Annotated in this window: 104 protein-coding genes and 4 pseudogenes (2 of these 108 cut by a window edge); 48 read left to right on the forward strand and 60 right to left on the reverse strand. The window is 45.1% G+C overall.

Annotation, left to right across the window (positions count from 1 at the left end):
• From zwf to OCU60_RS21560, 4 genes are all read left to right on the forward strand, one after another.
• Positions 1-1253, forward strand: partial view of a glucose-6-phosphate dehydrogenase gene (gene zwf / locus OCU60_RS21545; protein ID WP_074371188.1) — the 3' portion only. Its footprint begins 250 nt before the window's first position; the window shows 1253 of its 1503 coding nt (coding positions 251-1503); the start codon falls outside the window, past its left edge; the stop codon is at positions 1251-1253.
• On the forward strand, positions 1250-1966 hold the full coding sequence (pgl, locus tag OCU60_RS21550; protein WP_074371189.1) for a 6-phosphogluconolactonase: 717 nt from the start codon (positions 1250-1252) through the stop codon (positions 1964-1966). Before zwf ends, pgl begins: the two co-directional genes overlap by 4 nt.
• Before the next feature lie 13 nt (positions 1967-1979).
• Positions 1980-3428 carry a decarboxylating NADP(+)-dependent phosphogluconate dehydrogenase gene (gnd, locus tag OCU60_RS21555; protein ID WP_074371190.1) on the forward strand — a complete coding sequence of 483 codons (1449 nt, stop codon included), beginning with the start codon at positions 1980-1982 and terminating at the stop codon, positions 3426-3428.
• 143 nt (positions 3429-3571) lie between these two features.
• Positions 3572-3760, forward strand: a complete 189-nt coding sequence (locus tag OCU60_RS21560; protein WP_074371191.1) for a hypothetical protein — start codon at positions 3572-3574, stop codon at positions 3758-3760.
• Positions 3761-3875: 115 nt separating this feature from the next.
• Here OCU60_RS21560 and OCU60_RS21565 read toward each other — a convergent pair whose 3' ends face one another.
• Positions 3876-4973 carry a GNAT family N-acetyltransferase/peptidase C39 family protein gene (locus tag OCU60_RS21565; protein WP_074371192.1) on the reverse strand — a complete coding sequence of 366 codons (1098 nt, stop codon included), beginning with the start codon at positions 4971-4973 and terminating at the stop codon, positions 3876-3878.
• Between the two features lie 114 nt (positions 4974-5087).
• On the opposite strand from OCU60_RS21565, the gene OCU60_RS21570 reads away from it, so the two are divergent.
• From OCU60_RS21570 to OCU60_RS21595, 6 genes are all read left to right on the forward strand, one after another.
• Positions 5088-6539: a RimK family protein gene (locus OCU60_RS21570; protein ID WP_074371193.1), complete on the forward strand. Its 1452-nt coding sequence runs from the start codon at positions 5088-5090 to the stop codon at positions 6537-6539.
• Positions 6540-6855: 316 nt separating this feature from the next.
• The gene (locus tag OCU60_RS21575) at positions 6856-9447 is read left to right on the forward strand and encodes an ExeM/NucH family extracellular endonuclease (RefSeq protein WP_074371194.1); all 2592 of its coding nucleotides are present in this window, start codon (positions 6856-6858) and stop codon (positions 9445-9447) included.
• 840 nt (positions 9448-10287) lie between these two features.
• Positions 10288-10575 carry a hypothetical protein gene (locus OCU60_RS21580; protein WP_139302079.1) on the forward strand — a complete coding sequence of 96 codons (288 nt, stop codon included), beginning with the start codon at positions 10288-10290 and terminating at the stop codon, positions 10573-10575.
• Positions 10576-11021: 446 nt separating this feature from the next.
• Positions 11022-12584 (forward strand): S-type pyocin domain-containing protein, encoded by a 1563-nt coding sequence (locus OCU60_RS21585; RefSeq protein WP_261854749.1) that lies wholly within the window; start codon positions 11022-11024, stop codon positions 12582-12584.
• The gene (locus tag OCU60_RS21590) at positions 12585-12842 is read left to right on the forward strand and encodes a bacteriocin immunity protein (RefSeq protein ID WP_074375121.1); all 258 of its coding nucleotides are present in this window, start codon (positions 12585-12587) and stop codon (positions 12840-12842) included. It begins immediately after the preceding gene.
• Positions 12843-13127: 285 nt separating this feature from the next.
• Positions 13128-14009, forward strand: coding sequence for a HEPN domain-containing protein (locus OCU60_RS21595; protein ID WP_074375122.1), 882 nt, complete (start codon positions 13128-13130; stop codon positions 14007-14009).
• 11 nt (positions 14010-14020) lie between these two features.
• Here OCU60_RS21595 and OCU60_RS21600 read toward each other — a convergent pair.
• A pseudogene (locus OCU60_RS21600) lies at positions 14021-14175 on the reverse strand (type II toxin-antitoxin system RelE/ParE family toxin); the annotation flags it as partial.
• An 8-nt stretch (positions 14176-14183) separates the two neighbouring features.
• A complete protein-coding gene (locus tag OCU60_RS21605; protein WP_074375123.1) occupies positions 14184-14426 on the reverse strand; it encodes a type II toxin-antitoxin system Phd/YefM family antitoxin in 243 nt (80 codons plus the stop codon).
• Positions 14427-14664: 238 nt separating this feature from the next.
• On the opposite strand from OCU60_RS21605, the gene OCU60_RS21610 reads away from it, so the two are divergent.
• The gene (locus tag OCU60_RS21610; protein WP_261854726.1) at positions 14665-15873 is read left to right on the forward strand and encodes an IS256 family transposase; all 1209 of its coding nucleotides are present in this window, start codon (positions 14665-14667) and stop codon (positions 15871-15873) included.
• On the opposite strand, the gene OCU60_RS21615 is transcribed toward OCU60_RS21610, so the two are convergent.
• Complete coding sequence (locus tag OCU60_RS21615; protein WP_074375158.1) at positions 15851-16372, reverse strand: Lrp/AsnC family transcriptional regulator; 522 nt, start codon at positions 16370-16372, stop codon at positions 15851-15853. The genes OCU60_RS21610 and OCU60_RS21615 overlap by 23 nt on opposite strands.
• A gap of 263 nt (positions 16373-16635) precedes the next feature.
• Between OCU60_RS21615 and OCU60_RS21620 the strand changes: the two genes are divergently transcribed.
• Positions 16636-17784 carry an MFS transporter gene (locus OCU60_RS21620; protein ID WP_074375157.1) on the forward strand — a complete coding sequence of 383 codons (1149 nt, stop codon included), beginning with the start codon at positions 16636-16638 and terminating at the stop codon, positions 17782-17784.
• A 561-nt stretch (positions 17785-18345) separates the two neighbouring features.
• Positions 18346-19566: an aldose 1-epimerase family protein gene (locus OCU60_RS21625; protein ID WP_074375156.1), complete on the forward strand. Its 1221-nt coding sequence runs from the start codon at positions 18346-18348 to the stop codon at positions 19564-19566.
• 213 nt (positions 19567-19779) lie between these two features.
• On the opposite strand, the gene OCU60_RS21630 is transcribed toward OCU60_RS21625, so the two are convergent.
• Together OCU60_RS21630 and OCU60_RS21635 are read right to left on the reverse strand one after the other, a co-directional pair.
• Entirely contained in the window at positions 19780-21264 is a 1485-nt protein-coding gene (locus tag OCU60_RS21630) for a methyl-accepting chemotaxis protein (protein ID WP_083602786.1), read from the reverse strand.
• A 9-nt stretch (positions 21265-21273) separates the two neighbouring features.
• Positions 21274-21801, reverse strand: coding sequence for a PAS domain-containing protein (locus tag OCU60_RS21635; RefSeq protein ID WP_074375155.1), 528 nt, complete (start codon positions 21799-21801; stop codon positions 21274-21276).
• A gap of 240 nt (positions 21802-22041) precedes the next feature.
• Here OCU60_RS21635 and OCU60_RS21640 point away from each other — a divergent pair, with 240 nt between their 5' ends.
• Together OCU60_RS21640 and OCU60_RS21645 are read left to right on the forward strand one after the other, a co-directional pair.
• Entirely contained in the window at positions 22042-22956 is a 915-nt protein-coding gene (locus OCU60_RS21640) for a homocysteine S-methyltransferase family protein (protein ID WP_182289041.1), read from the forward strand.
• Positions 22957-23311: 355 nt separating this feature from the next.
• A complete protein-coding gene (locus tag OCU60_RS21645) occupies positions 23312-25345 on the forward strand; it encodes a methyl-accepting chemotaxis protein (RefSeq protein ID WP_074375154.1) in 2034 nt (677 codons plus the stop codon).
• A gap of 154 nt (positions 25346-25499) precedes the next feature.
• On the opposite strand, the gene OCU60_RS21650 is transcribed toward OCU60_RS21645, so the two are convergent.
• Positions 25500-25988 carry a TetR/AcrR family transcriptional regulator gene (locus tag OCU60_RS21650; protein ID WP_074375153.1) on the reverse strand — a complete coding sequence of 163 codons (489 nt, stop codon included), beginning with the start codon at positions 25986-25988 and terminating at the stop codon, positions 25500-25502.
• 628 nt (positions 25989-26616) lie between these two features.
• Between OCU60_RS21650 and OCU60_RS21655 the strand changes: the two genes are divergently transcribed.
• Entirely contained in the window at positions 26617-26922 is a 306-nt protein-coding gene (locus tag OCU60_RS21655) for a YfcZ/YiiS family protein (protein ID WP_074375152.1), read from the forward strand.
• Between the two features lie 261 nt (positions 26923-27183).
• Positions 27184-27822 (forward strand): leucine-rich repeat domain-containing protein, encoded by a 639-nt coding sequence (locus OCU60_RS21660; protein ID WP_074375151.1) that lies wholly within the window; start codon positions 27184-27186, stop codon positions 27820-27822.
• Between the two features lie 236 nt (positions 27823-28058).
• Here the strand turns inward: OCU60_RS21660 and OCU60_RS21665 are convergent, their stop codons facing one another.
• Entirely contained in the window at positions 28059-29171 is a 1113-nt protein-coding gene (locus tag OCU60_RS21665; RefSeq protein ID WP_074375150.1) for a 1-acyl-sn-glycerol-3-phosphate acyltransferase, read from the reverse strand.
• Positions 29172-29426: 255 nt separating this feature from the next.
• Here OCU60_RS21665 and OCU60_RS21670 point away from each other — a divergent pair, with 255 nt between their 5' ends.
• Positions 29427-30050, forward strand: a complete 624-nt coding sequence (locus OCU60_RS21670; RefSeq protein ID WP_074375149.1) for a cupin domain-containing protein — start codon at positions 29427-29429, stop codon at positions 30048-30050.
• Positions 30051-30117: 67 nt separating this feature from the next.
• Here the strand turns inward: OCU60_RS21670 and OCU60_RS21675 are convergent, their stop codons facing one another.
• Positions 30118-31935 carry a hybrid-cluster NAD(P)-dependent oxidoreductase gene (locus OCU60_RS21675; RefSeq protein ID WP_074375148.1) on the reverse strand — a complete coding sequence of 606 codons (1818 nt, stop codon included), beginning with the start codon at positions 31933-31935 and terminating at the stop codon, positions 30118-30120.
• A gap of 212 nt (positions 31936-32147) precedes the next feature.
• Between OCU60_RS21675 and pyrC the strand changes: the two genes are divergently transcribed.
• On the forward strand, positions 32148-33185 hold the full coding sequence (gene pyrC / locus OCU60_RS21680; protein WP_074375147.1) for a dihydroorotase: 1038 nt from the start codon (positions 32148-32150) through the stop codon (positions 33183-33185).
• 189 nt (positions 33186-33374) lie between these two features.
• Here pyrC and OCU60_RS21685 read toward each other — a convergent pair whose 3' ends face one another.
• Positions 33375-34376 carry an alpha/beta hydrolase family protein gene (locus OCU60_RS21685; protein WP_159439505.1) on the reverse strand — a complete coding sequence of 334 codons (1002 nt, stop codon included), beginning with the start codon at positions 34374-34376 and terminating at the stop codon, positions 33375-33377.
• A gap of 123 nt (positions 34377-34499) precedes the next feature.
• On the opposite strand from OCU60_RS21685, the gene OCU60_RS21690 reads away from it, so the two are divergent.
• Both OCU60_RS21690 and OCU60_RS21695 read left to right on the forward strand, forming a co-directional pair.
• Positions 34500-34742: a hypothetical protein gene (locus OCU60_RS21690; RefSeq protein WP_074375162.1), complete on the forward strand. Its 243-nt coding sequence runs from the start codon at positions 34500-34502 to the stop codon at positions 34740-34742.
• 90 nt (positions 34743-34832) lie between these two features.
• Positions 34833-35405, forward strand: coding sequence for an O-methyltransferase (locus OCU60_RS21695; RefSeq protein WP_074375145.1), 573 nt, complete (start codon positions 34833-34835; stop codon positions 35403-35405).
• 136 nt (positions 35406-35541) lie between these two features.
• Here OCU60_RS21695 and OCU60_RS21700 read toward each other — a convergent pair whose 3' ends face one another.
• From OCU60_RS21700 to OCU60_RS21715, 4 genes are all read right to left on the reverse strand, one after another.
• Positions 35542-36075: a hypothetical protein gene (locus tag OCU60_RS21700; RefSeq protein ID WP_074375144.1), complete on the reverse strand. Its 534-nt coding sequence runs from the start codon at positions 36073-36075 to the stop codon at positions 35542-35544.
• A gap of 328 nt (positions 36076-36403) precedes the next feature.
• Positions 36404-37324, reverse strand: coding sequence for a DUF808 domain-containing protein (locus OCU60_RS21705; RefSeq protein WP_074375143.1), 921 nt, complete (start codon positions 37322-37324; stop codon positions 36404-36406).
• Positions 37325-37489: 165 nt separating this feature from the next.
• Positions 37490-38296 (reverse strand): AraC family transcriptional regulator, encoded by an 807-nt coding sequence (locus OCU60_RS21710; RefSeq protein WP_074375142.1) that lies wholly within the window; start codon positions 38294-38296, stop codon positions 37490-37492.
• An 82-nt stretch (positions 38297-38378) separates the two neighbouring features.
• Complete coding sequence (locus tag OCU60_RS21715; protein WP_074375141.1) at positions 38379-38798, reverse strand: OsmC family protein; 420 nt, start codon at positions 38796-38798, stop codon at positions 38379-38381.
• A 582-nt stretch (positions 38799-39380) separates the two neighbouring features.
• Here OCU60_RS21715 and OCU60_RS21720 point away from each other — a divergent pair.
• A complete protein-coding gene (locus OCU60_RS21720) occupies positions 39381-39848 on the forward strand; it encodes a dCMP deaminase family protein (RefSeq protein ID WP_074375139.1) in 468 nt (155 codons plus the stop codon).
• Positions 39849-39951: 103 nt separating this feature from the next.
• Here the strand turns inward: OCU60_RS21720 and OCU60_RS21725 are convergent, their stop codons facing one another.
• The gene (locus tag OCU60_RS21725; RefSeq protein WP_074375138.1) at positions 39952-42609 is read right to left on the reverse strand and encodes a hybrid sensor histidine kinase/response regulator; all 2658 of its coding nucleotides are present in this window, start codon (positions 42607-42609) and stop codon (positions 39952-39954) included.
• 101 nt (positions 42610-42710) lie between these two features.
• On the opposite strand from OCU60_RS21725, the gene OCU60_RS21730 reads away from it, so the two are divergent.
• The gene (locus tag OCU60_RS21730; RefSeq protein ID WP_235862254.1) at positions 42711-43151 is read left to right on the forward strand and encodes a hypothetical protein; all 441 of its coding nucleotides are present in this window, start codon (positions 42711-42713) and stop codon (positions 43149-43151) included.
• Positions 43148-44188, forward strand: a complete 1041-nt coding sequence (locus OCU60_RS21735; protein ID WP_074375136.1) for a sulfate ABC transporter permease — start codon at positions 43148-43150, stop codon at positions 44186-44188. The genes OCU60_RS21730 and OCU60_RS21735 overlap by 4 nt, the downstream gene beginning before the upstream one ends.
• Positions 44189-44341: 153 nt before the next feature.
• On the opposite strand, the gene OCU60_RS21740 is transcribed toward OCU60_RS21735, so the two are convergent.
• The 6 genes from OCU60_RS21740 to OCU60_RS21765 all read right to left on the reverse strand — a co-directional run bounded on the left by OCU60_RS21740 (position 44342) and on the right by OCU60_RS21765 (position 50753).
• A complete protein-coding gene (locus OCU60_RS21740; RefSeq protein ID WP_074375135.1) occupies positions 44342-45373 on the reverse strand; it encodes a hybrid-cluster NAD(P)-dependent oxidoreductase in 1032 nt (343 codons plus the stop codon).
• Positions 45374-45471: 98 nt separating this feature from the next.
• Positions 45472-47133 (reverse strand): hydroxylamine reductase, encoded by a 1662-nt coding sequence (gene hcp, locus OCU60_RS21745; protein WP_074375134.1) that lies wholly within the window; start codon positions 47131-47133, stop codon positions 45472-45474.
• Between the two features lie 198 nt (positions 47134-47331).
• Positions 47332-47946: a LysE family translocator gene (locus OCU60_RS21750; RefSeq protein WP_074375133.1), complete on the reverse strand. Its 615-nt coding sequence runs from the start codon at positions 47944-47946 to the stop codon at positions 47332-47334.
• A gap of 115 nt (positions 47947-48061) precedes the next feature.
• Positions 48062-49378, reverse strand: a complete 1317-nt coding sequence (locus OCU60_RS21755) for an MATE family efflux transporter (protein ID WP_074375161.1) — start codon at positions 49376-49378, stop codon at positions 48062-48064.
• Between the two features lie 246 nt (positions 49379-49624).
• The gene (locus tag OCU60_RS21760; protein WP_074375160.1) at positions 49625-50074 is read right to left on the reverse strand and encodes a hypothetical protein; all 450 of its coding nucleotides are present in this window, start codon (positions 50072-50074) and stop codon (positions 49625-49627) included.
• 163 nt (positions 50075-50237) lie between these two features.
• Positions 50238-50753, reverse strand: coding sequence for a P-loop NTPase family protein (locus OCU60_RS21765; RefSeq protein WP_074375132.1), 516 nt, complete (start codon positions 50751-50753; stop codon positions 50238-50240).
• A gap of 175 nt (positions 50754-50928) precedes the next feature.
• Between OCU60_RS21765 and OCU60_RS21770 the strand changes: the two are divergent.
• Positions 50929-51651, forward strand: a pseudogene (locus tag OCU60_RS21770) (IS110 family transposase); the annotation flags it as partial.
• Positions 51652-51685: 34 nt separating this feature from the next.
• Here the strand turns inward: OCU60_RS21770 and OCU60_RS21775 are convergent.
• Complete coding sequence (locus tag OCU60_RS21775) at positions 51686-53038, reverse strand: radical SAM protein (RefSeq protein ID WP_074375131.1); 1353 nt, start codon at positions 53036-53038, stop codon at positions 51686-51688.
• Positions 53039-53401: 363 nt separating this feature from the next.
• On the opposite strand from OCU60_RS21775, the gene OCU60_RS21780 reads away from it, so the two are divergent.
• Together OCU60_RS21780 and OCU60_RS21785 are read left to right on the forward strand one after the other, a co-directional pair.
• Entirely contained in the window at positions 53402-53731 is a 330-nt protein-coding gene (locus tag OCU60_RS21780) for a hypothetical protein (RefSeq protein ID WP_074375130.1), read from the forward strand.
• Positions 53732-53981: 250 nt separating this feature from the next.
• Positions 53982-54206, forward strand: a complete 225-nt coding sequence (locus OCU60_RS21785; RefSeq protein WP_139302185.1) for a hypothetical protein — start codon at positions 53982-53984, stop codon at positions 54204-54206.
• Between the two features lie 467 nt (positions 54207-54673).
• On the opposite strand, the gene OCU60_RS21790 is transcribed toward OCU60_RS21785, so the two are convergent.
• From OCU60_RS21790 to OCU60_RS21800, 3 genes are all read right to left on the reverse strand, one after another.
• Positions 54674-55552 carry a HEPN domain-containing protein gene (locus OCU60_RS21790; RefSeq protein ID WP_074375159.1) on the reverse strand — a complete coding sequence of 293 codons (879 nt, stop codon included), beginning with the start codon at positions 55550-55552 and terminating at the stop codon, positions 54674-54676.
• A 304-nt stretch (positions 55553-55856) separates the two neighbouring features.
• The gene (locus tag OCU60_RS21795) at positions 55857-56420 is read right to left on the reverse strand and encodes a 2'-5' RNA ligase family protein (RefSeq protein ID WP_182289016.1); all 564 of its coding nucleotides are present in this window, start codon (positions 56418-56420) and stop codon (positions 55857-55859) included.
• Positions 56421-56508: 88 nt separating this feature from the next.
• Complete coding sequence (locus tag OCU60_RS21800; RefSeq protein WP_074375126.1) at positions 56509-56967, reverse strand: HPP family protein; 459 nt, start codon at positions 56965-56967, stop codon at positions 56509-56511.
• 102 nt (positions 56968-57069) lie between these two features.
• On the opposite strand from OCU60_RS21800, the gene OCU60_RS21805 reads away from it, so the two are divergent.
• The 3 genes from OCU60_RS21805 (at position 57070) to OCU60_RS21815 (ending at position 60661) form a co-directional block, all read left to right on the forward strand.
• On the forward strand, positions 57070-57621 hold the full coding sequence (locus OCU60_RS21805) for a TetR/AcrR family transcriptional regulator (protein ID WP_261854750.1): 552 nt from the start codon (positions 57070-57072) through the stop codon (positions 57619-57621).
• Positions 57622-58589: 968 nt separating this feature from the next.
• Positions 58590-60170, forward strand: coding sequence for an S-type pyocin domain-containing protein (locus tag OCU60_RS21810; protein ID WP_074374307.1), 1581 nt, complete (start codon positions 58590-58592; stop codon positions 60168-60170).
• Complete coding sequence (locus OCU60_RS21815; RefSeq protein WP_074374308.1) at positions 60167-60661, forward strand: ankyrin repeat domain-containing protein; 495 nt, start codon at positions 60167-60169, stop codon at positions 60659-60661. The genes OCU60_RS21810 and OCU60_RS21815 overlap by 4 nt, the downstream gene beginning before the upstream one ends.
• Positions 60662-61210: 549 nt before the next feature.
• Here the strand turns inward: OCU60_RS21815 and OCU60_RS21820 are convergent.
• The 5 genes from OCU60_RS21820 to OCU60_RS21840 form a co-directional block, all read right to left on the reverse strand.
• Entirely contained in the window at positions 61211-61411 is a 201-nt protein-coding gene (locus OCU60_RS21820; RefSeq protein WP_074374309.1) for a HEPN domain-containing protein, read from the reverse strand.
• Positions 61398-62054 (reverse strand): Qnr family pentapeptide repeat protein, encoded by a 657-nt coding sequence (locus tag OCU60_RS21825; protein WP_074374310.1) that lies wholly within the window; start codon positions 62052-62054, stop codon positions 61398-61400. The genes OCU60_RS21820 and OCU60_RS21825 overlap by 14 nt, the downstream gene beginning before the upstream one ends.
• A 351-nt stretch (positions 62055-62405) precedes the next feature.
• A complete protein-coding gene (locus OCU60_RS21830) occupies positions 62406-63563 on the reverse strand; it encodes an iron-containing alcohol dehydrogenase (protein WP_074374312.1) in 1158 nt (385 codons plus the stop codon).
• Between the two features lie 210 nt (positions 63564-63773).
• Positions 63774-64532, reverse strand: a complete 759-nt coding sequence (locus tag OCU60_RS21835; protein WP_074374313.1) for an alpha/beta fold hydrolase — start codon at positions 64530-64532, stop codon at positions 63774-63776.
• Between the two features lie 269 nt (positions 64533-64801).
• Entirely contained in the window at positions 64802-66388 is a 1587-nt protein-coding gene (locus tag OCU60_RS21840) for a BCCT family transporter (protein ID WP_074374314.1), read from the reverse strand.
• 525 nt (positions 66389-66913) lie between these two features.
• On the opposite strand from OCU60_RS21840, the gene OCU60_RS21845 reads away from it, so the two are divergent.
• The gene (locus OCU60_RS21845) at positions 66914-67285 is read left to right on the forward strand and encodes a glutathione S-transferase N-terminal domain-containing protein (RefSeq protein WP_072955119.1); all 372 of its coding nucleotides are present in this window, start codon (positions 66914-66916) and stop codon (positions 67283-67285) included.
• Positions 67286-67411: 126 nt separating this feature from the next.
• Here the strand turns inward: OCU60_RS21845 and OCU60_RS21855 are convergent, their stop codons facing one another.
• On the reverse strand, positions 67412-67891 hold the full coding sequence (locus OCU60_RS21855; protein ID WP_074374315.1) for a YehS family protein: 480 nt from the start codon (positions 67889-67891) through the stop codon (positions 67412-67414).
• A gap of 277 nt (positions 67892-68168) precedes the next feature.
• Here OCU60_RS21855 and OCU60_RS21860 point away from each other — a divergent pair, with 277 nt between their 5' ends.
• Positions 68169-68444, forward strand: coding sequence for a hypothetical protein (locus tag OCU60_RS21860; protein ID WP_074374316.1), 276 nt, complete (start codon positions 68169-68171; stop codon positions 68442-68444).
• A 245-nt stretch (positions 68445-68689) separates the two neighbouring features.
• Here OCU60_RS21860 and OCU60_RS21865 read toward each other — a convergent pair whose 3' ends face one another.
• On the reverse strand, positions 68690-69253 hold the full coding sequence (locus tag OCU60_RS21865) for a TetR/AcrR family transcriptional regulator (protein ID WP_074374317.1): 564 nt from the start codon (positions 69251-69253) through the stop codon (positions 68690-68692).
• A gap of 96 nt (positions 69254-69349) precedes the next feature.
• Between OCU60_RS21865 and OCU60_RS21870 the strand changes: the two genes are divergently transcribed.
• Positions 69350-70369, forward strand: coding sequence for an NADP-dependent oxidoreductase (locus OCU60_RS21870; protein WP_074374318.1), 1020 nt, complete (start codon positions 69350-69352; stop codon positions 70367-70369).
• A 360-nt stretch (positions 70370-70729) separates the two neighbouring features.
• Here the strand turns inward: OCU60_RS21870 and OCU60_RS21875 are convergent.
• The 5 genes and pseudogenes from OCU60_RS21875 to OCU60_RS21895 all read right to left on the reverse strand — a co-directional run.
• Positions 70730-70900: pseudogene (locus OCU60_RS21875) on the reverse strand (polysaccharide deacetylase family protein); the annotation flags it as partial.
• Positions 70901-71012: 112 nt separating this feature from the next.
• Complete coding sequence (locus OCU60_RS21880; protein ID WP_205410520.1) at positions 71013-71495, reverse strand: cupin domain-containing protein; 483 nt, start codon at positions 71493-71495, stop codon at positions 71013-71015.
• A 253-nt stretch (positions 71496-71748) separates the two neighbouring features.
• A pseudogene (locus tag OCU60_RS21885) lies at positions 71749-72191 on the reverse strand (PhzF family phenazine biosynthesis protein); the annotation flags it as partial.
• A 133-nt stretch (positions 72192-72324) separates the two neighbouring features.
• Positions 72325-72789 carry an ASCH domain-containing protein gene (locus OCU60_RS21890; RefSeq protein ID WP_074374321.1) on the reverse strand — a complete coding sequence of 155 codons (465 nt, stop codon included), beginning with the start codon at positions 72787-72789 and terminating at the stop codon, positions 72325-72327.
• A gap of 524 nt (positions 72790-73313) precedes the next feature.
• Positions 73314-74225 carry an endo alpha-1,4 polygalactosaminidase gene (locus OCU60_RS21895; protein WP_083602725.1) on the reverse strand — a complete coding sequence of 304 codons (912 nt, stop codon included), beginning with the start codon at positions 74223-74225 and terminating at the stop codon, positions 73314-73316.
• A gap of 409 nt (positions 74226-74634) precedes the next feature.
• Between OCU60_RS21895 and OCU60_RS21900 the strand changes: the two genes are divergently transcribed.
• From OCU60_RS21900 to OCU60_RS21910, 3 genes are all read left to right on the forward strand, one after another.
• On the forward strand, positions 74635-75243 hold the full coding sequence (locus OCU60_RS21900) for a MarC family protein (protein ID WP_074374324.1): 609 nt from the start codon (positions 74635-74637) through the stop codon (positions 75241-75243).
• 40 nt (positions 75244-75283) lie between these two features.
• Positions 75284-75787 carry a GNAT family N-acetyltransferase gene (locus OCU60_RS21905; protein ID WP_074374325.1) on the forward strand — a complete coding sequence of 168 codons (504 nt, stop codon included), beginning with the start codon at positions 75284-75286 and terminating at the stop codon, positions 75785-75787.
• 117 nt (positions 75788-75904) lie between these two features.
• Positions 75905-76288 carry a hypothetical protein gene (locus tag OCU60_RS21910; RefSeq protein WP_074374326.1) on the forward strand — a complete coding sequence of 128 codons (384 nt, stop codon included), beginning with the start codon at positions 75905-75907 and terminating at the stop codon, positions 76286-76288.
• Positions 76289-76491: 203 nt separating this feature from the next.
• On the opposite strand, the gene OCU60_RS21915 is transcribed toward OCU60_RS21910, so the two are convergent.
• The 5 genes from OCU60_RS21915 to OCU60_RS21935 all read right to left on the reverse strand — a co-directional run bounded on the left by OCU60_RS21915 (position 76492) and on the right by OCU60_RS21935 (position 82561).
• Positions 76492-77949 (reverse strand): glycoside hydrolase family 1 protein, encoded by a 1458-nt coding sequence (locus OCU60_RS21915; protein ID WP_074374327.1) that lies wholly within the window; start codon positions 77947-77949, stop codon positions 76492-76494.
• Between the two features lie 9 nt (positions 77950-77958).
• Complete coding sequence (licT, locus tag OCU60_RS21920; RefSeq protein ID WP_074374328.1) at positions 77959-78798, reverse strand: BglG family transcription antiterminator LicT; 840 nt, start codon at positions 78796-78798, stop codon at positions 77959-77961.
• An 18-nt stretch (positions 78799-78816) separates the two neighbouring features.
• Complete coding sequence (locus OCU60_RS21925; protein ID WP_074374329.1) at positions 78817-80739, reverse strand: PTS transporter subunit EIIC; 1923 nt, start codon at positions 80737-80739, stop codon at positions 78817-78819.
• Between the two features lie 31 nt (positions 80740-80770).
• On the reverse strand, positions 80771-82153 hold the full coding sequence (locus tag OCU60_RS21930; RefSeq protein WP_074374330.1) for a PTS transporter subunit EIIC: 1383 nt from the start codon (positions 82151-82153) through the stop codon (positions 80771-80773).
• A 222-nt stretch (positions 82154-82375) separates the two neighbouring features.
• Positions 82376-82561, reverse strand: coding sequence for a hypothetical protein (locus OCU60_RS21935; RefSeq protein WP_074374331.1), 186 nt, complete (start codon positions 82559-82561; stop codon positions 82376-82378).
• Between OCU60_RS21935 and OCU60_RS21940 the strand changes: the two genes are divergently transcribed.
• The 3 genes from OCU60_RS21940 (at position 82560) to OCU60_RS21950 (ending at position 85517) form a co-directional block, all read left to right on the forward strand.
• Entirely contained in the window at positions 82560-83147 is a 588-nt protein-coding gene (locus OCU60_RS21940; protein ID WP_074374332.1) for a LysE family translocator, read from the forward strand. The two genes, OCU60_RS21935 and OCU60_RS21940, sit on opposite strands and share 2 nt — an antisense overlap.
• Positions 83148-83310: 163 nt before the next feature.
• Positions 83311-84759 carry a sodium:proton antiporter NhaD gene (gene nhaD, locus OCU60_RS21945; RefSeq protein WP_074374333.1) on the forward strand — a complete coding sequence of 483 codons (1449 nt, stop codon included), beginning with the start codon at positions 83311-83313 and terminating at the stop codon, positions 84757-84759.
• A 143-nt stretch (positions 84760-84902) separates the two neighbouring features.
• Positions 84903-85517, forward strand: coding sequence for a fumarylacetoacetate hydrolase family protein (locus OCU60_RS21950; RefSeq protein ID WP_074374334.1), 615 nt, complete (start codon positions 84903-84905; stop codon positions 85515-85517).
• A gap of 23 nt (positions 85518-85540) precedes the next feature.
• Here OCU60_RS21950 and OCU60_RS21955 read toward each other — a convergent pair whose 3' ends face one another.
• The 3 genes from OCU60_RS21955 to OCU60_RS21965 all read right to left on the reverse strand — a co-directional run bounded on the left by OCU60_RS21955 (position 85541) and on the right by OCU60_RS21965 (position 87843).
• Entirely contained in the window at positions 85541-85861 is a 321-nt protein-coding gene (locus OCU60_RS21955; protein WP_074374335.1) for an AzlD domain-containing protein, read from the reverse strand.
• A gap of 1 nt (position 85862) precedes the next feature.
• Entirely contained in the window at positions 85863-86573 is a 711-nt protein-coding gene (locus OCU60_RS21960) for an AzlC family ABC transporter permease (RefSeq protein ID WP_083602734.1), read from the reverse strand.
• 217 nt (positions 86574-86790) lie between these two features.
• The gene (locus OCU60_RS21965; protein WP_074374337.1) at positions 86791-87843 is read right to left on the reverse strand and encodes a DUF3103 family protein; all 1053 of its coding nucleotides are present in this window, start codon (positions 87841-87843) and stop codon (positions 86791-86793) included.
• Positions 87844-88191: 348 nt separating this feature from the next.
• On the opposite strand from OCU60_RS21965, the gene OCU60_RS21970 reads away from it, so the two are divergent.
• On the forward strand, positions 88192-88746 hold the full coding sequence (locus OCU60_RS21970) for a GNAT family N-acetyltransferase (RefSeq protein ID WP_074374338.1): 555 nt from the start codon (positions 88192-88194) through the stop codon (positions 88744-88746).
• 3 nt (positions 88747-88749) lie between these two features.
• Here the strand turns inward: OCU60_RS21970 and OCU60_RS21975 are convergent, their stop codons facing one another.
• Positions 88750-89682, reverse strand: coding sequence for a LysR family transcriptional regulator (locus OCU60_RS21975; protein WP_074374339.1), 933 nt, complete (start codon positions 89680-89682; stop codon positions 88750-88752).
• A 213-nt stretch (positions 89683-89895) separates the two neighbouring features.
• Between OCU60_RS21975 and OCU60_RS21980 the strand changes: the two genes are divergently transcribed.
• Positions 89896-90891: an aldo/keto reductase gene (locus tag OCU60_RS21980; RefSeq protein WP_074374340.1), complete on the forward strand. Its 996-nt coding sequence runs from the start codon at positions 89896-89898 to the stop codon at positions 90889-90891.
• Positions 90892-90956: 65 nt separating this feature from the next.
• Here the strand turns inward: OCU60_RS21980 and OCU60_RS21985 are convergent, their stop codons facing one another.
• On the reverse strand, positions 90957-91856 hold the full coding sequence (locus OCU60_RS21985; protein ID WP_074374341.1) for a LysR family transcriptional regulator: 900 nt from the start codon (positions 91854-91856) through the stop codon (positions 90957-90959).
• Positions 91857-91958: 102 nt separating this feature from the next.
• On the opposite strand from OCU60_RS21985, the gene OCU60_RS21990 reads away from it, so the two are divergent.
• Positions 91959-93206: a multidrug effflux MFS transporter gene (locus OCU60_RS21990; protein WP_074374342.1), complete on the forward strand. Its 1248-nt coding sequence runs from the start codon at positions 91959-91961 to the stop codon at positions 93204-93206.
• Between the two features lie 30 nt (positions 93207-93236).
• On the opposite strand, the gene OCU60_RS21995 is transcribed toward OCU60_RS21990, so the two are convergent.
• Positions 93237-93845: an acyl carrier protein phosphodiesterase gene (locus tag OCU60_RS21995; protein ID WP_074374454.1), complete on the reverse strand. Its 609-nt coding sequence runs from the start codon at positions 93843-93845 to the stop codon at positions 93237-93239.
• Positions 93846-94198: 353 nt separating this feature from the next.
• On the opposite strand from OCU60_RS21995, the gene OCU60_RS22000 reads away from it, so the two are divergent.
• Positions 94199-95152: a porin gene (locus OCU60_RS22000; protein ID WP_074374343.1), complete on the forward strand. Its 954-nt coding sequence runs from the start codon at positions 94199-94201 to the stop codon at positions 95150-95152.
• A gap of 409 nt (positions 95153-95561) precedes the next feature.
• Here the strand turns inward: OCU60_RS22000 and OCU60_RS22005 are convergent, their stop codons facing one another.
• A complete protein-coding gene (locus tag OCU60_RS22005) occupies positions 95562-95912 on the reverse strand; it encodes a hypothetical protein (RefSeq protein ID WP_074374344.1) in 351 nt (116 codons plus the stop codon).
• A 225-nt stretch (positions 95913-96137) separates the two neighbouring features.
• On the opposite strand from OCU60_RS22005, the gene OCU60_RS22010 reads away from it, so the two are divergent.
• Positions 96138-97976, forward strand: a complete 1839-nt coding sequence (locus OCU60_RS22010; protein WP_074374345.1) for a putative bifunctional diguanylate cyclase/phosphodiesterase — start codon at positions 96138-96140, stop codon at positions 97974-97976.
• Between the two features lie 71 nt (positions 97977-98047).
• Here OCU60_RS22010 and OCU60_RS22015 read toward each other — a convergent pair whose 3' ends face one another.
• Positions 98048-99337, reverse strand: a complete 1290-nt coding sequence (locus OCU60_RS22015; RefSeq protein ID WP_074374455.1) for a peptidoglycan DD-metalloendopeptidase family protein — start codon at positions 99335-99337, stop codon at positions 98048-98050.
• Positions 99338-99550: 213 nt separating this feature from the next.
• On the reverse strand, positions 99551-99850 hold the full coding sequence (locus OCU60_RS22020) for an isoamylase early set domain-containing protein (protein WP_074374346.1): 300 nt from the start codon (positions 99848-99850) through the stop codon (positions 99551-99553).
• A gap of 560 nt (positions 99851-100410) precedes the next feature.
• Between OCU60_RS22020 and OCU60_RS22025 the strand changes: the two genes are divergently transcribed.
• Positions 100411-101790, forward strand: coding sequence for a YjiH family protein (locus OCU60_RS22025; protein ID WP_074374347.1), 1380 nt, complete (start codon positions 100411-100413; stop codon positions 101788-101790).
• A 439-nt stretch (positions 101791-102229) separates the two neighbouring features.
• Here OCU60_RS22025 and pstB read toward each other — a convergent pair whose 3' ends face one another.
• The 4 genes from pstB to OCU60_RS22045 form a co-directional block, all read right to left on the reverse strand.
• Entirely contained in the window at positions 102230-102979 is a 750-nt protein-coding gene (gene pstB, locus OCU60_RS22030) for a phosphate ABC transporter ATP-binding protein PstB (RefSeq protein ID WP_074374348.1), read from the reverse strand.
• Positions 102980-103029: 50 nt separating this feature from the next.
• Positions 103030-103893 (reverse strand): phosphate ABC transporter permease PstA, encoded by an 864-nt coding sequence (gene pstA, locus OCU60_RS22035; protein ID WP_074374349.1) that lies wholly within the window; start codon positions 103891-103893, stop codon positions 103030-103032.
• Positions 103894-103896: 3 nt separating this feature from the next.
• Positions 103897-104841: a phosphate ABC transporter permease subunit PstC gene (pstC, locus tag OCU60_RS22040; protein WP_074374350.1), complete on the reverse strand. Its 945-nt coding sequence runs from the start codon at positions 104839-104841 to the stop codon at positions 103897-103899.
• Positions 104842-104930: 89 nt separating this feature from the next.
• Entirely contained in the window at positions 104931-105752 is an 822-nt protein-coding gene (locus OCU60_RS22045) for a phosphate ABC transporter substrate-binding protein (RefSeq protein WP_074374351.1), read from the reverse strand.
• A 319-nt stretch (positions 105753-106071) separates the two neighbouring features.
• Here OCU60_RS22045 and OCU60_RS22050 point away from each other — a divergent pair, with 319 nt between their 5' ends.
• Positions 106072-107718 carry a methyl-accepting chemotaxis protein gene (locus OCU60_RS22050; protein WP_074374352.1) on the forward strand — a complete coding sequence of 549 codons (1647 nt, stop codon included), beginning with the start codon at positions 106072-106074 and terminating at the stop codon, positions 107716-107718.
• Positions 107719-107838: 120 nt separating this feature from the next.
• On the opposite strand, the gene OCU60_RS22055 is transcribed toward OCU60_RS22050, so the two are convergent.
• Positions 107839-109182, reverse strand: coding sequence for a DEAD/DEAH box helicase (locus tag OCU60_RS22055; RefSeq protein WP_074374353.1), 1344 nt, complete (start codon positions 109180-109182; stop codon positions 107839-107841).
• 294 nt (positions 109183-109476) lie between these two features.
• On the opposite strand from OCU60_RS22055, the gene OCU60_RS22060 reads away from it, so the two are divergent.
• Positions 109477-109746: an Lpp/OprI family alanine-zipper lipoprotein gene (locus OCU60_RS22060; protein ID WP_021021524.1), complete on the forward strand. Its 270-nt coding sequence runs from the start codon at positions 109477-109479 to the stop codon at positions 109744-109746.
• 101 nt (positions 109747-109847) lie between these two features.
• Here OCU60_RS22060 and OCU60_RS22065 read toward each other — a convergent pair whose 3' ends face one another.
• Genes OCU60_RS22065 through OCU60_RS22080 form a run of 4 tightly spaced genes read right to left on the reverse strand, consistent with a single transcriptional unit; the run spans position 109848 to position 114012 of the window.
• Positions 109848-110750, reverse strand: coding sequence for a L,D-transpeptidase family protein (locus OCU60_RS22065; protein ID WP_074374354.1), 903 nt, complete (start codon positions 110748-110750; stop codon positions 109848-109850).
• Entirely contained in the window at positions 110740-112161 is a 1422-nt protein-coding gene (gene phrB, locus OCU60_RS22070) for a deoxyribodipyrimidine photo-lyase (protein ID WP_074374355.1), read from the reverse strand. The genes OCU60_RS22065 and phrB overlap by 11 nt, the downstream gene beginning before the upstream one ends.
• Positions 112162-112199: 38 nt before the next feature.
• Positions 112200-113063, reverse strand: a complete 864-nt coding sequence (locus tag OCU60_RS22075; protein ID WP_074374356.1) for a MerR family transcriptional regulator — start codon at positions 113061-113063, stop codon at positions 112200-112202.
• Complete coding sequence (locus OCU60_RS22080; protein ID WP_074374456.1) at positions 113053-114012, reverse strand: YbgA family protein; 960 nt, start codon at positions 114010-114012, stop codon at positions 113053-113055. Before OCU60_RS22080 ends, OCU60_RS22075 begins: the two co-directional genes overlap by 11 nt.
• A 479-nt stretch (positions 114013-114491) precedes the next feature.
• Between OCU60_RS22080 and OCU60_RS22085 the strand changes: the two genes are divergently transcribed.
• Positions 114492-115343: the 5' portion of a hypothetical protein gene (locus OCU60_RS22085; RefSeq protein WP_074374357.1), read on the forward strand. Its footprint extends 615 nt past the window's final position; only the first 852 of its 1467 coding nucleotides appear in the window; its start codon is at positions 114492-114494; the stop codon falls past the right edge of the window.

Here is a 115343-nt window from a genome sequence, read left to right on the forward strand (position 1 = left end):
AAGCGATTGATACCGCCAATGTCGATGACTATCAAAAATTGTCTGAACGACTGGAAACGCTGGCCGAGCAATATCACTTTGAGCAACACAACATCTTATTCTATCTGGCAACACCGCCAAGCCTGTACGGTGTGATCCCCGGCTGTCTGGCCGCGCATGGATTAAACGATGAGGACCAAGGCTGGAAGCGTCTGATTATCGAAAAGCCATTTGGCTATGACCTCAAGTCAGCGCAAGAACTGGATATCGAAATCCACCGTCATTTCAAAGAGCATCAAATCTACCGCATTGACCATTATTTGGGTAAAGAAACCGTGCAAAACCTGCTGGTTTTCCGCTTTGCCAATGGTATGTTTGAACCGCTCTGGAACCGCAACTTCATCGATTATGTCGAAATCACCGGTTCTGAATACCTCGGCGTAGAAGAGCGTGGCGGATACTACGACAACTCAGGTGCAGTACGGGACATGTTCCAGAACCATTTGCTGCAAGTGCTGGCAATGGTCACGATGGAGCCACCGGCTGCGATTAATGCTGATTCTATCCGGAATGAAGTCAACAAAGCGCTGCAAAGTCTCCAACCACTCAGCGATGAAGATCTCCACCAGAATTTGGTGCTCGGGCAATACACCGAATCTGAAGTCCGGGGAAAATTCCTGCCGGGCTACCGGAATGAACATGGGGTCGCACAAGATTCACGCACCGAAACCTATGTCGCGCTAAAAATGTTTATCAACAACTGGCGTTGGAATGGGGTGCCATTCTATGTCCGTAGTGGTAAGAGACTCCCGACCCGCGTGACCGAAGTCGTGATTCATTTCAAACGTACGCCACATCCGGTATTTGCGCAGAACGCACCGGAAAATAAACTCGTGATCCGCATCCAGCCCGACGAAGGTATTTTAATGAGCTTTGGTCTGAAAGAGCCGGGGGCCGGTTTCCGAGCAAAAGAAGCGTCAATGGACTTCCATTATACCTCTCTGGAAGAAACCAAAATGCTCACTGCTTATGAGCGTTTATTGCTCGACGCCCTAAACGGTGATGCCACACTATTTGCCCGCACAGATGCGGTTGAGGCTTGTTGGAAATTTGTTCAGCCGATTCTGGACTACAAACAAGACCCGACCTCTTTATATGGATATGCCTGTGGGACATGGGGCCCTAAAGAATCGAATGAACTGCTGCAAAGAGATGGCAGAGAATGGCGATTCCCCTGTAAAAACTTAACCAATACGGATTATTGTGAATTATGATCAACCACAAAATTTTTCAAACTGCCGACGAGGTCGTGCATTCGCTTGCTGACGACTTAAAAACGTATAGTGAACAGGGACGCCCTGTTCATATCTCTCTGTCCGGTGGCAGCACGCCTAAAATGTTGTTCAAGCTGCTGGCATCAGCCCCCTATGCGACATCAATCCAGTGGCACAATCTCCATTTTTGGTGGGGTGATGAACGCTGTGTCGCACCAGACGATGCGGAAAGCAACTACGGTGAAGCAAACGCACTCTTGTTTAGTCAGATTCAAATGCCGGCAGAGAATATCCACCGGATTTTAGGGGAAAATGATCCAACATCTGAAGTTGAACGCTTCGCCCAAGAAATGCTGGCGCAAGTCCCGACTCAAGACGGAACCCCAGTATTTGATTGGATTTTGTTAGGTGTCGGTGCCGATGGACATACCGCTTCACTCTTCCCCAGAGCAACTCATTATCAAGATCCGGCGCTGGCACTCGTGGCTTCTCACCCTGAGTCAGGCCAATTGCGTGTGTCTAAAAGTGCCAGAGTCCTTCAGGCCGCGAAACGAATCAGCTACTTGGTTCTCGGTGCAGGAAAGGCCGACATTGTCCATGAAATTCACACCACCGCTGCAGAAGCATTACCTTATCCTGCGGCTAAAGTTCAGTCCTCTCAAGGAGAGACTGAGTGGTATTTAGATAAAGATGCAGCAGCAAAGATTGCGTGAGGAGATAAATTCAATGAAAGGCGATATAGGTGTTATTGGTCTTGCGGTGATGGGACAAAACCTAATTCTTAACATGAACGACCATGGCTTCACAGTCGTTGCACACAACCGGACCACATCCAAAGTCGATGAATTCTTAGCCGGACCCGCCAAAGACACCAATATTATCGGTGCTTATTCTTTGGAAGATTTGGTTGAAAAACTAGAGAAACCACGCAAAGTCATGCTGATGGTTCGTGCCGGCTCAGTCGTTGATGCATTTATCGATCAGTTAGCACCGCTCCTCGACGCGGGTGATATTATCATCGATGGCGGGAATACCAACTATCCGGATACAAACCGTCGTGTTGCTGCGTTGAAAGAGAAAGGCATTCACTTCATCGGTACCGGCGTATCCGGTGGTGAAGAAGGTGCGCGCTTTGGGCCATCGATTATGCCGGGCGGTTCACCACAGGCATGGCCTGCGGTCAAACCCATTTTTCAGGCCATTTCAGCCAAAACCGATACAGGCGAGCCTTGCTGTGACTGGGTCGGTAACGACGGTGCAGGTCACTTCGTGAAGATGGTACACAACGGCATCGAATATGGTGACATGCAGCTGATTACTGAAGCTTATCAATTCATGAAAGATGGTCTTGGTCTGAGCCATGAAGAGATGCAACAAACCTTCAGCGATTGGAATGAAACCGAACTGAACAGTTACTTAATCGAGATCACTGCCGATATTCTTGGCTATAAAGATGAAGACGGTAGCCCGCTGGTTGAAAAAATTCTGGATACCGCAGGCCAAAAAGGTACGGGTAAATGGACTGGCATCAACGCACTGGATCTCGGTATCCCACTGACGTTGATCAGTGAGTCGGTGTTTGCACGTTGCCTGTCAGCCCTCAAAGAACAACGCGTTGATGCTGAAGCACAATTTGGCAAGTCTATCGACAAAGTGGCGGGTGATAAGCAAGAATGGCTTGATGCATTACGTCAGGCACTGCTGGCTTCAAAAATCATCTCTTACGCACAAGGCTTTATGCTGATGCGTGAAGCGTCTGATGAGAATAGCTGGGAACTGAACTACGGTAATGTTGCTCTGATGTGGCGAGGTGGCTGTATTATCCGTTCAGCGTTCCTCGGCAATATCCGCGATGCGTATGATACCAAGCCGGAACTCGCTTTCTTAGGGTCCGATCCATACTTCAAAGGCATTCTGGATAACTGTCTTGCGGCATGGCGTAAAGTGGCGGCCAAATCTCTGGAAGCCGGTATCCCAATGCCTTGTACCACATCCGCACTGACATTCCTGGATGGCTACACAACGGCACGTCTTCCTGCAAACCTGCTTCAGGCTCAGCGCGATTACTTCGGTGCGCACACCTATGAGCGTGTTGACAGTCCACGTGGTGAGTTCTTTCACACCAACTGGACAGGGACAGGCGGTGATACCGCTTCAACAACTTACGATGTCTGAGGCTCACAAATCAGCCAACAAATCGTACGATTACTAATAGATTTGTGATTATAATTTGACCTTTCTATCGATGCTGCTTAAAATCAAGCAGCATCTTTTTTTCATCCATCGCATATCCATCGTAACAATAGAGAGATAGAAAAATGTTCAATAAACATTATGTCTTGGTTCCTTCAGAACTTGAAATCGAAACGTTTCGCTCACCAGAAACAAACGAAGTCACCGCCACAGAAAGAGAGGAACTGGTGCGTCAGGCTCAGGAAACCGGCATGCAACAATGCGCCACTATGCCTGAGCGTAAAAAAAGTTCTGACTATAAACGATGCGCCTGAGCACACGCATCAAGCATACGACAAAGATACATGGTTACTTTATCTTGTCACTGACCTAACACGTTACGGATGCTCGTGTTAGGCGTTATTCAATTCTATCGCTTCATTCGATAGTTCACGCTTTGCCCTTGCGGATCACCACACAAGATGTCTGCTTCTGTTTGCCATAGCCAATGATTTGAGTGAGAACCGCTTTGCCGACCGGAATGTAAGCGGCTGCAACGACCTCAGACTGATGATCAACATGTGGATCATGAATAAAGAAAAAGTGTTCACTCATGCCACTGAGTAAGATCCAGTGCGGTTCTTTGTTCCCCGTAAACCGATATGTGCTGATCAGCAATAAAACACCCGCGCCCTGTTCCAACCAACACTCAAACTGAGCTTGTGTCGGCGGCATATCCGTCACCGCAACATTCGAATACCCTGCCAACTGTTGACAAAAATCCTGATGAACTAATTCAATCACCGACTTTTTATTCAGGTCCCGCACACCATCAATAAATGGCACCGTTGAAGAACGACTCCACAGCTCAACCTCAAAGCCTCGCCGTGCCGCAGCCAACGCCAGACCGTGTCCGCTACACCCGCCATGTCCGGATGTCATGTAGATCGTGGTTGCTTCTCGCCATAACTGTAGCTCATGGGTACGGGTCAGTTCGGTTTCAGGCTCAAAGCGCGCAAAGCTCATCAACAGACAGGCGGCACCACATGTAAACGGGGTCGTCTGGACATACAGCGGTACGGGCACTTCCAAGCGAGGCTCATGCGGATCGAGCCGTTTTTGCATCCGAATCCCGTCACATTGGTCATCGTAATAATGGACCAGCATTCTGAGTAGTTTATAGCCCATTTTTTCATATAATTTTAATGCGGCCCTATTGTCATCCCGAACTTCTAGTCGTAATGTACAAGCACCTTGATCAAGAGCTGCATGCTCACATTGCTCCATGAGTTGTTGGGCAATGCCCCGGCCTCTGAAGTCAGGGTTTACGGCAATCGAATACAACCTTGATAGCTGTGTACCTTGGTGAAACAGAAGTAAAGCATAGCCAGCCAGTTGAGCGCCGGATTCGGCAACAAAAATGGCAGCATGTACCGATTTCAGAAACCGCCGCATTTGACGTGGTGAGATTTTGTCTCCGGTGAAAAGCTGTTGCTCTAGTGCATTTAGCGCAGAAAGATCAGTGTGGTTCGCATGACGAATGTCCATACGATGCCTCAAAAGGTTAGAAGATTGCGATGCAATATTATGTCGATACCGCCCTCTCGACAAGAGACTTATCTTCATGAGAGACGGCGTATCCTGCAACCGGAATTATAAGCCATGGCAAATCTTTTTATTGTGACCGATCATACCGATGACTGGCACCAATATTTCCCTTCCGATCAGGTGATCAACGTTCAAAACTACCTGAACACCAACTGGAAACCGACGCATAAATCGATTCAGGTCGTTAATTTATGCCGCAGTTACGACTATATGAGCAGTGGCTACTATTGCTCACTGATGGCAGAAGCAAGAGGACACCGTGTGATTCCCCGAGTGATGGCGATCAACGATATTCATCAACCGTTTCTGCACTCTTCGAATCTACTCAAGCTGAATAAACTCTATCCGTCTGAACATGCGTTGCAGTGCAAAATTTACTTTGGCCGCACACCGCAAAAAGGATTGGAGAAGCTGGCACGACATCTATTTGAACAGTTCATGATTCCGGTGATTCATCTTGAGCTATCAAGACATAACCAGCAGTGGCATATCAAATCAATTCAGCCATTCCCGTTTCAGGATCTGACCGACCCGGAACAGGACTTCTTTATTGAATCGCTGGAAAAATTTTCCCGTAAAGTGTGGAAGAATCCCAAACAGAATAAAGCATCTCGCTATGATCTTGCGATGCTGATCGATCCGGAGGAAAAAATGCCCCCTTCGGATAAAGCAGCACTCAAGCGATTCCAGAAAGCAGCCCAACGATTAGGCATGAATCTGGAAACCATTACGACGGAGCATCTCTCTCGTTTGGGCGAGTTTGACGGACTATTTATTCGCGCAACCACCAACATCAGCAACGAGACCTATCGTTTTGCGAAGACGGCTGAGAAAATGGGATTAGTCGTGATGGATGATTCCGAATCCATTATGAAATGCACCAATAAAGTCTTTCTGACCGAGTTGCTGCAACGCAATCGTATTCCCGCACCTAAAAGCGTGATTGTGCAAAGCTTTGATCCTGACTGGCAGGAAAAACTGCTCTCTGAGCTGTCATTTCCGATGGTGTTAAAAATTCCTGATGGTGCTTTCTCACGTGGCGTCATCAAAGTGACGGACATTGACTCGCTCAATCAAGAAGCAGCGTTGTTGTTTGAGAAAAGTGCGTTGATTCTGGCTCAGGCGTTCATGCCGACCGACTTTGACTGGCGTATCGGTATTCTCAATCGACAAGCAATTTTCTCATGTAAATATATGATGAGTCGTGGCCACTGGCAGATATATCACCACCATAACAATGGCAGAACAACGTCCGGTAGTTTTGAAACGCTGGATCTCAAGCAAGTACCCAAAAATGTCATCGACACGGCACTGAAAGCCGCCAATTTAATCGGTAATGGTTTATATGGCGTTGACTTGAAAGAGATCAATGGTCAGGTTTATGTGATTGAAGTCAATGATAATCCGAGTATCGATCATCAGGTCGAAGATGCTTTCTTAGGAGACCTACTCTATGATCGGGTTATGACCGAGTTTCTGCGCCGTATTCAGATGCGAGGATTCTGAACTTCCGTCTTTCATGTCGCTGTTTTGATCGTATCTGACATCACCAGTCGCCATCGCACACCGCGGTGGCTGCTCCCATCCCCCTCAACACAAACTTTATTGCATATATAAGTGTGACTCACCTCTACTTATTGATGCTATTTATGCGATTCACTTCTCAAATTCATTGAAATGTATTTTTAGTTTCATATTAAAAAGTAAAACTAGACCGTGAAATAGTTGATAATTTTAGTAGTGAGTCATCAATTTTGATGCATTGATTATTCACGAACGAAATCTCACATAATCATGGAAAACAACGTCAAGTGGATCAGAAATGAAAGTCAAAACCTCATTATCATGCCTGTCGATTGCCATCGGAGGCATTCTTTCGCTCTCGGCACATGCCGATATTCTCCTTTCACAATATGTGGAAGGGTCCGGATACAATAAAGCCATCGAAATAGCCAATACCGGAGATGAAGCACGCACTCTGGACGGCTATACCCTGGCTAAGTCAACCAACGGGAATGGCGAGTGGCGTAATAAACTCCCCCTCGACGGGCGGAACATTCCGGCTCACGGGGTGCTCGTCATTGCCAATAGTCAGGCCGGCAGTGACATTCTGGCAGTCAGCCAAGAGACCAATACCACCGTCCTGAATTTTAACGGTAATGACCCGGTAGCCTTACTCCGTAACGGCTCAGTCCACGATATGATCGGCACCATGGGGGGCAGCTATTTTGCCAAAGACGTCACACTGGTGCGTCAATCCAATCATTTAACCCCCTCACCGACCTATGTCGAATCACAATGGACCAATGCCGAAAAAGACAATATCGACGGACTCGGTGCCATCGACAGCCCAGTCTCAACCTTTACTTGTGAAGGCGAGTCCTTTATCTCTATTCAACAAATTCAGGGAGAAGGCAGCCGCTCACCACTGCTCAGTGGCTCAAGTAACACGACCGATCAACAATATACCGTTCGGGGTGTCGTCAGCGCCGTTACAACAGGGCTCACCAAAGGCTTCTATCTGCAAGCGCTGGAAAACGACTACAATAGCAATACCTCGGAAGGTCTCTTTATCTACACTGGTCAGTCAGCCGCTGCTCTCAAACCCGGTGATGTGGTCTGCGCGAAAGGGCAAGTCAAAGAGTATTATGATTTGACCGAACTCTCTGCGGATAACCAGCAGTGGGTTAAACAGGGAGAGCAACAACCGCCACAAGCAACCGATATTGTCTTCGCCGCAGGGGATGATAACTTTACTCAAACGCTGGAACGCTATGAAGGGATGCTGGTCAATCTGCCAGCCACGCTGGACATGCGTGTAACTCGCACATTCAGTTTCGACTATGATGCCAGACGCAACAATATGGTGCTCGCTCAAGGGCGTTTAAATGTCCAGCCCAACCAAAACTTTGCGGCAGGTTCACAGCAAGCCAAGCAGCAAAGTCTGGAAAATGCACAGCATCGCCTGTTTATTGAATCAGACCAAGTTGCTGATGATGGCGAAATCCCTTACTACCCCCAGTTTGGCCGGAGCGACATTGATCAAGACGGCTCTACCGAAGATTATATCCGCATCAATGATACCCTCAGCGGTGCTCAAGGTGTGCTCACGTACAGTTATGGTGAATACCGTTTGGTCATGACCAATACGCTGACTCAGGATAACTTCGTTCACAACTCGCCACGCCGCGCTTCACCACAATTGAAAGACGGTGGAGACCTGCGGATTGCCACGTTCAATGTGCTGAATTATTTCAATTCTCCATTTGGCGGTGATGCGAACCCTTATGGCAGTAACCGCGGTGCTAAAAGTGCCGGTGAATTTGAGATCCAGCAAGAGAAAATCGTACGCGCTATCTTACAGCTCGATGCCGATATTGTCGGTCTGATGGAAATTGAAAATAACGGTTTCGGCGATGGCGGTGCCATTCATCAATTGGTTGAGCAACTCAATCAGCAGATAGACAAACCGGAAAATCGCTACCATTATGTGGCAATAGACAGCAATCAGGACGGCACCATCGACTCACAGGATACCGTCGGCACCGATGCGATTACCACTGGCCTGATTTACCGCAATCAACATGTCTCTTTAACCACACCACGTATCATCCATATGCCATCGCAACAAGCTCCGGCTGTGTATGACAAAGACGGCAATATGATTGAAGACGGCAAAAACTACCAGCGAGATACCCTCGCCCCGACGTTTAAAGTCAGTCACAGCAAAGGCCTCGAGCAAGCACTCACCATTGCCGTGAACCACTTTAAATCCAAAGGCTCGACCTGTTGGGAAGATGTTGCTGCAATTGAAAATGGCGGACAAGGTCAGCAAGACCCGGATTTCCAAGGCTCATGTGAAAACTTCCGCGTTGCTGCTGCCGTGGCACTGGGAGACGCATTGAAAACCATCGGGGGTCATCAGATCATTCTCGGAGACCTCAACGCCTACGGCAAAGAAGATCCATTGCTGGTGTTGACCGATTACACCCCTGAGAAATATGGCAAAACCATCCACGCCGCCAGAAATACCTTTATTAATGGCAAACCGCAGTTTGGCGATCAAGGCGCTGACATCACCCATGGCTACGGTTACATCAGTGCGGTGAGTCTGATCCATCCTGATAACTGGAGTTATTCGTACAACGATGAAGTGGGCTCTTTAGACCATATTTTGATTAGTCCAAGTCTCAAAATGCACGTGATTGATGCCACCGACTGGCATATCAATGCGGCTGAGTCTTCTTTGTTTGACTACAACAACAAATATAAAGGCGATCTCCCCAAATACCGTGACCAATACCGGGCATCAGACCATGATCCTGCGGTACTGGAACTGAAAATGGGCGGCTCGATCAACGGTGTGTTACTGGTTTCGCTGTTCGGGCTACTCGTCATCCGACGTCGCGCATAATCAACCCTCACCTTCAATCAGGGGACACTCGTCCCCTGTTATTGTTTTGAGACTGGCATCTGCCTGATCCTGAACGCGTCAAACCGCTGCATGAGCACTTTTCCTATTTCCCCCCGCCTCCGGGCACCGAAATATGACGCACAATTGCGTTTGCCAATTTCAGCGGCATGGGTGTCCTGCCCGGAAAAGCTTAATCATTCTCCCGGAATGATTTTCTTTGTTCGGTGGTTGATTTGAAGTTGGGTGAAATCTAAAGAAAGTCGATTTGGTCGCTGCTCTCAGGGGGAAAAATCCCGGATGGATTTTTCAGGATTGCTTGAGCAGGATGCGAATCAATCCGACCCTGATTACGCGTACTGAACCTAAAAAGATGCTTTTGGTTCCTTTTGCATCATCAAAAGGAACTGGGGCGCTGTCGGGGATGCCATTGAAATCGGCAAAAATAATCGCGCACCAAATCACTGCACCTCACCTTTAAACTTCCCAGCCTTCGGCCCCAAATTTTGACGCACAATCTCGTTTTTTGGTTTCAGAGGCATTGGTGTCTTGTGCGCCAGTTACTCTTGCCGAGATGCAAGAGTAACCAGAAAATCTTTTTTGTTTGGCTGAGTTGCGTGTTGTCCAGAACCAGCTTTTACGGGCGTCCTGCCCGGAAAAGCTTAATCATTCTTCCGTGAATGATTTTCTTGGTTTGGTGGCTGATTTGAATTGAGTGAAACATTTTAAGAGCCGACTTGAACGATGCACTCAGGGTAAAAATTCAAGGATGAATTTTTAGCTTTTCGTGAGCAGGAGCGAATAAAAGCGACCCGGCCAGCGTCCACGAACTAAAACGTTCTTTTGGGTACTTTTGGAACGCCAAAAGTATCTGGGGCGCGTGCATCAGATGCCGCAGAAATTAATAAACTCATTGCGCCTCAAACAACAGAGCACAATGTTCATCTCCCCAGCCTTCGGCCCCCAAATTTTGACGCACAATTGCGTTTGCCAATTTCAGCGGCATCGATGCTCAGTGCGCCAGTTCATCTTTCAGAGATGAAAGACGAACCAGAAAATCTTTTTTTGTTGGGCTTGGGTGTGCGCTTTCCAGAACCGTCTTTTACGGGCATCCTGCCCGGAAAAGCCTAACCATTCTTCCGTGAATGGTTTTCTTGGTTTGGTGGTTGATTTGAAGTTGGGTGAAATCTAAAGAAAGTCGATTTGGTCGCTGCTCTCAGGGGGAAAAATCCCGGATGGATTTTTCAGGATTGCTTGAGCAGGATGCGAATCAATCCGCCCCTGATAACGCGTACTGAACCAGAAAAGATGCTTTTGGTTCCTTTTGCATCCATCAAAAGGAACTGGGGCGCAGTCGGAGATGCTAATGAAACCGAGCGTCCCAAACCACAACCCAATCCTAATATACCCCTTTATTTCATGTTACCCCCATTCCAAAAATAACCTTTTCCCTATCAGAAAACCAAATTCAAATATGACTTATAAACTCTATTGAGTATAATTAATGATTCATATGAAAATAACCTTATCAATAAGCATCCATCGATAAAACAATCACGGCTCAGCCAACAACGTCAATGAACGATCAAATCACTCAAATCTACAACCTGATGAGCCATGAATTTGCTCAGGTTGAAGGAGACTTCACTTCCCTACGCGAGTCAGATGTGAAATCCGTTATCCCTGCCGGAATGCGCTTTGCCGATTTTCTTGGACAGCTTCGTAGCGGCCATCAAGTATTACTGACGGATGTACCGTCGATTCCGTTACTCATTCGGGATAAAGATGAATGGGGCAATTCATACTGGCGGGTCAATCCCGAAGTTGAGCCTCATCTCGACGGGCTGGCCTACAAGGCTTATACCGCCAGAGTTGAATTGGTCAATCATGGCATTGGTTCGACTTCTTCCGGCAGTGTGAATGCTTCTGTGTCTACCGAGCCTTATGTCGAACGCGAACCCGTGAAACTCACTTTAGCAGCGCGTCTGAACAAGCAACGTCAGGAGCGGTTACGGGCGTTGGATACAATCCCACTGCCTTCATCCGCATGGCAAAACGCATTTAATCAGCCACCCGTCAAACCCTCTCGTTTCGCCAAATCCGCTCTGGTACCGAGAGGCTCGTGTGATATCGGTACACAACGAGAGTCACTTTCTGCGCTGGGGGATTATGCGGCTTATACAATTGCCGTCGGGCAGGGGATCAGTGCTGCTTCTGAAGACGCTTTTTTAACGCGCATTGGCGGTGCAGCGCTGGCAGAATTGCCGGGGCTGACGATGAAAATCATCGGGCGAGCCGGAATGTTGGCCGCATTTGTGCCGAACCAATTAGCGGACAGTACGCTCTACAGTGCAGCCGATATTCGCAGTAAAGACAGGGTTGAAACCAATATCCGCTTGGGTTTCAATACGGCAGGCCGGATTTACGGCTATCACGTCAATGGGGCGGTGATTCCCAAGCGTGAAGTCAAACGGGTCGGTGAGCAGTTTGTCGTTGCGTTAGAGCCGGATGTCACCATTGAATGGGTGCCGATTAGCGGTGATTTTGGCGGCAAACCGATTCTGGTTAACCCCATCCCGGAGATGGAAAAGTTCGATATCTGGATCCATCCGCAAGCGGAGCAAGGTCAAGAGTTTGATAACACCTATATCACCCCAATTGCTGATGCGAATTTACAAGACTATATTTTGACCTTTCCGGCAGAGACTGGATTACCGCCGTTGTATGTGGTTTACAAAGAAAGCGCTCGCAACGAGTCGGGCGTCGTGACCGGCAACGGTGAAGATATTACTGGCCTGTGGTTGGAAGCCGCCGGAAAAGAGTTAGGTGTACCGGTGCCGTCACAAATTGCGGATCAACTCAGAGGCCGTGAGTTCAGTAATTTTGATGGGTTTCGGAAAGCGTTTTGGGCTGAGGTTTCCAAAGATTCAGGACTCAAAACACAATTTATAGACAATAACGTCGAGAGAATGGGTAAAGGATATGCACCTCGTGCAAGGAAAAAAGATTCGGTTGGCGGTAGAAAATCTTTCGAATTGCATCATGTGGAGGAAATCCAGAATGGCGGTAAGGTCTATGATGTTGATAATATTCGTGTCACAACCCCCAAGAATCATATAGATATACATAAGGGCAAGTAAGTGAATTTAAAAAATAGTATTAATGAATATTTTGAAGATGAATTTTTACAGCTATTGCAGAAAATCTGCAAAGCTGAAACCTCTTCAGAAAATGAACTGGATGCTTTAGTTGATCACTTTGAAGATATAACAGAGCACCCAGATGGTTCAGACTTAATTTACTATCCAGATGATCCGGCAGATGCAACCCCCGAGCGCATTGTTGAGATTGTCAAACAATGGAGAATCTCGCAAGGCTTGCCATGCTTTAAGGACTGATTCGGTCTTTTATTTTCCACTGAGTCTATCAGTCAATTGAGTGATGTTTCACGTCATTCAAATCAAGCACTGGGGTGCACAAGACGTCGCTGTCTCAGATTCCAGAGAAAGGCATTATGCGTCACACTTCGAAGCCAAAGCCTGAGACAATCATCAGGGAAAGAAATAAAAAAGAACCGCGTCGCATTTTATCCTTCAACAATGCTAAAACTATGATAAACAGTGTTTTTTCTGAACACTTCTTTTATGCTAGAGCCATGTTGTCCACCAAAGCGAAGCACGATTATGAAAACCTCCCTTGACCACCTGCCTGAATATAAACAGCATGAGCTGGCCACGATCTCGACCATTCTGCGTGATACGCTGGACGACTATCTCAAGGGCAAAACGGGGAGTAAAAGCGAGTTTCGTATTCTGAAAATCATTCTGTTCGGTAGCCATGCCAAAGGCAATTGGGTCAGCGATCCGGTCAATGGTTATATCAGCGATTACGATATTCTGGTGATCGTCAACAAAGCCGCCTTGGTAGAGGATTATGTGGTCTGGCTGCCGGCGGAAGAGCAAATTAACCGCAAAGTAAAATCCGCACCGCTTGGTTTGATTGTTCACGATTTACAGGAAGTGAATGAACGATTGCAGCAGGGGCACTACTTTTTTCGGGATATCCGTGAAGAAGGAATCGAACTGTTTGCCGCGACACCGAAGCCGCTGACGGAGCCGGGGGATTTAACCGAACAAGAAAAACTGGAAATTGCACGTAAACATTATGATCAGTGGTCTCACTCTGCATTTCGTTTTTTCCGTAATTATGAATTCTCTATTTCCGAGGATGATTTGATTAACGCAGCATTTATGTTGCACCAAGTAACTGAACGTTGTTTAGCCTGTACTCTACTCACATGCACCAACTACTTACCCAAATCCCACAATATCGAAAAGCTGGGGAAACTCTGTGCCCAAATCGAGCCAGAGTTTAAGACGATTTTCCCACTCGACAATAAATTCCACCGTCGCAGCTTCCGTCGCCTGCAACGGGCCTATATCGAAGCCCGTTATTCAGAGCATTATGAAATCACCGCAGAAGAGCTGGCTTATCTTGAAGGGAGAGTGCAACAATTAAGAACACTGGCAGAACGGGTTTGTTTAGCGCGGATTAACGGGGCTTGAGGACACGAAACCACAACTGGGTTGTCAGCAAGCATTTGAAAAGCAGTGAGTAGGTTGTCTCTGTAGCGATTCCATTGTGATTCGGAAAATTTGTAACGGTGTAGCTTTTAATTTTACGCAAATGGCTTTGCGCCAATTTACTTAGCTTATATTTGTTCGTTTGCATACTTTAGGTTACAGGCTCTTCAAGAATGTTTCGCCATCAATTACATTACCTTGCGAGATATCTTGTTTTGCAGCCTCAAAGCAATGTTTAATGTAATCAGCTTTCATTGCTTCAAGCTCTTCGTAATCTTGAATGGACATAACAACGACAGCATCTTTGCTGTTTTTGCTGATCTTAACTGGCTCTCGCTGAGCACGTAGAAGTAGTTCGCCAAAATTACGTTTAGCGTCGTTTGCTGTTAATGTATGCATGTTAAAGCTCCAAACTTGGTTACTAGTAGGAGTATAATTGTTTGTGCGAAATATTTAATTAAATCGTGCGATTTGTGCAAAAGTTAAACTAACAAGATTTGTTCTTGGAGCTGATGCTGGCGTGAGTTGCTAAGGAAGATCATCTATTTCTGGTTGAGGACCACGCTCAAGTTTAGAGGGTAGTGTTCAAATTTCTGTGTCATTTCTTTAAACTGAACCAAAAAGGAAATGACACCTTATGTCTGACGATAAATTCGAAATTGATATTCAAGCTTTTGCCAAAGCATTGCAATCCGGTCAGGGCCTCAACGGCAAAGACGGTTTGCTCACCCCGTTGATTAAGCAAATCACTGAAGCCGCGCTCGGGGCTGAAATCGAACAGCACCTTGAAGCTGAGCCCGACAATCGCAAAAATGGAAAATCCCGCAAAACCGTTAAAACCTCATCCGGGGAATTTGAACTTGAAACGCCCCGTGACCGAAATGGCTCTTTTGACCCGCAAACTGTCAAGAAGCACCAGACCCGACTGACCGATGAGATGGAACGTAATGTCCTCTCCCTGTTTGCCCTTGGCAACAGCTATCAACATATCCGGGAATATCTGCTGGATATGTATGGTATCAGCGTTTCCAATGGCACGATTAACGCCATCACCGACCGTCTTATCCCTGAGCTCAGAGCATGGCAGGAGCGGGATTTAGACCCCGTCTATCCGGTCGTCTGGCTTGATGCCGTTCACTACAAAATCAAGGAAAACGGTCGCTTTGTTTCCAAAGCCATTTACACCATCCTTGCACTCAATATCGAAGGAAAAAAAGAGCTGCTGGGGATTTATCTCTCTGATGCCGAAGGCGCGCATTACTGGCTCAGTGTCCTGACCGACTTACAAAATCGCGGTGTCAAAGATATTTGTATTGCTTGTGTCGATGGCCTCAAAGGGTTCCCTCAGGCGATTGAAACCATTTACCCGCAGACTGAAGTCCAACTCTGTGTTATCCATCAAATCCGTAACTCGATGAAGTATGTCGCCAGCAAAAATCAGAAAGCGTTTATGGCGGATTTAAAATGTGTTTATAAAGCGGCAACCCTTAAAGCTGCCGAACATGAGCTGGATGAGCTGGAAGCCAAATGGGGACCACAATACCCGCTGGTGATTCAGTCATGGCGCAATAAATGGGAGAACTTATCGGTGTATTTCAAATATCCCGAACAGGTCCGCAGAGCCATTTACACCACCAATGCGGTTGAGGCGGTACATCGTCAGTTCCGCAAACTGACCAAAACCAAGGGCGGTTTTGCTAATGAAACCAGCTTGCTCAAGCTGTTGTATGCAGGTATGTTGAAAGCCAGTGAAAAGTGGACGCATCCGGTGCAGAACTGGAACCTGACACTGTCTCAGCTCAGCATCCACTTTGAAGGCAGACTCACTCCATATCTGGATTTATAAAAATGGGCGTGACACAGAATAATGAACAGTCTCGTTTAGAGCTAAGAACAACAAAGCATTTAACTTTCCTAACACCATCAACGAGTTGCATTTTTTCGATCAGCTTTTCCAAATCTATTGAATCTCTAGTTCGAACTTTAAATATAATATTCGTTTCACCTGCTACCGAATGGATTTCTTCAACATCAGCAAGCGAAGAAAACTCATTTAACATATCCATGCTAACAGAACCGTCTGATTCAATATGCAGAAAGCTTAACAATGAGCAACCTAAGCTAGGCCCATCTAAAACGGCTTGGGTTCCCTTTATGACACCATTTTTCTTCAGTTTCTGTACCCTCTCATGCACAGCAGGTGGAGAGAGAAAAACCAACTCACTAAGTTCGGAATACGTTCTGTCAGAATCTTCAGCAAGCAGCCTTAATAATTTTCGGTCAATTCTATCTAAACTAACCCTTTTTGACCGACTGGACTTAACATTATTCGCTTTTGAGTCCATATGAACTTCCCCCTCTTGCTCATCAATATCAATGGCGCTAATAATATTAACAGGTCTTGATATTAAACGATTAAGCTTATAATTGAAAATTTATTGGAAAAGTTAAATTTTTTGATAAGACTAATCATGGTGAGAAATACTTGAAATTAGGATATTTCTTTAGATTAAAATCGGTAGTTTTACAATTAATTCGCCAGCAAATAATAATGGAAAATTAATACATTAATTAAAAGGATGCCTAGTTAATTGGTATTGGAGTTAATATGTTCAGGCAAGAAAGTCAGTATTTATTTCAAACCGTTATTTTACTCATCGGTGTTAGTGTCATTGGATCAAATGCTTTTTTAATGAGTCCAATTCTTAGTAATATTGCTCAGTCATTGGATACCGATATGACAAAAATTGCCTGGTCCATCTCCGCATATGGTGGTGCAATGGCGTTAGGGAGTTTATTTTTAACCGGTCTTCCTCAGCGTATTGGTTTGAAATCAACGCTTCTCCTCACAGGAACAGTGTTATCTATTAGCATCTTAATGACAGGATTATCAACAAATTGGATCATGCTTGTCGTTGCACAAACCTTAACTGGGATAAGCGCTGGGGTGTTACTTCCGACCTTGTATTCGATGACAGCCATTATTGCCCCTAAGGGAAAAGAGTCCACAACCTTAGGGAAAGTGATTTCTGGATGGTCATTAGCGATGATTGCTGGTGTTCCATTAAGTGCTTTTGTTTCAGAGCTACTATCTTGGCGCTCCGCCTATTTTTTTGTTTTCATATTGTCGCTTCTATCAACATTAGGATATTTTTTACTGCCTTCTAAAGAGAGTCTTTCTACCGCTACCTCCCTTCAGTCTGCCTTTCAAGTGCCTAAGGCAAAATCCATATTCATTATAACTTTTTTCTACATGATCAGCTTTTATGGAACCTATACATTCTTGGGTAGCTATATACAACAGCAGTTACTTTACTCCACAGTATATGCTGGTATGGCGGTTTTATCTTATGGATTGGGCTTTGGTTTTGCTGGCATATTTTTAGGAAAATTCATTGATAAAAGAGATTCATGGGAAATCATATCCCCTTGCTTACTATTCATATGTGGAATCTACTTGTTATTGTTGATTCTATCAAATCACTACTGGAGTTTACTTATCGGCTGCGTATTTTGGGGACTAATTAATCAGGTTATCTTAAATTGTCTTGTATCAATTCTCAATGGATTAGATGATCATCAGCGAGTAAGACTCATTGGTATATACAGTGCCGTATCCTATGGGGGAACAATGGTCGCGGCACTCGTTTACGGTGTTATCTATTTATATAAAGGATTTCATTTCATATTAATTACCTCTGCTTTGTTATGCCTGTTTGCCTTCCTAGTCCTATATGGGTTAAAACGGCACATCTAATTGTCGTGGCAAAACCTTACTGGTTATAGACCGATCACTTGGCTTCGTTGTCTTGTGCCAACTCGCCTCCAGCCAGCGCCACATATGATGTTCTTATTCATCAGCTCGCAATTTTGCTAGCGGCTTCCTCTGGACCAAACCTCGCGGTTAAGCCCTTACCATTCGCTAGTAGTTAGCATCTAATAACGATATGAATCGCTAAGGATGGCGACCTTCCCACAGAAGGCTTTCACCTCATTCATGCCCATACTGGGCGTACACAGGCAATGATGGTGACTTTTGGGGGGTTGCTGCTTCAAGTAATCGCGGGTGAGGCGCTTTAAAAACAGAATTAAATGACGTCGCTAACATCATTGCCATCTACCAAGAAATTGCTCAATTATTCCCCAATTGCTGAACGTGATTCATCAATCAGAAATCAGTTCTCATACTGTCAAACATCAGCATTAGCTCACACCTTCACCGATTTGCATTTGATCCTGAATGAAGAGTTTGTATTTTATTAGCTGAATCGATTCAGTAAAACAATAAATCAAACTTACTATCAAGGAATCAAACGTCATGAAGATCAAACCACTCGTTGCTGCCCTACTTATTGCTGCCCCCTGTTTCGTGAATGCCGCACAATATGTGCTGACTGATGCCACTGCCAACATTGATGTCGGTGCGTGGAAAGTCACCAATAAAGATCTGGGGATTCAGCAGCCCTTCTCCATCGAAAAACGTCAGTTACATGGCGGTAAACAGATGGGGGTCGAGACTTTAGTTATTCATAATGGTGAACTGGAAATCACCTTGATACCCACCCGTGGTATGGGAATATTCAACGTTAAAAAAGATGGCAAACGCATTCTCGGCTGGGATTCTCCGGTCAAAGAGATCGTCAACCCTGCCTTTATCGATCTGGAAAGCCGCAACGGGTTGGGCTGGTTAGACGGTTTCAATGAGATGATGGTGCGCTGTGGTTATGAATGGACCGGTCACCCGGGTGTCGATGATAACGGCCAGTTACTCAGCTTGCATGGACGCCTGCAAAATACCCCAGCTTCGACAGTCAAAGTGACCATTGACGAACAACCGCCTTATACCATTACTGTCGAAGGCGAAGTCTCTGAAAGAACCTTCAAAAAAGTAGAGTTAGTGACACACACTTCATTCTCGGTCACCCCCGGCAGCAATCAGTTCGCTGTCCATGATACCCTGACCAACAAAGCCGATTATGAAGATGAATATCAGATTATTTACCACTCTAATTTTGGGCGTCCGATTCTTGAAAAAGGCGCCAAAATTACTGCGGCCGCCAGTGAGATTTCACCCTTTAACGATTATGCGAAAAAAGGCCTGAAAGACTGGCAAACCTATCTTGGCCCCACTAAAGGCTACGATGAGATGGTTTATAATCTGAAACCAATCGGTGATAAACAGGGTAACACGCTGGCAGTACTGCATAATCAGGCCGGTAATCTTGGTGTCTCGGTCGGGTATAACATCAAACAACTGCCGGTACTGACCATCTGGAAAAATACCGATACACTGCAACAAGGCTATGTCACCGGGATCGAACCGGGCACCAGCTATGCGTATAACACCAAGTATCAACGTCCGCTGGGGTTAGTGCCTAAAATTGAGGCGGGTGCATCCAAACATTTTGATGTAACTTACACGGTCTTACGGAACACCGGAGAAGTAGAACAGGCTTTAGCCACCGTGGCAGATATTCAGGGCAAGCACCGTGTCAAACAGGTGAAAAAACCACTGGTTGATTTAAATAAAGTTCATTGATGACCTCTTCATACCATGTTTGCCGTTTCTGCTCGTGCTCAATAGACAAGGCTGAAACACAAACTGGGACGTATCACAAAAAAGACCCGATGGGTCTTTTTTGTTGGTTTCATCCATGACTGTACAACAATGGCGGTATAACGATTGCTAGACAACGATTGCTAGGCAACAATAGCTAGACAACACTGGTACGGCGCGCTGACTCAACATCCCTTATTGGGGATGATGTTTTTCTCTGACCATTTCAGAAACATATTCGATCACGCGATTACTGGCATGCTCGGCTTTATCAACCACAGCGACCAGATGGTTCAAGACATCATCATCTGCCAACCAATCTTCACGGACTAATGCCAGTGCTTGTTGCATATTTTGATGCACCGCTTGATGGTGTTCTTCTAAACGGCGATAGGCCGTTGTCTGGCTGAATGCTTCACGCCCCTCACCTTCGTAATACCATTTCCCCATCCGGCAATTGAAATGATCAACCTGAACTTCTTTGGCTTCAGCGCCTTCTCCGTTTGATTCCAGCGCGATATAGCCATTTTGTTTATAAATGACATGATCCAGTTTAATCAACGATGCAAAAGAGCAGTCTTTGGCCTGATTCATTAAAAAAATAGTTTGCTGTGATGCATTGGCAACCTTGTCAAAGTTGCTATGAAAATTAGTCACTTCATCCCCGACACTTTTCATCTGTTGTCCGACGGCCAGTGTCTGGGAGACCATCTCTTCAATCGGACCAGTCAGTGAATTAATAATGTCACTAATATCCGCGGTTGAGTTTCTGGTGCGATCAGCCAGCGAACGGACTTCATCGGCAACCACGGCAAAACCGCGTCCGACATCACCGGCCCGAGCCGCTTCTATGGCGGCATTTAAAGCCAGTAAATTAGTCTGTTCAGCAATCCCGCTAATGACCTTGATCATATCTGCAATCCGAGTGCTCTCCTTACCCAACGTTTGTGCGGTTTGTTCCATACTCACCATTCGGACGTTCACGTCATCAAGTGCATGGCGAATATCTCTGACCACTTCACGACTTTGTGCCGCACCATCGCGGCTCTCTGTCGCAATGCTCAGCACATTATCCATCTGATTCGATAAGGTCACCAATTCTTCCTGATTATTTTTTAGATTAATGATCAAGTTGGTGGTATTGAGGTGATGCAATTCACTCTTTAAGCGATTTTTCCTTGAAAAAACATATGCTTGCTGCATCGATTCGATTGCTTCATTGATACTGCGCATTGTCTCGAAAAATTCACCGGGCATCCCGTCCACCAACCCACGACGGTAAAACTCACCGTGACTTGTCCGCTGAAAAGTATTCGACAACTCTTTAAAGTTTGTCTCAACAATGTCCAGAAAATCATTCAATGCCCATGCCACATGGCCGACTTCTCCGAGGCCTTTGGTATCTGTAATCCGAATATGAACATTGCCTTTTTTGGCCTCATTCAAAGCATCACGGATCCGGTGCAGTACCATTAAGGGTTGCAGTTGATCCCAATAGGCATAAGCCGAAAAGACAATGGTAAATAATGGTAAGAGAACATTGAAATAGTTGAAACCGTGATCGAAAACATTGGCAATCGATAACCCAATAATAACGATGGTGAACACTGAACAGATAATCAAAAACTTCTGGCGCTGAAATAAAATATTATGACTGACCTGACTCGTACTACGCATCATTCGCTCCTTCTAATCTGAACGATGTTTCTGGTAAAGGTCGATGATGTATTCTTCATACCCCATCTGATGTTGCTGACGGACGAAATCAACCATCCACTTCCACGAGACTTCAGGCGCCTGTTTTCTTTCGGTCGTCTGCTCCAATTCGCGCATTTTCTGATAAATACCTTCAATCGTTTGCACCGCACCTTTCGGGGCGACCCGGCGCACTGAATAAAAACCAACGACATCATCGCCAATTCGATCAGGCGTAATATTGGCAAACACCCAGTAATAATTTTTATCTGAGGTATAGTTTTTCACAAACCCAAAAAACTCGTCTCCTGATTTTAAAGCGTGCCATAAACCATAAAAGACGCCTCGCGGCATGGAAGGATGACGGATCAGATTATGATCTTGACCAAGCAGAGCCGCTTCTGCATAGTTCGCAACGCGCATGAATGTCCGGTTTGCATAGGTGATTTTCCCCTGCAAATCCGTTTTGGTAATGATCAGTTCACTCCGATCGAATGACACTTCCTGTTCTGTTACAGCCATATCTCTCCTTAGATAGTGAGCGATCCTCTTAAGAAACTATATGCTATGGCTAAAATATGGCAAAGTTTATACCTTGATACATATCAACTTTCTATAATTCATTCTCTTTACTCCGAAATCGGGAATATCACAGAATCTATTGCATCCCCATCCGATTACGATAAACTGCTTACAGACATCTACACTGCTAGACGTGCATTAACATTTTTTCTTGGACAGCAATCAACACAGAGGTATCTCATGTCAGAACATCAAGTCACCCTCCTCGACGGCGGAATGAGCCGAGAACTGGAACGTCTCGGAGCGCCCTTTCGCCAACCTGAATGGTCTGCCCTTGCCTTGATTGAAACCCCGGAGATTGTCCAACAGGCACATGAAGTATTTCTTCGGAGTGGCTCAGAGGTGATTACCACCAACAGCTACGCTTTAGTCCCCTTTCACATCGGTGAAACCCGATTTAACAATGAAGCGCTGACACTGGCACAAAAAGCAGGACAAATGGCTCGTCAGGCTGTTGAAGCCACTCAGACTCACGCCCAAGTGGCCGGCTCTCTTCCACCGTTATTCGGCTCTTATCGCCCTGATTTGTATCAAGCCGATCGGGTGGATGAAATTGCAGCACCGCTGATTCAAGGGCTCGATGCTTTTGTTGATTTTTGGATGATCGAAACCCAAAGCCTGATTGCTGAAGCAACAGCGATCAAAGCATCAATTGACCGCTTCAGCGACCAAGCAAAACCCGTCTGGGTTGCGTTTACATTGGAAGATGCAGAGCCCGTCGAGCAACCAACGATTCGTTCCGGCGAAACCGTAGCACAAGCGGTACAGGCCATGGCCGAGCAGGATGTTCAGGCAATTCTGTTCAACTGCTGTCAGCCGGAAACGATCGAAGATGCGATTGATGTAGCGCGTAACACGCTGGCTGAACTCGGCAAAAGCCACATTCAGCTTGGCGCCTATGCCAATGCATTTGCCCCGCAGAAAAAAGATGCGGCAGCCAATGAAGAAATTGACGAAATCAGAGCGGATATGACGCCACCGGCTTATGTCACATGGGCAGAAAAATGGTGCCGTCAGGGGGCCTCATTGATCGGTGGCTGCTGTGGTATCGGGGCAGAGCATATTAACGAACTCCGTCAACATCTGAAGTCTTAAACACCGAACCGCAGATAAATTCTTCTATACTCTGAAAACGAAAATACCCTGGCAATGAAAAGTCAGGTGAAAAACACATTCCCTTCATCATGGATTCAGCGTTAAACGCTGAATCCACACTCATATTTTGTGATTTCGGTTCAAAAAGTAGCATAAAACAAGAATCATCATGCACGAAAACACACCGATATGACGCGATCGTGTCAATCCTATTTTCATACAAAAATCTTAATTGTTAATCCAAGTCAATGTGCTACTAAATCGAATCACGCAATATTGGCTCTTCTATCAGTTAATTCACTCAAAAATGAAACTCTATAGACGTTAGCTCATTCATTTTTACTATAGGACGCCTATGATTCGTTACTACGAAAACAAGAGTATTAACACTCAATTACGAGTAATCATGCTCTTTTGCTTAATCATCTCTTTTTCAACCATTGCATTACTCGTATACCGCAGTGCTGCGAGTATTCTTTTAAACTCAACATTGACCGATCACCAATCTAAAGTCGAGGGGATCGCTCAATCGATATCACAACAGTTTTTCACTTATCTTGATACCAGTAGAACATTGGAATCAACCTTTCAGAACAGCTATCTGAAAGGATTAACATGGCAGGATGAGGTGGTTGATTTCCGCGGATATCCAGTAACGGATGCCACAATTAACGGGAAAAGCATCATTGGCTCAACAGATATTGTTGATCAATTCACACGAGATACCGGTGCCATTGCCACGTTATTTCTGCCTACGGGTCAAGACTGGCTGCGCGTTTCGACCTCATTGAAAAATAAACAAGGCGCGCGAGCAGTCGGGACGCTGCTGGGACAATCGCACCCGGGGTATGAAAAACTCAGCCGTGGTGAGCCCTATTATGCTCAGGTAGAACTGTTCGGAACTCACTATCTCACTTACTATAATCCGCTCAAAAACCATCATCAGCAAGTTGTCGCCATTTCATTTATCGGGGTTCCCGTTGAAGAAGTGACCACCAAGCTCTTACGTAATCTCAGTCATATCAAGTGGGGTCGAACGGGTAGCACCATGGTCGTAGATGCGCGTGAACATTCCCAAGGAAAATATCTGCTCAGCAGTGACAGTATGCAAGCGGACTCGATTCTTGCCGAAAAAGATGCAAACGGAAACAGCATCTTTCACGATATTTTCAAACATAATGAAGGTTTGATTCGCTACCATCAATCTTCTCGTGGTAACACTCAGGAACGCTATCTTGTCTATACCGATGTCCCCGGCTGGGAATGGAAACTCCTCGGTGGCACCTATATTGATGAAATTACCGAAGGCAGTCAGGAACTCCTGAAGTTAATTGTCCTGATTTCATCGTTGGTCGGCGGTACGACCTTTGTCATCATTGCACTCTTCCTCAGCCACACGATTAAACCACTGATCAATTTAAGCCATATTATGGAACGGTTGGGACAAGGGGAGATCAGCCAGAGCATCAAAACGGGCGCCAAAGAAACCAAAAATGAAATCCTCCGGCTGTACAATAGTGCGGCGGCCATGATGACTCAACTCAATCACTTGGTCGGCAATATTCGCGCCACTAGTGATCAGGTTCAGGATCAGTCAGCGAGTGTGCTCAGTGATGCCAATGTCGGATTAACTCAGTCTGAGCGTCAACATGAACAAGTTGAGCAGGTCGTCACGGCGATTGAAGAAATGGCAACCTCTGCCAAAGACGTCGCCATGCAGGTCGAAGTGATTGCTGATAATGTCCGACAAGCCAATGATAATACACAATCTGGTCTGAATTTGGTGGAAGATGTGTGTATTGATGTGGCTCAATTGAATGACCAGTTGGCACAATCCTCTCAAGCCATCAATCAGCTCAGAACCGACAGTGAAAGTATTCAAACCGTGACGGACATGATCGATGAAGTGGCAGAACAGACCAACCTGCTGGCTCTCAATGCGGCAATCGAAGCAGCACGAGCTGGTGATCAGGGGCGTGGTTTTGCGGTGGTTGCGGATGAAGTCAGAACGTTGGCTCAAAGAACGCAGACATCGGTTCAGAGTGTGGTGACCATTATCGACAAGCTCAAACATTCAACTCAAAATGCCGTTCAGTTGATGCAGCATAGTCAACATCATGCGGATAGCATGATGAGTAAGTCTCAAAATGCCGGGACATCACTCGAAACCATCGCGCAGCAGATTCATTCGATTGCTTCTCAAGCCCAAACCATTGCAACAACGGCAGAGCAACAGGCACAAGTTTCCGCCGATGTTGCCCAAAGCGCTTCAGAAATCAGTCAGTTGAACCAACAAGGCCAACAAACCAATGCGAAAACCGCCGAGAGCGCCTCATCACTGCAATCTCTGGCAGAACACCTGAAAGATCAGGTCGATTTTTTCCATTAACGGCGGGGGAAGAATCAATATCGTTCATGAGCGGCATTGATGTTATTCAGAACGATGACATGATTCACAACCAGCAAACAAATCAAAAGGGCTGTAAATGCAGCCCTTTTGATTCATCCACCGGACATATAACTTCGATTAAACCGCTTCCGGATTAAACCACTTCCGGTTCAAGAATTTCATGATTGCTCATTGCCACGAGAGATTTTCCCAATAGCCATTCCAACTCTTTATCCGCATCGGTTCCCAGCTTCTCTTCAATCAGATGGTACATGCGTTCTAATCCTTGTCGGCACACATCGACAGAACGTTCAGCAGAAATGATATGGTGGAAAAGGAATCTTAAAATCGCGACAAACTCGCTGTGTTCCAATGCCTGCATCCAGCTTCGACGGAATGCAGTAACGCCGTTTTCCAATTCCAGATAGGATGTAAAAAGCAGGAAAATCTGGCTATTCAATGCCGTGGCAAAATCCGTTTTTTTAGGAAAATGGTGACTGATCCCTGTCCGGGAGATCCCCGTCTGTTGGCTGAGTGTCGTATATGACATACGGTCATAGCCAAGGTTCAGCACCTGATAGACGACGGCATCTAAAATTGTCTGAATCGTGATTTCTGTGTCTTCTCTGCTACGCTTAGGCATAATGTGACTCTCTTAAAATGAGGTGAGCCTCACCTTTTGTAAGCACATGATGCCAAGGTAAGAGGCACTTCACCTGATGATCCATGCAAAAAATACGGGAAGTCAAATTGCCTCTCTGCTTTCTCAGCAATATCGGCATTCCCAACGTTCAATCAAAAATGAATGAACACCACTCAAGCTGTCCTCAAGTTACATTCTGGCCCACCCTTCAAATCAAACGATGACTCACATTGATGTGCTGATATCGTCACCTGACTCTCTCCTATCAGGTCACCAAATTGGAATAGCATGGTGTTCAATCAAGCGCCCAGATATGATAGCGCCTGAATATAACGGTTATCATCTCAGATCTATTGAGTAGAACAATGATATCGCCTGAATTCTGTTACCCCCTTGGCATGAATCCTGATGATTATGAGAGTTTAATCACATATAAATCTTTCTTAAGCACTATGTCCCCAATTGTTACACAAAATCAACGTGTTACTGGGCAATCTTCATGCACCGCAGATCAACCATTGTGATAAATCAACTTGTTGGCAGTGATTCAGGTATATACTCGGGCAATAATCTGTCAATCACACGATCAGAACATTCGAGTATCAGTTCCTGACTAAGGGGTAACTTTATGAATACAAATGACAATCTAGAAAACGAAATCTGTGAAGCCTGCGGAACATTCGGTGAAATCGGCTATATCATCAAAGAAGGTGACGATGTTGCAGAAGTGACTGTCATCGCAAATGACGCAACAGCACTTCAGGCTGAACTTGACAAATACATTGCACTCGCGAAACAAGTCTGCGCTGATGTGAAATATGAAACCACACCAATCACTGACGAGGCACAAGAACTCCATGCCCGTTTTCAGTTTGAAGTCAGTGCCGAAAAACTGATTTTTGAACTCAAATCCCGCTCTCTGGTCCGCGGATAAATCATTCATCTCATGCCACACCGATGAATATCAATCACAGAACCATCTAGGGGATTCTGTGAGTTTTGACCACAGCTACGAATACCTTGTGTCTGTGGTCAATTATTTGTATTGCCTTGCCTATATGTATCTCACAGCAAGCCATCTGATGTCGCTCTCGACAGCAACCGGTGCCGTGATTTTTAACCCACCGTTCAGCATTGCAAGCCATTCATCGATCCGCCATACTGCATCTATTCACCGTTTATATTCAGCGTTTTTATGTTCAACATTTTTATATTCAGATATGCAGTGCGTTCGCTTCTGACTCTGTTGCTCGGATTACTGACGTTTAGCTTTGCTCAGATCGCCACCGCTCAAGGGCTGAATCACTATCAGATCCTCAATTATCTGGATAATTACGGCAATTTGGATCTCAGTGGCAAGCCATTCACTAAATTACCATCCGGCCTGGTAATTAAACGCGATCTGAATATTTCCCGAACCCCGATTCGTGCGCTGCCAAGAGGCATCGATATTCAAGGGGGTCTGATTGCAGCCAACTGCCAGTTAGAAACTGTGTATCCCGGCACCAAAATTAAAGGCTATGCCAACTTACTCGGTTCCCAAATTAAGCGTTGGCCGCGCGGTATCCGGGTCGGTGGTTACCTCAATTTTACCGATACGCCATTAGAAAAACTGCCCGTCAGACTCAGAGTTAAAGGTGACTTGAGTGTCATTCGTACCCCACTGACTGAGCTCCCTGATGGCCTGATTGTGGACGGAAACTTATATCTCAGCGGCTCAGGAATCCATGCATTTCCGGAAACAATGACGGTGAAAGGAAACATCTATTTGGGGGGAAACAGCATCAAAAAATGGCCGAAAAATCTAACGCTGGGTGGTGCCGTAGCAAGATAACCTTGCTACGGTGAATCACCCGTTATTGCCTGTTTATATTACTGTTTGTTTATATGACTTTTCTGTTTATATGACCATCTGCTCATATTACTATCCGCTCATATTACTGTCTGCTCATATGACTGCTTGCTCACCAACATGGTCTGAGCTTTTGTCGGATTGCTTCGTTTTTGCCAGACAGCTTCATTTTACTAGACAACTTCATTTTGCCAGACAACTTGAGCTCGATGACACACTTAAGCTTGTGGCTTGTTTTTCACCGGGTTGGCATAGCTGGCGAGCAGATATTCATGCGCCCCTTCCGGCAAACTTGCGAGCTTTTGCTTCAGTATCTCCCGGGTTGCCGGGGTCACTTCATCCCCTTCACATCCGGCAGCCAGTAAATTGATTGGAAACAACTGATAATGTTGATGAATCTGCCGATCAATCTCTTCTGCCAGCGCGTCCGGTGTTGCGAAATCCTGATCAATCACGTCACCAAATGTCACATGAATGCGTCCTTTTTCGCCCACGATCCCCTGAATGATACTCTCAATATCTTCAAATTCTCTTTTTTCATAAGCGCCCAGCGTCGCTTTTTCGTACAGCTCTCTGGCTTTAGCCAAATCACAGGGATCATTTTCGTACGCAATCGCCACTGGTACAATCTTCAGCGACTTGGCATACGTGGCAAAATCAATTTTTTGACTGCGCCCTTCCACATGAAACATTTTCAGAATGGCCGGATCCGTAAAATCATTGCCGTCTTTTGCCCGCCCTTCACGCTGGGCAATCCAGATAGAATGACCCGTATCCAACGAACTTTTAATATAACCGGAGAGCGTTGCCAGTGCTTTCATCATCTCGCGTGGCCCTTTGGCAGAGCGCTTGACGATAAAGCTTTTATTCAGTTTCATCAGCTCCGTAGCGCACGGCTTACGTAACAGATTGTCACCAATCGCGATTCTCACCGTTTGGTGACCGGAAATATGCAAGCCATAGTTCACCAGCGCCGGATCCATCGCAATGTCACGATGGTTAGACACAAACAGATAAGCCTGATTTTTATCCAGTTTGTCCAGACCAGAATATGTCACGCCATCGGTTGTCGTCTCTAATGTTTGATCAAGGTATTTTTTTACTTCAAGCTGAATGGCTTCAACGGAAGTCAGTTTCCGCCATTTGATCTTCAGATACATTTTGACCCAAGGACTCATCAGGGTTTGTTTCCACCCGGCATGGTGCTTGAATCGATGCTTAACAATTGCATGAATAAATTCATCGTCTTCAATGAGACGATTGATAGCTGCAGGAATTTCATCGTCTTCATAAGGACGAATTTCTGCATAAGGATCGGTGATTGATGTCATTATAATACTATATGATTCGAAAAAAACTGGCCCATTCTACGCACACTTCCTCTGATTCGCAGCTATTGTTAGAAAACTGACCTCCTGGTCTGACCAGTATAGTATGATTCTCGGATGTAAAGATGAAATCGATCTCATCCTTTTGTCATCACTGCCATACTCAATAAAGAGCAACCCGTTGAGTATAGCTGAGTTTATTTGGCTTTTGCTGATGGACAAGTTAACCTATGCGCGTTTGAGAAAGAGAGACCAGCCATGCACTACGCCATTCAAGTAGACTCAGCCACGACCGACTACCTCCAGATCACCGCTCGAAAAAAATCGCTGAAACACGTGCTTCTTCTCGTCGAGCAAGGCATGGTGTTATTGAAATTAGGCAAGCATGAATACGCAGCCACTGCAAACCAAGCTCTGTGGATCCCCTGCCAGTGTCTGCATGCATTAACGATTTTTCCGCAAACACGTCTGACTCGCATCGAATTTTCAGCTCGCCTGCGCCACAATTTTCCGCCTCAGGCGGGATTTGTGCCACTCAGCACCTTATGTCGCGCGGTATTGGCACGCCTTGCCGAGACCACACCGCAAATGACGGTTTACCCACATCTGCTCGGTGTACTCACCGATGAAGTGCTGCATTTCCGCCCTGAGCTGCGTGAGAACAAATTCACGCATTTACTCAAGCAGTGGCAAACCCAGTCTCCTCAACCTGTTGAGGGTATTTCACCGGAAGTCCATCTCATTCTGCTATTACGTGAAGCACAGAAAAAAATGCAATCCGGTGTCTCCGCAAATCAAGTCGCCGATCAGCTTTTTGACGGACAACGGGCGCAACTTCACCAGTTGCGCCAGAGTTTGCTGGGATTAAACCGCGACATGTAATGATGCTGCCGCACCATGAATCATGGCGTATCGCTTGACGGATACGCCGGTTGGATAACGTAATGCCTTAATAACTGATCTCAAGGTCGGTATCCGGCACGCAGCAACACGCCAAGACCACCCCCGCTTGGCGATCTTTATCGTCCAATGCCGGGACATCCGGCTGAGACACTCGCCCTTGTGTCACTTTCACCCGGCAAGAGCCACACAATCCGGCCCGACAACTATTGCTGATTGCAATCCCCTGATCTTCCGCCTGTTCCAGCAACGTCTGTTGATTATTCCCCGCCACCGTTTCGCCGTTCATTGTCAGCATCACGTTCAGATATGGCCGTTCAGCAATTTTCTGAGTCCCGAATGCTTCTTGATGATAATAGTGCGCCGGCAAACCTGCTTTCATCAGGAGGTTTTTCGCTTTTTTCATAAAGCCGTCCGGCCCGCAAACAAACACCTGCCGCCGTTCCACATCTTGCACCTGTCGCAAATGCGATAGGGAAAACCGCCCTTTCAGACCAAACCAGTCCTGCGGGGGCTGTGTGAGCGAAATAATGACCTTCAAACCAGAATGCTGATGATTCAAATGTTCTAACTCTTCACGACACGGAATATCATCCACCGAGCGGCACTGATGATAAAACACCACATCCCGCATTTGTTGATGATCCGCCAGATAGCGCAACATCGATAGCATCGGGGTCACGCCACTGCCGGCAGAGAGAAGCAACAACGGATAATGGGATGAATCGGACTGCAAATGAAACTGACCGCCCGGCGCTTGTGCCTGAAGGACATCTCCGATTTGAAAATGATCAAGCAACCAGTTCGACACCTGACCATCACTGACACGCTTGACTGAAATCGCCAGTCGTCCCGGCCGGGACGGACTGGAAGACAAGGTATAGTGACGATTGATCGTTTCCCTGTTGATGGTTAACGCAATCGGTAAATGCTGCCCCGGCTGATAAGTCAGGGTTTGTCCCTGCTGTGGCTCCAGCCAGAAGGTCACAAAATCCCGGGCGATCTCTTCTTTTTCGACACAAGTCAGCGTTTGCCACTGCGGTTGCTCATCCGGATATTGCTCTTTTTCTTTATATTCGAGCACTTCCACAACATCGTCGGCCTGAATCATCCCCGCAGTCCGAACCACCATATTCTGGCCGAAAAAAACACCGCCTGATGTGCCGCGCCGGAATTGTAGCAATGTTTTCAGTGGCTCTTGCGACGCTCTCAACTGACCGCGCTCCGGCTCGACTGTGGCTAAAATACAGCGCTTACAGGGTTTAACGAGTTCAAATTCAGCGGTGCCGATCCGAATACGCTTCCAGCCATCTTCGGCAAAAGCTTCAGTACCGGAAACCACAATATTGGCTCGGAACTGTTGCATCACATGTTGCTCAGGACTGCGACGATTCAATTCATCCAATGAGCCTTGGCTGATGATCAGCAAGGGATAGCCATCCGCAAACCCAACCGTATTGCCAACCGATTCACGATAGCGCTGTGAATGCTCACCGGTAAAGACCAGTTCAACCTGCCGCTCAATCACTCGGCTAAACCAATCATTCGCTTCATCGGTGGTGGTGTAAGCCGTGAAGGAATCATGCCAAACCGTGGTGGCAATTTCCTGCATTTTAAAATCCGCATAGCGGATCCGCAGCGGCTCTTCACCCTCAACCTGAAACAGCACGCCGTCAGGCATCAGTGCCGAACGCACCGTCACCAGACGGGGAAATTTTCGCGCGGTCACCATGCTGCCGTCTGCTAACGCCAACATAAAGCGTCGATCAAATGCCAACCCTTCTTTATCCGCCCAGCTTTGTGATAGCGAAATTCCACCCACGGATTTCACCGGATAAATATGAATCTGATCGACTTTTGCTGACATACGACTTTCCCTTGTTTTTGAATCATGACCGATAAGCATATCATGATAAATCGCCCATCCAAGCGCAACGATTACCTTTTATCGAGCCGCCCGGATTTAATAGATGAAATGGATTACTTTTTCTTCTATGATTCACACGCATTCACTGAGTTCCCCCAAACCAACACGGGTGAACTGACATTTTAGCATCAGAGATAAAGGTGGAATCTTTCATGACAATACTCACACTGACCCGACCCGACGACTGGCACGTACACCTGCGGGACGGAGACGTTTTGCCAGACACAGTCAGAGATATCAGTCGCTACAATGGCCGTGCCCTGATTATGCCCAATACGGTTCCACCGACCACCACCACCGACATGGCTCAGGCGTATCGCCAACGCATCATCGATGCTCAGCCTCAGCCCGGCTGCACGCCTCTGATGTCGCTTTATCTCACCGATAACACCACACCCGAAGAGATTCAACAGGCCAAATCATCCGGCGTTGTTGTGGCAGCCAAGCTGTACCCGGCCGGTGCAACTACCAATTCCGATTCGGGGGTCACCTCGGTCAGCACCATTTATCCCGTTCTCAAAACCATGCAAGAGACGGGCATGTTGCTACTGATCCACGGTGAAGTTACCCACCATGACGTTGATATTTTTGATCGGGAAGCCACCTTTCTGAGCGAAGTGCTGGCACCGATTGTGCGTGATTTCCCTGATTTGAAGATCGTCGTCGAACACATCACCACGGCGGATGCAGTCCGATTTGTGACACAAGCCGGCCCTAATGTCGCGGCCACGATCACCGCGCACCATCTTTTGTATAACCGTAATCACATGTTGGTCGGTGGGATTAAGCCGCACTACTACTGTCTGCCGATCCTCAAACGCAATACGCATCAGCAAGCCCTGATTCAAGCCGCGACATCCGGCAGCCCGAAATTCTTCCTCGGCACCGACTCTGCCCCGCATACCAAAGCCAACAAAGAAAATGCCTGTGGCTGTGCCGGCTCTTATACCGCGCACGCTGCGATTGAACTGTATGCAGAAGTCTTTGAACAGGCGGGTAAATTGGAATCTCTCGAAGGCTTTGCCAGTCATCACGGCCCGGATTTCTACGGCTTACCCCGTAATTCCGACACCATCACTCTGGTCAAGACCCCTTGGCAAGTGCCTGAAGTGATGCCGTTCGGCAGCGAAACCGTCGTGCCGATCCGCGCTGGTGAAACCATCGCATGGCAGGTCAAATCAGACGCTTGAGCCTGTTGAGCGGGCATAGGCCCGCGATATAATCGTGGAAGAGTATATTGGTATTGGTGCAATCCGCTCTTTTCGTTATACGATAACAGCAGGGGGAAGGAACGGACTGCACATCATGATGCTAGTGCCGCAGGCTTCGGGATAGACAGGGCCCATAGCAGAACGTTACAAATCACGCTAAACCGCTTGCTATATGCTTAATTTCTGTCCACTGACAATGTCAAGCAGTGCTTGATGAATCGATTTTCTGTCGACATCAGCAGCTTCTTGGCACACAAAAGCCGCCCCTTCCTCTGCCAGTATCTTCACAGCCTGAGGCTTACAGTTTTGCATAAAACTGAAGTGTGATGCACCTTTGATTGTTTGGTAAGAAAGTTGCCTCTGGTGAGTCGTGATATAAGGCAGAATTTGTAATTTTGGCGGAATCGTCTTATCCAGTTCTCCACCAACAATCATGGTTTTGGCCGATAACGTCTCTAATGATTGCGGCAATATAGCAGGAACATAGCCCGGCGCGATGGCAATTGCTTTTGTGACACGTTCATCCCTGTAGTCACCAGCGATCATCTGATGATCCGGTTGAGAAAGGCCATGGAACGCATTGCCGTAATACTTACAAGAGTCATCACGGTGTTGATGACAATATGTCTGATACCCCGAAATATCGAATCTGGCGCCGGCTAATGCCAGTGCAGTATAGCCGCCAAGCGAGTAACCGATGACTGTTATATTATCTTTGTCTATATGGTTCGCGTAATCACTTGAGAGGATCTGATCGATCAGGAAAGAGACATCGCGCGGTTGCTCCCACATTCTCAGGACACGCTCAGGCGTCGCTTGCCCTGTGGTATACCCCGGATGGTTCGCTGACACAACGAAAGCACCATTCTCAGTCAGGTAGCTCCCCAGCCATGATAGGTTCTTCCAGTTCCCTGACGTGCCGTGAACGAGAATATACAGCGGTAACTTCTTCCCCGTTGGCGGTGCGTCTTTGACCGCTTTAAATCCATAGAAGGCAACGTTTGCAGCGAAAACGCTTTCTGCTTCCGACATCGCGGCAGGATAGAAAAGCCTAGTCTCGATGGTCCTCTGCCTTTCAAGATCGTGGTAGTTTTCTTCAGCGATCCCTATCGTTGCCCAGCTTGCCGAGCTGAAGCAACACAGAACACATAAGATGATTTTTCTCATCATTTCCTTCATTCACTGATGTCAAAAGAAAAATATAACACAGTGTTAAAGTGTGCTGACATGTCAAACGTGAGAAAAGCGAAAATGGTACATTCATCAATGTATGACTATTTCAAGGATATCAGGATGAAGACTAGATTTTGTGAAAATTGCGGGCAGGACACTGAGCACAAAGAGGTGATGAAGCAAAAACCATCGAAATACGGTCAATCTAAAAAAGAGCAGTTCAAAGCATTTCTGGATGGTTTCTTTAGTGGTTCTGCCGCCTCTTTACCTGCTGGCGCGTCGTTGGAGTTAACCGACAGATATGTCGTATGTACGATGTGTGGTAAAGAAACGTTAGACAATCATGGCACTGCGTTTCAATAAATGACTGATCAGCCTTTGGGGATCCCTCAAGGAACAACTTTGATCTATATTCATGTTTAGTCTAACCCCAAATGTGATAGAAAAAATACAATGGAACGACAAGAAATCATGGAAAAGCTAGAGCGACTTGGTATCGAGAATGACCAGGCTCAATCTGATAAATCAAAGAAATATCTCAATATCACAAGAGATACTGGTGAGTTTCTCTCTGTACTCGTGAAGGCCACCGGTGCAAATCAAATCTTAGAGATCGGCACATCTAACGGATATTCAACCATTTGGCTGGCGTCTGCACTTCAAGACAGCGGCATGGTTTACACAGTTGAAGCGAACCCGGAAAAGGTCAGAGAAGCCAGCGTCAACTTTGCAATAGCGAATGTTGGTTCAAAGGTGACTCAGCTAGTTGGTGACGTCAATGAAGTGCTAACCGATGTTCCTGAACAGATGGATTTTATTTTCCTCGATGCAGACCGAAAAACCTATGTCGCATTAGCTGAACGGTTATTTCAGTGCCTCAAGCCCGGTGGTCTGCTCGTTTGTGACAATGCGACTTCTCATCAAGATGAGCTTGAAGCATTTACATGCTGGTTAAGTCATCAAAGCAACCTCAGCACTTCATTAGTCCCCGTTGGTAAGGGGGAGTTGCTCGTTTACAAAAGCTAAACACGCGTCCAGCAAGGCATTCAGCTTGAGAAATAAGTTGATTATGAGGTCCGTGAGCGCCAGTTCTAAGTCTGCTCTGCTGCTCATATAAGAGGATCACTTTTTGAAATCGCGCATAAGTTGATTTTGCTACGAACTATGACTTAAAAAATGGTAGATAAAAAGGCGCGACAATGACAATGGCAAAAAATAACCCAACGCCAACAAATTTTCCGACCGATGAAATTTTCTTGTTTAAATATATCAGTAATCCATCCATCAAAGCTGCTAACGCAGACACAACCAAAAGTTGCCACGGAAACGCCATTTTTATCCAGTCACTTAATTGCAAAATCATCAATAATATGAGAAACCAGAACATGCCAACAATCAGTGAGAACAGTTGAGCTTTAATTGACTTGAAAAAGTTTTCCCATTTTGAATCGGGAGTGCCGAGGTAAAACAGCAATGATGAAAATATAAAAGCCATCATTGCACACCACATCGTATAGTATCCGTAACTTTCTTTTGAAAACAGTTGAAATCCTATTTTAATGTTATCAAGACTTAAATGAATATTGGGGTGGATTGCAGAAATGAGACCACTACCGCACATCAAAAGAATGATCATCCCCCACGGTTTAAATAAATACTCAGCTGTCCAATCTGATTTTTGTTGCTGATCGTTCATTCTTCTTAATATCCTTACATTACAGTTGTTAGTATAATATTTTTCATCTAATCGATTGAGTTAAAACGCATTATATGTCATCGGTCTAAACTGTAAACCACACCTCATGCGTTGTATTTATGCTTAGATCTTCGAGGGGTATGATATCTATGGTGTCAGACACTCACGAGTGACTGTTTAAAAAACAAGTCGGGCGATAACAGACACATCGAGATGCGTGATGTACACATCCCTGCATCGGAAACACGGGTCTATGAAGCCGATGGGGAAAATAGGCGAGAACAATTACAGCTCACGGTTTACAAAGACAATACGCCAAACATCCGGTTCACTGCGAAGAACGGGCAAACAGTCGGTGTCCCAATATCCATATCCCCGCCAAAATTAACCCAGCGAGAAAACCGATGAGACTCTGCCCGATGAGACGACCGACTGAATGCATCAGAGAGATATCCGGTATCCAATGGACGAATGACTCAATACCATGATGCAATAACATAATCTGGTGAGTGATAATACTGCCCCCCACCAGAAACATCGCCAGCGTGCCGACCACGGTCAGGATTTTCATAAACCGCGGAGCCGCGTGAATCAGCATCTGCCCTATCACATGAAAAATGCCCCGGCCTTGAGAACGTCGTTCGAGATAGAATCCGAGATCATCGAGTTTGACAATCCCGGCGACCAATCCATAAACGCCCGCCGTCATTAATACCGCGACAAAACTCATCACTAAGATTTGATCAAGGGCTGACTGCCCCTGCACCGTCCCCAACGCAATGACAATGATCTCTGCGGACAGAATAAAATCGGTGCGGATTGCCCCTGCGACTTTACGCTTTTCATACGCTTCAAGAGACAGCGAACTCTCGTCCTCTTCCTGTTGTGCTTGTTCGGCGTCCTGATGTGGTGAATGACCATACTTTTCAATCACTTTCTCTGCCCCTTCAAAACTGAGATATAACCCACCGAGCAACAACAATGGCATGATTAACCACGGAGCGACTTGGCTTAAACCCCACGCAATCGGGACGAGAATCACTTTATTGCGCAGCGAGCCTTTCGCAACGGCCCATACGACGGGAATTTCACGCTCAGCCGCCACACCAGAGACCTGCTGCGCATTCAGCGCCAGATCATCCCCCAGCACCCCGGCCGTCTTTTTGGCTGCCACTTTAGACATCACCGCAATATCGTCGAGCAGGGTCGCGATATCATCAAGAAGAGTAAGTAAGCTGACTCCGGCCATAAAAAGGTTCTCTCATTCTGTCTTTATTGAAAATAAATCGGCTTGAAATGCGGCACTTATCATGACCCGATCCTCGGAGTAAGACAAGCACATCAATCCAGTACCACATCATGGCAAAAAACCGCGAAGAAAAAGCGGGAAAATAAGGCAATAACGAGTGGATACTCACTCATCAAGGGCGAGGAAACGGTGCTTATACTGCTCTGGGGTCACACCTGCATATTTTTTAAACATACTGATGAACGGGCTGGCCTGACGGTAACCCAGGGTGTACGCAACCTCTTTAACTGAGCAGCCACGACGCAGCAACTCCATCGAATGCAGGTAGCGAACCCGCATCCGCCACTCGGTGAAACTCATCCCTAGTTCACTCTGACAACAGCGTGCCAGTGTCCGTTCCGTGGTATGTACCCGCGCTGCCCAAATTTTTAAAGGGGTATCATCGGCAGGATTGTCTTCAACCGCTGCCAGGATTGGCGAGAGATATTTATGGGTTGATGAGGGTAAGAAATGGAGTTCGGTCTCCTGCGCGGACAGTTGATCGAGCAAAACCTCAATCAGTCGCTGATCCGCTTCGCTCTGCGGTACACTCACATGCCGCTGGCGAAAATCTTCAATAATCGCCTGCACAATCGGTGTGATTTTCAGTAAGCTGGTCTGCTGCGGAAATGCCGGGGTCAGGGACTGATCAATATTGAGCGAGCAGTAATCGAGCGGCTTGCGATTATAGCTGCGATGCACGACACCAGCCGGTACCCAGATCGCCAAATGCGGGGGCGCAAGAAAGCGAGTTGCCTCGGCTTCCATTTCTAAAATGCCACCGGAAATTAGTTGCACTTGCCCCCAAGGATGGCTGTGAATGCGTGTTTCCGTATTCGAAACAAACGCTTCGAAATTCATAAAAACATCTGAAGGTGCCTGTTTCACGGCAAACTGAGGATGAAGCCGCCAAGTCGATTTATTTTTTCTCATCAGCACCTCATCATCGACTGATTTTTACACCATCATTTTTGTTTATTTTTCTGTTCTGTAACGTATTCACCAACGCATGGCATCAGCAATTTTCAGTATCCGCTGCAATGATTTCCCAGCTATGACGCATTTCTACGCCTTGTCCGAGCATCAGACAGACGGAGCAGTATTTCTCCAGTGAATCGGCGGTCACTTTGCTCACAATCGCCGGATCCAGTGCTTCACCGGCAACCTGAAAATGGATATGGATCTGAGTAAACAGACGCGGCGCTGTATCACGACGCTCCGTAGTCAGCTTCGCCCGGCAGTCGGTGACTCGCTGCCCTGCCGATTTCAGCCCGTCAACGACATCGACTGAGCTACAGCCTCCGGCAGCCATCAATACCATTTCCATCGGACTCGGTGCCGTTTTACCACCGCTGCCATCCATGACAATCGAATGACCCGACCCGGACTGACCCATAAATTTCAATCCATCAACCCAAGTAACCTCAGCTTGCATATGCTTAACCTTCATCTATTGAAAACGCAGCTTATCCTACACACCGTTAACCGGAATGCAAATAGAAAACCCCATCAAGCGAGGCTTGATGGGGTTTCGGTTCTTACTTGCAGCAATCCAGCTACTCAATGTGCTCCCTGCATCTATTCCCTGATAGTCTGCTGAGTCCTTCAGCGCATTCCATTACATCGCCATCTTGGCGGGTGTCCCTTTGCGATCCATGCCGATGAGTCATCCTGAACCATCGAATCTTCTTCCTGAAGATGACCAATCCTTGGGCCTTTCCTGTTCCTGTCAGCATCCTACCGACAGTTTCAGAATACGCGAATTCGATTTTCGTGCAAATCATCGGGACAAAAACAATCGCACCGACGGACTTCACAAAAATCAAAAAGTACATATCTATCATGCAATTAAAATATTAATGTGCATATAAGACTGACATACAAACAGCCATATCTCACAAACCATGTAAGAGATCTCTTACAAAAAATATCCTAAAAATCCCCCGGTTCCCTCCACGCCGGATTCAATATAAACTGCGTGATATCAATAGACGAAAATAACGTAGGGTTATCAGACATGATGTCAAAATGGGTTCACCGCTTCTATCAGATGGCCGAACTGGTCTCGTCCTGGAGTAAAGATCCTTCCACTCAGGTTGGTGCCGTAATTACCAAACAGAACCGCATCGTCTCCGTCGGATTCAATGGCTATCCACATGGTATCTCCGATAGCGTCGATATCGATGATCGGGATATGAAATATCTGAAAACCCTGCACGCGGAGGAAAACGCGATCCTCTTCGCCAAACGTGATCTGGATGGCTGCGACATTTATGTCACGCACTTTCCCTGCCCCAATTGTGCAGCCAAAATCATCCAAACCGGCATCACCACCGTTTACTGTCCTGAACAGAGCCAAGACTTTCTCTCCCGCTGGGGGGATAAAATTCAGGTCAGTCAGGATATGTTCAATCAAGCCGGTGTCGGTGTCTGCTGGATACCGCTCAGCGAGCTGAGCAACCTCACGGATAGCAATATCCGTTAAATCATGCCCGTTAAGCAATATCCATTAAGCGATATCCGTTAAATCATGTCCGTTAGCGATACCCGTTTAGGCAATGCAATACCCGTTAGTTCAGCCTGTCAGTTTATCGGGGTGACGACACCTGAAATGAGTTAAGCATTTCGAGCAGTTGCTCTGCTTTATAAGGCTTTGGCAGGTATGCATCCATACCTGCTTCATAACATTTGGTAATATCTTCATCGAGCACACTGGCCGTCAACGCAATAATGGGGATGTGTCCACGTTGATTTTCAATTTCCCAGTGGCGGATTTTACGCGTGGCAGTAAAACCATCCATCACGGGCATCATGCAATCCATCAATACCGCGGTATACTGACCGCCCTGCGTCATGACATCTAATGCTTCCTGACCATTGTTGACCACGGTATATTCAAAATCGGCTTTATCGAGAAAGAAACTGGCAATCTTCTGATTCATCAGATTATCTTCCACCACTAAAACTCGTTTGGTGAGCGAGTCGGCTGCCCCTCTGTTTTTTCCCTGCGTGGGTTGATGAAGTCCCGGATGAGTTTCCCGCAGGGCCGACTCCATGCGGCCCCCCAAAAACGGCAAGGTAATATTTGCATCGGTCAGGCTCACCAACGCCCGGTTTAAGAAGAGATGATGCTGGCAAGTGACAATTCTTACTGATGGAAAAAGCTGACGTAGTTTTTCAATCTCTTGGCTGGCATTGCGTGTCAGACAAGGACAATACAAAATGGTATCTAATGAGCGGTCAAGCTTTTGGCCAATGTCATCCAATGACTCGATTCTGTTCAACTCCCCGCCGAGCCGTTGACACTCCTGATGGATTTGCGCACTGTACACCGAACTGTTCGAAATCAGCAATGCCCGAAATGCGAGTGGCTCAGGCTTCGGCTGTTCCGCAGGCAGCTTGAGCGGGACTCTCACCTCAAAACAACTGCCTTTGCCCTTGACCGACTCAACCGTCAACACGCCGTTCATCAGCGTCAGTAATTGCTTACAGATCGGCAACCCTAACCCCGTACCGCCATAACGCCGCGTGATGCTGTCATCCTCTTGACTAAACGGCTCAAAGATTTGCTCTATTTTGTCTTCTTCAATACCAATCCCGGTATCTTTGATACGGCAGATCAATGTTGACTGAGCCTCCTGAAACAGGATTTCCGTTCTGATCTTGCCTTCACGGGTAAATTTCACGGCATTTGACAGTAGGTTCATTAAAATCTGTCTGAGACGAAATTCATCAGCAATCACAAGAGTCGGTAATTTCGGGTCCAGTGACACTTGCAACTCGTTAAATTGGGCAACCGCCTTGGAATTCAGCATATTGACTGCATCATAAACGAGTTCTCTGATATTGAACGAGTGCGGTGAAATCGCCAGTCGGCCAGATTCAATTTTAGACAGGTCTAAAATATCATTGATGAGGATCAGTAATGTTTGCGAAGACACTTCAATATCTGCAATCACTTCTTTTTGAGGTGCGGTCAGCTCATACATCCTGAGCATTTCCGTTAAACCGATAATCCCGTTCAACGGGGTTCGAATCTCATGGGACATGTTGGCAAGAAAGGCACTTTTTGCCCGATTGGCAGAGACAGCTTCTTCTTTGGCTTTGACCAGATGGATTTTCTGCTCAGTCAACGTTTGCATCACATCATTCATGCCAATCGCAAAACGGGCAAATTCGTCATATCCCTCAACGGGAATATTCTCCACATGGCTGCTCTGTGACTTTTCATTGATTTGTGCCATCGCATGTAAGATCCGGCTCAATCGGGTCGAAATACGATATGACGTGCTAATACTCAGCAATATCAAACCAGATAATGTCAGAATCACCAGCACAATCGCCATATAGATAAACTGTTTATCACGATTCACCAGTGTCTGGATTTTTTGAGATAACGTCTTGGCATAACCGAGCACAAGCTGACGCAATGCATCCTGCTTACGTTCAAGGCTGGCAATATATTTGTTGAGCAGTTGGGGTTCAATTTGGTCATAAAGCACCTTGTCTCTCAAAATACTAGCCTGTTGAAATTCCTGCTGAGACAAGAACTTGGTCATCTGATTCAATTGCGCATCGCTGGCACCGAAATTGATAAAATATTCTAAATAAGTTTGCTGTCTTGCAATAATTTCAAAATACTCTTGGCGCATAAAAGCATCGACCTGACGCTTGTTTTGGATTTCATGCATCAACCACGTTTCCCGCTCAATCCAGTATAGAAACCAGCTTAACTGACCAAACATTGTTTCCATCTGATAAATATGCGTAGGTGCTAAATAGCCCGATGGTTTTTGCAAAGCAACCATCATTTCATAGATTAAATCAAATCCCCACAATGACTGAGCCATCAAGGTATCCCCCTGAATACCGGGCAGCCGTTCTGTCAGTTTTGACAATTCATCGAGGTTGGAGGCCAGCACCTGTTGATCACCGTAAGCCAGCACACCGCCTTGACTTTGTTTGAGCGCAGCCGCAACGTCTTGCGTTGCCTGCTGAAATCGTAATAATTGCTGGGATTCGATCCCATCGGTTTCCCGCCGGAGGTCCAGCACCTGGTAAAATTGATCGGACAGTGTAGAAATTTTCTCTAAAATTGAGATGCGATATATCGTATTCGCGTAGCCACTCATGCGACTCTCGACTTGCATAAACCATCGATACGCCCCCCAACTGATGATGATGACTGGTACAATGCATAACACAATCAGTCGGTTTTTTATTGATAAATATTTGAGTACCGACATAATTTCTTCCTTGAAACTTTACGAAGCTGACCTATTTTTTAAATATAGACGTTATAAAATGACTTGCCCGAACTTAATCTCAATGCAATGGAGAGCTGTATTTGCGTATTGTCGTAACTTGGTGGATGCTTTGTATGTTGTTATTCAGTACACCTTGTATTGCAGATCAATTCGCAATTATTACCAAGACAAACATGCTCCCGTTATTAACCGATGCTCAGGTCAAAATGCTCTACCGCGGGCGGCTGACCCATATTAACGGCACCCATGTTCAATTGGCTGACTTGCCTGCCAACTCTACCATTCGGGCACATTTCTACCATCGTCTGTTGGGAAAATCCCCGACCCAGATGCAGGCCATTCGGGCCAGACAAAGTTTTTCCGGCAAGTTTATCCCCCCTTATGAACTCTATAATGAAAATATGAATACCATCAGTCAGTGGCTGGACGAGCACCCAAACGGCATTGTCTATATTCCTCAAGATTGGCTTTCAGATCAGGTTCGCATTCTTTATCGTTTGGATGACGAGGATTCGCTATGAAGCATTGGATACGATTTATCTTAGTCTGGATGGTCACACTCCAAACCGGTGCACAACAGTACGAATTTAATGATGCCATTCGTCTCAGCGGCTTTGGTACGTACAGTCTCAGCCGTTCTGACAGTGAGGTTCCTGTTTTTACCTACCGGGATATCGATGATGAATGGTGTGCCGACTGTGACAGCACACTCGGCCTGCAACTTGACTGGGTCATCAATGATCAGTTTCGCAGTTCGATTCAGGTCGTCAAACGGCCTCAGGACGATTATTCAGACCCAGAACTAGAATGGGCTTATCTGGCTTATACGCGAGGTAATTCAACCCTGAAACTCGGCCGACTCAGAATCCCGATGTTTTTATTGTCGGAGTATTACTATGTCTCGGCAGCCTATCCGTGGATTCGCCCGCCTCATGATATATACGATAGTTTTTCCGGGGTAACCCATTACAATGGCGCGGCATACGAGTGGCAATTCTGGCCGACAGAGCAATTACAACTCAAAATCTCCCCCTATATTGCCGCAGCAGAAGAAAATGATTATCAATTCTTCGGCAAACCTTTCACTCTCGATAGTGACGGTGCTTATGGCCTAACGGTGGATCTGTTGCAGGACGATCATCAACTCCATCTGTCCTATTTGTCGGTAAACTCAGATCAGAAACAGAACGGCAACACGGTTTATCATTATGACATGGATATGTTGTCAGTCGGATTCAGCTATTTGTATCAGGACTACAATATTGCGCTGGAAACGCTGTATGACTCGGGGCTCTTTGCAGACTGGTACATCGGTATTTCCCGGGATCTGGGCAACTGGCTCCCTTATGTGCAGTACGGGCAGTTGCGTGGCCATGCGAACCAAACGTATCTGCTTGGGCTACGTTATCCGCTCACGCCACGGTTGGTGATCAATGCGGAGTGGGAATATATTCGCAGTCCGCGCGTCCCACTCAGTGGTCACTTTACTCAGGTACAGACGGCACCGATTGAGAATGACAGCCATATCTTCACACTGGCACTGTCATTCACATTTTAATACAGCGTTGAGGTTGACTAACGCGGCCGTCAAGCAACGAATCCGCGTTTCTAATCTGCGCTGATGTTTCTAATCAACGCGAATGCTTCTAATCAACGCTGATGTTTCTAATCGACGCGAATGTCTAATCAACACCCATTTCTGAGCAAACCGTTATAGTGACACTTTCAGATCTGAACGAATCCGGCTTGAACAGGCGAGCACATAACCTGACCGGATGTCTGCTTCACTCAAGGTCTCTTGGCTGGAAAACTCAACCTGTCCCTGTTCAACCCGGCATTTACATGATCCGCAGATCCCACTGCGACAAGCAGCAATCACCGGCACACCTGCCGATTCCAAAACATCTAACAAAGCATCCCCTGCCTGCGCATCAACCGTCACACCAAAACCGGGCACTGCCACCGTCACCGGGCCGGTTTCAGTATCAGACGAAGGTGAGTCACTCGCCATCGCTGCTACACTGAATCGTTCCTGATAACAGTCCGCCATCTGAAATCCAATCTGATCAAGGTAAGTGGTGACATCCTGCATAAAGCGTTCAGGACCACACAGGTAAACCGTTCTTTCAAGGATATCCGGGCACAGTTTCAGCAGGTAATCCTGATCCAGCCGCCCTTGCATGTGCTCGCTATTCCCGGCTTGCTTGAGCAGTAACTTTAAATGAAACGATGGATGAACCGTATTCAGATGTAACAGCTCTTCATAGTAAATGGTATGGCGCACATCACGGGCAATATGAATAAATACAACATCGACGCCCTCTCGCGAAAGCCAGTCCGCAGCCATCGACATCACCGGGGTAATGCCACATCCGGCACTAATCAGTGCAACGCGTCCCCGGTGCGTACAGTCAACATTGTTAAACGCACCCTGCGGTTTCAGCAACTGCACCCGATCACCCGAACTCAGATGGTCGATAACATGATTGGAGACTTGACCGCCTTCGACACGCTTGACCGTGAACTTCATCATGGTCTGATCTGGCAATGAACTGATCGAATAGGCGCGATACGCAATTTGACCGTCAATCTCAAATCCTAAACTGGCAAACTGACCGGGCTTAAAATGAAAACGACGGGCATTCTCCGGGCAAGCCAGCACAAAACTCACGGTGTCCGGTGTTTCATGCCACTTTTCAGTACAGACTAACGCAACCGGTGTTTCTAGATCCTCAGCGATCATCGTGATACTCCCTCTTAAATGATGGTTATTGTTGAACTCAGGGGAAGAGCAAGAAGAATGCGCCTCTCGGTTCCCCGAGAGGACGCATCAATGCCAAATCATGCAGCAAGGATGGTATTCAGATCATTATCGACGGTTGTAATACTGCGCATATCAAATTCGCTTTGCAGAATCGCCATCAAATTCGGTGTCAGGAACGCAGGTGCAGACGGACCGGTATAAATCCCTCTCACTCCCAAGGCCAGCAGTGTCAGCAGAATCACAATGGCTTTCTGTTCAAACCAAGACAACACCAACGTCAACGGTAAATCATTCACACCACAGTCGAACTCATTCGCCAGCGCCAGCGCAAGTTGAATCGCGGAATAGGCGTCGTTACATTGACCGACATCCAATAACCGTGGGATCCCGTTAATATCACCGAAATCATTTTTGTTGAAACGGTATTTACCGCACGCGAGCGTCAGGATCACGCTATCTTGCGGGGCTTTTTCGGTAAACTCGGTATAGTAGCTTCTTTCTGCTTTATCACCGTCACACCCACCGACCAGGAAGAAGTGTTTGATATTGCCCAGTTTGATTTGCTCAATCACTGCGGGGGCAGCTTGCATCAACGCATTGCGACCAAATCCAATCGTGATGAAGTGTTCGATTTCATCATGACGGAAACCGTCTTGATCAAGGGCACACGCGATAACGTCACTAAAATCATCCCCTTCAATATGCTGGACACCCGGCCAGCCGACAATACTGCGGGTAAAAATCCGCTCCGCATACTGACCGACATTCGGGTTCAGCAAACAGTTCGAGGTCATGACGATCGCACCGGGGAAGTTGGCAAATTCTTTCTGCTGATTCTGCCACGCACTCCCATAGTTACCGACCAAATGCGGGTATTTTTTCAATTCCGGGTAGGCATGGGCGGGTAACATTTCACCATTGGTATAAACATTGATTCCCAATCCTTCGGTCTGTTGAAGGATTTTTTCCAGATCATGCAGGTCATGCCCGGAGACTAAAATACATTTCCCCTGCACCGGTTTCACGTTCACGATTGTCGGTTCCGGATGACCAAAGGTGTCTGTCTCCCCTTTATCGAGCATTTCCATGATCTTAAAGTTCATCAGACCGATTTCCATTGAGGTATCGAGCAAAGATTTTGCGTCTTCCGGATCGCTCCCCAACCAAGACATAATCTTGTGATATTGCGCGAACATCTCTGCATCCGTCTGACCCAGCACACGGGCATGTTCCAGATAAGCCGCAGCCCCTTTCAAGCCGTACAGACACAAGAGTCTTAAACCGATGATATCTTCATGTAATGTGCTTTGACCGCGATTCACGGCGGCGTCCGGTGCCAACGACAGCAATTCGTCACGGGTTTCCGGCAAATCAACCAATGCCGCAGTGTAAGGTGTTGGGATCTCAATATCGTGCAATACCGCCGCAGCGCGGACCCGTTCAGCCAGAGAACGACGATACTGATTCGATTCAATTGCCAGCTCGACAATTCGCTCTGGATCAAAATTCACATTGGTTAACGTTGAGAAGAATGCTTTCGGTGCCCATTGGTCAATGACCGGATCAATCACACCACAACGCCGACCGAGATTTGCCCAGAAAGACACGCCCTGAAGTGAATAGACCAAGACATCTTGAAGATCAGAGACTTCAGCCGTTTTACCACACATGCCCTGAGCATAGGCACAACCCTTTCCTGCCGGGGTTTGAATCGTCTGTTCACATTGAATACAAAACATAAGCTCGCTCCAGATATTGTTATATAAATTCATTTTCATTCCGGAGCTAAAATGGCATAAACCATGCCATTAAAAAATTATATATTTTTCATAATCTTAAAATAACGCCCTCACAATATGTAAGTCATTTTAACACGCTTATTTTGTGCATAAAGACCCATTCAAGTCAAAATGACACTTAATAAAAATTGATTTAAATCAAATATTTACCACAACTCGACAAGCCAGCGCAATCAACACCACACCGGAGATCCGATCAATCAGCACCGCTTTACGCTTTAAGCGTGTCAAAACAGCCGCACTGGAAAATAGTAACGTCAGAAAGGTATACCACAGCCCATCAACAATCAGGGGGGTCATCACCACAATCATGCGGCTCGTAACATCATGACTCAGGGTAATGAACTGGCTAAATAACGCAGTAAAAAATAAGGCAATTTTCGGATTCAACATCGAAATCATCAGCCCTTCTTTGGCCGATTGCCATACCGAAATACGCACGCCGCGCGCGACATTTGCGGCCACACCGCCCTGAGAGCGCAGCGCCTTCCAGCCCAGATAAGCCAGATAAACAGCGCCCACCAAACTAATTGCCTGAAACAACCACTGCGCTTTTTGTAAAACAATGGAAAGGCCAATGATCGTCAAAAAAGCATACATCCCGATCCCCAATGCATGGGCCCACGCGGTTGCAATTCCGTTCAGCCGACCGCCGGCCAGCGTGTGCTTAGTCACCATCGCGAGGCTCGGCCCCGGTGACATTGCACCCAGCAAACAAATGGTAAACAGTGATAACCACGCCGAAAATGCCATATGTGATGAATCCTTAATAACCAATCATTGAACAGCCCACAGGGGGTTAATCTATCACGTCGTGTGACCCCCGAATACCGCCCCTATCCACTTAAACAGACTTGAGCGATAAAGATTATGCTTCAACGCACCGTTGCCGTACCCGACCAATATACGGATAAAGAAAAGCAAAACGCCCGACATAAAACAGCGTAAATGCCAGCCACAGTCCCTGATTTCCCCAGACATCAATCGTCAGATAAATCGCCAGCAGAAAAACCAACAGGGCCATAAAGGTTGAGTTTCTGACCGGTCGAGTGGTGCCGCTCCCGGTGAAAATACCGTAGACAGTCAGACCAAACCCGGCAAGCAGTGGAAAAACGATGAGCCATGCACTGACCTGATGATACTGTGCAACGACGCTGGGAGTTTGGGTAAACAGCAGCACCTGTTGACGATGCGTAATCACCATCACCACCGCCAGTAACACAACCAGCCAGCTCGTCCACTGAAAATTCATTTTGAGCACATGTTTAAAAAGATCCAGTGATTTTTCGCCGACCGATTTGCCACTGAATACACTTGAGGCATTGGCAATGCCTTCAAACATATAGCTCATCAGGAAGGTCATCTGCATCATAATCGCATTGGCGGCTAATATATCCGCCCCCAAAGCCGAACCGAATCGTGCCATGCAGTTAAACATCGCCAGCAGACAGACCGTTCGCAACATCAGATCGGTATTGGCAGAGAGAATGGTTTTGAGCTCCTGCCAACCTATTTTTGCCAAACCAAGATAAGGAGCAAATGAAAATCCCGCCGCCCGACGCACCAAATAAAGACCAATCACAAACGTAGCGATCTGCGCCGTCAGCGTCGCAATCGCCACCCCGGCAACGCCCATGTTAAAGCTGACCACAAACAGAATATCTAACACGATATTGAGTACATTGCCGAAGATTTGGGTCAGCAATGTCTCTTTTACTTTCGCCTGCCCCATCAACCAGCCAATCAGGGTATAATTGAGCAGTACAAACGGCGCGCCCCAAATGAGGATGAAAAAGTACTGTTTGGTCTGCGCAGCAACATCCGGCTCTGGCTGAATAATCCACTCGGCACCACGCCAAATCAGGCTCTGAGCGAGTATAAAAATCACACCGACGATCCCCGCCATGACAAAAGGATGCAGTAAACTGCTTGCCTTCGCTTGCTCACTGTTTTTGCCTAACGCAATCGCACTCTGCCCCGTGGTACTGACCCGGAAAAACCCGAACAGCCAATACAGGGTATTCATTATCACCGTCCCGACCGCCACGCCACCAATCAGCGCTGCCGACCCAAGCTGACCGATAACCGCGGTATCCACCGCCCCCAGTAACGGCTGCGTCAACGTTGAAATGACAAAAGGAATCGCAATCTTTAAATAATCTTTATGAGTCAGAGAGGTGGTCATATTTCGCATCTACATCCAAGGTGTTTGAAGCATCAGTTATTTTGGGTCAGTGCCGCAATATGACCGATCAAACCGGAATCGTAAAGTCTCTTATTGCGATTTAATATTTTGGGCTGGGAGGGATGAATAATCTCTGCTCACAAGGCAACGCTGACCATCAGGCGCACCAACTTCAAACCAAGCACGCCGAGATTCATATCAAAACAACGGCGTATAACAGGCTACCTTGATGTCTTCGTTAACCCATCATACGCCCACATTTGCCTTATATTTGAATCGGTTGACAGACTCATAGCCAACAATAACTATCAGCGACATCAACAACCAAACTAACCACTTAAACCCATTTTGAACGACGACAACATGAATAGGGTTACCAATAAGAAAATCCATTAATGGTTGTCGAACAAATGCACCATGAATTGCCATTAATAATACTGAGAAAATGATTGTGGCTTTCATGCGACCAAATATTATCAACTTCTCTCTTGCTAACATGTATAGGACTGTGGCCCCAAGGCCATATTCTATTGATGTTATCAGTGCGACATACCGAACACTCCAAGAGGGTTGAATAGACATCCCCTGCATTTGCGTAGCAACCCAACTGGGCAACCACTCCGCAGATATAATATGGACAATAAAACTACTTGATGATGCAATTGCCGCAACGACTAAAAAATAGAAAATCCTCATATACTTCCTTTTAACGAATCGTGATTTGACTTGTGTGCTAACGCTTGTAATCGTCGTGAGCAACGCGACCACCTCACCTACGCATGCACCATAAACACAAAACCCAACCTTGAACTTTTCATGCCAAGCGTTGGGAATCTCTCTTAAGCTTGTTATATATGTATTATTTAGCATGCACGAAAGCAAAATCATTCAGCTCTGACACGGTTTTGATGATGTAGACATCTTTGCTTCTAGAGTACGCCATTAACTGAGATGAAAAATCATCATTCCAGAACCTAGGGCATAGCTTCAGAGTCTTATAGCTATTCAGAGAACCTTTTAATATGGCGCTGCCATCAGGCCAACCCTCAGGTTTTACAAATAACCCTTTCAGCAAGCGCTTGGTCACAAACCAGTAACTGACTGAGTATGGTAGGTCGATATAAACAAGAGTATCTGCCGCAGCTAAACGCTCATAAAAGGAACTGATGGGACCAAGCCCGTCAATGACCCATGAGTCTGAACACAGTATATCGTTGTGAGCCGCATCAAATTCTTCTCGCGCTACAAACTCGCCATTTGGTTTGTAGACCAATGAATCGAGTTGGTGAAGCGGTAAACCGCTCGCTAACGCTAATGCTTTGCTTACTGTTGATTTTCCGCTACCCGGCTTTCCAAAAACTGCTACCTTTTTCATTTAAATCCCTCCAAGAGACGCGTTCCCAAAAGGTAGAAAAAGAAAACCCACCTTCTAGGGTGGGTTAGATTTATACAAAGTATACCAAAATCCCACCATTCCTAAGGAATGATGATAATTCGATTGTTAAGTTGAACTTGATCAGATTTCATACACCCACTTTTATATAAAGGCGCTCAGTTGTCAATTTGTCTTGGTATGTTCGAAAGCCAATTTTCCTTTTGTCATCGCCAATCCGATTCACATAAAACACTTTGCCGGAGCCATCGGCCGCCGGGCTAAAACGGACAAATTAGATGCCGAGCTCATCGCTCACTATAGCGAAGCTATCCAGCCTAAGTTCACTCAGCTAAAACCAGAAATCATGCGACTTATGAGTGACTTAGTGACCCGACGTCATCAGATAATGACCATGCAGACGATGGAGAAAAACCGACTTCAATCGATTCCTAAATCATTAGCGTCAACTATTAAACATCGTCACTCTGATTAAAGTCATCCCTGAGTACCAAGCCAAAAATGAGATTTTACAGAGCGTCCCCGGCATTGGAAAAATCTGTGCGGCCTCGATTATTAGTAACGTTCCTGAACTGGGTTATATCAGCAATAAACAAGCGGCTTCACTCATCGGTGTTGCCCCCATGAGCCGTGAAAGCGGTCGCTACAAAGGTAAGCGAGTCATCCAAGAGGGCGAGCACAAGTACGCACTGTTCTGTATATGGCAATGATGTCAGCTCTGCAATCTAACCCAGTCATTAAGGCAACTTATCAACGCCTTTTAGCTGCCGGAAAACCCAAAAAAGTAGCCATTATTGCCTGCATCAGAAAGATGGTTGTCATCCTAGATTCGATGCTCAGAGACGGAAGCCAATGGGACGCTAATATGGGTAAAAATTAATTATTGACGGCATAGTCTCTTGTTATGTAAGCATTTATACTCGACTAACATCAAATGAATAATTACCCTTTTCAATTTTAATATCTTGTACAAAATCACTGTATGTATAATCACGTGAGAAATACGAAAAAGATTTTAAGTCAAAATAGTCCCTAGCAGTCATAAAGTCTCTAGAGAGTTCCTTGGATATCTTCAATGACTCTTTATGATCTATCGAAGCACTTAAATTGAAGCTAGTAACCCCAGTAAACGAATTCTCGTCACTTACACTAGCACCCAACGAGAATAAACTTTTTATAAAGTCTGATTTTTTATTATCCCAGCCAAAAGCTAAAACCGGACCTACTGAAACACCCTTTATGTAGTTTCTATGCTGCTCCAACCATTTATAGGTTTCGTCTATGGTCTTATTTGATTCACCAGCATAAAGCAAAACATTAACTTTAACATCGATTCCTGCCTCCTGAGCTTGTTCAAGAAGGTTAGATGCACGAGATAAATATCTTTCTGGTGTTTTTGACTTACCCATTTGCTTAATTTGCGTTGGGCTCGCGCTTTCTAAGCCAAGATCTAAAACTTTCATTCCTGCTTTTGCAAGTGCGGGAATTTGCTTAAGAGGGAAAGTATCCGCTCGTGATTCTGCTCGCCAAAGGTAAGTATGAGAATGAAACTCTCTTTGCTGAGTTAATTCTTCAAGCCAAGCTAATGTGGGCTTGAACATTGACGCTTCAAAATACGGAGACATTGGGTTGAGATCATCAGCTAATAATGTAGCGGATGCTTCTGAAGAAATCATCAAAGGAGATTTCAGTGGTTGCAGTTTTTCGTCTCTCTCTTGGCAAAAATCACACTTCATACCGCAACCACGAGAAACTTCAATACTAGGTTGATAAAGCTCCCTCTTATCGACAAGATCGTAGTTAAGCGGGACATAACGAGATAAATGTTCAACTTTTCTTCCAAGAAGATCTGAAATTTGATTTTCACCTAAACCATCAATGATTTTATCGACATATGGTAGTAGTTGCGCTAATTGATTAATTTCACCGTCAATAACCCAGCGCCCACCAATAACAACCTCTCTAATTTTCAACTCATTTTTTAATATTTGAGTGAAATCATTAATCCAACCAATCGCATAAAAACTTGGTATCGAAATAAATACTGGAAATTGAGTGTTCACAATTCCTAATTTTGCGCAATAGTCTGCAAATTCTCGTGGTACTGAAAAGTGTCCATGTAGTTGAATAGCTGATAAACCAGACTTTTTGATGAGTGAAGTTAAGGATAAAAGTCCATAATTCAGATAGTTATTTTTCTTATTGATTACGTTTGCATCTTTTTTTACCGTCAATTGCCCTGCGCTAATACAATAAACATCATACATCGACACTTAACTCCTATTTTTATTATTATGCTTAGGTGATTACTGTCGCTTGGTCACATAACAGTTTATTATACAGAACCACTCTATAGGAATACTTCTGTATAACTTACCGCCACTTGATGAAATTTCTATCCTAATCGCATGAAAAAACAGACAAAATGTCAGTAAAAAACATCACTACGTCAGAAATCACAGCACAACGCTGTCTAATTTGCTCACAAATGATTGACTAACATTCCCACCACCATATACATCTCGGATAAGCGCCATGTGTTGGCAAATAAGCATCTGAACACCCTACATAGCATTGAATAGGTTACTAAAAATCGCCAGAAAAAATTAACCTCAACATGACATTTTTTGATGCAGGTAGGTTTTGTACAAAATTTCAGCGTTTTAATCATCAGGAAATTGGCTTTTAAAAAATGTTTCACTCAATCCAAATCAACGACTCAACCAAGAAAACCATTCACGGAAGAATGGTTAGGCTTTTCCGGGCAGGACGCCCGTAAAAGCTGGTTCTGGACAACGTGCGACGCCGTCAAACAAAAAAGATCTTCTGGTTACGCTTGCATCTTGGCAAGAGTTACTGGCGCACAAGACACCAATGCCTCTGAAATCGAAAAACGTAATTGTGCGTCAAAATTTGGGGCCGAAGGCTGGGGAGATGAACATTGTGGCTCTGTTGTTTGAGGCGCAATGAGTTTATTAATTTCTGCGACATCTGATGCACGCGCCCCAGATACTTTTGGCGTTCCAAAAGTACCCAAAAGAACGTTTTAGTTCGTGGTCGCAGCCCGGGTCGCTTTTATTCGCTCCTGCTCACGAAAAGCTAAAAATTCATCCTTGAATTTTTACCCTGAGTGCATCGTTCAAGTCGGCTCTTAAAATGTTTCTCTCAATTCAAATAAGCCACTAAACCAAGAAAACCATTCACGGAAGAATGGTTAGGCTTTTCCGGGCAGGACGCCCGGAAAAGACGGTTCTGGACAACATGCGACGCCGTCAAACAAAAAAAGATTTTCTGGTTCGTCTTTCATCTCTGAAAGATGAACTGGCGCACAGAGCACCAATGCTTCTGAAACCGAAAAACGAGATTGTGCGTCAAAATTTGGGGCCGAAGGCTGGGGAGATGAACATTGTGGCTCTGTTGTTTGAGGCGCAATGAGTTTATTAATTTCTGCGACATCTGATGCACGCGCCCCAGTTCCTTTTGATGGATGTCAAAAGGAACCAAAAGCATCTTTTTTGGGTTCAGTACGCGTTATCAGGGTCGGATTGATTCGCATCCTGCTCAAGCAATCCTGAAAAATCGTCCTGATTTTTCACCCTGAGCCCTGTGACCAAATTGGCTTTTTGCTATGTTTCACTCAACTTAAATCAACCACTCAACAAAGAAAACCATTCACGGATGAATGGTTAGGCTTTTCCGGGCAGGACGCCCGTAAAAGCTGGTTCTGGACAACATACACATTAGCCAAATAAAAAAAGATTTTCTGGTGACTCTTGCATCTTGGCAAGAGTTACTGGCGCACAGAACACCAATATCCCTGAAACCGAAAAACTCAATTGTGCGTCAAAATTCGGTGCCAATGGCTGGGTAAATCAAAGTTAAAATACAGCGCTCAGGGGCGCTCAATCCCCAATCTTATCCCGACAAACCCGCTCCGTTAACTCCTGCAAACGCTGCACTTCACCTGCCAGATAATTAAGCTCTTCTTCAGTGATTTCGTAATATTCAGAGTAACGCGCTTCGATATAAGCCCGTTGTAGGCGGCGGAAGCTGCGACGGTGCAATTTGCTGTCGAGCGGGAAAATCGTCGCAAAATCAGGGGCGATTTGTGAACACAGTTTACCCAGCTTTTCAATATCGTGAGATTTGGGTAAGTAATTGGTGCAGACGAGTAACGTTCCAGCAAGAAACCGTTCTGTCGATTGATGCAATTCAAATGCAGACTTTTTGAGTTTGCCTCGATTTTTATCAAAATGATAAGTCACCAGAAAATCCGAAGCACTCTCAAACCACTGCTCATAATGCTTACGGGCGATTTCCCGTTTTTCTGCCTCGGTTAAATCACCCGGCTCTGCCAGTGGTTTCGGTGTGGCGGCAAACAGCTCAATCCCTTCTTCGCGAATATCCCGAAAAAAATAATGCCCCTGTTGCAGTCGATTATTCACTTCGTTTAAATCATGCACAATCAAACCCAGCGGAGCAGAGGTGACTTTACGGTCAATCTGCTCTTTGGCACGTTGCCAGACGACATCTTCCTCAACCATTGCCGCTTTATTGACAATCACCAGAATATCGTAGTCACTGATATAACCATTAACCGGATCCTTGACCCAATTCCCCTTAGCATGGCTGCCAAACAGGATGATTTTCAGAATACGGAATTCACTCTTACTCCCCGCTTTACCTTGCAGATAATCGTCTAACGTGTCGCGCAGAATAGTTGAGATCGTCGCCAGCTCACGCTGTTTATATTCGGGCAGATGGTCAAGTGCTGTTTTCATAATCGCGGCATAGGGTTGGTGGTAGATGAATGGCGTTAGCATAAAAGAAGGGGCTGACAAAGAACACCACCAACTCTCATTTTGCGCATATTGCTGATTAAAATGCGATTCAATTCAAAGCTGTAGCGAGTTCTAGCCATTCACAACCTTTTGGTATTAAACGCTGTGAAGGCTGAGTGTGTCTAACGTCGCCCTTGGAGATGGCCCCAATATGGCATTAAAATACAAAACGCCCGATGAAATACATCCGGCGTTCATCTCATAGTGACAACCTATGTTAGGACAAGTCACACCTTTATGTTAATCATGAGAGCGGGAGTCCACTTATCTTGTATGGGCGTTCTAAAGGGATTTCCTCTAACTTTCTCAGTATATTTGTGTCAAAGTCAAATTCAACTACCTGCAACTTAGAAATTCTACCGCTAATACAAAAGTCTTGATTATTCCAGAACTGCACCATGCCTTGACATTCTCTGGAACTCTCATCATTCCCTACACCAACATGGGGTATAAAGTCGATATCTAATCTTAGATTGTCTGCCAATAGCCCGCTGTATAGAGAATCATGCAATTTGATTAGATGACTGAACCCCTCATCCGGAACAAGAAAAGCATGATGATAATTATTGAACGCATCCTTATTGATAGTCGCGCACCTAATCTTGAAGTCAAAAGGTAGAAAGCTTCTACTTTTTTCAATAACCTCTCGTTTAAATGCCTCGATTGAAACATTAAAAACGGGGAACACCAGCGTAAAATGCGGTTCTACTACGTGATAAAATAGAACATCGTTCTCAGCCCTAAAAGACTGAATTAAATCATAGTCATCACCTGAAAACTCAGGAACAGCAATAACTAAAAGTGCCATATTTCCTCCGAACACATAACGCCGTAGCTACCAAAACCAACCGCATACCAAAAATGCCGGATGTTGCGAATCCCTCTTGAGGAGCTTGTTAGAACTCTGATTTTAAACTGTATTGTTGAGCTTTTTGAAGACCTTTACTCATCAAAACTATCACGACAGAGCCAATCAAGACAGGCGTAACTAAGAATGACCAACCATGGCCTGCCAACATAATTAGAATTGGATTCGCTCCTGCCGGTGGATGCGTTGTTTTAGATACCAACATACATGTAATACCTAACCCTGTCGCAACAGCCAAACTCATCGGTGTTACACCTACATACTGGGAAAACACTATACCAATACTGGCTGTGACCAAATGACCAAAAATTACATTTTTGGGTTGAGCAAGTGGGCTCTGTGGCAAACCAAAAACTAGCACTGCTGTTGCCCCAAATGGAGCCATTACCAAAGCTGCACTTTCCACATTAGCTTCTACCATCAAGAGAAGACCAAGAGTAATTGAAGCCCCAACTCCTGCTACTAAAGCAGACACATAATGATTCATATAAACCTCACGATTAAAAGTAGAACAATCTGTCTACTTTTGATTGTAGACAGATCGGTCTACCTTTGTCAATATACGCAAAACCGACTTTGAGGTGTCTTTATGAGTAAGAAACGAGACTTACTATTAAGTACAGCATTAGAACTTTTTTATCGACACGGTATTAATTCCATTGGAATTAATGAAGTAATCAAGGTTTCTGGTGTGGCGAAGAAGACGCTATACAGCCACTTCAACAGCAAAGAAGATTTGGTACTCAGGGCTTTAGAGAAAAGACACCTTACCTTTATGCAATGGTTAGAAGCTAAACTTGAAAACACAACCAATAATAGTGAGTTGATTGACACACTATTTCATTCTTTAAAGGGTTGGTTTGACGGTGATGAGCCTGAACTAGGCCATTTTAACGGATGTTTCTTTATAAACACTTCTGCGGAATTCCATGACGCTAAAAGTGAAATATCTAGCTATTGTAGCTTCCACAAAGCACAAGTACGCCAGTTAATACAAAGCAAGCTAAGTGGGGATTCAGAAGATTTGCTCAATGCGATATGTTTACTAAAAGAAGGGGCAATCACAACAGCTTATATGACAGGCGCAAGTTCTGAAGTAATAGAGAACAGTGTGAAGATCTTACGCCGTCTTGAGTGCTAACGTTGGAGTTCAGGGCCTCGCCCTGGAAGTCCGCTGCAACGATGTGTTATAATCGGTTTTTTTAATAAGTAAAATTTCAATTAATTTTAATAAAATCATTTAGTTATAATTAGCGTTAAATAATCCAAGGATGAATTTTTAGCTTTTCGTGAGCAGGAGCGAATAAAAGCGACCCTGATCATGTGCGCTGAACTTAAACTCAAGCACTTTTGGGGACTTTTGCTGCTGGGCAAAAGTCTCTGGGGCGCGTGCATCAGATGTCGCAGAAATTAATAAACTCATTGCGCACCAAATCACGGCGCCTCAATTTTCAACCTTCCCAGCCTCCGGCCCCAAATTGTGACGCACAATTACGTTCTGCGGTTTCAGAAGCATTGGCGTTCTGTGCGCCAGTAACTCTTGCCAAGATGCAAGAGTAACCAGAAAATCTTTTTTGTTTGGCTGAGTTGCGCGTTGTCCAGAACCAGCTTTTACGGGCGTCCTGCCCGAAAAAGCCTAACCATTCTTCCTTGAATGGTTTTCTTGGTTGAGTGGTTGATTTGAATAAAGTGAAACATTGAATCAACAAAGCTCAATTGATCGATGCTCTCAGGGTGAAAAATCATGGAAGATTTTTCAGGATTGCCTGAGCAGGATGCGAATCAATCCGACCCTGATTCGGTGCGTTGAACTCAAAAAGATGCTTTTGGTTACTTTTGACATTTATCAAAAGTAACTGGGGCGCATTCGGAGATGGTAATGAAATCGAGGAAAGCCATTGCGTCCCAAACCACAACCTAATGATAATAAGCAGAATTTACCCCGTCTTCCTCGTTACCCCTATTCCAAAAATAACCATTCCCCATCAAACCCCCAAATTTAAACATGTTTTATAAATCCATTTGAGTATAATTATTAATTCATGTGAAAACAACTTTATCAATAAGCATCCATCAATAAAACAATTACGGCTCAGCCAACAACGTCAAATGAACTATCAAACCATTCAAATCTACAACCTGATGCGTTATGAATTTGCTCAGGTTGAAGGGGATTTTTCATCCTTGAACGAATCGGATATCAAATCCGTGACGCCTTCCGGAATGCGCTTTGCTGATTTTCTCGAACAGCTTCGCAGCGGCCATCAAGTCTTACTCACTGATACACCATCCATCCCTTTATTGATTCGGGATCGGGATGAATGGGGTAATCAATACTGGCGAGTCAATCCCGAGGTTGAGCCTCAGCTCGACGGGCTGGCATACAAGGCCTACACCGCACGGGCTGAGCTGGTCAATCATGGCATTGGTTCATCTTACGCCGGCTGTGTTAACGCCTCTGTCTATACCGAGCCTTATGTTGAACGCAATCAAGTGAAACTCACTTTAGCGCAGCGGCTGGCAAAACAGCGTCAGGAACGAATACAGGAATTAGATAACATTCAACTGCCCCCATCATCATGGCAAGACACGTTTAACAAACCTGCGCCTAAACCACAACAGGTGTTTGCCAAATCATCACTTGTCCCTTGTGACTCCTGTGATATCGGCACCGAGCAAGAATCACTGACGGATATAGGTCAGATTGCCGCTTATGGCGCTGTAGCAATGAATAACACAACAGCACTCACCGGAGAGGCGACATTTGTTGAAGCGAGTGGCTCGGCACTTAAATCCTTGAGTGGATTTGCGCTGCGGGCTGCGAAAGTCGGTCTCTCACCAGCGACAGCCGCGCTTGCACTGTTTATGCCGACGAAGGTAGCAGACAGCACCCTATATCATGCGGAAGACTTGCGTCACATGGCGGTTGCCAATACCAATATTCGTTTAGGTTTTAACCCGTCCGAGCAGATTTACGGCTATCACGTCAAAGGGGCGGAAATTCCGGTTCGCCATGTCAAACAAGTGGGAGAGAAATTTGTGGTTGCGCTGGAAAGCGACCACACCCTTGAGTGGGTGCCGATACAGCCGGAAGACAAAGAAAGTCATCTCACCACGACGCCAATCCCAGCGGTGGACAGTTACCATATTTGGATACACCCAGAGCGTGGTGAGGCAGAATTAGCAGGGACAAATGAGCCGTACACCACCCCGATTCATCCGGCCGATTCAAAGGATTATATTCTCACCTTCCCGGCTGAAAGCGGTATTCCACCATTGTATGTGGTATATAGTCATCAAGTGCGTCAACCGAATGGTCAGTTTGGTGCGAGTAAATACCCCAAACCGGAGCTAAACCGAACATCTCTTCGGGCTGAGACCAAAAGACAGATTGAAGCCAATGCAAGAAAACTGAATGGTCAGTTTGTTGATGAAGACGATAATGTGATTACAGATTGGCACTATGGACATAGGGAAGGTATGGAAAACCGACGGATACTCAGAGCGGCTGACCAGATAGGTATGACTCAGGAAGAACTGAATGATTTTGTGAATTCACACCCTGACTATTTCCTGATTGAGGATGCCAAGACCAACCTTAGTCATGTCAATGAGAAACCGGGCAGTGATGAATTAAACAAAATTCTTGGTGATATGAAGCGATTTTTAAAAGAAAGGAAGACTCAATGAGTTATGAATTGTATGAAGCTATCGTAGATGGTGAAATTGAAACAGCCAAACAATTAGTTGCCAATGGTGAAGATATTCACCATGTTACAGCTAATGATAAATGGTCATACCTACATCAGGTTGCAGATACAAAGCAGACTCCGCCGGAATCCTTTCAGTATCTGATTGACCAAGGGCTGGATGTCAACGCAATTGATAGCTATGGCTATACGCCACTGATTTATGCCGTTCGTCAACGCAACGTTGAGGGGATGTGGCTTTTGTTGGAAAACGGTGCAGATAAGCTGATTGAGCACCGTAGTGAAAGAGGAGTTAATGCCCTGAAAATGTCTCTTCATGAAAAACCGTTTGTATATGATGTTATCAAACTATTGCTTGATTTTGGTGCTGATCCTGATGCTAAAACAGAAAAGGGAAAATCAGTCCGAGAGCTTGTTAACTTACTTGATGATATGGATCCTAAGATTATTGAATTAGTCAGTCATTACTAAATAAAGCCCAATCATAAGTAAAGCTATTGTTTAAAACGAAACCGATTCAGAGCCGCATGATGTCGTGGCTCTTTTTGTATCAGCCCTTTTCCTGCAAAATCAGGGCTTGCAAAGATAGTCAATATGTTTAAAAATCAAGCAAATCTTAAATTAGGCACTTCATTGTTGTTCATGTAAGTCTATGATTATTCAAAACAATTGCGTGTAGCAATGCGTGTATAAAATCGGTTTTTTTAATAAGCAAAATTTTAATAAAATCATTTGGTTATAAACAAAAATAAAAAATCGTCCTGATTTTTCACCCTGAGTCCTGTGACCAAATTGGCTTTTTGCTATGTTTCACTCAATTCAAATCAACCACTCAACCAAGAAAACCATTCACGGATGAATGGTTAGGCTTTTCCGGGCAGGACGCCCGTAAAAGCAGGTTCTGAACAACGTGCGACCAAGCCAAACAAAAAAAGATTTTCTGGTTCGTCTTTCATCTCTGAAAGATGAACTGGCGCACAGAGCACCAATGTTCCTGAAATCGAGAAACTAAATTGTGCGTCAAATTTTGGAGCCAATGGCTGGGGAAATCGTCGCAAAATCAGAGTCGATTTGTGAGCAAAGTTTACCCAGCTTTTCGATATCGTGAGATTTGGGTAAGTAATTGGTGCAAACGAGTCGTGTTCCGGCAAAAAATTGTTCTGTCGATTGATGAAGACGAAAAGCCGCTTGTTTCAGCCATTGTCGGTTAATCAGGAACAATGACCAAACCTAATTGTTCGAGTAGTTGCTCTTGCTGCCAAGAACATATTTTTACACCGGTAAGGTCAACCTTTCGGGGATCTAAGCCATAAAGCTCAGAGTGGCTTAAATCACAACCCTGCACTCTGAATTGCTCCCAACAGCCTTCAGAAAAAACACATCGACTTAAATCTGACTCTTTGAACGAAGCCTCTCTGAGGTTTGCACCAATCCATCGATTTTCGAATAAATCGCATTTTTCTATTACTTGTTTCTCAAAATTTGCGTAAGACAAATTACACCCCGTGATATATGCAGCACAGAAGTACATTTTGTTCGACACCCGATTGACAAAGCTGACTTGACTAAAGTTCGCACCTTTAAGATCACAGTCTCTCAGTTCAATACCAAAGCAATTTGCACCACAAAAATACGACATTGAAAGCCGACAATTTTTAAACGCAGCATCACGGAGATCTGAATAAGAAAAATCACACCCTTCCAATTCACCTTGCTCGATAAAAGTACAGTCAGTGAACTGTGTATCGCGAAGGTTTGCTCGTTTAAAACTGCAACGTGTAAACGTGCAATTGGTAAAGACATGTTCACTCAAGTCTTGATGGGAAAAGTCTGTTTGAATATATGACTGATTCATTTTACCCATGTGCTATCTCCAAAAACGATTTGATTTGAAGATAACCATTTACCTGAAACTTCTCAACAAAAACAAAACAATAAAAAACAACAGGTTAACCCCCCCTAATTTAGCAAAAATAAGGCATCAAACTGACATTTTAAAGGGGTTGATTTTTAAATATCGAATGTGGGTAGCCAGAAAAAAGTTTTAGCGCATCTGGTTGATTTTAGAGAAAGCACATCACGCACAATCCGTAGATAAAAATATCCGTAGACAAAAACATCCACAGACAAAAACATCCACAGACAAAAACATCCACAGACAAAAAAACAGCCCAGTCATGTTCTCATCACTGGGCTGTTTTGATTCACTGTAGGATTACAGCGCTAATTTCAATATTGCTGCGGCATCTTGCGGCGTAATATCCTGGTGCTCTCCGAGCGCAAGCAGACCGTGGGCTGTCAGTTTTTCTTCCACTGCCGGAATATCTTTCTCACTCAGGTTGTAGTCAGAAAGTCGGGTTGGATTCCCCATCTGCGTGAAGAAGGCTTCGGTTTTCTGAATTGCCTGCTCAATCTGCTCATCTTCCGTACCCGATGTAATATTGAGTACGCGTTGTGCATACTGCAACAATTTGCCTTTTTTCTGCTCTTTTTTGTAACGCCATAACGCAGGCATCACAATCGCCAGTGTCTGAGCGTGGTCGAGACCATACAGTGCGGTCAGTTCATGACCAATTGCATGGGTTGACCAGTCTGACGGTACACCGTTTTTCAACGTACCGTTGAGCGCCATTGTCGCTGTCCACATCAGATTGGCGCGCACTTCATAATCTTCAGGCGTCGCCAGCGCTGCCGGGCCGTCTTCTAGCAGATTGGTCAACAGGCTTTCAGCAAAGCGGTCAGAGACTTTCGCGTTGACCGGATACGTCATGTACTGCTCCATAATGTGAGCAAAACTATCAACGGCACCATTGGCGATTTGTCGGGTCGGCAACGTATACGTGGTTTGTGGATCGAGAATTGAGAATAGCGGCAGCACAAAATCAGAGCCAAAGGCTAATTTATCCTGTGTTTCTGCCCGAGTGATCACACTGTTTCCGTTCATCTCAGAGCCGGTCGCTGGCAACGTCAGCACGCAACCCAAAGGCAAAGCACGCTTCACACAAGCACCACCGGTGGTAATGATGTCCCAGTAATCACCGTCATAACACGCAGCAGCGGCAATAAGCTTACTGCCATCAATCACCGAACCACCACCAACAGCCAGAATGACATCGATCTGCTCTTGTTTCGCAACCGCAACAGCTTTGATCAGGGTTTCGTAATGCGGGTTGGGTTCAATGCCCCCGAACTCGACAACAGAACATTCCTGAAGCGCATCGAGCACTTGCTCATAGACACCGTTCGCTTTAATGCTCCCGCCACCGTAAGTCAGCAAAACGCGACTATTGGGCGCGATTTCTTCTTTCAGTGCAGCAATCTGACCTTTACCAAAGTGAATTTTGGTTGGACTAAAATAAGTAAAGTTATTCATACGATCTCCTGATGCTAACTCGATATGAAACAGATGAATTATAAATTGTCCGAAATTCTAACATTATTGAGAGCGGATTGTTATCAGTCTGCCACAAACAGTGTTCTGCTCTACAGACGCTACAGATGATTATTTGATTATCGTACCGAGGTGTTTTGTCGACAAAAATGCCAAGTGTTGCGAATCATGCTTAAATGCTTGTATGGGTTATTAAATAGATTCTTCAATGACTAACGCCAACCCTTCCGGATTTTCCCATGCCATTGAATGTCCCGCATTCGTTACAACTGCAACGTTAATATTATTGCGAACCAATTCATCATAATCTGGATCCGGTAAGCTTTCACTTCCATAAATGTATGTTTTATCAGCATCCAGTGAATAATAGATTTGGCGCCAACTTGGTGTTTGACCGTTTATCAGAGACACGGCATTTCGATGAATGGCTATCGGTGAACTGTTTAATAGCCCTGTAGCCCATTCAGTATTACCACTTGAAACACTCTCTTGAAGAATATTCGCATAACCAAATTCTATAAAATCACTTTCACTATAACTTGCGATTTGTTTACTGAAGAATCCACCACCTGAATCAAGATTTGCCTCACTTAGAATAATCGCCTTAACTTTATCTTTTATGCGATTAGCGAGTGCAATCGATACCGCGCCACCCATACTGTGACCAAAAATTACAATATTATCTATGCTCAAATAATTTAATAATTCTTCGAGATATTTAGCATGATTAGCGATTGTATAATCAAACAATTCAGGTTTATCACTGTATCCAGAGCCGATTAAATCAACAAGTATGCGTCTATGGTTCACTAAACCACCCATTGAAACGACTTGTGGGTAATCAAATGAAGAGGCACATCCAAGACCGTGAATGAAAATAATTGGTATGTCGTGACCAGAAAGGTCGTGATATCGAAGAATGACATCATTTTCAAGTTTAAAGGCTTTCATTTTGCTACTGAACCATCCTTAGTTGCGCTAATTGCTCTGAATAATAGCACGACAACTGTATATAACAACAGGTTACCAATATACTCCGTTGCAGGTGGTGGAAACCGCGGCGATGGGATGAAGGTGAGCCATTGGTGCAAACAAGTCGCGTGCAGGAGGCAAGCTTTTCTGCGGATTGATGTCATTCAAATGCAGAATTTTTGAGTGATTAGACAATTAAAAAGACCAGCTCAGGCTGGTCTTTTTGAGCGGATAAACGTGATCCAAAACTACTTAGAATAGAGGTGAAGTTCGGTTCGAAGTCCCCTGACTAAGCTAACGCACATCAATAGCAATATGAAGTTAAATGGCAGCGCTGTTGTCACCACGCCGGATTGCAATGCTTGCAAGGCGTCAGTACCGCCAACCCATAGCATCATCGCGGCAATCGCTCCCTCAATTGATGCCCAGAAAATACGCTGCGGTACTGGTGCGTCGATTTTTCCTCCCGCAGTGATACTATCGATAACCAACGAGCCGGAGTCTGATGATGTGATAAAGAAAATCAAAATGAGAGCAATCGACACGACAGAAATAATGTGCCCGAATGGGAGTTGATCGTAAACTTGGAACAAGGTAAGAGAAATATTTGTTAATCCATTCGTACCTAATTCACCCACTTTATTGATCACTTGACTAAGCGCTATACCGCCAAAAATCCCCATCCAAACAATGGTCATCAAGGTCGGAATAAAAACGACTGAAAATAAGAACTCACGAACCGTACGGCCTTTAGACACGCGCGCGATAAACATACCGACGAATGGTGACCATGAAATCCACCATGCCCAGTAGAACACTGTCCAGCCGTGCATCCATGTTTCATCTTCTCGCCCATATGGGTTACTCAGTGGGATAATATTTTTAATATAGGCAATGAACGTCTCGGGTACGGAGGTAATCGCGATATCAAAGCAAACCACCGTGATGAAGACGAGGAGTATGAAAGCGAATATCATATTGATATTACTCAGTACTTTCACCCCACCATCAATCCCGCGAATCACTGAAATGATTGCAATCAGCGTCACAAAAACAATGACCGTCAATTGCATACCAAACCCGCCGTCGGTACCAAAGACGTAGTTGATACCGCTAGTTGCTTGCTGAGCACCAAGCCCCAAAGACGTTGCCAGACCAAATAGCGTGGCCAATACAGCCATAATATCGATAATGTGACCCAGCCAGCCCCAAGCTCTATCCCCAAAAATCGGATAAAACACAGAACGTATAGACAGTGGCAAACCTTTATTGAACGCAAAAAAAGACAAGGCGAGAGCAACGATCGCATAGATGGCCCAGCCATGGATTCCCCAATGGAAAATCGTCGCCCCCAGAGCAAGGGATTTCGCTTCTGGTGTCATCGGTTCGACATTGAGTGGTGTTCCCCACCAATCAGTGAAGTAGGCGGTGGGTTCTGCCACGCCCCAAAACATGAGACCAATCCCCATCCCCGCCGCAAAGAGCATCGCAAGCCAAGAACTACGGGAGTGATCTGCGACAGCGTCCTTACCCCCGATACGGATTTTCCCTAGCGGGGACAACATAATAACGAGAGTAAAGACCACAAAAAAGTTTGCCGACCACATAAAAAACGTATCGAACTCTTCAATAATACCGTTTTTTATCGCGTTCAATGTCTCTTTAGCAGCGCTTGGTTCAATAAAAAGCACTGAACCTAGAAATAATAAAACGAGTGCAGCACTGATGCCAAAAACGGGGTTGTGTATATCGAACCCCCACTTTTGTATATTGTCCTGACCAACCTGATAATCCGTCGTATCTATACTGTATCTCTTAAATGCATCTTCATCCATAATAATGCCTTAATCGTTAGTTCTCTATGTCTTTCAAAAGCGAAAAATTAGTAAAAATTGTAAAAAAAAAGCAGTAATTGTTTAGTGCTCTAATTTTATTTTAGGTGATATTAACAGTATAACTATCTATTTTGCAATGAATCTGTCTCGAGCGATGTACCAACTGAATCTATCGATTAAGCACCAAAACGCACAGACTTGCTACAAGGCAGCGATAAAATAAAGATTCCTTTTTATACATTGAGTTCACCCAACACTTGCAATAAAAAAGCAGATTTTCTTATACCTCAACAAAAAACAGCATCTAAATACTAGAAAAGCTCATTTTTATACTGCTGAATACGTTGTTTTCCCTGATTTAACTCGCATCTAATCCTAGCACACCATTATTCACAAGCGTGCATATGGCGCAACAATTTAAAATCAATTCCCTTGCCCTTAAATTATTAGCATTTTATCGTTAGAATGGCGGCAGTTGGGCATGACCCATCTTCATTTATTTTTTGAGAACAAGCGAGCATGCACATGAAATTACTTATCAACGTCATCCGTAACCTACTTGGCTACATCATTATTGCAGTTGATCTCATCACCCGTGGCCCTAAAAAAAAGCGCGACCCCGAAAAACAAAAAGAAATTAACCAAGCGCTAACCAACCTCTCCCTTTACCAGTTTTCGGCCTGCCCATTCTGCACTAAAACGCGCAGAGCGATGTATAAGCTGAACCTGCCGATTGAAAAGCGTGACGTGTCGGAAGGCTCAAAATACCGAACAGAATTGCTTGAGGGGGGTGGTAAAGTCAGAGTGCCTTGCTTACGGATTGAACAAGATGGCAACGTTGAATGGATGTATGAATCTTCAGATATTATTAACTACCTAGAAAAACGCTTCGCTTAAATATATTGAATAAACCGAAAACGAATGGTGAGCAATATACCACTTAAATCACCACATCATATTTTCATGATTCAAAGCAACGCATAGTAAAAATGCCATGCGTTGCGGATCACTTTTAAACAACGTTTATGATTCGGATCCATCACTACCTGGACGCAACTGATGCTGAAGACCGAGCAAGAAGTTGCGAATAATTTGGTCTTTGCATTCTCTATAATGCTTGTTTTCTGGCTTACGGAAAAACGCACTGAGTTCATGTTTGCTTAAACGAAAATCTGCAAGTTGCAGAATTTCTAGAATATCCTCAGCTTTCAAGTTCAAAGCAATACGTAACTTTTGAAACACGATATTATTGCTTAATTTCTCTTCTGGCTTAGGCTGCTCACCTTCGCGTTTACCACGCTTAAAATTAATAAAACCGTTTAAAAATACAGCCAACTCTGTGTCGCTAAGTTTGACAAAAGATTCATCGTCTTCTTTTTTCAGCCAACGAATGACTTGTTCATCGGTCACATTCAAGTCTGCTAAAGAGAAGATTTCAGTCATGACACTGTCTTTCAAATCAAATGTATAACGTACACGGCGTAAAATATCATTATTGGTCAAAATAGTTCCTAGTCTTAGGTAAATCCAGTGCTATCAACGTGATGACTGGAGAGCCTGAATTTTATCAGATTTGCAGTCTATTCCCTACCCATTGTGCCAATTTGCGAGAGAATCATAACGCTTGCTTAAGTATGAGCAACGCCGACCACCAAACCTAACCCATTGCACCTTAACCGCTTTGTCAGCCAACACATCCACATGCCCCCTTTCTGCGAATTTACATAGAAATAAAACACCGTATAATCATCTACTTTCTAAGTAGAGGGGCACGGAAACGATGAGTCATAAGCCTGACAGAATCACGGCAATGCAGTTAATCATTGACCAAGCTAAATGTGAGCTTCCTCTTTACGAGAGCGATACTTTTGTTTGTGGTACTGAAGGTAACTGTGTTGGCTGTCCGAAAAAGTTACTGGAACTCGTAGACACTGAACTTTCCTACTGGGAACACAATATTAAACGTGGGATTTCACCAAATTTTGATGAAATCCGTCGTTTTGGAAAACTCTGCACCAATGTTAAGCGCGGACTCATTCGCAACAACATTCTGTGATGTGTTGAGTGCTGGCTGGCATGGTTAGAAATCGATTCATCGGCACCGATTATTGGTAATGGCTGAGGCTAAACCCATAAAAACAAACGTCACAGAGACGCTAAAGACAAAATCCCAAAGCAAATCTTCGTTAAATTTCGCAAGCACGATATATCCTCTAAATCTAACACCTGCTCAGCGCCGTGGTGAATTTGGCAGTTTTTTGAGTGTTTTGTCTAAAACAATATAGTTTGACTGACCTCGCATTAATTCTTCACTTCCTGAGCATTGATCAGTATTGCATTAGCAATCACGCTGAATAGATGTTCAGAGCGCGCTGTGTGTGATGGCTGATCACGTAGCCAAGCTAACGCGGCGATAAGGTCAAACAATTCATCACCGTCAAGATCCGCACAGGCCTTTCCTTCTGACTGTGCACGGGTTAGTAGCTGCGTACCCGCTGCACGCAGAGCATGGCAGGATGAATGAAGCGCTGAATCCATGTCTTCGATTGCCCCCATCATCACAGAGATAATACCTTGATAGTCGTGTGTAAAGGCAATCACTTCCTGCACCCATAACACCAATGCGTCCTCAGAAGCACTCGCGCTTTTCAGGTTATCAGCCTTTTGAGTCAGCCTGTCGAAACGCTCTCTCAGAATGGGTTCGAGTAAGGCTTCCCGGTTCGGAAAATGGCGATAAAGGGTTCCCATACCAACGCCGGCTCTTCGAGCAACTTCCCGTAGAGAGGCATTCGCGCCCTGCTCGGCAAATACATCCCATGCAATGGAAAGTAAATTGTCATAATTTTTTTTAGCGTCTGCTCGCATATATTCTCTTGACCCCTCTAGCAAGTGGAGCTACGCTCCGTTTAAGGCGAACACTGTTCCGTTTATTGTAAGCTAATCTTAACCGAGGAGAAAGAAATGATGAATAAAACCATGAAGGCAGTGCAGCAACATGCTTTTGGTGGGCCAGAAGTACTGCGCTATGAAGATGCACCAATACCTGAGCTAAAATCGGGTGAAATACAAATTGGAGTCCGGGCTGTGGGTATTAATCCCCCGGACTGGTATCTACGTGATGGTTACAAGACACTGCCGCCAGAATGGCAACCACAGGTTCATTTCCCGCTCATTCTCGGAACGGATGTGTCCGGCGTGGTTAAAGCCGTTGCGGATGACGTTACAGAATTTAATGTTGGGGATGAAGTCTATTCAATGGTGCATTTTCCTGAGGGTATGGCCGGAAACAGCAGAGGCTATGCCCAATATGTCAACGTATCGGCTTCTGAAGCCGCGATCAAACCCGCCACCATAGATCACGTGCATGCGGCTGGTGCCCCGATGTCACTGTTAACGGCTTGGCAGTTCATGATCCAATTGGGGCACGACACACCCAACCCACTTCAACCTGAGTCACACAAGCCCGTTGAACTTGCGGGTAAGACGGTACTTGTCAATGGTGCTGCTGGCGGTGTAGGCCACTTCGCAGTGCAAATCGCTAAATGGAAAGGGGCAAAAGTGATCGCAGTAGCCTCTGGTGGTCACGAAGCTTTCCTGCGCGATCTGGGCGCAGACATATTCATTGACTACAGCCAGACAACGCCGGAAAACGAAGTTGAAAATATTGATTTAGTCATCGATTGCGTTGGCGGGCCAAAAACGGGGCGGTTCTTGCAGGTACTGAAACCAGGCGGTGCACTTTTCCCCGTCTATCCTCTAGGCTTCACTGATAGGGAAGACGCAGAGAAAATGGGCTTTACAGTCTCAGCCACTCAGGTTCGTTCGAGTGGCGCTCAACTTGCAGAGTTAGCAAAGCGACTGGATGATGGAACCATTCGTGTGGCTGTTGACAGTTCCTATGCATTGCAAGATGCCGATAAAGCCCATGAACGCGCTGCACAAGGACATATTCGAGGCAAAATAGTATTAATAGTTGAATGAAAATGGACAGTCTCGAAACCGCCGATCAAAATTTTATTTGAAGCGATGCAAAGTACGTAATTGATGCAAAGTACGCAATTAAAGATGGGCCTCTCGTTGAGTTTTCTTAACGAAGGCCCCTTCTCAGCGAATACGGCATATCACTGTGGACGAAGAATGTTTCTCCCACAGTGATGACCACTTATTACGGTGCAACTGCTTTTTACGGCGCGACTACTTTGCCGCTGTATGGATCAATCCGCCCAGGGCATAATCCTTTAGCTTTTAAATTACAGGCAATTTGTGCAATGGCATTGTTGCTGTTGCTGTAGCCATCGTGCATTAAAATGACCTCACCGTTTCGCAGACGATTGGCTGCATTCACAATGGCGTTGGTGCTGGTGCCCCGGCATTTGGGATAACCTGATTGGTACGGCTTAGCTCATTGATGATTTGCTGATAACTGTAATTCGCCAAGTGGGGATGGGTATAACTGTGGTTTTGTGCCACACCGACCTCTTTCATGCGAGATATCATCCACGATTGATTATTTGCGCGCTGTCCCCATTACCGGTGTAAGGCTATTTTGTTTGAGAAGGTTGATGAGTGTCCCCGTATTGCTGTCCCAAACCAGCCCGGTAACAACACTTATTATGTCGCGCTTTCAATAAGAACTTCCATCTTTATGCGTGAGACTCCAGCTACCATCTGACATTTGCGAAAACGCTAAGTCATCATCCGGATATTCCACTTTGTCATTCCGGCTTCTGTCTCCAATCTCTATGTACACAACATCTTGAGACGATTCATTAATCAATTGATGTCCTATTCCACTGTTAGCCTTGAAACCAACACAATCACCGGAAGACATTTTAATCTCTTCATCACCATAAATAAGTGTTGGCGTTCCCGAAATAATGTAGACAAACTCGTCTTGTTTCGAATGATGATGTTTCAATGCTGATGTAGAGTTCGGGCTCATTGTTGTAAAATTCACACCAAAATTTTCCAGTCCGAAGTAATCACCAAGTTTTCTCTTCGTTCTACCTTTAACAACTGATGCAAATGGCTCAGGATAGAAAGGCTTAGATTTGTTTTCAGGAATAGCTTTCGCTTGAATAGGATGAATTTTCATTAACTTACTCATTATTTACTCCAAATATCAATAACAACAAAATTGACACCATACTCGTTAGTAGCCGGCCTCAGGTTTGCGCAGAAAGCCAACTGAAATTACCAGTCCCAACGATAAGCTCACTATATGGCCCAATTTTGGGAGGTGATTTTCCGCATATATTAGATCCAAAATAAATGCTGGTAATATTGTGAATACCAATACAGCAAATACCAACTTACTTTTAAGCCTGCCACTTAATATACATAACCAACCCTGCAGCGGCTGAATCAAAGCAACCAAAGCAAACTACTTTACATGCCTCTATACCTAAATTGTTCAATAACACCTGACATGGAGAAATGTCGAATTGAATGGTTGGTGACGGAAAATCCAGTTCAATTGTAGATTCGTTGATCAGCGCAGTTAAAGTACCAGACAAGGTTTCAAAATTAACTGTATCGCCTGTACTTACCAGCCCTCTTTCTTTAAGGACATGAGCAACTGCAAGAGTTCCGTGCCCACATAGCTTTACCTCCGCTTTCGGAGTAAACCACTTCAACGTCATATCAGGAAGCGATAAAAAGCCGTTTCGGACACAGCCATTTCTTCAGCAATTGATAGCATTGATCTATCAGTTAAGCCATTGTTTATTATACAGACTCCAGCAGGATTACCTTTGAATGCTTCACTTGTAAATGAATCAACCTGATAGATATCTAAGTCCATTTAGTTCTCCTAATTCAATAAAGTCGTATACACGCCTTAATAACTGGCGTGTAGGTTGGTGTCATTTTTGCGTTTTTCCTTTTGCAAAAATGATGACAACCGTAATGCGTCCAGTTGATTAATTTGTTAGAAATTACTTGTGCACCAACTCAAACGTGACAAGAACTAACTCTGTCGAGTCGTTGAATTCAATACCATAAGCTGAACAGTCTTCGGTGAAGAAGTCATCATGTGCTTTATACCACCACTCATATGTACCGTCCCCTTCTCCTTCAGATTCGGCAAACTCTCGGCTAACCTGACCAAAGGGACAAAAGTCCACATTAGTTATTTTTACTATACAAACTGGATTCTTTTCCCAGTCAAGCACGATTTGATGCTGTCCTATTTTAGGAAATTCCTCTCCTTCAATACGGTACGCTTCTTTGACGCTACAAGTTGCACGCTTTTGACCAATAGAGACAAGTCGAGCACACTCATTTGTATTGTATTCATCGTCACAAAAGTAAGTAGTTTCGACTTCTTCAATCTCAGGAAGTTGAGATTCAGGCAATGTACTTGCATAGGCTTGGAAATAGTCCACATACCTTGCATCCATGATAAATTCTCCATGTGATTTCTAACGCATTGTTAAATACATTAAGCTTGGTGATGCTATAGATCATGCTCTTTAATTACTACATTAAAATAGCTAGTGTCACTTGGTCGATCTTCGATATTAGCAGCAAAGTCATCTCTACAGCCGGGGTTACAAAATCCGACTTTGTGTCCTCGATAGTCTGTCAACGAATCAGATGAAACCGGTTTACCCGAACGAGGACAGTATTTGTTAATGACCTTTTCCATAACTTTTCTCCCTGAAGATTTTAATTCTATTGAGGGGTATTTAACAGTTATTAGACAGCATCTTACCGTATAACTTCCCCATATCATTCTGTATAACATAACGTATAACTGTTGTATATGTTACTGAAAATACAAGAAAAATAATGAATAAAATGTAAGATAAGGTAGCAATTACAGTGCTGTGCTGTCTAATCTAACGAACGTCCTTTTGATACGAGAACTTGATCGATGTGTTCAGGATAAGATCCTCGCCTTCCCCTCAGCGAAGAAAACCATTCAGGGAGAATGGTTAGGCTTTTCCGGGCAGGACGTCACCCCGCCCCCATCTAATGCATACCCCGACTTCCACAAAGATGAGATGCCAACACTCTGAAAATACGGACATGCTGAAGAGGTAAATGTGCTTTCATCAATCTCACCCTCCTGACCATCGGTATAGTATTCTTGGTTAAAGACTGCTTTACCTTTCGCCAGAAATGTCCCTTCATAATTAACGCATTCAATCCCATAGGCATAACATTGTTCATTGACCGCAAAATCAAAATCATCGACTAAGGCATCCAACTGTTGCATATCATTTTTGAGCCCAATCGCAAGACCCCGCTGATGGGCGGCTTGGCTTAACCAACGATTGTATCTCAGTTGATCATCTGGGCTGATGAGACCGTGGGTTTCATCCACATTCGCATAAGCATCAACGTTATCAGGTTCAACCCCGTCACAGCCACTGGCCGCCGCTAAATCGAGTCGTTTTGCCATAATGGGCTGGATGTTGTTCTCAAGCGCATTGCGGTTCGCAATATTGAGCCAGACTTCTCCCGGCCAGTCGTCCATCTCACCGTCGGCAATCACAGCGCTTTCGAGGAAATCACCAGCATCACTACGCCAATCCTCTCGCGTCCCGGCACTGAAATAACATATGACCTTTTTATTGGCAGATTTCAGTTTGCGAATCAAGCTCTGCGCGCCGCCTTCACTCGCCTCAAACAAGTCAACATCATAAACATCAATCTCAGGGTTAATCTTAATATGCTCATAATCTTGAAGTTGCCACATCCAACTCAGCCCGGCCGGAACAGACCACCAAGTGGGATCATGTGATAAATGAGGCTGCGGGTTAGCCTGACAGGCCGCAATACTGAGCATCATAGAGAATGACCAAAGTACCGATTTAATGATTCTATTCATTGTCCTCTCACTTTTCTAATCTCTGGCCCCCTCCTTATGAAGGAAGCCAAAATCTCGTTTGCAGCCGTTAACAAGCGCATGGCAACCCATTCACTTTAACACATATCATGTACTATATTTTTAGTACAATTTATCGCAATCGCACTACCTGTTCAGGGGGAGCCGGGACTTGTAATCCAGCCGTCCGCAACAAAAACTAACAAAACAAGTCTGGCGTCAATCGTTAATTTTTCGTCATATTTAGGTACCACATACTCCCATCTGCGAGTATAAGATTTAGAATTATGACCATCGCTTTCTAAGACATGTCATCATGGAGACGCTCCGTGGACGATAAACGTTCATCAGTCGATTAGGATAGAGCGTCCTTTAACTATGTCATATGTGATAACTAAGGACTAAAAAACGAGTGATAGACAAAGTAATCCACGATTTTCTCATCATTTGGGCGACCATTGATCCCATTGGGACAATGGCCCTATTTACAGGTATGACGGTCAACTACTCAGCCAGAGAGCGCAGAAAAACCGCATACAAGACTATTTTTTATGCCGCACTCATCTTAATGGGGGCGATTATTGTCGGGCAGTTACTACTGGGTGCAATGGGCATCAGCCTGATTTCTTTTCAGGTCGCAGGGGGCGTCATTCTGTTCCTGTTCGGGCTACAAATGATTTTTTCTAATGACAATCAAGAAAAGGCCAGAGAACCGCTGCATGATATTGCAGTGTTTCCACTCGCCATTCCCGCCACTGCATCACCCGGCGCCATTTTGGCGGTGATCCTCATCACCGATAACAATATTTATACGGTCCAAGAGCAGCTCATCACATCACTCACCATGCTTGCCGTGTTAACCGCGACGCTGATGTTACTCATTTTTTCAGGCGGAATTATCAGAATCATTGGCATTGGCGGCGCCTCGCTGCTCACCCGGATTATGGGAATGATTCTCGCTGCGCTATCCGTTGAATTTGTCATGGAAGCGATTGGTATCAGTAAATGGGTTGGCTCATAATCAAACGTTGAGTATCAATCAAAAACGTCAGGGAGGACGAATGAACATCAGAGATACGCATTTAAATGATTCCGCGGCCATCACCGCGATTTACAATCCCTTTATTCGTGACACGACCATCACCTTTGAAGAGCAGCCCCTATCCGTCGAGCAAATGTCTGCCCGTCTGCAAAAAACATTGAGCACTGGTTTCCCATGCCTTGTCTTGGAAGTTGATAATGAGGTGATTGGGTATGCTTATGCCAGCCCTTGGCATATCCGTTCTGCCTATCGGTTTACCGTTGAATCGACCATTTACTTAGCACCGACCGCAGCAGGCAATGGGTTCGGACGTAAGTTATATAGCGCGCTGCTAGATCGCTTGAAACAGCAAGGGATTAAAAACGTAATGGGCGTGATTGCCCTGCCGAATTTACCCAGTGTCCGGCTACATGAATCCTTGGGATTCAAACCCGTTGGTGAATTCTACGACATCGGTTTTAAGTTTAATCGCCATATTTCAGTCGGCTATTGGCAGCTAGACATTGAAGCCAGCATGCGATAAAGGGACTGATGCGTGATAAAAGTCGAAAATCACACATATTTAATACTCAATTAAACACATAACAACAAAAGGTAGACTATTTTCATATCAATACATGATATTTTTAAGGTTAAAGATATGAACCCATGGTTTACATATTGGTTAAAAAACATCTATTTACCATTGAGCGGCGCGGTTGAGCAAGATATAAACACCCGAACTAATTTTTTATCCCCCCAAATCGAACTGAATTTTGCCGGCAATCAAGCGATAGAAAAAGAGGTCGTGAGTCATGTCGCAAGTTATGGTACTCAGCTAGGTTTGCTGGCGAAGGTGGTTCTTGAGTTAAGTAAGAATAGTAAAAGCAAAGAGGTTGCAGAACTAACTAAACTTTTGGATAAGGTTGAAACGGTGAAAAAAACGCACCACGAAAATATGAGAAACACCGCAAAAGAAGCCTTGGATAAGCTTGCACAGCAAGACCCGGATGCATTGAAACGCTTATTAGCACAATACACATAGCCATTGAGTGCTTATTTCAAGGGTAAACAGACTTTTGTGCGTCATGTCGATGTGCTGCTCGGCATCATCATATTTCTGGGGCTGGCGACTCGTTGAGTCACCAGCCAATGATCGGTTTGATAAGCGATGGATACCTTGGAAAATAATTTGAAATGATACGCCCCAAATAACGTATCCATCGCGCTTTCAGTGCGGTAGGCTAACTATAATCCATTGTCTTCAATGACATTTTTGTACCATGAGAAACTTTTTTTCACTTTCCTTTCTAAAGTCCCATTGCCATCATTATCTTGATCTACGTAAATTAAACCGTATCGCTTCTCCATCTCTGAAGAAGAATAGCTAATCAGATCAATGATCCCCCACAATGTATATCCTATGAGTTCAACACCATCCAAAATCGCTTCGTGCATTTGTTCTATATGAGCTCGTAAGTATTGAATTCGATAGTCATCGATAATCGAGCCATCATCTTCAACTTTGTCATATGCACCCAATCCATTTTCCACAATAAAAAGTGGTTTCTGGTAGCGTGAATATAAATTATTGAGCGCAATTCTCAGACCAAGCGGATCAATTTGCCAACCCCATTCTGATACGGGCAAGTATGGATTCTTGATTCCACCCATTGTATTACCACTGACGGTTTCCAAGCCCTCACTATCCGCACTTGTCACGAAAGAGTTGTAATAACTAAAAGAAATAAAATCTACAGTATTATGATAGAGTAACGCTTCATCGCCTTCTTCTAGCTTTATTTTTATTCCTTTCTCATCAAAGTAGCGCTGAATATATTTAGGATAAGCACCTCTGACTTGAACATCGGTAAAGAAGTAATTGAATTGATTATTCCAATGTGCCGCGAACACATCATCAGGATTACAAGTATGTGGATAAGTGAGTAGGCTTGTTAACATACAGCCAATTTGTGCATCGGGTATAATTTCTTTACAATGTTTAACTGCAATTGCACTTGCAATAAATTGATGATGAAGACCATCATAGACAGCTTGTTCTACATTTTCAAATCGATGTGGAATAATACCACCGCTACTGAATGGATGACGGACAATACTGTCAATCTCATTAAATGTAATCCAATATTTAACTTTTTCTTTGTAGCGTTCAAATAAAGTTACACATAAATCTTCGAAAAAATAAACGACCTGACGAGAAGACCATCCTCCGTATTCATTCACTAAATGCATTGGCATTTCATAATGAGATAAGGTGACCACAGGGGTAATATTCTGTTCAATTAATGCATCAATTAAACGGTCATAATATGCTAAACCAGCTTCATTGGGCTGAGTTTCATCACCGTGAGGGTAAATACGAGTCCATGCAATTGAAAAACGTAGTGCTTTAATTCCTAATTGTCCCATCAAGGTAATATCATCTTTATATCTATGATAAAAATCAATACCTCTACGTTTCGGATATTCATCAGTAGATAGTGACGCCATTGCAGCTTTAATTTGCTGTTCATCAACAGAATTGTGTTTTACGTAGTCACCCTTTGACAGATTATTTTTATAAGTTGCTATATCTGCCGTTGATATTCCCTTACCGTCCAGATTCCAAGCCCCTTCGACCTGATTGGCTGCAATTGCGCCTCCCCACAAAAATCCATCGGGGAACTTTCTCATAACTTCGGACATTTTAGCTCCTTATTTATCTCTTACAATAACTCGATTAATATGAATAATTAAATACAGAAGCTCTTCATTGGGAATTGAGCGTTCAAATCGAGCTTTAACATAATCATTTATCGATAAAGCACACTCATATTCTTCATTGTACTTATGTATTGCACTCATTAGAAACTCATCATCATCACTCTTCAGCATTTTGTCTCCAACGAGTCTTTGGGCAAAAAATTGCAAATGATTTACAAAGCGAGAATAATTTACTGAGAACGTATCAAATTCAACATCAAATGTTATTTTGACAATATTTAAGATATTTTTCACAATGCTCGCTAACAGCATCACCTGATTCATATTTTGATCGACCTGTTGTGCATTAATCAGATGAAATGCGATATTGGATGCCTCTTCTTCAGGAAAATCCACATCCAGATATTGCTTAGCCAGTGTTAATGCATGTTTCCCTAAACTATATTCCATAGGATATAGCTTCTGTATTTCCCAGTGCATCCGATTAGAAATAGGCATGTTTTGTTTCAGTCTCTTGGCTGCGAAATATAAGTGGTCAATGAGTGAAACATAAACATGTTCATACAAAGATACTTTTAACACCGATTCAGCGTGCTCAACGATCTCACTCACCAAAGACAGATACTCTCCAGGAATATCTCTTAATAAGTCAATCACCTCTAATGTTACTGAGTCACTTTCTAGTATGTATGTTTTTTCAATATCATCAGGATTAATTTGGTCACCCGGTTTGCTTTTAAAACCAATGCCCTTTCCAAACACGATTACTTCTCGACTATCATTTCTTTTTACAAGAACAACACTTGTGTTTAAAATCTTTATAATCTTCATCTTCATATCACCATATAATTATAATATTGTAAGCAATGGCTTACTTGGTTTTACGCTATTTGATTCTACACTCGAAATAACATCAAAATAATCGGATGAATTGGTAACAATCACCACACTAAATATATCCATATTATTTTCAATCGCTTTCTCAATATTAAATTCAATCAGTTTATCGCCAAGCTCTACATAGTCACCCACATTGGCATATGAAAAAAATAAGTCTGAATTCGTTTGATCCTCATTCACACCTATACATATCATTAGCTCAACACCTTCAACTGAAGTTAAATTTATTGAGTGGTTACTTACAGATTTTGAAGTAACAATACCATCAAATGGTGCTCTGACAATTCCCTGAGAGGGTAATATACCGACACCTTTCCAGATATTATTTTCTATCCAGTCATCATTTTTTACTTCATTCAAGGGGCGTAATTCACCAAACATTGGTGAAAAGATAATTATCCGATTTGCTAATGTATTGGAATCTATTCTATTTCTATTATCTTCATCTCTGTTTTTTATATCATCAATATTCTTTTTCTCTATATCATCAGATTCACTGACTGCAGCAAGAAATCCTGTTTTCAAGTTCCATAGATATATAGAGACGGATGTAACCAAAATAGAAGTAAAAATGACGATCAATGAATATTGAAGATTAAATCCATCATCAATAAACATTGGTAAAGTGACTAATCCGGGGGCTAGATTTGCGTAAGCTTTAAGCCCAAGGATACCTGCAAGTAACCCAGAAGTTGCTGCACCAATCATACAACAAACGAATGCTTGTCTCATTTTCAAATGGACACTGTATAACGCTACTTCTGTAATACCAAATAAAGCGGCTATTCCTGCTGGCAATGCGATTTGCTTTAGCGATTTTCTTTGTGTGAATAACCAAACGGTTAAAGCACCAGCACCCTGAGCAACATTAGATGCTAACATAGCGGTAAGAACCAAAGTATCATATCCCGTTTTAGTCATGGCTGATATCACTATAGGATAAAATATCTTGTGAATACCAAACATGACAAAAAATGGCATACATGCAGCAAGCAGTGCATTCGCAAACCATCCGAATTCTCTCTGAACAAAAACAGTGAAATTAGACAGCATCCCTCCGATATGATTGCCAACAGGGCCTAAAATAGTCAATGAAATTGGGACAATAACAATTAAAATAACAACTGGTCTTAAAAATATTGCAACCATACTCGGTATCACATGATCACAAAGTCGTTCAACATAAGACATCATCCAAATGGTGAGTATGATAGGAATAATCGATGATGCATATTGGGTAGAAGAGAGATCTATACCGGCAATTTCAATAGCATTGGTCGTCAATAGTATTTTTAAAAGTTCTGGATAAACCAAAACACCGGCAATTGAGATAGATAAGAATGAATTTGTGTTAAACTTATATGAACATGATAACGCAAGTAGTATAGGAAGAAAGTAATATATAGAGTCAGAGATCAAACTTAATAGTTGATAAACATCATCGGATTTATCCATAAAGTGGATGCTAACAAAAAGCAACAATCCCGCCTTAATCATACCTGCACCGATAATCGCAGGAACGATGGGTTGGAATATACCAACCAGAGTTGACATCAACTTATTTAAAGTTCCTTTCAATAAAGAACCATCATGATTGAATTCAACCCTTGATTGATGCGCAACCGGGATATTGTAGGTCCTTAACAATTCTTTATATATAACGTTAACATCATCGCCTATAATAATTTGAACCTGTCCTGCCCTATAAAATGCCTCAACCACTTTAGGCATTCTATTTAACGCATTTATATCCACTTCTTTTAGATCATCAATATCAAATCTCAAACGAGTTGAGCAGTGATTTATCCCAAGGATATTGTTCACTCCACCAATATATAATATAATCTCACGGATAAATTCACTGACTTTCATATTTCAACTTACCAAAGTATTAATAGAATTACTATTTATTTTCTACCGGACTATCCACACCAATAAAATATACCGCAATCGGTGTAACAATTACAGAAATCGCAAGCGTAATCAGTGCATGGTAGAAATTGTCACCTTCACCAATCCACATGGGTAATGAGGCCAATCCCGGGCCAACGGGTGCGTATGCTTTAAGTGTGACCACACCGGCATAGATCCCTGCACAACCGGCACCGACCATACAACCAAGCAACGAGCGCTTTAACTTTAAATGAACACCATACAATGCTGGTTCAGTGATACCAAATAGCGCTGAAATTCCTGAAGGCAGTGCATTTTGTTTTAATTGTACATCCTTAGTGAGATACCATACAGCCAATGCACCTGCACCTTGAGCCATATTTGAGGATAACATGGCACTATGAATTAATGTCTCATAACCCGGTGATGCCATTGCAGCAAATATAATCGGATAGAATACTTTATGCATACCAAACATAACAATTAATGGCATTAAAATAGATAGCAATGCAACGGCTAACCAACCAACCTTGCTTTGTATCCAAAAAACGCCACTGGATAAGCCTTGTCCCATGTAAGTCCCCATTGGCCCTAATATAATCAATGCAACAGGCGCTACAATGGCTAAGACTAATAGAGGCTTCATAAATATTTTAACCGCCCCGGGAGAGACTTTATCAGCGAGCGGTTCAATATATGACATCAACCAAATTGTTAATATAATCGGCAACACAGAAGAAGCATAAGAGACTGGAGGAATATGCATACCAATATATTCAATCGGTGTCCCTGAACCCATTAATGCAATGAGTTTTGGGTGAACTAATACACCTGCTAAAGCAACCGAAACAAAAGGATTGGTTTTAAATTTCTGAGCACAAGAAAAAGCCAGAAGCAACGGAAGAAAGTAAAAAGCCGCATCGGCAATAAAGCTGGTAACCAAATAAAATTGACTTGTTTTTGTGGTTAAACCCATAGAAACGGAGAGCAAGAGTAAGGCTTTTAACATACCTGAAGCAGCAATCGCAGGAATAATCGGCTGAAATATACCGGTTACAAGCGCTGCGAATTTGTCAAACAATCCTTTCAGAGACAAATCTAATTTTTTATTCACCGCTTTTTCAGTTGCAATACCTTCACTACCATTATCATCGATCAGGGTGGTTAATTTATTGAAAACAAAACTAACATCATTACCAATAATGACCTGACACTGACCACCACTATTCACAGCACCCATAATACCGGGAATTTCTTTAATTTTTTCTAAGTCTGCATCTGATGTATTATGAAGCTCTAATCGGAGTCGAGTTGAACAGTGCAGCGCATTGGATATATTATTTTTTCCACCCACACACTCTAAAATGGACTTTGCTATATTGTCGTAATTCATTATTTATCCTTTTTAAAGTAAAAAAAAAGACCTGGATTGGACAGTTTATTTTGAACTGTCCAATCCAGGTCTTGCCTGCGTATCAGTAACACGCCTGGTAAATACTATCGATGTCAATATTGTCGTCAATATAACAAAAACAATTACAAACGAAACTCTGAAGGTAAAATTTTTTGAGACGCATCACCATCTTGTTCACCCCTTCGCTGTTTTGATGCAAAGTCATTCAAATCTTACTTCAGTCGCTTTACAGCAACCAATCGCAATATTGTTGTTACAAAAAAGCCAAAACAAACGAATTATTGCTCTAAAGCCAATATTTAATGCAATATAAACACAAAATTGCCCGCCTTTCTCGTTATGATTTCTCACAATGATACAGCCTGAAACAACAAGAGAATCATCCATGCTATTTGAACAACTCCCCGCACTGATCCTATTTGCATTCACCGCGACATTCACACCCGGGCCAAACAATATGATGCTCATGGCTTCCGGGGCAAATGTCGGCTTCATGCGGACACTCCCCCATATGCTGGGAGTCACTTTAGGCTTTGGTATCATGTTATTTTTGGTGGGGATCGGGGCTGCCGGTATCTTTCACACCTTCCCAATCCTCCACCCGATTCTGAAATGGCTGTGCCTGTCATATCTGGTTTATTTGGCAATCAAGATCGCGACCAGTCAGTCAAAGATAACCACTGGCGACTATCAACCGATGACGTTTCATGCCGCAGCCCTGTTTCAGTGGGTCAATCCCAAAGGCTGGTCGATGGCACTCACCGCTGTGAGTCTTTACAATCCGTCTGCAAGTATACAGGGGCTACTCTGGACCGCTGCCATTTTTATCGTCATCAACATTCCTTCCGGAACCACTTGGATCTTTGCCGGCAAGCAGATCAGCAACGTCCTGAGTAAGCCGGCTCATCTCCTATGGTTTAATTATGCGATGGCTTTCCTGCTTGTGGCGTCCACACTACCGATGATCCTATAAATAGATAATCCTATAAATATGAGCGACGCATAAGGAGCCATGCGTCATTCACTCATTCGGACCTTTGAGCATAGTTGAATATGGTTGATTTTGATTCGACTCACAGTCAGCACGATGAATGCGGTCTACACTGAATATGCTTTTTCATCAGAAGGATAACGTGATGACGACAAGATCAGCCGGACGCTTTTTGATTTTACTCCTGTGTTTATTCCCCTTTCTCAGTGTCGCATCGACACACTCCAGCCCAGTCTCTTCGATTGATATGACGCATTCCTGGGCCGGTTATGCTTGCGTCATTCTCTTTATCATCGCCTATATCACCGTCACTTTTGAAGAAACCATCAAGCTGAAAAAGTCGAAGCCGGTCCTGCTGGCTGCCGGGATTATCTGGGCCATTATCGGTTTTTCTTATCAACAAATTGATCAAATGGAAGTCGCCAAAGCGGCTTTCGAGAAAAACCTGCTGGAATATGCTGAATTGTTGCTCTTCCTGCTGGTGGCGATGACTTACATTAATGCCATGGAAGAGCGGCGCTTGTTTGACACCTTGCGGTCGTGGATGGTCAGTAAAGGATTCAGCTACGCGGCTTTGTTCTGGCTGACCGGATTACTCGCTTTTTTCATTTCTCCGGTTGCAGATAACCTGACGACGGCCCTGTTGATGTGTGCTGTCGTCATGAAAGTCAGTGAAAATAACCCGCACTTCGTCAATCTCTGCTGTATTAATATTGTCATTGCCGCCAATGCCGGGGGCGCATTCAGCCCGTTTGGCGACATTACCACATTGATGGTCTGGCAGGCGGGTATGGCCGGTTTTCTCCAGTTTTTTAACCTCTTTATTCCATCAGTCGTCAATTACATGCTTCCGGCACTGCTCATGTCATATTTTTTACCCAAAGGCTGCCCGAACCTTGTTCAGGACCATGTTGCCCCCAAACGGGGCGCAAAACGGATTGTGGCATTATTCTTACTGACGATTCTCACCGCTGTCAGTTTCCACGCTTTATTCGAATTCCCCCCCGTCGTGGGCATGATGATGGGCTTGGCTTATCTCCAGTTTTTCGGCTACTACCTCCAAAAATCACTGCCCCGCTTCCTCGCACGACAGAAAGCGCTCGCGCTCGCCAATCATGATGAGACCACTCTCAAGCGATTGGGCTCAATCGTCCCTTTTGACGTTTTTAAACGTATCTCACATGCAGAGTGGGATACTTTGCTGTTTTTCTACGGTATCGTCATGAGTGTCGGTGGCTTAAGTCTGCTCGGCTACCTCAGTCTGATATCCGGCACCATCTATCCGCATTGGGGCGCCCAATGGGCGAACATATTCATGGGCGCCCTCTCCGCGATTATCGATAACATTCCGATCATGTATGCCGTACTCACCATGAATCCCATTATGTCTGACGGCAACTGGCTTCTCATTACGCTGACTGCCGGTGTCGGCGGCAGTCTGCTGTCGATTGGTTCTGCTGCTGGCGTCGCGCTGATGGGGGCTTCTCACGGACAGTATACTTTTTTGAGTCATTTGAGATGGACCCCCGTGATTGCATTAGGTTATGCCGCCAGTATTGTGACGCATATCTGGCTCAATCAAGCTCAGTTCTGAGTTCAGCCAACCGGACATGATGGCAAATAAGCTATTGAATACATATTAATATTCATTCGGCCTCAGATCGGATAGACTATTCTCTGACCATCTCTGACAGTCAGATTCAGAGCTTCACGAGAGACTTTATCAAGGACAGGATCATGAACACCATTTGTTTCGGCAACCGAAAAATCACCCCATCAAAAGTTGTCTGTGTCGGTAGAAATTATATCGAACATATTCATGAGTTGGATAACGCGGTTCCTGAACAGATGGTGGTGTTCCATAAACCCAACAGTAGTATCACCGCACAACTGCACGCCTTCCATGAAGAGCCACTTCACTATGAAACTGAAATCTGTTTTTTGGTCAAAAACAACCGATTTCATGGTGTTGGACTCGGGCTGGATCTGACCAAAAGAAACCTACAATCCCAGCTCAAGAAACAAGGGTTACCCTGGGAGCGGGCGAAAGCATTCAACGGTTCGGCCGTCTTCAGTAAGTTTATTGCTTTAAACGACATTGATATCGAGACGCTGAGTCTGGAATTACTGATTAATTGCGTCCGGATTCAGCATGGCTGGGTCACACAGATGATGTATTCACCCGCGACAATCTTGCAGGAGCTGCAACGTTATACCACGCTGGAAGATGGGGATATTGTGATGACCGGAACCCCCAAGGGTGTCGGTGTTGTCCAAGCGGGCGATGTTTTTCTGGCCCGCCTGAAAAGTGAAGATCAAACCTTAATCGAAATTGAATGGGTCGCTCAGTAACCCGACGGTGACGATGGGAACCGTTACGATGAGAACACCATCAGATGAAGCACCAGAAACACCATCATGCTCAGCACGGTCGTGAGTAAAACGTTTTTGGTTTTCCAAGAGATCACGCCAGCCGTCAACGCACCCCACAAATAAGGGTTTTGCCAGTCAAGCCATAACGACTGTTCTGGCATGAACACAATCGGTGCCCAAATCACGGTCAAGATTGCCGGACCGGAATAGCTCAGAAACCGGTGCAGCTGAGGCCCCAAACGCAGCGGCAGTTTAGGTTCCAAAAAGAGATAGCGACTCAGAAACACCACCACAGCCATCATCACAATCTGGATTAAAATCATGCTACTTTCTCTCCATAAAGGTTTCGGTCATATAACCTGCAATCATCGCGGATAAACTCGCGATCACCAGACTGCCCTCGACCTGATACACATTCAACAACACCGACATCACGAGCCCAGTCAAAACCGATATTTTCACCGGTAAGGTTTTCATATTCGGAACAACAATCGCAATAAAGGTCGCGGCAATCGCGAAATCAAGTCCCAACGTATTCAGGTTCGGAATCGTATGACCGGCGATAATGCCGACCAACGTTGCAATGTTCCAGATCAGATAAAAACTGAATCCTGCGCCGAATGCATACCAGCGGTTAAAGCGAGCATCATCCTGATGGTTGAGTAAAGCGAACAGTTCATCCGTCAATAAAAAACCTAACAACAACCGCCAACGCAGTGGCATCGGGCTAATTTTTGAACGCATTGAGACACTGTAGAGAAAATGACGCGAGGTGATAAAAAAGACCGTCAGGAGCAGAGAAAATAATCCAGCACCGGCCTTCAGCATTCCCGTGACAACCAGCTGCGCGGAACCTGCGAATAAGATCGCAGATAATGCTTGGCTCTCCATCACGCTTAACCCGGATTCAACCGCAAACGAACCGGCTAACAGCCCCCAGGGTAACACGGCAATACTTAAAGGCATCATTGCAAACGAGCCCCGGAAAAATAGTCTTGTCCGTGTATCTGAAGCGTGGGGCACTTCGGTCATCATCGTCATTACCTTATTATTCCTCATCATCCTTGTCGTGTTTATCCGATCATAACCAATCCTGAAGCAAAAAAATTGCAAATTATTGCTATTCAAATCAGTACAGAGACGAAACGCTACAGCATAACAACATTACCGGTGCGCCAGAAACAAAAAATCCGGCGGTTGAGGCCGGATTTTTGCGCGCCATACGAACACAACAACATACTATCTCACGGATTTAATTGGGTTCAACAAAGAACGGTTCCATACTGATCACTGCATTATCCGCGGAACAGTGGAAATCAGCATAAGATTTACCGCGCTCAAGGGTATAACACGCATCAACGAAGTCATCATCATCAACAAACACTGAGTCAGGCATCGCTGCAATCACACGACTGGTAATTTCGGCAATCGCTGATGAGGGTGGCCAACCCGCCAGAGAACCAGCGGCACCGACAGCAGTGACTAAAGCCTGAACTAAGGTTTTATAATTGGTTCCTGAGTCATGTTCATACATTAACATGTCAACGACCCGATAATCATATTCCGACCAGTTAATCACAATTTGATTGGGATAATAGTTGGTCTCTTTATCATCCAAATAAGGCATTTCAACCGCGATGATTTGCGGCTCATTGCCACTCAAAACACCAGAGACAATGCTATAAATTTCTGCCGCGCCTTTAATCCAGGGTTCCCGCACATTGTTGACATTCACTTTAGTTAATTTGGTCGCATCAAAGCCCGTCGCTTCATTGGCTTGCGTACTCAAGCGAGGTGCATTCGCGGTTTGTTCCTGTAAACCGTTTTCCTGTAAGAGTGTATTCAGCTTTTTGACACTCTCTTTCATGGCGTAATAACCGTTGTCATCCACCACCACCACAGGGACATCCGGTTCCTGATCGACCGCCAACGACACTTTGTCACCGCTGAGGGTATAGCCAACCACTTGAGTCCATGAATCTTCATCACCGGATGGCGGATACGCAACCACCAAATCGGACATATCATCATTCAGTGCCCGATCGGATGGCAGGAATAACCACATTTCAGTCGTGGCACCGATTGACTGACGTGAAAGCATACTTTTAGGGGCTAAAAATGTATTGACCCGTATCGGTGTATGTGATCGTTCGATCTGTTTCATTTGCTGATTCAAGTTGGCTGAATCATGGAGCTGAGATGCCAACCGGGCGGCAATTGCATCTTTATCGACCGCAAATGCACTCACGGAAATGAAAGATGCTGCAGCACACAATGCGACGGCTATCGTATTTTTTAATTTCATAGTTTCTCCAGTATTTCAGTACAGTATTGATATGGAAATATGCCCACATATTCATATAACATATCAAACCATAACATGACAATTTTCTTTACTGTAAAAAATGCGATAAACCGGAAGGAAAATATGACAGCACATCACAATGTTTTAGCACAGATAAAATAACAAGGCATTTTATCTGTTGTTCAGTGAACCGTTCGTTATTGCGACCAGAGAGATAGTGCAACCAGAGAAATAGTACTTATTAATTGCTTGTGTACTCACAATAAATCAAATATATCGATTAACGATAATATGATAATGTCGTGACTCAATATAACGCGAACGATTCCGAGGGAAGTCAATAACCTTATGCTGAAATGGACGATAGATCAGGATATTATTTTATACCAGTTGCATGAATCATTTGCGGCCCAATATGCTGAGCTCGTACAAGAGAATCAACAATACCTCTCACAATGGTTAAACTGGCCCAGAATTTGTCATACACCGGACGATTTTAAAACCTTTATTCAGGGGTCACTGTATAAATATATTGATGGTGATGGTCTGGATTGCGCGATTGAGTTTCGAGGCGTGCTGGTCGGAAATATTGGTTTTAATACCATCGACCATGAGCTGAAAAAAGCCGAAATCGGTTATTGGCTCGGTCAGCAATATCAGGGAAACGGCATTATTACCCGCGCTTGCCGTTTTTTAATTGCTTATGCATTCGAAACACTCAATGTCGAAAAAGTTCAAATCGCTGTGGCTGAAGATAACCGGCCAAGCAGAGCCGTCTGCGAACGGTTAGGCATGACATTGGAAGGCATTATCAGCCATCAGGAAAGAATCGGGGATCGCATCCTGAGTCATGCGATTTACGGTATTTTTCCATCGCAATTCCCCATACCTGATCACGCATGATTCTCACGATATTTTTTCGTCAGCAATGGGTTTCTCAGCCAGCGGATAAGCCTGACGCATAAACTGAATAAAGGCTTGCACAGCGCCAGATGTATGCCGGTGACGCGGATAGGCCAGATGCCATCCCGGGAAAAACGGACAGAATTCATCCAGAACGGACACCAGTTCACCTCGTTCCAGCCAAGGTCTGAGTTTATCTTCCGTCCAGAAGACAATCCCCTGATGCTCACATGCAGCCGTCACCGCCAGATCTCTGCTGGTGGTGATCAATGGCCCGTCGACAGCCATTGAAAACCAGTGTCCGTACCGATAAAACTCCCACCGATACACTCCCCCATTCCCGGAAAGACGCCAGTTCAGACACTGATGTTCACGCAGGTCTGCCGGCGTTTCAGGACAACCATATTTTTGCAGATACGGAGGGGAAGCCGCTGCACACATGCGGACTTCCGGCCCGATCGGGTAGGCAATCATGTCCTGCTCAACAAACTCCCACAACCGGATCCCAACATCAAAACCATCGGCAACTAAATCAATGAACGCATCTTCGACTAGAATATCCAACACGATATCGGGATATACCCGATAAAACTGCCCCAAAATCGGCTGTAAGATCGAATCGGCCGCTGCTGTGGTAATGTGCAACCGCACCGTACCCGCCAATGCGCCCGACTGAGTCTGTACTTCACTGAATGCCGCTTCGATTTCATCCAACGCCGGCCGCAGCCGCTGATAAAATTGCAATCCGATTTCTGTCAGTACCACACTCCGAGTCGTCCTGTTAAACAACCGGCTGCCCAGATTGTCCTCCAAACGTTTAATAATCTGACTCAGTGCCGATGGTGTGATGCGTAATACTTTCGCTGCGGCAGAGAAACTCCCTTGTTCAGCAACGGCTTTGAACGCTTTTATTTCTGTATATTCACTGCTTTTCATTCATATGACTCTTGAGACTAGGCTGTTTGGACAGAGAGAGTTGTTCCCAATGATTTCATCGGTGCTGGATATGGTGCAGGCTTCGCGCTAACTGACCACGACTTTAGATGATTATCAATCTTATCCTTCATAGTTAATGAATATTCTGAAGTATTAATAAACAATGTCAATGTGCGCATAATAGCCCTGTTCATCAATCATAAGGATACACCAATGATCAAACGTCACTTAGGAAATCAGGGACTACAAGTCTCAGCATTAGGGTTGGGCTGTATGGGGATGAGTCATGCTTATGGCGGTTATGATGAAAATGCCTCTTTTGCCACACTCAATCATGCGCTGGCACAAGGGATCAATTTTTTCGATACCGCTGAAATGTACGGGCCTTATACCAATGAAACATTATTGGGCCAATGGCTCAAATCGCTGAAAAGTCAGCGGCAAGAACTCGTCATTGCGACAAAATTTGGGTTTGATATTCGTGAGGGTGCTTTCCCCGGACTCAACAGTCGCCCGGAACACATTCGGGAGGTCGTCGATGCATCACTGCAACGGCTTCAGACCGATTATATTGATGTGCTCTATCAACACCGGGTGGACCCCAACGTGCCGATTGAAGATGTGGCCGGAACCGTGGCCGAATTGATTGATGCAGGAAAAGTTCGCTATTTCGGTTTATCGGAAGCGGCACCGGAAACCATCCGCAAAGCCCACCAGACATGTCCGGTTTCAGTGTTACAAAGCGAGTATTCGTTATGGGAACGCAACCTGGAACACGAAACGCTGCCCCTGTTGCGTGAGCTGGGCATTGGCTTCGTCCCATTCAGCCCCTTAGGGCGAGGATTTTTGAGTGGCGACACCAAACCCGCTTCCGCATACGATAAAAACGATTTTCGCGCTTGGGGCGATCCACGGCTCAGTGATGAGAATTACGCGACCAACCTGCGTCTGGTCGATGCGATCCGTCAGCTCGCAACAGAAAAGGCAACGACGCCGGCCAGAATCGCACTGGCTTGGTTGCTCCATCAGGGAGACGATATTGTACCGATTCCGGGCTGTCGACGAATTGCCCACTTAGATGACAATATCGGCGCTGCCAGCCTCCATCTACAAGCCGATGAAGTGCGTCAGCTCAGTCAAATCACGGCACAACTCGGTGTCGCAGGCGAACGATACACCACTGAATTTGCCAGCTTAACGGATCACTAACGTCATACAATCACGGCGGTTCGCGTCATTCACACACTTTTTCCGACCCATGAGCCTCTTGAGGCTCATGGGCTATCGGACGCCATCGTCCCGGAGATAGTTGCCAGCGAAGCGGCAATCCCATCCATCGCTAAACTCACTTTGGCACTGGCTTTCTGAAATGGCCTGAGCGCATAAATCGTTTCACACCGATCAAACGGGTCATCCATCACTTTGACCAATTCCCCAGAACCAATTGCTGCCGCAACAACCCAATTCGGTAAACAACAAACGCCAATGCCTGCCATTGCCAGCATCAACTGAGCATGAAAATCATCACATCTGGCCGCAATCACATTTGATTTTTCCAGTCCTTTCCAACACAGCGAGTTGTACTCGGCGCATTTATCAATCAGCGGCAAATGGTTGAACTGGCTAATCTGCTCAGCAGAATAGCGGGACAATAACACCGGACTGGCACAGATGTGCCATGTTTGAGTCCCGACTTTTTGCGGATACAGACTACTATCTGGTTGTTCGCCGATACGAATGGCAAGGTCGAGACGCTCAACAATCGGATCAACCAATCGTTCGGTTAAATTCAAATGAATATCAAGGCTTATCTCTTGTTGGTGACACTGGGTCAGAAAAGGGATCACGATCATTTTGCCAAATGTCGGCAGACAGCTCATGCGGATAACGCCGGACGTTGACTGTTCGATTGCACGAATCGTCTCCACTGTATCAGCGAGATCTTTTAACAGCGGCTTGGATTGCTCATATAAATAGCGTCCCGCTTCTGTTAATCCTAAAAAACGGCTCGAACGGATCAGTAACTTCGCTTTGATTAACTGTTCCAGTTGATCAATCTGCCGGGTGACCGTTGAAACATGCACACCAATCTGCGCGGCAGCTTTTGAAAAATTGCCTTGATCAACAACCGTCGCAAATAAAAAAAGCTGCTCTGAACTCGGATAATGATTCACTGAATTTGCACCTTACGCAAAGCTGTATTGCAAGAACCTTTATATTAATCCGATGCGATTTGAATACAATCCTCAATACCGTGCAAAACACAGGAACTCAAAATGCACCACGCCCCATCCCAACAATCACAAGTAAAATCCCAGCAATTACACATCAAAAAACTCATCCTGATCATCACGATTTTAGGTCAGGCGTCGATTGCGTTGTATCTGCCAGCGTTGCCTGAAATCAGCCGCGGTCTGGTGATTGATGAATTCCAAACCAAATTAACCGTCACATGCTTCATTATCGGTTTTGGTATATCGCCTCTGTTTTTCGGCCCGATTTCTGACCGTATCGGGAGAAAACCAATTCTATTCACAGCCTTACTACTGGCATTGGTGGGATTTGTCGGCAATATATTCAGTACAACCTTTGAAGTATTCACCTTATGCCGAATTCTGGAAGGTCTGGGATGTGGCGGATTACTGACCAGTGGCCGGGCCATTGTCAGAGATGTTTTCTCCGGTAAAGAACTGGCAAGTGCTTCATCCTATTTGTCGATGGGATTTGCGCTTGGCTTCGGATTAAGCCCGGTGATTGGCGGTCTGCTGACCAAGACCTTCCATTGGACCTCCGTTTTTATTTTTCTGGCTCTGTTTGATTTGTTCATCATGGGACTGTGCTTTTTCTATCTTCCGGAAACCAAAACAGCAACACCTGGAAAACCGCAGGATAATCTATTAAAAATAACCCTGAAGGATTATCTTCATGCAATCTCCAACCACCAATTTATGCTCAACGTACTCGGTGGATTTTTTGCCTACTGTATTGTGATTTCCTACAACGTCATGACGCCATTTTTAGTTCAGGGATATTTTCACTTTTCTCCGGATGAATACGGATATCTCGCAGTCCTTATTGGGGTTCCCTATTATCTGGCAGCATCCATGAATCGTCAGATTGTTCTGAAACACAGCATTTATTTTTCATGTATGCTCGGGGGATTTCTGATTCTCGTTGCCGGTACAGTCATGCTCGGTGCCAATCTAAGCGGATACCAGAATATTTATGTATTGATTGTCCCGTTCATGGTGGCAACATTCGGTCAGGCTCTGATATTCAGTAATACCATTGCCTCAGCACTGCAACTGTTCCCGGCAACATCCGGCGGCAGAATGAGTGCGCTCTACAGTAGCTTACAGATGATTTTCGTCAGCCTGATATCGACTTACTTTGCATGCTTGCCGGATAACAATACCATCTATCTGGCGACGGTTGTTGGCTGTATGGGAGGATGCTGTCTGATGTGCATCATACTGTGTGAAAGAGTTCGTCGGGCCCATGTCTCAAAAACTGCCACAGCATAAGATGCTCAGCAACAGATTTTTGCAACAATGTTATTGATTCGTATCGGATCGCGCCATCGCCAAACATTTGGTCTTTGTCGCGGCCAGCACCTGTGGGTACAATTCGGCAAAAGCAGCATACAAATGTGCATAATGCGTTTTCAGTGCCGGGGTACAACTGCTTAATGCCTGCATTCGCGGAGAACGGTGCGACATCCGCTGTAAAGCGACTGCAATATTGTCGAATTCAACATAAGACTCCAGCCAACGCCCTTGCCACATCCGTCGGTGAACCTGCATGAAAGATTCCGGCGGTGTAAACGTCAACTCTTGCTCAATTTGCCCCTGCGCATCTTGGCAAAACATATCAAGCGGGTTGTGATGTAAGTCATGCCAGCGACGGGCTAGACAGTGGTCCCAGAATAAATCGAGTCCGATGGGTGCAAAACGCCGACTCTCTCCGGGGAAACAGGACTTCACTTCTTGCACCACAGGGTGTTGGTCCGTATAGGCATCAACAAAGCGGTGTAAATGAATCCCCTTGACGATCGATTCTGGGTAGCGCCCCTGCGGATCACCTTTAACGAAATCGCCCAGCAGATTGCCCAACAAACTGGACTGACAGTGTTGGGCAAGATGCAAGTGCGCTAAAAAATTCATAATCTTTACCACCGTGATTCTGGATGGTTCATCAAACCACAAAACGGGAGGATTCACTAGCATTGCGATGACGCTTCCCCTTTCCATACGTGAATGCGTGAATGCGCGCATGGGTATCAAAACCAGATAAACCCACGCTAATTCATTTGTTTTTAATATGTATACAAAATATACATTCAATAACAATACGCATTAAAACACTTATTTTCATAAAAATTATAAAAAAATCAAATAAAAACAACATCTAATAGTAAGCATTCTGCAATCTAATATTCATCTTTCCCCTCTACCTTACTCCAGTCATTACAAAAAAGAGCAAAGAAGCTCAATCACAATGGAATAAGGTAAACAAGATGAAAAAAGCAGTTCTGACTACAGCCATTCTCACAGCATTGGTATCTGGCTCCTCTATTGCTGCCACAGTCTATGATAGCAAAGGCACGACCCTCAAAGTGGGAGGGCGTGCTGAAGCCCGTTTCAATCTTTCCGATGAAAATGAGTCTTCAACCAAGAGCAATTTTAAAGATAAGTCCCGGGCACGGGTAAACTTAGTCGGAAAAACAGCGCTATCCGATGATTTGTACGGCTTTGGTAAATATGAAGCAGAACTCAATAACAGCGACAGCAAAGGAGACGGCGATGGTGACAACCTGACCAACCGTTATTTCTACGCTGGTATGGGCACAAGCATTGGTGAGTTCTCCTATGGAAAACAGGATTCAGCGCAGGTACAGGTGACCAACTTTACTGATCTCATGAACACATTTGATGAAGAGGCTGCTGACCTTATCGGTGGTAATAAAGATAAGCGTGACAACAACTTTGTTTATTCCGGTCAATTCGATGCACTGAGCATTCAGGCGAACTACATTGCATCAGACAAGAAGGACAATGACAGTTTCGGTATGTCTGCTGTGTATGGCTTCACTGACAACCTGACCGTCGGTCTGGGCTATGTGGGTCAGGACAGCGGTTCTAACTCCGAAGACCAATTCAATCTCGGCGCACAATTTAAACTGGATGCATTAACGCTCGGTGCCCTATACGGAACCGGAACAGCCGTTTCAGGCGGCAAAGAAGTTGATGCGGATGACTACGAGCTGGGTGCGAAATACAAGTTTGGCAAAACATCACTGATCGCTGTCTACAACTTTCAGGAAGTTGATAACAAGGATACCGTCGATCATCTTGCACTGGAAGTTGAGCATAAATTCAATGGTCACCTGCGTGTTTACACCGGTTACAAGTTTGAACAGCTGAAGAACACGGACGATCAACTCCAGGCGGGTATTCGTTACGACTTCTGATCCACATCGCACCAGAGGATCCACGATTGGTCAGGCAGAAATGTCTGACCTTTTTTATGTTCAGGCCGTACTGGTATTATCCGGACTGACATTATCCTCACTGCACCACTTCATCACAACCTTGCCCCATTGTAACGCACGTATCAACGTGCATCACAAGCGGAAAATAAATAAGTTACTGATTTAAAAAACATTAACAAGTTGGCACAAACCCTGCTATCTATTGAATGACAAATGCAGGCAGCGTTTGTGCTTCTTTCACAGTGATATGGCAGAATCACTGGTCACTTCATGTTCTTCGCCTCCCTGCGATCAGGGAGGCTTTTTTTATCGCTTTTTTTAAAAATTTTTGAAGCTGTTTTTAAGATAAAACCATCGCACTCATCTGAAAACGCCAATGTTCATCCTGTCATTTACGCTTTGGCTGCGTATATGTTTTCCCTGCCGCCTGATAGGTTTCTTTACCTTTGATGCTGAATTGCGTATCGAAAAACCAAGCTACAAAACGAATCACATCATCGCCTTCGGTCATCACATATTCAGCAAGCTCTTCCGGTGTGCCCGATTCATCTTCTTGGGTCGTCACATGATAAATACGTTGCTCACCCTCAATCTCTGCAATCATAAACTGCCCGCTTAAAGTTTCTGCCACTGAAGCAATTTCGGCTTCGTCAACCTGCTTCAAATAGGCAAGAGCGAGCGGTAAACTTCCGGTCTGACATGCTTGCTTTACTATCTGTTCAAAATCATGCTGTAACATTTATATATCCGTCTCTGTTGGGCTGGCATTCAAATTCATCCCCATGCTGAAAACACATCATCGGGTTACCCGCGTATACTCGCACAAATTCATTTATTCTCAAGATGAATCCCATCAAAGACCTCAGACAATGGGCGCAGCGTGAGCCAAAAACTGGAAAAAACATCACTCTTCGCCCAAAGTATAAGGTAAAAATATAATCACAATGTTCAGTAGGCTTTTAGTATGAATATAAGAGGACCACTTTCGTTCAGCGAAATGGATTTGCAATCGATCTCTGAACTGATTTCGATTACCGACTGTTCTCTCTATCAGAAATCAACCGATATGCTGCATCAGGCAACGGATTCAAATGCTGCTTTGCTATTTGAGATCAATAAGGTCAAACAGCAGAAACGTTTGCTCGCTGCATCTTCAACGGAACTGCTTAATCAAGATCTCGGGATGCATCTGGATACGCTGCTCACCTATCAACTTGAACATCAGCCACATCAGTATTATCTCATCCCGGATCAGGTTCACCAACGCTACCCTCATGCAACTTATTTGGTGAATCATCAAATCGAAGGCTATCTGGGGACCATGGTGAACCATACGGCATCCGATGATTGGATTTATCTGTTTATTTCATTAACCCAGTCACCGATTACAGAGCCAGCAGTGCTGATACAGTGGCATCGTCTGGTCTCTCAGGTGGTGATGCAATATCGTCGTTTTCAACATCAAACCAACCGAACGGATGTGTTACTCAACCGCCTGAATTATGAGGTTTCCCATGATGACCTGACCAACTTGATGAATCGTAGTTTTCTTGCCGACACATTGGAAAGGCTCGTATCAGCATCCCAAAGCCAGTTTAGTTTTACACTGGGCATGTTAGATATCAACGACTTCAAATATATTAACGATCTCTATGGCAATTATATTGGTGATCAGGTGTTGAGATTTGTTGCTCACGCTATTTCTGCCTGTATTCAAGATGAGCAACTGACCTTTCGGATTGCCGGCGATGAATTTGCTTTCATCACCTTTGATCCACAACCCGACACGATCTGCCAAGAAATACTCACCCGGATTCGTGCCGGATATCAGGATATCGCGCATCACATCAGAATTTCCGCAAGTATCGGCATAGCCAGGCACAAGGAAGAATCGAACAATGCGGATCAATTACTGCTCAATGCCAGTCTGGCACTCAAAAATAGCAAGAAAGTCGGTCAGCCCGACATCTGTTGTTACGACACCCAACTGAGTGAAGAATATCACCGTAAGAATCAAGTGATTGATGCACTCAGAGACGCACTGAGCAAAAACCTCGACGAACCACAGGAACTCTATGTTGTGCTCCAACCGATCGTCAGACAGCATCAATCAAGCTGGAACTACTTTGAAGTGCTCTGCCGCTGGCAGAGTCAGATGCTTGGTGAAGTCTCTCCGGTCGAGTTTATCGCGGCAGCAGAACAGTCCGGTCTCATTATCGAAATCGGTCATCGTGTGATTGAACTCGCCTGTCTTGCCAAACAACAGATTGAGCAATCGTTGGCGCAGAAAATCAGGCTGAGTATTAACTGTTCAGCCTATGAGTTAAACCAACAGGACGATTATATTCAGACGCTGAAAGAACAGATCACGTACCATGGTTTTTATCCGGGAGAGTTCACCATTGAAATCACAGAAACAGCCCTGTTATCACAACGACAGGTCACCCGAAATATTCTCAGAAACCTACGAGATGCCGGCTTTAAAGTTGCTCTGGATGACTTCGGTACGGGTTACTCTAGCCTGAATTATATCCATAATTATCCGATCGACTGCATCAAGATCGACGCATCATTCATCAAAAATATGCTATGCAATGATACATCTGAGAAAGTCGTCAGTTTAATCATTCAACTTGCCAATCAATTGGATGTAGATTTGGTTGCGGAAGGGGTTGAAGAGGCGCAATCATTGGCACGGTTATATGAGATGGGCTGTACTCAAATTCAGGGCTATCTCTTCTCCGCACCGCTACCGCCCGAAATGGTCATTGACCAATTGCTCAGACGGAAGAAATCCGACTGAGCAAGAATCAAACGGACAGCACCTAAAATAAATCGAGTGCCCAAAATAAATCGGGTTCAGCGCAAACGCATCTAACTCTGTCCGGTCTTGTCTTCTGTGTGCGCTGCAAGTTTTAACTCTTGCCGTTCAAGCAGCTGATTCATTTTGTTCCGGTGCGCAATAAATTGCTTCATCTCTTTCTTGGCAACAGAAGTTGCCATCGGGATTTTGGCTTTCATCGCGTTAACCGGACGTCCTTTGACAATCAACTCATAGTGCAGATGCGCGCCGGTTACTCTTCCTGACCGACCGGATAATGCAATTTTTTGTCCCCGCGAGACTTTTTGTCCCCGGTGAACCAGAATCTTACTCAGATGCAGATAACGCGTCATGTAAGTGCTGTCATGACGAATCACGATATAGTTCCCGGCATATGGGTGTTTACGGACAATAATCACCGTCCCGTCACCGGTAGACAGCACCGGTGTTCCGACTGGTGTTGCGAAATCAGTGCCGTTATGTGGCATGATGCGCCCTGTTACCGGATGGCGGCGGAAAGGGTTAAATGGCGAACTCATCCGCCAGTGACGGCTGGTTGGGTAGCGACGAAATGCCTTTTGCAGACTATGCCCATCCCGATCGTAATACTGTCCGTCAGTATGCAGGTATGCAGAAACAACCCTGCCACGGGTAAATATTTTGATCGCCTGAATTTCACTGTTGCCGGTCAGTTTATCCCCGATAAACTGCTTCGATTGCACAATTTCAAGCTGATCGCCAGCGCGCAAGTCTTTTGTGAAGTTCACTTTATCTTTCAATAACCGGACCATCTGCTCAATTTCATTACTATTGAGCCCCAGTCGATAGGCAGACTGTGAAAACGATCCCTCAATCTCACCAATCAGTGGGAACGGTTTCCAAGTCCCGGGGATATTGATCTCTCGATACGCATAGCTGCCATCATCCAGACGTGTATAAACGACCTGTTTGACTAAGCTGAATTGCAACGCCATTTTCGCTAAATCATTGCCATCCTTAGTGCGCCAGAATCTCAGAGTATCACCGGGTTGAAGCGTATCGAGTGCCAAATAGTTCAAGTCCGTTTCCATGATTTTCAACAAATCACGATAACTGAATCCAAGTTGTTCAAAAATGCTGCTGAGGTTATCTCCGGAACGAATCACATATTCGTAATCAGGCAGGCTTTCAGCGGGGGCTTGGGTTTGTTCAGCAACCAGTGAATCGACAAGCTGTTTCTCTGAAGAGATACTGACATCAAGACTATGGCGTGTGGTGTGATCGCTCAGTAGCGTATAAAAAGAAACCACAACCAATAAAGGTAATCCCAGGATGAAAACACGTTGTCGTCTGGACAGCGACATCACTCGTTCAACGATTAACTTAACCACAACCCCACCTTGTAAAATAGCTCAAAGACGTCCAAGCATAGGATTTTATGACGTAATCGACATCAGAGTAAAGTCAAAGCATCATTAAAGGGTACCAAAGTACCCTTGCTCGACATCCGGCATGTGAATCACACCAACATAATCCACAGTGATCTTACCGGTTAAATTATGATTTAAATCAATATGTTACTGGTGCGTAGACACCAGACAGTTATCTTCACCATATCCATTGGGAATATATTGTTCAGCATTGGGATCATTCATCCACTGAGTTTCTTCTAGCAGGTAGCGAAACTGATACTCTTGATCTTTCGGGAGACGCGCTTTGTATTTGTATGTCGAAGACTTGGCGACTTTCTTCATCGGTTCCGGTTTCCAATCCAGAAAATCCGCTACAATGGCGACATGGGACGCTGTCTCAGGAATGTCCAGTTCAAAAGTGACTTCTACTTCGTTTTTGGTTTTAAAAAAGCGCTTACTAATCATCGGCAAACTCCGTTTAATCTATGGCCCGTTATCTTTGTTTTAGTCTGATCACAATCATTTGCTAACAAAACATTGAGTGACGCAAACATTGACTGACGAAAATGAGTATCGTCCTTACATGTGAGCAAAAAATAACCAGACTCAATCTATCATAAGAAATATCACACACTTCTACAATCATAGATGAAGTATCAAACAAACACACGGTCATACAGAGGATATGAAATACTGATCTGATGAACTGCAAATTTTACTGTTTTATCTGCGCATATCATCTGCGTTCCCAACATAACGTCAACGCAACACCAAGATACAATTATCTAACTTAATCATCATTCATAGCACAAAAATAGTGAATAAATAGATAGTACAGATGAATAGTGTTGCTACGATATCTAAAAACAGATATTCTTCGCGCCTTATTATCTGGGCTATTTCAAACGTTTGAACCTGAACAGATGACTTACTTTTTGAATATTTGCCAGTGTCAGGCATCGAGGGCACACCTCAGAAAGAGTGTGTTCACCATGCATAGGCCACTGACATATCTGAGAATAATAATGCAAGACAATACAAAAGCGGTTGACGTTGCTCAGCCTTCAGAGTCCGGAAGAGATTTCTGGCGCTTCCTGCTCCCATCATTAGCAGGTATTTTCCTGTTTATGGCCCCACTACGTTATCAGGGCGATTTAACCATCCCCGTTGCGATTCTTGCCGCAGCGCTACGCGACGTCCTGGACCAATATATTGTGACGCTGATTACGCTGATCATTGCCGGGATCGCGGGAGTCTCGCTGCTTTACCGCTGCTATCAGCCCGCGGTCATCCGTCGGCAACCATTTTTAGATCAACTCCTATCGCCTTCATGGCTTTGGCTGATTGTCCGGGTCATCGGGGGAGTTGCAGCACTCTCCAGTTTATACCACTGGGGACCAGCGATGATTTGGGAAGAGAATACCGGCGGTATGGTATTGGAAGGCCTGCTGCCAACGCTATTTTCTGTGTTTATTTTTGCCGGATTACTCCTGCCTTTATTACTCAATTTCGGCTTACTTGAGTTATTCGGTACTCTCCTGAGTAAAGTGATGCGGCCAATCTTCAACTTACCGGGACGCAGCGCTATCGACTGTATGGCATCCTGGCTGGGAGACGGCAGTGTCGGCATTTTGCTGACCAGCAAACAGTACGAAGAGAAATTTTATACCCAGCGAGAAGCCGCGGTTGTCGGGACAACCTTCTCTGCGGTGTCGATTACGTTCAGTCTGGTGGTGATCGCTCAGGTCAAGCTAGAACACCTTTTTTTACCATTCTATGGCACGATATGTCTTGCCGGGCTTGCCGCTGCCATCGTGTTGCCGAGAATTCCGCCCTTAAGCCTGAAAAAAGATCGGTATGTTGATGGCAGTCTGCCAGACCGGGCCGCAGATGCGATTCCCGACGGACATCATTCATTGTCTTGGGGTATGAAATTAGCCATCCAGCGAGCCCAGCAGGTAAAATCCGGTCGCGCTATCGTGGCAGAAGGGTTCCGCAATGCCGCAGATATGGTGTTTGGCGTATTACCGGTTGTAATGGGATTAGGAACGCTCGCCCTGATTGTCGCAGAACACACCTCGGTATTTGCGATGTTAGGTCAACCCTTCATTCCATTTTTACAATGGCTTGGTGTCCCTGAAGCGGTGCAGGCATCGGAAACCATCATGGTCGGTTTTGCCGATATGTTTATTCCGGCTATTTTGGCTTCAGGCATTGATAATGAGATGACCCGTTTTATTATCGCAGCCATGTCAGTCACACAGCTCATCTATATGTCCGAAGTCGGTGCTTTGCTACTGGGTAGCCGTATTCCGGTCAATATTGTCGAGCTGTTTATCATCTTCATTTTGCGAACGCTGATCACGCTGCCCGTCATCACCGGCATCGCGCATCTGATATTTTAGTGTTTGGGCTCAGATGTAACCATCTGAGCTCACTTCAACCTCTCAAACCTCTGCGTCCCCGACACAACATGAACACCGATGACGTGAGCAAAATATGACCGTCTCTATCCGCCTCTAACAGGCACGACAATACAACCCATCGTGACGTTTTACCGATGGGCAAAAAGCGCAGTTAGTTGAGGAGAACGGGGGGCACGCCATCGTGTGAATTTCAGTATGACTATTGGCGTTCTAAGTGGAATGAAAAAAACCCCTTCAATGAAGGGGCAAAATTTACCATCGCTTATTATTATATGAATTACTTACTTTATATTAATTAATTACTTTATATCAATCACTTACTTTTATATGAACGATACCATTCGCACCGACAGTCGTCAGTAGGTATTGCTTTTCTATAGCGTTTTTCGTATGGCATGTCGATTGCGACACTTCAGCCTTAACCAAAATCACCATTGACGTAACCACGGGTCCGGTCATCTTGCGGTTTGCTGAAAATCACCTGAGTATCGTTATGCTCAACCAGTTCTCCCATCAGGAAAAATGCCGTCCGGTCAGAGATACGACGAGCCTGCTGCATGGAGTGAGTCACAATCACGATGGTGTAGTTTTTCTTCAGTTCTTCCATCAATTCTTCGATTTTGTGCGTGGCAATCGGATCCAATGCTGAAGTCGGTTCATCCATCAGAATCACGTCCGGCTCCATCGCGATAGTCCGCGCAATACACAACCGTTGCTGTTGACCGCCTGACAGACCAAACGCATGAGATTTGAGACGATCTTTCACTTCATCCCACAAAGCCGCACTCCGCAGTGAACGTTCGACCACTTCATCAATATGTTTTTTATCACGAACGCCTTGCGCACGGAGTCCGTAAGCTACGTTTTCATAAATACTCATCGGGAAAGGATTCGGCTTTTGGAATACCATGCCGACTTTAATTCGTAAATCAGAGACATCAATATTACCGTAGATATCTTCACCATCCATCGTCAGTTTACCGGTAATTTTCACCCCTTCGATCAGGTCATTCATTCGGTTCAGACAACGGAGTAGTGTTGACTTTCCACATCCGGACGGGCCAATCAGTGCCGTGACCTGACGCTGTGGAATCGGGAGATTAATCGCTTTTAAAGCTTGATTGTCACCGTAATATAAATCTAAATTTTCAATCGCAAATTTATTCATTGTCTTCTATCTCAAGTAATTCTTTATGACCTGTAACCAAGCTTGCTATTTTAATAAGTTGCCGTATTGAATCGCTTAGCAATCAGCTTCGTCACCATGTTAATCAGCAATACCACCACAATCAGAACCGTTGCAGTGCCGTAAGCTTGATTCCACTCTTCCACAGAAAATAGTTCGGTGGTCAACTTATACAGATGGACAGTCAGTGTCCGCCCTGAGTCAAACAGCGAGTCAGGAATCCGTGCAACCATGCCGGCAGTGAGGAACACCGGTGCCGATTCACCAATCACCCGGCCGATACTGAGAATAACAGATGCCAGAATCCCCGGGATAGCACTGGGTAAAATCAAACGCCAAATCGTATAGATCTTTGATGCGCCTAATCCGTATGACCCTTCACGATAGGTTGGCGAAACAGCCATGAGTGCTTCTTCGGTAGTACGAATAATCACCGGCAAGATCAGAATACTCAAGGTCAGCGCCCCCGACAGGATTGAGAACCCGAATCCGAGAATTGCCACAAAAAAGGTCATGCCGAACAGACCGAAAATAATTGACGGGATCCCGGCAAGCGACTCTGTACAGAATCGAATCACTTTCACCAATCGACTGCCAACTTTGGCATATTCCGTCAAATAGATTGCGGTCATGATCCCTATCGGTGCCGCGACAGCAATTGACGCGATGACCATATACAGGGTGGCAACAATCATCGGGAAGATCCCATGCTCATCACCGGTACGGGTATAGTTGTCGGAAATGAAATCCCAATCGACATGCTGAATACCATTGGAAAGAATATACCAGATAATCCAGAATAAGAACCCGACCGTAAACGCGGCAGATAACCAGATAAACGCTCTGAGGATGTTATCTTTCAGTACTCGGGACTGCTTTAGTTTTACGCGATTCATAACTTACTTCGCCTTCTCTCTATTCAGATATAACAGAACTGCATTGAGCATCATGATAAAGACCAGCAACACCACACCCGTCGCATAAAGTGCACTAGCGTGAACACCACTGGCATAGGACATCTCAATGGCGATATTCGCGGTCAGTGTCCGGGCTGAGTCAAGGATTCCCTGAGGCATCGCAGGCGCATTCCCCATCACCATAATAATTGCCATGGTTTCACCCAAAGCACGACCAATCCCCAAAATAACCGCAGTCATAATCCCTGAACGGGCAGCCGGAACAAGCAGTTTAAAAATCGTGAAAATATTGGATGCACCGAGTGCCAGAGAGCCTTCTCTATAGGCCGCAGGCACGGCACGAATTGACGTTTCAGAAACCGTGATCACCGTGGGCAGAATCATCACGCCCAGCACAATCATACCCGCCAGAATCGTGTTACCGGCAGGGACATCAAATACCTGTTGAATCAGAGGGACAATAATGATTAATCCGAAGAAACCATAAACGACGGAAGGAATCCCCGCTAACAGTTCAACAGCAGGGCGAATGATATTCGCCAGACGTTTCGGCGCAATTTCAGCAATAAAGACCGCGGTTAATATCCCAATTGGCACGCCAATCATAACCGCACCCAAGGTCGAAACGACCGATGCCACGATCATCGTCGCGACACCATACAAAGCAGGTGGTAACCAGTCTTCACCGAGGACAATCCCCAGAACACCGACTTCTTTAAATGCAGGAATACTTTCTTTAACAATAAAATAAGCAATGATAAAAAGTGAAACAATACCGATGGTAGCACTGGTCAGAAACAGGCCGTGAAAGATTCTCTCTTTCCAATCAATGCGCTTTCCAATCCGTAGTTTACGGGGTGTAGAAACCGAGCTTTGAGCGGAGCTATCGTTCATAAACTTGTCACTATCTGTTGTTGCGATGGTCATAATCTTCTTCTCACTTATCGGACAAATCCGCGTGAATAGAAAAGGCTCAGCCAACGCTGGCTGAGCAATATATCAAATAAGGGTCAAACTTAGTGGATAGAGATGTAACCTTTCTGGTCTACAATTTTCTGAGCGTCTTTAGTCAACATCCAGTCCATGAATTTCTTCGTTGCAGCAGAAGGTTTGCCTTCGCGATAAAGCACAAGGAAAGGACGCGCAACTTTATAAGAACCGTTTTTCACGTTCGCAACATCAGCAGCGACACCGTCAATCGACAGCGGATGAACCGTTGAGTCAACCGAACCTAACGAAATGTAACCAATTGCATATGGGTTTGATGCAACCATGGTTTTCAGACCACCGTTACCATTGGCAACTTGCGCACGTTGAGAGATAGCAGAAACTTTCTTACCACCAATCTTTTTCTTCAGTTCCATGATTTCTTCGAATGCACCACGTGTACCAGATGCTGTATCACGTGTGATGGCTACGATTGGCTTGTCGTTACCGCCAACATCTTTCCAGTTGGTGACTTCACCACGGTAAATTGCAGAAACCTGCTCAGAAGTCAGACCTTTCAGATGGTTTTTTGGGTTGACGACAACTGCGATACCATCACGAGCAATCACTTCTTCAATCAATGTTGGTTCCTTTTCAGAAGCTTTCAGATTACGAGAAGACATACCGATATCTGCACTACCATTTTTTGAAGCTTTAATACCAGCAGAAGAACCCGGACCTTGAACCTCAATAAAAACATTTGAGTGATCTTTCATATAAGTTTCTGCAAATACTTCCATCAATGGTGTCACACTACTAGAGCCCACTGCTGAAATCGTTTCCTTCGCTGAAGCAACGTTCACTGATAATGCACTGATAAGAGCAACTGCACCGATAACTGTTTTTTTCATCACTATATCCTTAAGTGGCTTGATTGCCGTTTGTTTTTTGTTTCAACGAAAGTCACTTTAGGACGGAAATATGACAATTGTGTTTCAATCAGTTGAAGCATGTATGACAAATGATGAAATTATTTATGTGATGACGCTTCCAATAGCGTTCCAGCCTCATTAACTAAAAACTTATATGTGTCAATGCTGTAAACCATTACATCAATAACCCATCATTGTTCAATATATTAATGATGTCTGTAACACGTCATCTTTGATGTTGAATTATTGAGATGACTGGCTAGAATCGACAAGCTAATCAATAATTCGAGGTAAAAGTATGCGCCAGATCATCAGTCGATGCTCTATCAGGGTCCAAGTCATGATTCCGGTCCTGATAGCTCTGGTCCTATTAACAACAGGTGTCCTATTTGCGACCAACCATCTCAGTCGAGCCTTTAATGGCGTGTCTACATCAACAACACGTATCATTAAGAATAAAGATCAGCTGACTGCAATCATCGACAATATCTATGCCATGCGGATCCGCGCTATCTATAGTATTTTTCAACCGGAAGATGCACAAACGTTGACTGCTGCGCTACGTGAAAAGCAGCAAGTCAATGCGACAATGCTGGATCAGTTCAGTCAGCTCCCGGCGATCAAAAATGAAGCCCGAGCACTTCATCAGGCGATGGATGAATATGTTCGTTATTCCATTGACGTGATGCTGCCGCTGATGAACGAAAAACATAGTCATCATGAGCTTCGTGCTGATTTTGAACAACGTTATCACCGAGCTTCTGAAAACTACCGCAATGCGGGACGCAAGATGGTGAAAGCCGTTCAGACATTGTCAGAACAGATGAACCGTGCTGCGCTACAAGACCTGAATGCCCACGCCCAAAAACATCATTCCATCCTCATGTCTTCAATCATCGGGCTACTGATGGTGTTGGTGATCATCGCTGTTTCTGCCTGGCTATTGGCAGGGGTCATTGTCAAACCGATTCATCAATTACAGTCTGCCATGCGGCGAGTTGCTCAAGGCGACTTGACCGTGAACATCATCGCGGAAGGCAATAATGAACTGTCTTCGCTGACCCAAGATGTCAACACCACTGTCATACAGTTGCAGCAAACCACTGAGACATTGACATCTATCAGTGCCGATGTGGCATCAGCAGCGACAGAACTCGCAACCGTCATGACACAATCTCGTGCCAACTTTGATCAGGAGAAAGCGGATCTTGAACAAGTAGCATCCGCGGTTTCTCAATTGGAGATAACCGCCAACGACGTGACGAGTCACGCCCAAGACGCCGATACTGCCGCACATCAAGCCAGCGAACGCGCAAGAAAAAGTCTGGATATATTCGAGCAAACCGGTCGCCTCAGCACTCAAATGGCAGGACAAATCGGAGAAGCGGCTCAGGTGGTTGCGTCACTGAAGGCGCAGTCCGAGCAAATCGGTACGGTGATTGAAGTGATCGAAAACATTTCCGAACAAACCAATCTACTGGCACTCAACGCAGCGATTGAAGCAGCGCGAGCCGGAGAAAGCGGACGCGGTTTCTCTGTTGTTGCTGATGAAGTTCGTCTGCTGGCGGCCAGAACGCAAGCGTCCACAAAGGAGATTCAAGAAATCATTGAGACCCTCCAACAGCAGTCAGGGCTCGCAAATGACAGTATGACCACCAGTCTGGGAATGTTGGATAACAATCAATTGATGGCTCAAGAAGTTCAGACATCACTCAATCAAATCGTCGAGTCGATTACTGATTTGGAAACCGTCAATACTCTGGTGGCATCGTCTTCTGAAGAACAACGCTCAGTGACCGCTGATATTAGCCGGAATATTAACAACATCTATCAACTGGTCACGCAAAACGTCACCGGTGTGATTCAGTCAGCCGAAGCCAGTCAGGAACTTTCATCGCTTGCCGAACAGCAATCACAACAACTCAGTTACTTTAAACTGCGCTAATCAATCGTCATCCCTTCGGTTTGATCCCAAGGGATGACCCTGAGTACGATTGTGACCCCAAAAAAATGCCGTGGCATCTTCTGCCACGGCATTCATGGTTAACCACATCGATCAAATCACTCAGGTATTATCATCTTGCGCTGCCGGCTTCTTCCGCGGAATAAAGACCGCATCACCCACAGGCACATTCTGATAAAAGCCTTTATCCCGATTCGGTGCCTTTTTCTTATCCGACGGTCTTGCTTTACGAACCGGGGCTTGCTTCTTCGTCGGTTGACGCGGAATGACTTTCTTCGGTCTAATCCCTTTGAATTTGCCTTTTAAATCGTCAAAGACTGAAAATTGAATGGTTTGTGCCAAAAACGCTTCAACCCGTTTGAAACTATCCCAGTCTTTCGGCCCCACCAGCGAAACTGCATCACCTTTATTGCCAGCCCGACCAGTACGACCAATTCGGTGCACATATTCCTCGGTATGCTTTGGCATATCAAAGTTGATGACATGAGTCACGGTACTAATATCCAATCCCCGGGAAGCAACATCCGTGGTAACCAGAATCTTGAACACACCCCGTTCAAACTGACTCATAATGGTGTTACGTTGCGTCTGATTCAGCTCACCACTTAAGGCTATAGCCTTTAATTTCCGCTGATTCATTTTTTCCGTCAATCGCTCAGTATCCGCACGGGTTGCGGTGAAAATAATGACCTGTCGGTAAGATTCAGTATCAAGCACACGATCCAGAATCGCCTCTTTATGATCAAGATGATCACACAGATAAAAACGCTGACGAATATCTTGGTGCTGTTCATTCGAGAGACCAACAGCGATGCGTTTCGGCTGATTCAGCATTTCCATCGCGATATCATTGACTTCAGCATGGTCGAGTGTGGCAGAAAACATGAGCGTCTGACGACGACGATGTTTGGCTGCGTGGTGAATCCGTCGCAACTGAGGGGCGAACCCTAAATCCAGCATTCTGTCGGCTTCATCCAGAATTAAGGTTTCCAGACCATCCAGAAACAGAGAACGGTGATCCAAGTGATCGACCAGACGTCCCGGTGTTGCCACAATGAATCTCGGATGACGCCGCAGCGCTTTCACTTGGTCATTGAAGTTTTCACCACCGACAATCAACGCGGCATCGTACAACAGTCCACCCAGCATCGTACGCAACTCACCGTAGACCTGCTTTGCCAGTTCACGTGTTGGTGCCAGAATCAATCCACGCGCATCTTTCGCAGAAAATGCTTTGCTCTTTAATGACTTGTGCAACATAGGGAGTACAAAGGCAAGCGTCTTGCCCGAACCGGTTTGCGATGACGCCAATAAATCCTTGCCGGCAAGCGTCAGAGGGATCGCTTTCTGTTGTATTTCCGTTGCTTGCTTGAAATCGTAATGGTTAACGTTCTTCAATAAACGATTATCTAAGCCTAAATCTTTAAACTGCAAAGGAGTCTCCAATTATGTGTGACTAAATCAATGTCCATTCCCCATGAACAGGGGGGGACGGCATGAAACGCGCTATCATAACGCAATTCCCCGAAGGTGAATAGAAAAGACCGCCACGCTTTGGGGTAAAAATCAGCAGGACTAAGATGATTTTCTCATAAGTTTTTCATATTTCTTATTTTCCTCTGACTTTTCATTGTCAATTTCAGTGCTACAATCTTAAAACATACTGCTTGTTGCCGTCGTATTGTCAAAATGATGGAAAGCAAGTGACTTTGATCCGAAAGAACAATCAAGGAGTTCATAATGAACAAAGTATTTTTGGCAGTAGCAGCGTCAGGTGTTGTCTTTCTTTCCGGGTGTGCCTCTAGCACCGATAGTGCAACTACGGCAAAAATGGATGAGCTGAGCAACCAAGTCAGCCAACTGAGTGACCAAGTCGCTTCCCTAAAAAGCAGTCAGATGATGATGAGTGATAAAATCGATCAGACTTCAGATTCCGTCAATGCGGTACGAGAAGAAGCACAACGCGCTAATGAACGTATCGATCATATCGCCCAGTCTTACACTAAATAACATCCCCCCCTCTTTTCGATATCAATGCAGGGCAACATTCGTTGCCCTGCATTTTATCAATCGAAGTTCAATGACCTGCACTGAATGATCTGCACTCGTGGCTACTGCACTTCAACAACCTCAACCGGGATACCATTTTTACTGACTAATGCCGCTTTGGCCTTCTGGTCGGAATGATTAAATTCCGCCATCCACCAAACTAGCTCCTGTGGCAAAACCAAGGATTTTTTACTGCCGTTACTGCGTGTCAGTGGTTCATGAGCCTCGACAAATACCGAGCGGTCCGGTTCAAGGGACACTTTGACCGGTTCATCAATGACCCGAACTTTTTTGCCCACATGAACATGGTGAAATAACCAATCGATATCCTTCGGATTCATTCGAATACAACCTGCACTTACCCGCAGTCCGATGCCGAAGTCTTTGTTAGTCCCATGAATCAGATAATCACCGGCTCCGTAGGCAAGCCGCAAGGCAAATAAACCCAACGGGTTGTCAGGGCCCGCAGGGACGACCGCTGGCAGCTCGATCCCCTTCTTACGATACTCTGCCCGGATCGACCGGGGGGGTGTCCAAGTCGGGTTGGGGCGTTTCTGGCTAATTTTCGTTGTCATTTCCGGGGTATCGCGTCCAATCCGGCCAATACCGACGGGGAAAATATGAACCAGATGTTTTTGGGGTTCGAAATAATAAAGTCTCAGTTCCGCCAGATTCACCACAATCCCCTGCCAAGGCACATCCGGTAAAATAGTCCGCGCTGGAATGGTCATCACATGCCCGACTTGCGGTAAAAACGGATCCACACCGGGGTTGGCTTCCATCATGTTCAAAAAACCCACATTGTAAGCATCCGCGATATTCGCGACGGTGTCGCCCTTTTGCACCTCATGATAAATAATTTTGCCGACGATACGGCTTCCCTCAGGAGGAAGAGGATAGGTTTTGGCCTGAATCTGTAGACTCAGACAACACATCACAAACGCCAACAACAGATTACGAATCATGGCAGCTGTTATCCTTTGCTTTTTGATAAAGAGACAAGGTTAGCTTTCTTTCAACCTGATGATCAACGATTGGCTGAGGATATGACGTATAATTCACAGATGGGTCACGCCAAGGCTCATGAATCCACTTGTTTGACAGCGACTCAAGCTCCGGCACCCACTCACGCACAAACGCCCCTTCCGGATCAAATTTTTTCCCCTGAGAAACCGGATTAAAAATCCGAAAATAAGGCTGACCATCACATCCGGTCGATGCAGACCACTGCCATCCGCCGTTATTGGCAGCAAAATCTCCGTCAATCAACCGACTCATGAAGTAACGCTCTCCTTCTCGCCAGTCAATGTGTAAATCTTTAGTCAGGAAGCTCGCAACCACCATTCTCAGACGATTATGCATCCATCCGGTCTGATTCAATTGTCTCATTGCCGCATCAACGAGCGGATAACCGGTCATGCCCTGTTGCCAACGCGCCAGTGCTTCAGAGGCATCATGCCAGTGTAGTTTCTCCCCCCAGGGATGGAAGTTTTTCCCTTGACACAGTGAGGGCTGAAAATAGATTAAATGCTGATAAAATTCCCGCCAGATCAGTTCATTTAACCAAGACTCAGCCCCCGCTGATAAACGACCATGTTCTGATGTTTGATACAGCCTTGCCAGACACTGGCGTACCGATAGCGCCCCAATGGCCAGATATGGCGATAATCCACTGGTCGCGCTTAGCGCTGGAAAGTCACGCTGATGATGATAAGCATCGACGCCCTCTCGACAAAAAGCTCGGAGCCAATCGCGAATTTCATCGGATGTCACCGGCCATGCATGGCTGGATTCTCGCGGGTAAGAAAAGTACTCACAAACGTTACTCAGCTTCGCTTCATCATGTGATGGCGCACTGACGGCCGGTGATGGCGCAACGACGGTTGGTACGATGAACTGTGCCTGCCAAGCTTTGCGAAAGGGCGTAAACACTTTAAAGAACTCCCCTTGCTTGGTTAAAACCTGTCCGGGTGAGAACACACATTTATCATGGCATGCCTGATAAGCAATTCCCTGCTGTTGTAAACACTGCTTGAGTTGCTGATCTCGCTGCTGCTCATTGAGTTCATATTCAATATTGACCAACACCGTATCCGCCTGCAGTTGCCGGGCCAAAGCAACAACCACCTCGACACTCGCAGCAAAATCACTCACTTCCCGGTAGTATAAAGGCACGTTCAATTGCCGCAGCTCATGACGAATCACCGGCAAGCGCCGTGCAATCAAATCAGCCTGTATCGGTGCCATATCGTGCTGTCGCCACTGCTCCGGCGTGGCAACAAAGATGGCACAAACCGGCTCACCACTGCGAATTGCCTCATTCAGCGCCGTATGATCAATTGTTCTCAAATCCCGTCTGAACCAAACCAACTTCATGCTTATTCCCCTTTATAAGCCACCAATTTTTAGTGATATTATGCTTCACTATCAAATGGTTGTAATAGTCCATCACTGGTCACAACCAGTGGTGTCTGTCCCTGTAATTCTCTTTCCTGCTTCGGTGTCTGTTCAGGTAAATCTGCGCCCTGCGCTTGCAACTGCTGGAGCTGACGAACCACTTGCTGCTGCTTACTTGTCAGGGCTCGATTAGAGAAAAAATCTATGCGCTGAAATGCCCCTTCGCTGGCATGTTCGAGTAGTCCGGACAGCTCGTCAACACCATCGAGTAATGCTGTAAAATATCCCTGCTCCGCAATCTGTAATGCATGCAACCACGCCCAGATACTGCCCACCGGATCGAGACTGACACACAAACACTTCCCCAAATGACTCGCTCGGTTCGCTGTGGTAATCATCCAGGCGAACTGCCCTGTCAACATGGCTTGAAACAACCCACGTTGAATCGATTGCTGGGAGCTTTTCATCCGCACCAGTGCCTCATCGACCGGAATCACGAATTGCTGTCTGACAATCTCCAGCGGATAATTTTTCAATACCGCCACCATCACGGCTTCTGCCTTACCGCGATTCAACTGAGCCAACGCAGAAAGAAATGACTCACACTCTTCCAGTCCCCCGGAACCGGAAAGCTCAAGTTCTGACGAGTCCGCCGATTGGAGCAGTTGTGTGACATTACCAATCGAAATGCCTTTCGCCAGCCAACTCTGAATTTGCTGAATCTGCTGAATATCTTGTTCACTATATAATCGGTGCCCTTTTTCTGTTCTGCTCGGCTCGACCAAATGGTAGCGACGCTGCCATGCTCTGAGCGTCACTGGCTTTACGCCGGTGATCGCAGAGACTTCACGAATTGCATAACGTTTTTCTTTAGAGTCCATAACGTAACTTCAATGCTTGTGGGTAAGGATTTAGATAATGCTGTTGTGCCAAATAAGAATTCGGGTAAAGCGTGAGATAATGTTGAATCAGTGTTACCGGCACCAGTAACGGAACAAGTCCCTGACGATACTCATGAATGATGCGTGACAGTTCTGCTTTTTGATCCGGTTCGAGCGCTCGCTTAAAGTACCCTTGGAGATGCATCAACACATTAGTGCTATTTTTCCGGCTGGCAGGCTTCGCTAATGCTTGCATCAGTGCCAGCCGATACTGTTCAAAGAATTCTGTTGGTGTCTTATCCCCCATATGAGCGACCATTCTGCCGATCGAACGATAAGCTTCCGGGCTATGTGCCATCAGTGTAAATTTATAGCGACTATGAAATGCAACCACATTGGCCGGTGTCGGGTCATGACCGACCGACTGATACAGATCATGCAGACAAAAAATGCGCAAGATAAAGTTCTCACGCAACTTGGGATCATTCAGACGGCCATCTTCCTCAACCGGCAGCCAAGGCATGGTCGCCATCAGCTTCTGTGTATATAAACCGACACCCTCTTTACGAACACCGCCGTCATGATAGACCTTGACTTGCTTCATCCCGCAGGTCGGGGATTTAGCCGCAACCACATAACCGCACAACAGTTGTTGTAACTGACCGAGTTCCTGAAGAGCTCTGTCGGTAAATTCTGCCATTTGCTCGGTATAATCAGCCGTGTCGTTTTTCGTTTCCACTAACCGAATGACACCGTGTTTCTCGTATTGACGAATGGTTGGTCTGGGAGTCGTCATGCCAGCACCGACTTCTGGGCAAACCCGAACAAACTCGCAAAATGGTGCCAGTTCGCCCATCACAAAGTGGCTTTTCTTATGCCCGCCATCAAAACGGACCTGTTGACCTGTCACACAACTACTCACACCCACTGGGATTTTCGTTTCCATCATTGCGCCCTCATCATCATACAACTCGTCACACATAACTCATTGCATATAAATAGTTATACAAAAAATATAGCTGTATAACAATGATAGCAGATTGTACAAAAAAAAATCATGTATAATTTACTTGTCGCCGTTTAATTCTGTCCCAGTCAAAATATCGATCAGAAAAATTTCTCACCTTTTTAAAATCATCTTATGATAATGACTGTACAGACAAGAAAAATGAATAAGTGAAGCATTCGTTATCAGCCCTTGTCTCTTATTGGCATATTTTATGCTAATAATTATACGAATAACTTTTATGCAGATAGCTTTTATACGAATAGCTTTTGTGCGAATAGCATTACGTAATTTGAACGATTAGATAAGTCTGTAAAATGTTCCCTGACTGAAGACTATGACCAGGGTCGATCGCATTGATAATTTCAACTAAGCTCATCAATGTACCTTGTCGGAGTGACGTAACAAAGGAATAATTAAGTTTGGATAAAAGCCTTTATCTCCTTGAAATTGAAATAGAGCAACTTAAGCGCCGTTGCGAAATTGCGCCGACAGACGTTCTGTGTAGAGCAGAACAGTGTCTGACACGCTCCAGACAAATTCACTTCGCTGAGGGAGCCATTCAATGCCTGATGCTTATGTGTCGATGTGCTTTGATACTCGGAAAATATGCACAGGGAATCCGCTATGCCAAAGAAGCACTGGCGGCTCAGAATGAACTCGACAATGACGAATATTTGCCGGAAATTCTGCACCTCCATGCTTTACATTCATGGGAAGAGGGGAAATTTTATACCGCCCAGCAATACTGGATTCATGCCTTAGAGCAGGCAACGCTTGAAGAAGACATCCATATTCTGATCAAAAGTCTACTCGGACTCGGCAATATCTGGCGGAGTACCCACGAATATCACCTCGCATGCGCGACCCATGAACTGGCGGTAAAAGTCGCCAATAATACCCGTCAGGAATCACTCGAAGGCAGAGCCAGAATTTTATGGGCTTGGGATTTATATCTGCTCAACCGTTATGTCGATATGTTAACGGTTTTAGATGGCGCGCTTGAAGTTCTGGAGGACAAAAACTTCCTTCAGGAAGTTGCGGAAGTCTGGGATTTCCGGGCCCTTGCATTGCTGGGACTGGAGCGTTTGGAAGATGCCGAAGAAGCCGCTCAATATGCGCATGATTTGGCTGTGGCTAATAATTTTTCCTGGGTAAAAACACACTCCTACATCAACCGTGCCCGATTGGAAATGCTCCGTCAGAATATGGCGGAAGCAAACACACTGCTCAATAAAGCCGAACAAGCAGCCCGAGAGTCGACCAATGATGAG

It is taken from the genome of Vibrio spartinae (assembly GCF_024347135.1).
GTDB lineage: Bacteria > Pseudomonadota > Gammaproteobacteria > Enterobacterales > Vibrionaceae > Vibrio > Vibrio spartinae.

Bases quoted from the DNA above. Each gene is read 5' to 3' on its own strand.
- OCU60_RS21955 (WP_074374335.1), bottom strand. From the start codon at position 85,861: ATGATTTTAATCCAGATTGTGATGATGGCTGTGGTGGTGTTTCTGAGT.
- OCU60_RS21780 (WP_074375130.1), top strand. From the start codon at position 53,402: ATGCAGGTAGGTTTTGTACAAAATTTCAGCGTTTTAATCATCAGGAAA.
- OCU60_RS21570 (WP_074371193.1), top strand. From the start codon at position 5,088: ATGGCAAATCTTTTTATTGTGACCGATCATACCGATGACTGGCACCAA.
- OCU60_RS22025 (WP_074374347.1), top strand. From the start codon at position 100,411: ATGCAAGACAATACAAAAGCGGTTGACGTTGCTCAGCCTTCAGAGTCC.
- OCU60_RS21890 (WP_074374321.1), bottom strand. From the start codon at position 72,789: ATGGATGCAAGGTATGTGGACTATTTCCAAGCCTATGCAAGTACATTG.
- OCU60_RS21560 (WP_074371191.1), top strand. From the start codon at position 3,572: ATGTTCAATAAACATTATGTCTTGGTTCCTTCAGAACTTGAAATCGAA.
- OCU60_RS22000 (WP_074374343.1), top strand. From the start codon at position 94,199: ATGAAAAAAGCAGTTCTGACTACAGCCATTCTCACAGCATTGGTATCT.
- OCU60_RS21615 (WP_074375158.1), bottom strand. From the start codon at position 16,372: ATGGACTCAAAAGCGAATAATGTTAAGTCCAGTCGGTCAAAAAGGGTT.
- licT (WP_074374328.1), bottom strand. From the start codon at position 78,798: ATGAAGATTATAAAGATTTTAAACACAAGTGTTGTTCTTGTAAAAAGA.
- OCU60_RS21735 (WP_074375136.1), top strand. From the start codon at position 43,148: ATGAAGCATTGGATACGATTTATCTTAGTCTGGATGGTCACACTCCAA.
- pyrC (WP_074375147.1), top strand. From the start codon at position 32,148: ATGACAATACTCACACTGACCCGACCCGACGACTGGCACGTACACCTG.
- OCU60_RS21610 (WP_261854726.1), top strand. From the start codon at position 14,665: ATGTCTGACGATAAATTCGAAATTGATATTCAAGCTTTTGCCAAAGCA.
- OCU60_RS21790 (WP_074375159.1), bottom strand. From the start codon at position 55,552: ATGAAAACAGCACTTGACCATCTGCCCGAATATAAACAGCGTGAGCTG.
- OCU60_RS21670 (WP_074375149.1), top strand. From the start codon at position 29,427: ATGCACTACGCCATTCAAGTAGACTCAGCCACGACCGACTACCTCCAG.
- OCU60_RS22020 (WP_074374346.1), bottom strand. From the start codon at position 99,850: ATGATTAGTAAGCGCTTTTTTAAAACCAAAAACGAAGTAGAAGTCACT.
- OCU60_RS21645 (WP_074375154.1), top strand. From the start codon at position 23,312: ATGATTCGTTACTACGAAAACAAGAGTATTAACACTCAATTACGAGTA.
- OCU60_RS21585 (WP_261854749.1), top strand. From the start codon at position 11,022: ATGAACGATCAAATCACTCAAATCTACAACCTGATGAGCCATGAATTT.
- OCU60_RS21915 (WP_074374327.1), bottom strand. From the start codon at position 77,949: ATGTCCGAAGTTATGAGAAAGTTCCCCGATGGATTTTTGTGGGGAGGC.
- OCU60_RS21695 (WP_074375145.1), top strand. From the start codon at position 34,833: ATGGAACGACAAGAAATCATGGAAAAGCTAGAGCGACTTGGTATCGAG.
- pstA (WP_074374349.1), bottom strand. From the start codon at position 103,893: ATGAATCGCGTAAAACTAAAGCAGTCCCGAGTACTGAAAGATAACATC.
- OCU60_RS21840 (WP_074374314.1), bottom strand. From the start codon at position 66,388: ATGGATGAAGATGCATTTAAGAGATACAGTATAGATACGACGGATTAT.
- OCU60_RS21565 (WP_074371192.1), bottom strand. From the start codon at position 4,973: ATGGACATTCGTCATGCGAACCACACTGATCTTTCTGCGCTAAATGCA.
- OCU60_RS21720 (WP_074375139.1), top strand. From the start codon at position 39,381: ATGATGTCAAAATGGGTTCACCGCTTCTATCAGATGGCCGAACTGGTC.
- OCU60_RS21660 (WP_074375151.1), top strand. From the start codon at position 27,184: ATGTTCAACATTTTTATATTCAGATATGCAGTGCGTTCGCTTCTGACT.
- OCU60_RS21965 (WP_074374337.1), bottom strand. From the start codon at position 87,843: ATGAAATTAAAAAATACGATAGCCGTCGCATTGTGTGCTGCAGCATCT.
- OCU60_RS22060 (WP_021021524.1), top strand. From the start codon at position 109,477: ATGAACAAAGTATTTTTGGCAGTAGCAGCGTCAGGTGTTGTCTTTCTT.
- OCU60_RS21925 (WP_074374329.1), bottom strand. From the start codon at position 80,739: ATGAAAGTCAGTGAATTTATCCGTGAGATTATATTATATATTGGTGGA.
- nhaD (WP_074374333.1), top strand. From the start codon at position 83,311: ATGACGACAAGATCAGCCGGACGCTTTTTGATTTTACTCCTGTGTTTA.
- OCU60_RS21845 (WP_072955119.1), top strand. From the start codon at position 66,914: ATGAAATTACTTATCAACGTCATCCGTAACCTACTTGGCTACATCATT.
- OCU60_RS21895 (WP_083602725.1), bottom strand. From the start codon at position 74,225: ATGAATAGAATCATTAAATCGGTACTTTGGTCATTCTCTATGATGCTC.
- OCU60_RS21630 (WP_083602786.1), bottom strand. From the start codon at position 21,264: ATGATGCGTAGTACGAGTCAGGTCAGTCATAATATTTTATTTCAGCGC.
- OCU60_RS22015 (WP_074374455.1), bottom strand. From the start codon at position 99,337: ATGTCGCTGTCCAGACGACAACGTGTTTTCATCCTGGGATTACCTTTA.
- OCU60_RS22080 (WP_074374456.1), bottom strand. From the start codon at position 114,012: ATGATGGAAACGAAAATCCCAGTGGGTGTGAGTAGTTGTGTGACAGGT.
- OCU60_RS21755 (WP_074375161.1), bottom strand. From the start codon at position 49,378: ATGACCACCTCTCTGACTCATAAAGATTATTTAAAGATTGCGATTCCT.
- OCU60_RS21950 (WP_074374334.1), top strand. From the start codon at position 84,903: ATGAACACCATTTGTTTCGGCAACCGAAAAATCACCCCATCAAAAGTT.
- OCU60_RS22010 (WP_074374345.1), top strand. From the start codon at position 96,138: ATGAATATAAGAGGACCACTTTCGTTCAGCGAAATGGATTTGCAATCG.
- OCU60_RS21995 (WP_074374454.1), bottom strand. From the start codon at position 93,845: ATGAATTTTTTAGCGCACTTGCATCTTGCCCAACACTGTCAGTCCAGT.
- OCU60_RS21990 (WP_074374342.1), top strand. From the start codon at position 91,959: ATGCACCACGCCCCATCCCAACAATCACAAGTAAAATCCCAGCAATTA.
- OCU60_RS22075 (WP_074374356.1), bottom strand. From the start codon at position 113,063: ATGGACTCTAAAGAAAAACGTTATGCAATTCGTGAAGTCTCTGCGATC.
- pgl (WP_074371189.1), top strand. From the start codon at position 1,250: ATGATCAACCACAAAATTTTTCAAACTGCCGACGAGGTCGTGCATTCG.
- OCU60_RS21775 (WP_074375131.1), bottom strand. From the start codon at position 53,038: ATGTATGATGTTTATTGTATTAGCGCAGGGCAATTGACGGTAAAAAAA.
- OCU60_RS21785 (WP_139302185.1), top strand. From the start codon at position 53,982: ATGGTTAGGCTTTTCCGGGCAGGACGCCCGGAAAAGACGGTTCTGGAC.
- OCU60_RS21795 (WP_182289016.1), bottom strand. From the start codon at position 56,420: ATGGCACTTTTAGTTATTGCTGTTCCTGAGTTTTCAGGTGATGACTAT.
- OCU60_RS21880 (WP_205410520.1), bottom strand. From the start codon at position 71,495: ATGAGTAAGTTAATGAAAATTCATCCTATTCAAGCGAAAGCTATTCCT.
- OCU60_RS21700 (WP_074375144.1), bottom strand. From the start codon at position 36,075: ATGAACGATCAGCAACAAAAATCAGATTGGACAGCTGAGTATTTATTT.
- OCU60_RS21710 (WP_074375142.1), bottom strand. From the start codon at position 38,296: ATGAGAAAAAATAAATCGACTTGGCGGCTTCATCCTCAGTTTGCCGTG.
- OCU60_RS21860 (WP_074374316.1), top strand. From the start codon at position 68,169: ATGAGTCATAAGCCTGACAGAATCACGGCAATGCAGTTAATCATTGAC.
- OCU60_RS21815 (WP_074374308.1), top strand. From the start codon at position 60,167: ATGAGTTATGAATTGTATGAAGCTATCGTAGATGGTGAAATTGAAACA.
- OCU60_RS21690 (WP_074375162.1), top strand. From the start codon at position 34,500: ATGAAGACTAGATTTTGTGAAAATTGCGGGCAGGACACTGAGCACAAA.
- OCU60_RS21940 (WP_074374332.1), top strand. From the start codon at position 82,560: ATGCTATTTGAACAACTCCCCGCACTGATCCTATTTGCATTCACCGCG.
- pstC (WP_074374350.1), bottom strand. From the start codon at position 104,841: ATGACCATCGCAACAACAGATAGTGACAAGTTTATGAACGATAGCTCC.
- OCU60_RS21685 (WP_159439505.1), bottom strand. From the start codon at position 34,376: ATGATGAGAAAAATCATCTTATGTGTTCTGTGTTGCTTCAGCTCGGCA.
- OCU60_RS21725 (WP_074375138.1), bottom strand. From the start codon at position 42,609: ATGTCGGTACTCAAATATTTATCAATAAAAAACCGACTGATTGTGTTA.
- OCU60_RS22045 (WP_074374351.1), bottom strand. From the start codon at position 105,752: ATGAAAAAAACAGTTATCGGTGCAGTTGCTCTTATCAGTGCATTATCA.
- OCU60_RS21640 (WP_182289041.1), top strand. From the start codon at position 22,042: ATGTCAGAACATCAAGTCACCCTCCTCGACGGCGGAATGAGCCGAGAA.
- OCU60_RS21865 (WP_074374317.1), bottom strand. From the start codon at position 69,253: ATGCGAGCAGACGCTAAAAAAAATTATGACAATTTACTTTCCATTGCA.
- OCU60_RS21675 (WP_074375148.1), bottom strand. From the start codon at position 31,935: ATGTCAGCAAAAGTCGATCAGATTCATATTTATCCGGTGAAATCCGTG.
- phrB (WP_074374355.1), bottom strand. From the start codon at position 112,161: ATGAAGTTGGTTTGGTTCAGACGGGATTTGAGAACAATTGATCATACG.
- OCU60_RS21970 (WP_074374338.1), top strand. From the start codon at position 88,192: ATGCTGAAATGGACGATAGATCAGGATATTATTTTATACCAGTTGCAT.
- OCU60_RS22005 (WP_074374344.1), bottom strand. From the start codon at position 95,912: ATGTTACAGCATGATTTTGAACAGATAGTAAAGCAAGCATGTCAGACC.
- OCU60_RS21935 (WP_074374331.1), bottom strand. From the start codon at position 82,561: ATGGATGATTCTCTTGTTGTTTCAGGCTGTATCATTGTGAGAAATCAT.
- OCU60_RS21800 (WP_074375126.1), bottom strand. From the start codon at position 56,967: ATGAATCATTATGTGTCTGCTTTAGTAGCAGGAGTTGGGGCTTCAATT.
- OCU60_RS21575 (WP_074371194.1), top strand. From the start codon at position 6,856: ATGAAAGTCAAAACCTCATTATCATGCCTGTCGATTGCCATCGGAGGC.
- OCU60_RS21835 (WP_074374313.1), bottom strand. From the start codon at position 64,532: ATGAAAGCCTTTAAACTTGAAAATGATGTCATTCTTCGATATCACGAC.
- OCU60_RS21905 (WP_074374325.1), top strand. From the start codon at position 75,284: ATGAACATCAGAGATACGCATTTAAATGATTCCGCGGCCATCACCGCG.
- OCU60_RS21810 (WP_074374307.1), top strand. From the start codon at position 58,590: ATGAACTATCAAACCATTCAAATCTACAACCTGATGCGTTATGAATTT.
- OCU60_RS21740 (WP_074375135.1), bottom strand. From the start codon at position 45,373: ATGATCGCTGAGGATCTAGAAACACCGGTTGCGTTAGTCTGTACTGAA.
- OCU60_RS21705 (WP_074375143.1), bottom strand. From the start codon at position 37,324: ATGGCCGGAGTCAGCTTACTTACTCTTCTTGATGATATCGCGACCCTG.
- OCU60_RS21960 (WP_083602734.1), bottom strand. From the start codon at position 86,573: ATGATGACCGAAGTGCCCCACGCTTCAGATACACGGACAAGACTATTT.
- hcp (WP_074375134.1), bottom strand. From the start codon at position 47,133: ATGTTTTGTATTCAATGTGAACAGACGATTCAAACCCCGGCAGGAAAG.
- OCU60_RS21975 (WP_074374339.1), bottom strand. From the start codon at position 89,682: ATGAAAAGCAGTGAATATACAGAAATAAAAGCGTTCAAAGCCGTTGCT.
- OCU60_RS21595 (WP_074375122.1), top strand. From the start codon at position 13,128: ATGAAAACCTCCCTTGACCACCTGCCTGAATATAAACAGCATGAGCTG.
- OCU60_RS21825 (WP_074374310.1), bottom strand. From the start codon at position 62,054: ATGGGTAAAATGAATCAGTCATATATTCAAACAGACTTTTCCCATCAA.
- OCU60_RS21930 (WP_074374330.1), bottom strand. From the start codon at position 82,153: ATGAATTACGACAATATAGCAAAGTCCATTTTAGAGTGTGTGGGTGGA.
- gnd (WP_074371190.1), top strand. From the start codon at position 1,980: ATGAAAGGCGATATAGGTGTTATTGGTCTTGCGGTGATGGGACAAAAC.
- OCU60_RS21620 (WP_074375157.1), top strand. From the start codon at position 16,636: ATGTTCAGGCAAGAAAGTCAGTATTTATTTCAAACCGTTATTTTACTC.
- OCU60_RS21870 (WP_074374318.1), top strand. From the start codon at position 69,350: ATGATGAATAAAACCATGAAGGCAGTGCAGCAACATGCTTTTGGTGGG.
- OCU60_RS22065 (WP_074374354.1), bottom strand. From the start codon at position 110,750: ATGATTCGTAATCTGTTGTTGGCGTTTGTGATGTGTTGTCTGAGTCTA.
- OCU60_RS21805 (WP_261854750.1), top strand. From the start codon at position 57,070: ATGAGTAAGAAACGAGACTTACTATTAAGTACAGCATTAGAACTTTTT.
- OCU60_RS21665 (WP_074375150.1), bottom strand. From the start codon at position 29,171: ATGACATCAATCACCGATCCTTATGCAGAAATTCGTCCTTATGAAGAC.
- pstB (WP_074374348.1), bottom strand. From the start codon at position 102,979: ATGAATAAATTTGCGATTGAAAATTTAGATTTATATTACGGTGACAAT.
- OCU60_RS21750 (WP_074375133.1), bottom strand. From the start codon at position 47,946: ATGGCATTTTCGGCGTGGTTATCACTGTTTACCATTTGTTTGCTGGGT.
- OCU60_RS21765 (WP_074375132.1), bottom strand. From the start codon at position 50,753: ATGAAAAAGGTAGCAGTTTTTGGAAAGCCGGGTAGCGGAAAATCAACA.
- OCU60_RS21655 (WP_074375152.1), top strand. From the start codon at position 26,617: ATGAATACAAATGACAATCTAGAAAACGAAATCTGTGAAGCCTGCGGA.
- OCU60_RS21715 (WP_074375141.1), bottom strand. From the start codon at position 38,798: ATGCAAGCTGAGGTTACTTGGGTTGATGGATTGAAATTTATGGGTCAG.
- OCU60_RS21625 (WP_074375156.1), top strand. From the start codon at position 18,346: ATGAAGATCAAACCACTCGTTGCTGCCCTACTTATTGCTGCCCCCTGT.
- OCU60_RS22050 (WP_074374352.1), top strand. From the start codon at position 106,072: ATGCGCCAGATCATCAGTCGATGCTCTATCAGGGTCCAAGTCATGATT.
- OCU60_RS21650 (WP_074375153.1), bottom strand. From the start codon at position 25,988: ATGCCTAAGCGTAGCAGAGAAGACACAGAAATCACGATTCAGACAATT.
- OCU60_RS21980 (WP_074374340.1), top strand. From the start codon at position 89,896: ATGATCAAACGTCACTTAGGAAATCAGGGACTACAAGTCTCAGCATTA.
- OCU60_RS21760 (WP_074375160.1), bottom strand. From the start codon at position 50,074: ATGAGGATTTTCTATTTTTTAGTCGTTGCGGCAATTGCATCATCAAGT.
- OCU60_RS21910 (WP_074374326.1), top strand. From the start codon at position 75,905: ATGAACCCATGGTTTACATATTGGTTAAAAAACATCTATTTACCATTG.
- OCU60_RS21830 (WP_074374312.1), bottom strand. From the start codon at position 63,563: ATGAATAACTTTACTTATTTTAGTCCAACCAAAATTCACTTTGGTAAA.
- OCU60_RS21635 (WP_074375155.1), bottom strand. From the start codon at position 21,801: ATGGCTGTAACAGAACAGGAAGTGTCATTCGATCGGAGTGAACTGATC.
- OCU60_RS21605 (WP_074375123.1), bottom strand. From the start codon at position 14,426: ATGCATACATTAACAGCAAACGACGCTAAACGTAATTTTGGCGAACTA.